This is a genomic window from Cytobacillus sp. FSL H8-0458, assembly GCF_038002165.1.
Taxonomy (GTDB): Bacteria; Bacillota; Bacilli; order Bacillales; family Cytobacillaceae; genus Cytobacillus.
Window position 1 is genome coordinate 1,034,970 of sequence record NZ_JBBOBR010000001.1, and the last position, 115,343, is coordinate 1,150,312.

Genomic DNA, 115,343 nt, shown 5'->3' on the forward strand with positions numbered 1-115,343 from the left:
GTATGGACTTAGTCGAGAAGAACAATGGCGAAAAGGCGAGTGATAAAGGGAATTGGTGGTTAATCCTGAGTCTGCTTCTGCTCCGAAAAGGGATTCATCTGACTGCATCTTATTTTTCCCATTAGGTACTTAATGAGTCACAATCTTACTGAAGATAAAAAGGAGGTCATCCTATGAGCTTAAGTGCAACATATCTAACGATTGTAAAGAAAAGATTCCAGGCTGTGAAGGAATTGGCGGATATAACCATTCAGCGGCTTTCCGGGGAGGAGTTGAATTGGGCTTTCAACGAAGAGTCCAACAGTGCAGCAGTAATTATCAGGCATATGAACGGCAATATGGTTTCACGGTGGACAGATTTTTTGATCTCAGATGGAGAAAAGCCTTATCGGAACAGGGATGAGGAATTTTTAACAGCTTCTGCTTCAAAAGATGAACTAATTTTGGTTTGGGAAAAAGGGTGGAAGGTGCTGTTTTCCGCGTTAGAAAGTTTAAAAGAGCAGGATCTCCTTAAAAATATCACTATTCGAGGCGAGAGCCATCTAGTTATAGATGCAATAGAAAGGCAGATGGCACATTATTCTTACCATGTTGGACAGATTGTTTATATCGGCAAGCTAATAAAAAGTGATGAGTGGGAAAGCCTCAGTATTCCTAAAGGGAAATCAGATCAATTTCTTAAGGAAATGCTCGACCAACATAATGACGGCAAATAGGCATTGTATCCATCTAAAATCAGAGACATTGAGTAAACAAAGCATAACGATCTGGCAGGCATTATTTTAATTTCCCTTTATAGGTTATTCGTCTAAAACTTTGATTGGATTCCGTTTACTTCTTTTCTTTTAGACATGTTGATGCTGGTGATAGGATTGTAAGAGCGGGAGAAAGGGAAATGTGGATATGGTATATAGGTATTTTTGAAACTGTATTTATCTTTTCATCGCACTTCAATCATTCCCAACATAATGGTATAATCAGGAAAAAATGAAAGAAGTGTTCCTTTTGGATCTAATTACTGGGAAAATCCTGTTTACTTCCTTATTCATCATTCTTATACATAGTATAGAAACACTGGCCTATGCTGTCCGATTATCGGGTGCCAGGGTTAAGCTGATCGCATCAGGGCTTTCTTTGTTCAGTACCATTGTCATTGTTTCTCGAATGGCGAACATGGGTCAGCAGCCGCTGCTTGGGAGTATTATTGATACTGCTCCAGAACAAAACTTTCTCGGTTATGTTGAAAATCAATTCAGGGTGTTAATTGGGGCATCCACAATAGGGACCATCATTGGAATTCTGCTGCTGCCGACATTTATAGCGATTTTCTCAAGAGCCATTATCCGTCTCGCCGATGCAGAAGGTTCAGTACCTTCGCTGCTAAAGGTCGGGTTTAGCTGGAAATCGGCAAAGAAAGCAATCAAACATTTTAAGTTTCCGAGAATTTCCTATTTAAATGGACATAAACTCAGTGAAATACCAAAACGGCTATTTCTATTCAATATGTTTGTAACCGCCATCTATACAATTGGAGTGCTGTCAGCTCTATATGCTTCGCTGCTTACTCACGATAGCTCAAGAACAGCTATTATGGCATCAGGTCTCATAAACGGTGTAGCAACAATCCTTCTATCCATTTTTGTCGACCCGAAAATTTCTGTCATGTCAGATAATGTGGTGCATGGAAAAGCCAAATATACGAACTTGAAAGGGATTTCGATTATGATGGTTACCTCCAGATTGATCGGCACCGTCCTTGCACAGATCATGTTTATACCCGGAGCCTATTATATTGCCTGGGCTTCAAAGTTTTTTGTATAGAAAAAACGGCACTGATCATCCAGTGCCGTTTTCGATTTAGATACTTTCGCTCTTGCGCTTGCTGATGAATTTGTACGTAAAGAAAATAATGAGTCCCGCAAGGATAATCAGGACTAGAGGAAGGGCATAACTGTTGAAGATTTCCTCTGCTTCTTTATAATGAGGGCCAAGTTTAAACCCCAGATAAACATAAAATGCGGTAATCGGAAGCATTGCCAGGAATGTATAGATCGAGAACTTCCACACATTCATTTTGGCCATTCCGCATGGAATCGATATCGCTGTACGGACAACCGGCAAAAAGCGGGCAAAGAAAGCGACCCCTGAACCGTATTTTTCAAAGAACTTGTCCGACGCATCAATCTGTTTTTGTGAAACTAAGAAGTATTTTCCGTATTTTAAAACCATGGGACGGCCGCCATATCGGCCCAGCGCATATAATGTCAGCGGCCCGATCGTTCCTCCCACAGTGCCTGCTAATACAACCAGATAATAATTATAGTCACCCTGGTAGACCCAAAAGCCGGCCAAAGGAAGAACCACTTCTGCGGGGACAAATTCAAAGCAAAGTGCAAGCAATATTCCAAAGTAAGAGAACTGTTTTAAAAATTCAATTAAGCTGATAACAATTTCTGACATAGCCACACATCCTGTTAATTTATAAAAGGTAATTCTTCAAGTACATAAGTCAGTCTAACGGGTAATAAGAAAACAATCAAGTATTTATATAGACACAAAAAATGGCGGCTGCCGTATTCGGAGCCGCCGTTTTTTCTTAGGCTAACTGGGGCTTGCTTTTGAAAACCTCCAGATAATGAAGCTGGTGTCCATCTTTTTCGTGGACTTTAAAAGTAAATCCATCCGCTTCAATCTCTGTTCCTATCTCTGCTTCCATATGCTGTGTAAGGAACCAGCCGCCAATAGTATCTACGTCTTCATGCTCAAAATCCGTGTCAAGCAGATTATTGACATCTTCAATAAGAAGCTTGGAATCAAGGATATAATGGTTATCGTTTAGCTTTCGTATCTCAGGAACTTCATCTTCATCAAATTCATCACGGATCTCACCGACTATTTCTTCAAGAATGTCTTCAACGGTCACCAATCCGGAAGTTCCGCCATATTCATCCATTAAAATGGCAATATGGATGCGTTCTTTTTGCATTTTCACAAGCAGGTCATGAATTGGAATGCTTTCAATGACATGGATGACCGGGTTAATAAAGGAGTCAAGATCAAGATTCTCCGGGGTAATCCTATCTGTAAGACTGGCTGTCAGAAATTCTTTTACGTTAATAAACCCGCGGATATTGTCCTTATCCCCATCTTCAACAGGGTATCGCGTGTAATTTTCTGTTTGGATGGTTTGCATAATTTCTGCCAGTGTATTATCTGAAGCGATCGTAATCATCTCTGTACGCGGCACCATGATTTCTTTTGCAATTCTTTCATCAAATTCAAAGATATTGTTCACGTACTTTAATTCATTCTTATTGATCTCACCGCTCTTATAACTTTCGGATAAAAGAATTCGCAGTTCTTCTTCAGAATGGGCCATTTCATGCTCAGAAGCCGGCTTTAAACCAAATAGGCCAACAAGTACCCGGGCTGATCCATTTAAGAACCAAATGAATGGGAACATCACTCGGTAGAACCAGATAATCGGTGCTGCGAACGCCATTGTAACTGCTTCCGCTTTTTGAATGGCAACGGTTTTAGGTGCAAGCTCTCCTACAACGACATGCAGGAAGGTGACTAAAGCAAAGGCAATACCAAATGATAAAATATGGGTAAGGGACTCTGCTATTTCAAACCTCTCAAATAACGGATGCAGTAACTTTTCAACCGTTGGCTCACCAAGCCAACCGAGACCTAATGCGGTGATAGTAATCCCTAATTGGCAGGCCGATAAATATTCATCCAGGTGAGTGACGACTCTCTTTGCCGCTATAGCCCTTTTATTCCCTTCAGCAATCAGCTGATCAATTCGGGAAACACGCACCTTTACTATCGCAAACTCAGTTGCTACGAAGAATGCGGTTAATGCTATTAATAATGCAATCAGTAATAAATTTATGGTTGTCAACAAGCAGTCTTACTAAAAAGTAAGACATACACCTCCTAAAAATGGTAATGATACTTAATAAGTTCACTACTTAAATTGTGCCCAAACAGATATCCATAATGCTCCAAAATTCAAAAAAAACGATATCAGTTCAGCAATAAAAGCAGTGACTGAATTAATGATAAGCTTTCATGTGAAATATTCTTTTTGACGTATTCATATTTTTCGGGATCCGATTTTTTTAGCTGAGAAAGCGCCTTTGTCACATCCTCCTCGAGATCCTGAATTTTTAGCCTTAGCTCTAGAACATCAACCTCTTCAGAAAATTGACTGATGACTTTTTTCTTGATTTCCTCCAGTGACAAACCATCCGCTTTACATTTCTCGATAAAAGCAATACGTTCGATGGAGGAATAGTCATAATAGCGATAATTTGAAGGTGAACGTTCTGCTTCTAAAAGACCAAGGGAAGTATAGTAATCAATCGTTCTCTTCGTAACCTTTGCTTTTTCAGCCAATTCTCCAATTCTTAACTTCTCAGCCCCATGAGGTTCCCTCCAAACTGTTACGTGATGGTTATGAATCTAATTATACTAAACTATCATAGAAAAGCAATGAAATTGAATGAAGGAGGGGAGGAAGAGCTCCAAAAAAAATAACACCGGATAACCGGTGTTATTTTGTGATCAGGCTTTAACAGCCTCTTTTTTTGCTTCTGTTTCCGCGACAATAACTGCACAAGCAGCATCGCCTGTAATATTGACAGCTGTTCTCGTCATATCAAGCAGACGGTCAATACCAATGATTAATGCAATACCTTCAACCGGCAGGTTAACTGAGTTAAGAACCATCGCCAGCATGATTAGGCCGACACCCGGAACTCCTGCTGTACCAACGCTGGCAAGAACCGCGGTAAGAACAACCGTGATAAGCTGGGTAAGTGATAAGTCCACATTGAATACCTGTGCGATAAATATAGTGGCAACACCCTGCATGATGGCTGTTCCATCCATGTTGATCGTTGCACCCAGCGGCTGAACAAAGCTGCTGATTGATTCAGGAACTTTCAGATTCTTTTGGGCAGTACTCATGGAAATCGGCAATGTTGCATTACTGCTTGATGTACTGAACGCAACACCCATTGCTGGGGCAAATCCCTTAAAGAAGGATAATGGATTTCTTTTTGCAATGAGTGCGATTGAACCGCCATAGGTAATAACGGCATGGACAAGAAGGGCAAGAACCACCACAATCATATATAGTCCCATTGCCTTAATGGCATCAAGCCCCTGGCTTCCAACAGCAGAAACAATAAGTCCGAACGTTCCATAAGGTGCAAATTTCATAACCAGATTAACAAGATACATCATTATGTCATTGCCCTGTTCAATCAGGTTTAAAATTCCTTTTGTTTTATTTCCAAGCATCGTTAAGGCAAATCCAACAAAAATGGAAAAAGTAATAATCTGAAGCATGTTTCCTTCCGTAAAGGCTTTTACCGGATTGGTCGGAATAATATTTAACAGGGTGTCTGAGACAGGCGGAGCTTCTTCTGATTCATACTCCACGTTTGTTACGTCAAATTCCCCAACATTTCCTGGCTGGAAGACATATGCCAAAGCTAGTCCGATAATAATCGCTATACTTGTAGTAACTAAAAAGTAGGATATCGTTTTTACGCCGATTCTTCCTAATTTCTTTGGATCACCAAGCCCGGCTGTACCAAGAGTGATGGAAAAGAATACGATCGGGACAACCAGCATGTTAATCAGGTTTAAAAAGATTTTTCCAAGCGGTGTAAACACCAACTTGTCAAGCTCAGGGAATATCCCAGGAGCAAATAAATTAATCAGAAGACCTGTTATTCCCCCTGCTATCAGGGCAATAATAATTTTAGTAGATAATTTCATACGCGTTCCTCCAATGAATAAAGTAAAAAAATGTAAAATATAGACACAAAAAATAATATCCTTCCCTATATTACCCCCAAAAAACATAAACCTAACTTAAAAAAGGCAACAAAAAAACACAGAGGTAAAAACCACTGTGCATATATGCAGTGTTTCCCTCTCAACACGCTTACGAGGTTAGCTGTCGGGTTCGGGTCTTGAGAGTACCCTACCTGTAAAAGGATTCACCCCAGGTACTTTTTTAGAAAAAGTACAATTGGTTCCCCCGCTCAATTAAGATTAAGCGAAAATTATTTATGTTTTTTTAATATAATAACAAAATAGTATGAAATTTGTAAACATCCTTTTAATTATCTGTTATTTTCAATAATATATTATTCTCTTAATAATATTAGGGTATTAGAAATTAAGCCAGTTGAAAATAGGATGTCTATTTTTGTCCTTGACTTTCAGTTCCTTCTTATTCAGCTTGTTTTCATGTTCGGCCAGCCACTTTTTTAACTCTTCTTTATCCTTGCATTGCGTATAATAAGTCTCCCCATTTTTCCCAGTGGCACTCACAACATATCTGCATGTACTTCCCATAATGCACCCTTTTCAAAGTAATTTCTTTTTGAATTATAACAAGATTTATAGCAATGTCCACTATATTTTAAAAGAAAATAGATATAAGCATTATGGGAAAACAATCCTATTTTCGCAAAACTGTAATAAAACCGTCCAGAATTTCGTGACTCTCAGTAAATCCTTTACCTGCATAAAATTCAAGGGCCTCTGTATTCCCATTTGACACATAAATAAAATAATCTTCTACATCTTTAAATTGACTTAACCACTCCATCGACATGTTAAAAAGCACTGACCCAATTCCGTATTGCCGGTAGCCATCTTTAATAAAAAATTGTGATAAGCAGCCAACATTGTCTTTCTCCACTGAGGATAAATCAAAAAAAGTGGCGAAATCATTGGAGTAGGCTTCCTTAGGAGAAACATTGGAATAGACATAGCCCACGACTTCTTTATCGTCCTTAACAATTACAATATAATTATGTATAGCAGATTTTACGGATGGAACCATTCTTGTTTCAAAATTCATGCTGTCAAAACGCTCAGGTGTTATATGTGACTTTGATTTCTGAAAAGCCATCAGCTCATTGCATAAATTCCGGCATAGGCTGATTTCGTCTTCTGTTATCACTTCATAGTTTAGATTCATACCAATTCACCCCTTTAGCTAACATTTTATATTGGAATGCCTATATTCGTCTAAAAAAAGAGGGAATATATTTTTGATAGAGAAATATTTTTTAAACTAATATAAAAAGAGGGACGATCATGATTAAGGAAATCAATATTAAAGACCGAAAAGCGGCAAAGCAGGTTTTAAGCGTACAGCTTCCTGCGTATAAAATTGAGGCTGAAATCATTGGTTATCCTGATTTACCTCCTTTGAAGGATTCTGCAGACGCTTTGCGAATAACCGGAGAGACCTTCTTTGGGTACTTTATTGGTGAAAAATTATGCGGTGTGATTTCCTTTAAAGAGAAGAATGATGTTTTAGATATTCATAGACTGATTGTGCATCCTGAACATTTCAGGAAGGGAATTGCACAAAAGCTGCTGAACTTCATTGAACTGAGACCGATGATTGAAAAGATGGTTGTCACAACCGGCTCCAAGAATACTCCAGCTGTCGCATTTTATGTGAAAAATGGATTCAAAGAGGTTGAAAAAATCAAAATAAACGATTCACTGACAATTACTGCTTTTGAGAAATTATTATGGAAAGCCGTGAAGGTGGAAAGGAACGGCAATAGGAATTTTAAATTAAGAGAAGCTATTGAGATTCTTGAACGTACACCTGATACGCTGGATGCATTACTAAGAGGTTTATCTTCAGAATGGCTGAATGGCAATGAAGGTGAAGGGACGTGGAATGCAGCCGAAGTGGTTGATCATTTGATTGATGGCGAAGAGAAAAATTGGATTCCGCGACTGACCTTTATTTTGCAGAAAGGGGAAAGCAAGCCATTTCCTCCAATTGACCGTTTTGCTCATTTAAGTTTGTCAGGGGATCTGCCTTTTGAAAAAAAGCTTGAAATCTTTAAGACCCTTAGAATGAAAAATTTGGCCACACTGAGGAGTATGCCTGACCTGGAAAATCATTTCGAAAAGAAAGGCCTTCATCCGGCATTTGGTCCAATAAGAGTCAGGGAATTGATTTCCACTTGGACAGTGCATGATCTTACGCATATTTCACAGATTTCAAGAGTATTGGCGAATAGGTACAAGACAGATGTTGGTCCCTGGATTGAGTATTTGAGCATATTAAAAAAGTAAGCACTTTAAAAAATTGTTAAGTATTGTAAAACAGCAGAGTTTTGGGACCAATACCTCATGCTATGGTCAAAGGTGTTCATTTATACTGAGAGTTGATTGTGACTTTTCTGATTATTCGAAGTCCTTTCAAAACATTATGGAGGCGAATGAATGCTGAATCGTAAGAGAAAAAGTCTGCTGTTATCGCTGATTCTATTTGCTGCCATTCTCATTGTAATGCAGCCCATCCAAGATTCAATAACAAAGGCAGCTGCTGGAGATGGGTCCTGGTCATCACCTTATTCGGTTTCTCAGGGAATCAATGCTCAAAATAACGCATCCAAAACTGTTCAAGGCTATGTGGTTGGACAGCCGACTGCAACCAATACGGTTATCACCAGCAGGTTTCCAAATGATTATGCTTTGGCACTGGCGGATAGTCCAACAGAGACCAGCTTGGCTAAGATGATTTATGTTCAAATCCCATCCTCCTTTCGCTCAGCTTTTGGTTTGAAATCGAATCCATCTCTGATGGGAAAGAAAATGAAAGTAACGGGAACGCTGACTGCCTATTTTTCTCATCCGGGGCTTAAGGACGGTACTGCTTTTGAGCAGGATGGCGGCGGAGCAACTGACCCGGAACCCGGACCTGACGGGTATTATGATGCTGCAAATGGTAAAACAGGTGAGGCTTTAAAATCAGCTCTTCATAACATCATCGATGACCACACTGGAGTTTCCTACTCCAATGTATGGGAAGCGCTTCGTGAAACTGACGAAGACCCGGCTAATCCCAATAACGTGATTCTCTTATATACCGGCCGTTCTCAGGGCAAATTCACCAATGGATCCGGGGTCAATGATTGGAATAGGGAGCATGTGTGGGCTAAATCGCACGGAGACTTTGGCACAGCGATGGGTGCGGGAACTGACCTGCATCATTTGCGGCCAACAGATGCTTCTGTAAATAGTTCACGAGGAAACCTCGACTTTGATAATGGGGGATCCCAGCATTCTGAAGCACTTGGAAATTACTATGACTCAGATTCCTGGGAACCAAGGGATGCTGTAAAAGGTGATGTAGCCCGTATGCTGTTTTATATGGCTGTCCGCTATGAAGGAGACAGCGGAGAAGTGGATCTGGAGCTAAACAATGCAGTCAATAACGGTTCTGCTCCTTATCATGGCAGAATGTCTATCCTGCTCGAATGGCATAAGGAAGATCCGGTCGATGATAAAGAACGGAGAAGAAACGAAATCATCTACACTGATTACCAGCATAACCGCAATCCATTTATAGATCATCCTGAGTGGGCATCTGCGATTTGGGAATAAGGTACTATCCGTTTTAGCAAACAATTCAGTTAAAATAACATTTTTTATTCACAGATAAATTACACACAAAAAGCTCAGAGCATATGACTCTGAGCTTTATTTTTTGTATGTGACCTATTCCGATAAAGTACCCAATTAATGCATAATAATTACTCGTTTTTAACGATTTCCTTCCAGTAATACCAGGCTTCAAGGTATCCCTGAAATTCACTTGGATGATGTTTTATACAAGTTGCCATTCTAAGATATAAACCAACTAGTGCCTCTTCATATAAAACAGAAGGATTTATTACCGTTTTAGATTTCAAAAAGGCTGCTGCACTAAGGAGGGTTTCTTTCGTTAGTTCCTCTGGGGATGAACAAAAGGCATAAATTAAATCATATAAAGGTTCGCCAATAACAGGCGTCGGGTCAATTACACCACTTAATTGTCCATTACGAAAAATGAAATTATGTATTCCGCAATCCCCGTGCAGTAAAAATGACTCTTTGCCTTTGCTGTTTTTTTCAGCAAGGTCCAGTACGAGATTATAATGACTATTATCTAATCGTGAATGGAGGATTTTGTTTGCTTCATTGATGTTATCAAATATAAAACTCTGCCAAGACTCTGATGGCTGATCCGCCCAGCCCCAGCCTTTACTGCTGTCAACGGGTCTGTAATGATTTAAAAGCCCTTGCACCAGCGTTTTGAGGGTTTCTTTTTTGTTTTTTCTACCATAATTGGCATTGCCTTCAATGAAGGTATAAAAGATGTACTCGTATAATGGTTCAACGAATAAAAGTTTTGGCAATAAATCAGTCATCTTGTAATCATTAAGGAAATTCGCCTCCGATTTAATAATTTGCGGTTCATTTTTCTTAATGACATACTTTCTATCCTCAAAATGCAGAAGGTACAATTCACTTACCGTACCACCATTTAATTGTTCATGATAAGCTGGCTTTGAATGTAGAATGTTATTGTCCATTAGTTCATGTATTATTTCTTGTATATTCATACTTCTCCCCCTTTCTATGACGCCTTCTTCTGCTTCTCTTTATATTTTAATATAAGTTACCTGTTTCTTGCTGTTTCTCAAAAAAAAATCGAGTATACAACTTTTGCGATTTCATGCTCGATTTCGAATGTTAATTCTATTATTTCTCCACGTTATCTGACCTGCTAACTGTATTACTTTTATATTTCACAAATTATCAATATATTCTGAAATGAAAAAGGGTGTTAAGCGGTTATAATTAAATAAAGGGGAAAGCGTTTTCATTCCTCCTTTCAATTTTAAAAAAGGGGTGCTGAAAATGAACTATTTAGAAATAAAGAAGAAGCTGGAAGCTGCAAAACATGAACTGGAGCTGAAGATGCACGATCAGGCTGCATCAGAGAGTGAAAAGGAAACTCTTCAAAAGAGGGTTGACAACTATGAGTATATGCTCGAATTAACGGATATGAATCACTTTGAAAGAGGGAATATAATCAGTTAGGGAGGCGGTCCTAGGAGCCGCCTCTTTTTTTGTGAAAGGCCATGATAAAAGATAAAGATGATTTTTCTTATTGACAAACAGGGCAGGATTCTTGAAGAAGGTATTTGTAATAGAAAATTGAATAATTACTTACATATAAAGTGAGTTAATTTTAATATAAGGGAGAAATTAAATTGAGCGAACTTAAACTAATAAAGACTTACAAAAACGAGCTTCAAAAATACTCTTTAGAACAGCTAAGTTATAAATCTGAAGAAACGGTCTGGTCAATTGGGCAAATGTATGACCATTTAATCCTTGTTGCTCATGAGTACCTGGATAATGTGGAAAAATGTTCCGAATTATATGATGAACAGCCCCTTGGGAAAACTGAGTTTGGTGTGCATTTATTTAAGATAGGAGGGTTTCCTCCAATAAAAATAAAATTACCGGTTGAACTAAATGCTCCACCTAATAATTCAGATAGCAAGGATGATCTTATCAGCAGAATGGATCAAGTAATACTAAGGCTAAGTCAATGGGAATCGAAAGTGGATAATATAAATCCAAATTATAAAGTAGAGCATGGAGGGTTCGGATGGCTGAATGCAAGGGAATGGTATGATTTAGTTGGTATGCATTTTCGTCATCACTTGCGCCAAAAGGCTGAGTTAGAACAAAGGCTTGTTAAATGAGGGTGTGTAAATTGAGTATAGGATGGTTTTGGCTAGCCTGTCTTCTTATTCAAGTAACAGGTGCGTTAATTCAACTAGGAATGACCAAAAGGACCTTATGAAGAGGTCTTTATCTTATGTTCAAAAAATTAATATCCCTTTAAACAAAGCTTTATGAAAAAAAGATTGACAAGAGATGAACATGGGAGTAATTTATATTTATTAATTTCATAGTAAACCTTTTTGCTGAATCATTTGAGCGGGGGAACCAACTTTGATAAACCTTGTTTATCTTGGGGTGAATCTTAGCATATTAAGGCTAAGAAGGGATACTCTCAATCCCTAATCCGACAGCTAACTCCGTAAGCTAAATCGAGAGAAGGGTTAATGGAAACCATTGGCCATTCTTTATTAAGAGTGGTTTTTTTGTGTTCATTTTTAAAAAGAAGGGAATTTCTTCAATGAAAAAACAGTATGCTGTATTTGGCTTAGGCCGCTTTGGCGGCAGTCTTGTAAAGGAATTTCATGAATTGGGTGTGGAAGTTCTCGCGATTGATGTGGATCAGGAGAAAGTGAATCATTACGCCCAGTTTGTGACATATGCCGTTCAAATCAATGGTATTGATGAAGGTGCCATTAAACAGACGGGAATCAAAAATATTGATCATGCATTTGTTTCATTTGGTGAAAACATTGAGTCCAGCATATTGACATCATTGCTGTTAAAAGAATTGGGAATCCCAAAGGTGTGGGCGAAGGCGCATAATGAGTATCATGCCAGAGTGCTCGAAAAAATTGGTGTTGATCGTGTGATTCATCCGGAGCGGGATATGGCAAAGCGGATTGCCCACCATATTGTTTCAGAAAAGATGATTGATTATATTGAGCTGTCTGAAGATTATAGTATGGTGGAGATTGTGGCGACAAATAAAATTGCCAACAAATCTCTATCTGAATTGAATATACGGGCTAAGTATGGCTGTAATATCGTGGGGATTCAGCGCGGGAAGGAAATAATCGTTACTCCGCCCGCTGAAGAGGTCATTTTAAAGGGAGACGTCCTGATTATAATGGGACACAATAAAGGGATTGGCAGGTTTGAGAGGCATGGAGTATAAGCCAGACCAATATAAGGGGTTAACCTTAGATGTATAAGGAGCATAAAAGAATGAGGAGAATGGGACGATCCTATAAGTGGATAAAAATGAATCCTGCACAAATGCTTTCGGTCGGTTTCTTAATATTAATTGGTATAGGCACACTGCTGCTGATGCTGCCTTTTGCTACGAAAGACAGACATCATTTGTCGTTTATCGATGCCCTTTTTGAGGCGACTTCTGCTGTTTGTGTAACAGGTCTGGTGGTAGTGGATACCCAAACAACATTTACTGTTTTTGGCCAAATTGTACTGATGGTACTCATACAGATTGGCGGCCTTGGATTTATGACTTTTGGAGTCCTCATTGCTATCATGCTTGGAAAGAACATTGGGTTGAAAGGAAGGCTGATGATCCAGGAATCTTTAAATCAGCTTTCGATTGAAGGGATGGTCAGGCTGGTTAAATTCGTTGTCGGCTTTACTTTAATTGCTGAAACTATCGGTGCATTGATATTGGCCATTCGATGGTCGTCCGATTTTGGCTTTCCCCGTTCGTTGTATTATGGCATTTTCCATTCGGTCTCTGCCTTTAATAATGCCGGGTTCGATATAATGGGCCAATTCAGGAGTGTGACTGAATATGCCGGCGATTTTACGGTCATTATGACGCTCAGCACTCTGCTGATAATCGGGGGAATTGGCTATTTTGTTGTACTTGATGTGAAAAGAAACAGGAGCTTGAAGAGACTCTCTTTGCACACAAAATTGGTCCTTATGATGACTCTGGTTCTTAATTTTCTGGGGACAGTGTTTATCTTTGCGCTGGAATTTGATAACCCCGGGACCCTTGCCAATTTGCCTTTAAAAGATAAACTGCTGGGAGCATACTTTCATGGTGTAGTACCGAGAACGGCTGGCTTTAATTCTTTGAATACTGGTGAATTAACACTGGGTTCACAGCTGGTAACAATGCTGCTCATGTTCATTGGAGGTGGATCTGGCGGTACTGCAGGCGGCATTAAAGTCACTACATTTGTCTTGATATTTCTTGCAGTCCGGGCGCTGATAAAGGAAGAAGATGAAGTGAGCCTGATGGGGAGGCGTATTCCGAAGGATCTTATTGTCAGAGCCTTTACAATAACCGTCTATTCAATAGGATTTATTTTCTTTATCTTATTTATTTTATCCATAACTGAAAATGCTCCTTTAAACGTCCTTTTATTTGAAGTAATTTCCGCTTTTGGCACGGTAGGCATGTCGATGGGGCTGACACCTGAATTAAGTGAAACAGGAAAAGTGATAATTGCCTTTATGATGTTTGCAGGCAGAGTAGGGCCGATCACAATCGCTTTTGCACTTGCCCGAAGAAAAGGAAAGGCTAAATACAAATATGCAGAAGAGAAAATTATGATTGGCTAGTGCGGGATAGAGTGTGATACTCTTTCCTGTTTTTTTGTTGCGGAGGTTATAGAGGTTAATAATGCGAGGCTGCAGGAAAACGGTCGCTATGGGGCGGTAATGAAGCCGAAAAAGAGAGCAGCGGCAAGAAAATGGTCGCCATGCTAAGCTAATACCAAATTTCAACCATCTAAATTGCCATCTAAATTGCCATCTAAATTGATTCAGTTCCTTCTATAATAATAGTATAATAAAATACATATATTTCTATTTTTCGGCCGGCGGGTATTTTCAGTGAGCCACACAGGGGGAAGATGATGTCGAAGATTGTGCAGATATTAGACGAACTGAAGGATTGGATTACGGGTGCGCTAAAAAATGAAGTGAGTCCGATTGCGATTGCGAATGCTTTGATTCAAGAAGAGATTCGATAGCCGGTTTGCTTATGAGACTTTATTTAAAATTGTTGAAAAAGAAGCAATAGGGACGACAGAGGGGCAGCAGATTCGATATAATTATGAAGTCCCCGAAATAGGCAGGAAGGGGAATATCCTGCATGCCAGTGACAGGGACGTCAAAGTGCTTTCCAGGAATGAAAGGCGTTTGTCCTCCATTTGGATTCTGTGCTCCCCTCAGAACTCATCAGTCTTTCAAGGAGCCGCCTGCAGCCATCTCGTGGGTGGATACGGGTTCTGGAGAAGAACGGGCAGGATCCGGCAGAACGAGCAGGAGCAGCGGGACAGTTGAGACCCCGCAGACGCAGCCAGGAGGCTCACCGTGCCCCCGCGGTTCGCTAAGCAGCGTGGAGGGGAAATCAACGGACAATATTAATAAGTGAAAAACAACAACTTTTACGAAAAGAGCCTTAAAAGTAAAATCAAAAGGAAGTTTGATCAGGTGAAACTCATCAACAAACTATTCTCAAAGCAAAAAACATCTTCAATTGAATTTTGCCAGCGGAATCTGGATGAATTTTTAAAAGAAGATAGTTTAACTGAATTTAATCGATTCCTGAGCCAGAAGAATATTATTTATAAAGAATACGAATGCCAGAGCAAATGCAAAGAATGCATGCTATCTCCCTATGCTGTAGTGGACGGAAAACTGATAGCAGCGGAAAATTCGGATGAATTATTAATAAAACTGAAAGAAGAAGTAAAGAAATAAAAGGAATCGGAGCAATCCGGTTCCTTTTTTCATACAATATTCAAATAATTGTTTGAATAAGGTCACAGACGAGGTATAATCTATTCAAATGAATGTTTGAATAATGAGGAGAGAAAAAAATGGGCTCTAAAGATACATGCGATATTTATTGCTTTGATGAAGAAAAAGTGAACCGCATTCAGGGGGAACTGGTGATGGAAGATCTTTCGGGTGCTGCCCAATTATTTAAGGCTCTTGCTGATGAGAACAGGGCGAAAATTTCTTATGCACTAACCCGGGATGAAGAGCTGTGCGTCTGTGATATTGCCAATATCATTGGCGCATCAGTTGCAACGGCATCCCACCATTTGCGGACATTGCATAAGCAGGGAATTGTTAAGTTTCGGAAAGAAGGGAAATTGGCTTTTTATTCATTGGATGATGATCATATCAGGCAATTAATGATGATTGTACTTGAACACAGAAATGAGGTGAAAGCCAATGTCTGAACAAGCTGGAATTGCGGAGAAAGAGACGGTAACCTACCGTGTTCAGGGCTTTTCTTGAGCAGGCTGTGCCAAGACGTTCGAAGAGAACGTGAAACGCCTGGATGGCGTTTTAGATGCGAATGTGAATTTTGGAGCTTCCAAAATAACCGTTACAGGAACAGCTTCAATGAAGGCGGTAGAAAAAGCCGGAGCCTTCGAAAATCTGAAGCTGCGTGCAGAGAATGAAAAAGCGGTGGAGCGCGAGCCGTTCTGGAAGCAGAAATCTAACTATAAAGTGTATTTGTCAGCGCTTATTCTTATTGTGAGCTGGTTTTTAAGCGAACAGTATGGAGAGGATCATCTATACCCGATCACAGGGTATGCAGCAGCAATCATCATAGGCGGTTATACTTTATTCCTGAAAGGCTTCAAAAATCTGGCCAGATTGAATTTTGACATGAGCACCCTGATGACGATCGCCATTATTGGAGCAGCGATTATTGGCGAGTGGGGAGAAGGAGCGATGGTTGTCATCCTTTTCGCCATCAGTGAAGCCCTTGAGCGTTTCTCAATGGAAAAGGCGCGCCAGTCCATTGAATCACTGATTGACATTGCCCCTAAAGAAGCATTGGTCAAACGGGACAATGAAGAAATGCGGATTCATGTAGATGATATTCAAATTGGTGACATCATGATTGTGAAGCCGGGAGAAAAATTGGCCATGGATGGAGTGGTCGTGAAAGGAACCTCTTCCCTGAACCAGGCAGCGATTACCGGAGAAAGCGTGCCTGCCGTTAAGACTGCAGGTGATGAGGTTTTTGCAGGTACACTAAATGAAGAGGGATTGCTTGAAATAAAAGTCACGAAGCATGCTGAAGATACCACCATCGCCAAAATAATCCATTTAGTGGAAGAAGCACAGGCGGAAAAAGCGCCTTCCCAGCAGTTTGTCGATAAGTTTGCCAGGTATTATACGCCTGCCATCATTGTTTTAGCATTTTTAATAGCGGTGGTTCCTCCGGTGTTTGGCGGGGAATGGAACGAATGGATTTACCAGGGGCTAGCCGCACTGGTTGTCGGCTGTCCGTGTGCGCTAGTCGTGTCTACACCCGTAGCCGTCGTTACGGCCATCGGAAACGCGGCAAGAAACGGTGTCCTGATTAAAGGCGGCATCCACCTGGAGGAAACAGGGGCGCTTAAATCGATTGCATTTGATAAAACAGGCACATTAACAAAAGGTGTTCCTGCCGTTACAGACATCATCACTATTAATGGTGATGAAAGACAGCTTCTCCAAATCACGGCTGCCATTGAGAAAGGGTCACAGCATCCCCTTGCTTCTGCAATCATGAAAAAAGCAGAAGAAATAGGTGCTGATTTTACAGGGCTGGACACAGAGGAATTCACCTCTATTACCGGAAAGGGAGTAAAAGCCGCAGTGAATGGTGTTCTCTATTATGCCGGAAGCCCCAATCTGTTTGAAGAGCTTCACAGCGGCATGGAAAGCACTATCCAAAAGCAAACAGCAGATCTTCAGACCCAGGGTAAAACCGTTATGATTCTGGGGACAGCAAGCGAAATTCTGCTGTTAATAGCTGTTGCAGATGAAATACGGGAAAATTCGAATTCGGTCATCAGCAAACTAAATGATATGGGAATCAGAACGGTTATGCTGACAGGCGACAATCAAAGAACGGCTTTGGAGATCGGAAAGCAAGCCGGCGTTTCCGAGATTAAAGCGGATCTGCTGCCGCAGGATAAACTGGCTGTTATTAAAGAACTGAGCACCGGGCATCAAAGTGTGGCAATGGTCGGTGATGGCGTCAATGATGCGCCTGCACTTGCTGCTGCGTCTGTTGGGATTGCCATGGGCGGTGCCGGAACCGATACTGCACTCGAAACAGCAGATATTGCGCTAATGTCAGATGATTTGAGCAAATTGCCTTATACGATTAAACTCAGCCAAAAAGCGTTAAGGATCATCAAACAGAACATTACTTTTTCACTAGGAATCAAAGCGCTTGCCTTATTGCTGGTTGTTCCGGGCTGGCTGACCTTATGGATTGCCATATTCGCGGATATGGGAGCAACATTGCTGGTCACATTAAATAGTTTAAGGCTCCTAAAAATTAAAGGTTAAAATAATGGTGATGCTAATTGGAGCATCGCCTTTTTTTGTGGTGAAAAACCCAATAGAAATAAGAATTTTAATTAACATTTCATTCTTGCACACCAATTTTGGGTCTAGGTATGGGTTGCAGCCTAAGCTTAATTTTTGTTTATGAATACATTAATACAGAAAATGTCGAGGGGAGGAAATAAAATGCAGAATGAAGTGAATGAATTTATCTCATTTGATCAAGGTGAGGACCTGAGAAGACCATTTGGATTTGGAGGATTTGGAAGACCATTTGGATTTGGAGGGTTTGGAAGGCCGTTTGGATTTGGAGGATTTGGAAGACCGTTTGGATTTGGAAGGCCATTTGGATTTGGAAGACCATTTGGATTCGGCTTTGGGTTCCCTTTTTTAGGCGGGCTGCTCTTAGGAAGCGCATTATATCCGCCATATGGATATGGATACGGTTATGGTTATCCATCCCCATATTATGGATATGGATACGGATACCCTGCTTATCCATATGCTCCTTGCTGTTAATAATATATTAAGATCTGCAAGAGGAGAACAGGATTCCATAACTTGGCCTGTTCTCCTTTCACAATAAAATAATGTGAAGAGAGCCATTCCCTCCACTGTATATAAATAATATAGATTTGTTGATCAAGGAACGGACTATTACTCCTTCCCTGCACCAAGCTCTTCTGCCAATTCCACAATCGCTTTGTTTATTCTCCAGACGAAATAAAGGTGATGAATCAAATCACGCTGGGATTGCTGCCTTGGTGGTGCCATTCGTTCAATTTGTTCTCTTTCCCGGTCCAGACTATAGACAAGCGTGCCGTCTCCGCTTTCTTTAATCAGGTCCATTAATGTTTCGATATTTAATTCAAGTTTCTCCTCAATTCTTATGAAAACATCGACCAGCTCATCAGGATAGTCGAATCCTTTCCGGTAGGAGGAAGCTACCAGATGTCTTGCATAGTAATTGATGGCTGAAAAAAGGGTGATCCATCTGTTAACATCAGCATGGCGCGGAGATCCGGGTTTCTTTATCAGCGATTGCGCTTCTACGTTTATGATTTTAAGCTTCTGATCCAATAGGAAGCCTTTGCCTGAAAGCTCTTTAACATTCACATCTTCCCGGAAGCTTCGCACATATGCCGTGACATACGGTTTCAGTTCTTGAAGATAATCATTTATCGTATCGGCCACTTTATCCTTCGTTTTCTTAGGAAAAATAAATAGAGATACGCCGAATGCAATGCCGGCACCGGCAATCGTATCGATAACCCTGGCACTGATAAGGGAGAATGATATTCCGCCAAGTAAAAGGTCATACATAAAAGCGACCAGCATCGTAATAAACATGCTCATTAATGTATAAGAGACTTCAAATAAATAAAAAGAGAAGAAAACTGCTGCAAAAATGAGCGTGATTTCCAGCACAGAATGGCCGCTGACCACTCTGGCAAGCGTAAATCCAATCACTGCCCCGATAATCGTTCCAACTGACCGCTGAAAACCTTTCGTATAAATGCGCCCGATTGATTCGGTTCCGAGCAGAACGATAAAGGCTGTCAAAAGAACCCAATAAGGCTGGTCAGGCGAAAGAATCTGTCCAGCAATGATGGATATGATGGCAGCAGTCAATGCCTGAAACGCTTTTTTGGTGGAAGGTTTGAGGCTCTTATCTTCTTCAGGTGATTCATCTTCATCAGGCGTCTCTTCAGATACTTCTATTTCATTGTCTTTTACTTTATGAAGTGCCTGCTGTATAGTAATGCCGCCCTCAATGACATGGTTTGCAAGGGACTCGATCCGCCTGATCAAGTAAAGCCATCCTGCCGGTTTGTCTTCCCTGTTGAACAAATCTATAATAAGCAGGCGAAGTGCCTGTACAGCAAGCTCTGCTTCACGAAGATTTTGTTCTTCATATTGATGGGCAAGAACTTCAGCGTCACGAAGAGAGCGGGTGACCCAGACCAGGAGGTTTCTCAGCTCTTCTATGTCAAGGGCATTCGCTTTTTTTAAGCTCCTGATGGAGTCAGTCAGGGTTTCAATCAGCATGCCTGTATCAAAGATATATAACCTCAGCTGGGATGGGGTCAGCCCGGGCCATAATTTCTGTACATCATCCTCATTGATATAATCTGAAACGATTACAGCATAATCCCGGAGCTTCAGCACGTTTCTCCGCAATTCTTCCCGCTGGTGAGCAGTCATACGCTCTTCCTGCATCCCCTCAATTAAGAGATTAAAAGTAAAATTACTTTGGAAATGAAAGGAGCGGATGCTTCTTTTCAGGTTTTTTGCGGTGTCCTGAAAAAGGATGAAATTGAACAGGAAAGCATACGCGATCCCAATCCAGATGCCGAAGTAAAAGGAGGGAAGCTGGCTGCCTGATAATTGCAGAATAGATGAGAAATAAAGTGTCATGAACGCGATCATGCATAGTGAAAAATAGCGGACCCCAAAGCGGGTCAAATAAAAGCTTAAGAATATTAATACAGCCATTGAAATATCGGTAAAGATAGTGCTTTCTGCCAGCAGTGAACCGATCGATACCCCTGCCATTGCTGAAAACCCCAGCAAGCCAGTTGTGAGCATTTTACCTTTTTTAGAATCATCCATCACAATCATGATGCCAAGCATGCCGGCCATTCCGGAAACGATTGCCGGAGTAAGGGCGAGAGCGGCATCGGCCCCAGCCAATTGCATAAGAAATAAAGTAGTAAACACCGACGCCATTAAACTTAATGTGGCCCGTCCGGCTTTTTGAAATCGGATAAGTCCGGGATCGGATGCCAGCAAGCGTCCAAGCCACCGGTGTTTGATTTGCAGCTGCTTCATTGTTTCACCAATCTTTTTTAGAGAGTTAAAGTGTATTTTACCATTCGTACTTTTATTATCCAAATGAACCAACTTAAGCTTTTTCTGTTTTTTAGGTTTTAAAATCGAACAAATGTTCTATAATAGAGTATGGAGGGATTTATTATGCCGCTGAAAGACAGAGGGAATATAAAATGGCAGCCTGCTCACTTCATGCCGGAACACCGGGCGATGCTAAAAAAGTTGGAAAGGGATCAAATGGCGCAAAACAAGCCGCTCATTGATGAATATGAATTGGAGGAATATGAAAACAAAATTCACTATGCAATGGAATTTGCTTATCTTTTGAAAGTAAAAGTCTGGCGGGAAGGATTTTTCCTCGAATACAAAGGAAGGGTAAACCGACTGGATGGCATCAGCAGAAAAATTTATCTGCAACTGGAGAGCGGGGATCTTGAGAAAATTAACTTTGATGAAATAGCCGGGGCGGAAGTAGAAGAATGAATAATATTTTATAATTGCAGCAGACTCGAGGAACTTACCTCGAGTTTTTATTTGGGCCGTGGACCGCAAATCTGGAGAAAATACACCCATTTTTTTCAATTTTTAGATATAATAAAGGAAAAGCAGCTGGGAGTGAGTAGAGGTATACTACATCAAACATTTTTTCGTTCTAAGGGGACTTATCAATGAATGAATTATTAATAGATTTAATTGATGATCTGCAAAAGTCAAACGGTGGCCATATTCTTTACCACTATGATCAAATGGATTGCTATATTCAAAATGCGGTCTCATACATAACGGCTGGTATAAGAGGCGGCGGACATGTTTTGCTTGTGGAGAATGACCGGAATTATTTTCTTATTGATAAAGAATTAACTAATTTCTTCGGAGAAGAGGAATTAAGCAGAGTTCATTTTATGAATAATTTTGATTTTTATTACTCCAACGGTAATTTTAACCCTGATACAGTGTTCAATTTTTTTCTTAAACACATTCAGCCTTACTTAGATAGCAGTCCAAAGATATTCACATGGGGTCTGGTTGAGTGGGGAAATGTAAAGGACTATATTCCTTTAGTGGAACAATATGAAAAGAGTCTCTGCAAAGCCGTTTCTGAGCATGGCATGATTTCCCTCTGTGCTTATGACAACAGAAGTACCCCTCCGGAATTAAAGGAGAATTTAATGCGCTGCCATGATGTGCTCATAACAGATAGAGAGTATAAATATCTATAAAATGATTTTAGGAGAAACCGATGGAAAAGATCACATTTCATGATATCTATAAACCGGGACACACTGTTCTGGAAAATGACCTATTTATTCACAACCATAATCCTGACATGCTCCTTCAGTATGACAGCAATTTTATTAACTTTAAAAAAATGCCTTCCGTTGAGGAATTTGAGGAGGCACATCAATATTTAAGAAATTTTCATCAGAAGTATGGCCAAAATCATGTAAGGTTTTATTTTCCGGATGGCGAGGAGCTCTCTGAAGAGCTTGCGGATTTCTTTCAGAAAGATGAAGATTATACGGTTGGTTTCTTGGAGTTATTTGCGATTCTTCCGGCAGATTTTCCTGAAGTTCAGGAAAGGGAAGAAATCGTAGTGGAAAATGTATCGGATAAAACTTGGAATGATTATCTGGAATTCCAGTATGAGCAGGATTCGGTATATGGGGAAGATTTCGCAGAGAAAAAGAAAGCTCAGCACTTAAGAAATTACAGAGATGAATGCATTCAGCAGCTTATTGCATTTTATAAAGGGCAAGCTGCAGGATCTGTTGATGTCATTATCAAGGAACGAACAGCTGAAATTGATGGATTGATGGTCCATGAGGACTTTCAGAAAAAGGGCATCGGCAGCCGCCTGCAGAAATCGGTGATGGATCAGTTTAAGGATAAAACGATCATTCTTGTGGCGGATGGAGAAGACACTCCAAAAGAGATGTACCGCAGGCAAAATTACCGGTATATTGGAAAGCAGTTTAACTTACTAAAAGTATACGAATGAAGGGAAACCTGGTTCTATGTGAGCCAGGTTTTTTGTGTGAATAGAACATTGTTTCATTGGAAGAAGAGTATACAGCATTGATTTCCTGGTGCAAAACGTAAGATATGTCGAAAAAACTCATAAAAAAAAGAATAAAACAACATACCGAGCGTAACAGTGTTATGTTACAATCGTATCATCAGAAAGGAGTCCTGGAATTGAGCGATGAATTAATTTCAAAAAAAGAGGTATTGGATTTAACTGGTATTTCTTATGGACAGCTTTACCGGTGGAAAAGGAAGAACCTGATACCTGAGGATTGGTTTGTCCGGAAATCAACTTTTACAGGACAGGAGACTTTTTTTCCAAAAGAGAAAATTCTCGAGCGGGTTGAAAAAATACAGAAGATGAAGGATAGCCTTTCGCTGGATGAGCTGGCTGATTTATTTTCGCTGAATGCTTCGAATCTGAAGCTGTCAAAGGATAGTCTGATTGCTAAAGGAATAGTTTCTGAGCCGGTTATGAAAATCTTTCTGGAAACACAGGGGGAGAGTAGCGAGTTCAATTATCATGAGATTTTGAAGCTTTATATTCTTTCCAGCCTCCTGGAATCGGGGGATATTCATATCGAGGAAGGGAAAATGCTCCTTCAGCTATTAAATGATCATCAAAAGATCCTGCAGCAGCCAAAAGCTGTGATCTGCTTCATTCGAAAACTCGGCATATCCAGCTGCCTGGCTTCAATGAACGGGGAACAGGTCCTTCTCGAAAGAGGGACAAAATTGGCTGCCGCTATATCGATAGAGCAATGTGCTGAGGAATTAAAATCCAAATTGGCATAGGAGGAAATGCTGTGGAAATGAAAACAGTGGGGAACTTAATCATTAATGGGGTTGGATCGGTTAATGGAGGAGCTTTTAAAAAAGTTGAAATCAATGGAAAAGGAACGGTGAATAGTGATATAGAATGCGAGAGCTTCTATTGCAATGGTACGGGCACGATCCATGGAAACGTAAAAACCGAAAATGGAAAGATCAGCGGTGCAGCCAGGATACACGGAACCGTTAAAGCTGAATTCTTGAATGTCAATGGTTCTGCCTCCATTTCAGAAGCTGTCCTCAGCCGAAAGCTTGAGGTGGCCGGGAGTTCCTCCATTGGAGGTTCTGTGAAAAGCGATGAAATGGTTGTGAATGGGGAAGCAAAGATTGCAGGAGACTGTGAAGCGGAGGTTTTCCGGGCGGAAGGGGCTTTTAAGATAGATGGTTTACTGAATGCAGAAACGATTGATATTAAACTATTTGGAGAAAGTAAAGCGAAAGAGATTGGCGGAAGAAAGATAAAAGTGGCACAGCATAGAGAAAGCCTATTTAAATTGATCAAATCGCTCTTTCCCCTCAAGCTCGAGACTGAATTAATTGAAGGTGATGACATCGAACTTGAAGGCACCTCAGCTCTTATCGTCAGAGGCAAAAATGTTAAAATCGGCAAAAATTGCGAGATTGGACTAGTGGAATACTCCGAAGAATACGAATGTTCACCAGACTCAGAGGTAAAAGAATCCCGGTTAATATAGAATAATGAATGCCTAACCTGATTGGTTAGGTTTTTTTATTTAAAAAACAAGATATTCATAATCCAAATGGCGCCGGGCACACTAACAAACAAGACTCGTTTTCCAAAGGAGATTTACTGTGTTCCGGAAACATTTCAGTCACCATAAAAAGATAAGCAGGAGTATTCACTCTAATATTCAATACTTAACAGAGCAGTTTGGCAACAGCTCTGATCTATCAGTCCGAAATATAATACTTTCAAACCATGGGAAAGCAGCCATCATACATATCCAGGGGATCGTTGACGAACAAAGCTTACATGACAATGTTCTGCAGCCTATTCTCGCCTGCAGTCATGAACAAAAATCTATTCAAAATTGGTCCGGGGAAATAACTCAGATCATTTCAGTATCTAAAGTAAATACCATTAATGAATGGTCCGAAATAGTGGACGGTCTGCTGAGCGGGGACACGGTTATTTTGATAGAGGGGCATTCAGAGGCGATCCTTGCCGGAACAAGAAAGATTCAATCAAGAACTATTACAGAACCTACCACACAAACGGTGGTGAAGGGGCCAAAAGATGGATTTACAGAGAATTTAGGTACGAATATTTCGCTGATTCGTGCCAGAATACAAAATAACCAGTTAAGAATTGAACAGACAAAAGCAGGGAAAGTAACCAAAACCGATATAGGGATCTTATATATGGAAGGCATAGCAAAAGAAGAAATCGTTAAGGAAGTGAAGGAAAGAATCAGTAAAATCGATATGGACAGTATATTGGACACAAATTATGTGGAAGAAGCTTTAAAGGACAACAGAAAAACGATCTTTCCTCTCTTCCAGAATTCAGAGAGGCCAGACGTGGTCTCCGCTAACCTTTTAGAAGGCAAAATAGCGATCATTATACAGGGGACACCATTTGCATTGATTCTCCCGGCTGTTTTTATTCAATTTTTTCACTCTCCTGAGGACTATTATGCCAATTACCTGGTGAGTTCCTTTTTAAGACTCATTCGGGTTGGCTCGTTCTTCGTTAACATGTATGCCTCGGCCATTTATTTGGCCCTGATTACGCATCACCATGGCTTAATCCCTACTACTTTAATGGTGACGCTCATGGCACAAAGAGAACAGGTTCCGTTTCCGGCCATTGTGGAATTACTGGTAATGGAGCTAGCCTTCGAAGTCCTGCGGGAAGCCGGGATTCGAATGCCAAGGGCCATTGGTCCGGCTGTTTCCATTGTAGGGGCACTTATTCTCGGGCAGGCTGCAGTCGAAGCAGGCTTTGTTTCAGCGGCAATTGTAATCATCGTGGCGACGACAGCTATCTCAAGCTTCACACTGCCTAACCCTAATATTGTGAATACAGCACGCGGAATGCGTTTCATTCTTATTTTTGCCGCTGCTTTTATTGGATTCTATGGAATTATCCTGTTTTCATTATGCATTATTCTTCACCTTTGCAGCCTTAAATCAGTAGGAGTCCCATATCTCACTCCATTCTCACCGGTCAGGGTCAGCGGTTTGAAAGACAGTTTAGCCAGGATAGGGACCTCATCAAAGTGAGGCTCATTGATCCGGAAGTCAATTAAAAGAGCAGGGATGAACTTATGAGAAAAGGCATTTCGGTCATGTTGATAATTGGTTTACTAACGGGCTGTTCTAATTACAGAGATTTAAATGAAGTCGGTTTAATAATCGCCATCGGCATAGACCTCCCACAGGAAAGGGAATCAGGCTATCGGGTCACGTATCAAGTAATCAATCCGGGTTATTTTTCTCAAAATGGGGGTGGAAACAGCCTTCCAGTTATCAATTACACAGTCGAAGCAGAAACGTTTATTGAAGCCTACCGGATGGCGTCTTTAATCATTCCAAGAGAGAACAGTGTTACTCATCTTTCTTTGATTGTAATAGGAGAAGCTCTTGCAAGAGAGGGGCTGGGGCTAATATTTGATGTGTTTGAAAGAGGTGAATCACGCTCTTCGTTTCCTGTTTTTATCGCAAGGGACACGACTGCAGAGGAAGTTCTGGGGGTCATCGAGCCGCTCGAATCCAATCCAACGAAAAGCATCATCAGCACCAGCGAGAATAATGAAAAAATGTACGCCATCTCAGAAATCGTTCCCATTTACCGGGCCATCTCCCTTTTATCAGGTGAAGGACAGAACCTTATGCTTTCAGGCATTCATTTGAACAAACCGCTTAAATCTCAGAACCAGACGGATAACCTGCAGGACATCAAGCCTCCGGTGGTAGAGGTAACTGGCTTGGCACTGTTTAAAAAAGATCAATTAGCCGGCTGGTTTGACGGCAAAATCGCAAGAACAGCCCATTTAATCAACTCAGCCGCTGAATATACATCCTTTCCGCTGCCATGTAACAGTAAAAAAAATATGACCGTCACGACAAAAGGAATAAAGTCGACCATTAAGACAGAGTTAAATCAAAAACCGACCCTGACAGTTGACACAGATATTAAGGGCTATATTGCTGAACTGGAATGCTATATAAAAATTGATAATGATGAAGAAATTAGAAAGATTGAGAAAAAATTAGAGAAAGAGGCAGAAAGCCAAATAAGGGAAACAATAAAAATGGCGCAGGAAATGGAAACTGATGTATTCGGTTTCGGCAGAAAACTATCAGTAAATAATCCGAATTACTGGAAAAAACATAAAAAAGAATGGAATAAGCTATTTAGAAATGCGGATATTGAAGTAAATGTGAATGCGAAAATCTCGAACGCAGGGCTGCTGACAGATCCATATAAACTACAATAATTTTGGATGTGAAGTAAAATGCCAAAAGATAAGATTGATGGGATACAATTATTCTGTTTGATGGTCCTTTTTATGTTTGGGACAGCTGTGTTTCTGGATCTTGGAAGCGGAGCCCGCCAGGACGCATGGATCGTTACGATTCTTTCACCCATTGCAGGGCTGGCAATCTTTGCTGTTTACTATCGTCTTTACAGACAGCATCCGGATTTGCCGCTGACAGAGTACGTGAAAAAAATTTTAGGAAAATACCTGGGAAGCCTTATAAGCTATATGTACATCATCTATTTCATTTATATCGCGTCCAGGGTTTTGCGTGATGTAGAAGAATTGCTGATCAGTTCACCTTATGCCAAAACCTCCATTATTACGCTGGGCATCTGTATGGTTTTTGCATTGGTATATGCGGTCCATTTAGGTTTTGAGGTATTTGCAAGAGCAGGGATTATCTGCTTTGCCGTCATGACAGTCACTTTATTGCTAATCCTGATATTCTATGTGATCAGTGACTTGATTCACCTGGAAAATTTACGGCCTGTTTTGGCTAATGGGTGGAAGCCGGTCATCAGGGAGATTTTTCCGGTTAATATGACGGTTCCTTATGGAGAGTTGATTTTATTTACGATGATCCTTCCTTTAATGAAACGAAAGACAAAGATTTTGAAGACAGGAAGTATGGCAATTGCTTATGTTGGCATTTATTTAACCCTTAATACTATGCTCTTAATTTGTATTCTTGGTGCAGACCTCCTTGAGCGTTCGGCCTTCCCGGCACTGGCTGCTGTTGGCTATATTCAGATTGGGGGATTTATTCAGCGTCTGGATCCTCTTATCATCCTATTGATTGTATTTCTGGGGTTTATTAAAGTGGGCCTGTTCTTCTATTGTGCGGTAATCGGAATGAATAACCTTTTTAAAATGAAACCAAATGTATTTACATCCTATTTTATGGGCGGGATTATTTGTCTTTCTTCCATTATGATTGCACCAAGCTATCAAACACATCTGGATGAAGGATTAAAAGTAGTCCCTTATTTGCTGCATATTGCTTTCCAATTTGCCATTCCTTCCGCATTGCTCGTATTGGCAGCAATCCGGCGTAAATGGAAACAGGGAAAAGTGTAAAATAGCAGTTATTTGTTCTTTTTACTTAAAGAGAACATAACAAATAAACCAAGGATAAAAATTACGATAAGAAAGTAATCTTCACCATGTGCGGAAGACAGGACAATTTTTATGCTTTCCCAGGATTCAAATAATGAATGATCCTGGATATAATCAAGAGAAACAATGAGGCCGATGGTGCCGGCTAAGAGTGATAAGAGAATGAATATAGCACGCAAATGATTCACCCACAGGTATTAGGATATGTATTAGGTTTAACATGTTTTTTCTTTTATAAACTTAATAGGAACCGAGTGCGGCGGGATATTACGAAATGAATAAGGGATAAAAGCCTGTTCTGCAGCATGATGGACAAATTTAGAAAAATATACTTTATTATTCATTGGAAAATAAATAATTTTTTTATTTTTGTAAGCGCTTTAAAGGGTTGAAGTTTTCAGAAGACTTTGATAAGATTTAAAAAACCGAAAAGGCTATGTGTAACTGGCGAGACGCGGATCACCGCGGGGGAGCACATAGTGTCGAAGCCGTTCGCCTGGGCAGAGGTAAGGGATTCTACCCTTGCCTCTTTCTGTTTTAAAATCTGACAAAGTTAGTTGAAAAGGGGAGAATCCAGTGAGTACAATGACTTTAGACAAAGTGAAGACGATTAAAACACTGAATGCCATTGCGCCAAGCGGTCTTGAAGTATTTAACAAGGATCATTTTACAATTGATAATGAAAGCGGCAATCCGGATGCGATTGTTCTTCGCAGCTTTAATATGCATTCTATGGAATTTGGAGATCAATTAAAAGCAATCGCCCGTGCAGGTGCAGGTGTGAATAATATCCCGGTGGAGAAATGCACTGAGCAGGGAATTGTCGTGTTTAATACACCTGGCGCCAATGCGAATGCAGTAAAAGAAATGGTGCTTACCTCCTTAATGGCTTCATCCAGGAATCTTTTTGCCGGCATCGCCTGGACCAAAACGCTGAAAGATGAAGGAGACCAGATCCCTAAGCTTGTAGAAGCAGGGAAGAAGCAATTTGTCGGAAAAGAAATTAAGGGGAAAACGCTGGGGGTCATCGGTTTGGGAGCAATCGGGGCACTTGTGGCCAATGATGCACTTGAACTTGATATGGATGTCGTTGGCTTTGATCCATTTATTTCTGTCGACACGGCCTGGAACCTGTCCCGCAATGTTCAGCGTGCCATGAGCATCGAGCAGGTGTTTGCAGAATCTGACTATATCACTGTGCATGTTCCATTAACCGATGATACAAGGGAAATGTTCAATGAAGATGCGTTTGGCATGATGAAAAAGGGTGTTCACATCCTGAATTTCTCACGCGGAGAGCTTGTGAATGAAGCAAATATGGCAGCTGCCCTTGAAAGCGGAAAAGTGGGCAAGTATATTACAGACTTCCCAAATGAACATATCCTGAAAATGAAAAACACAGTGGCCATTCCGCACCTTGGCGCATCAACGAAGGAATCAGAGGAAAACTGCGCAGTCATGGCAGCACGCCAGGTGAAGCACTTCCTAGAAACAGGCAATGTCAAAAACTCAGTGAACTTCCCAAATGCAGCACTTCCTTACACAGGCAAGCGGCGTGTTACTGCTTTTCATAAAAACATCCCAAATATGGTCGGCCAGATTACACTTGCCATTTCAAGCTACCAGCTGAATATCGCAGACATGGTGAACCGAAGCCGCGGTGAATATGCGTACACCATGATCGATATCGATAACAAGGTGAATGGCGATGTGATTCCTGGACTGCTTGAGCAGATTAACCAGATTGAAGGTATTATTACGTCCCGGATTATATAAGAAGGCAGCCTCAATTCCGATGGATTGGGGCTTTTTTTGAATGCACACAGAACTAAACTTAAAATAGTATAGGAGCAGTATAAAATTAGCCATCCTCAGAATAAACTGATAAAAATTTAAATCCCCCGTATCTTTTTGTTCTCTTATTCCGTTATAGAAGCAGAGATGTATTAAAGGAGTGAACAGATTTATGAAGCATGGGAAAGTTCAGGCTGAATCAAGGAGTTCCTTAAAGCAGAAGGAAAGCTGTATTGCAGATATCTATCCTTCACTGCAGAGATATAGCCGGTTTCTTGCACAGAACCGCTGGGATGGGGACGATCTTGCCCATGAAGCAATCGTCCGCGCTTATAAAAACTATTCGCCTGAGAAAATTAATCAGGCTCTTTTAAAGAAGATTGTTTATAATTGCTGGATTGACACTCTTCGAAACAGGAAGCGGGAGCAACTGGAAGAGTCGCCTGAAGGTGAAAAGAAGAATTCCAGCCCCAGTGGAGGAGAAGCAATCAGCCATCTCATTAATCGTCTAACATTAAAGCAGGCAGTTATTTTTACGCTGAAGGAAGGGTTTCGATACAAAACTAAAGAAATTGCTGATATCCTGCAGACTACTGAATTTGCAGTGAAGTCCGCGCTGAACCGTGCACGGAGGCAGCTTCAACACGCAGTTGAAAATAAGACTGAGGATATTTTTACAAATGAGGACGAAGAAAAGCTTTTTCATCTGATGCAGCAATCAGTAGCCGCTGAAGACCCATCCATCCTAATACAATCCATCCCTTTCCTGGAATCCCTGGAAAGCTATTCGAAGAAGCCTGTTCTGCCCGTTTCATCTCCTTCTAATACTCTCTGTATGGCGGCATAGATCCGCAAAGAACAGGAGGGATAAAGATGACAGCAATACCATATGTCATTGAGCAGTCAAGCAAGGGAGAACGTTCCTACGATATTTACTCACGGCTTTTAAAAGACCGGATTATCATGATTGGTGAAGAAATTAATGATGTGGTTGCCAATAGTGTGATTGCCCAGCTGCTATTTCTTGCAGCGGAATCTCCTGAAAAGGATATCTCTCTTTATATTAATAGTCCGGGCGGTTCGACAACCGCAGGGTTTGCCATCTTTGACACGATTCAATATATAAAGCCTGATGTGAGAACGATTTGCACTGGAATGGCTGCGTCATTTGGGGCGATGCTTCTGCTGGCAGGGAAAAAAGGAAAACGCTACAGTTTGCCGAATAGTGAAATCATGATTCATCAGCCGCTTGGCGGAGCGAGGGGGCAGGCGACCGAAATCGAAATTTCGGCGAAGCGGATTTTAAAACTGAGGGAGCACATCAATGGAATTATTGCAGAACGAACTGGCCAGCCTGCAGAAAAAGTGGCTCGGGATACGGACCGTGATTATTTCATGACTGCCGAAGAAGCAAAGGAATACGGGATTATTGATGAAATTATCTATAAAAGCTAGGTAAAAAGAAAAAGCAGCCGATGGTGGCTGCTTTTTCCGTTTGATTATTTTTCCCCGGAGTAGTACTCGTCAATTGCCCGAAGCCAATTGACACGTGCGATATTTCCGGCCTTTTCTCTGTCTTTTTGTTCAAAAGCTTTTAATATATCTTCATGTTCTTCAATAGAACGTTCTTTTAGAATAATGGTTTTATTATAGTATAGCCGCATGACATGGGCCTGCAGCATGGAAGCTGTATTAGAAATATAAGGATTCTGGGCAAGCTCGATAATGATATTATGAAACTTCTCATCCTGCTTCAAAGCTGAGAAGGTATCTCCCGCCATAAGAGCTTTGGCGAATTTATGATTGATGTCCCTGAGAATATTGATTGTCTCCTGGCTGATAACAGGAGCTGCCAATTCTGCAGCTAGAGCCTGAAGTACGCCTAAAGGGGGCAGGATCTTGCTGATATCTTCCGGGTTAACTGACGTGACTTGAGTTCCCACACCGGGGAACATTTCGACAAATCCCTGAACATTCAGCAGCTGAAGCGCTTCTCTGATAGGGGTGCGGCTGACTCCTAACGCTTTGGCAAGATCAGCATCGTTTAATTTTTCCTTAGGCTGAAGTGTCCCGTCAATAATCCACTCCTGGATCTGTGAGAAGGCGCGATCTTTAGCGGATACACGAGTAGGTGATGAATAATTAGAGGGTATTGGCATAGCTGTGACCACCTTTTCATTTCTAGCAATTTTCCTGCGGATTTATAGTTATTTCCAAATAAAATATAAATTTAGTATATAGAAGTATCTTAAAAAATTCAATATATCGCATGATTCGACAAAAAGTTTTATGCGATATATTGCATAAGTATTTTGAATATGTTATCTTGAGTTATGCAATATATTACTAGAGTGCAAAAACAATAATATTACCGCACTATAATTTCAGAAAATTTAAATTTGATAGATTGTTAGGGTTAAAGCCTTGTTAATAGGAGGAAATAAATATGACGAACAAAATACCATTCTCATTTACTGTGACAGTTGGATTTATGCTCTTTGCCTTATTTTTCGGGGCAGGAAACTTAATTTTCCCTGCAATGCTGGGCCAATCGGCAGGAACCAATGTATGGTCAGCGAACGCAGGATTCATTATAACGGGTGTGGGATTGCCTCTGCTTGGCATCCTGGCTTTGGGATTCTCGGGAAAAAGTGATTTGCAATCGCTGGCAAGCCGTGTCAATCCATTGTTCGGGCTGGGTTTTACAGTTGCCCTGTACTTATCAATTGGACCACTTTTTGCTATTCCGAGAACAGCTACCGTTTCATACGAAATCGGCATTAAGCCTTATCTGTCAGAAGGAAGCGGTTCAGTCGGCTTAATTATTTTTTCAATTATTTTCTTTGGGATTACAGCATTTTTCTCTTTGAATTCTTCAAAAATTGTTGATATCGTAGGAAAGTATTTAACACCTATTCTCCTAATTGTTATAGCAGTTTTGATCGGTGCGGCTTTCTTTAATCCAATGGGTGCATTCCAGGCTCCGGCAGAAGCCTATGTGAACGGTGCATTCTTTAAAGGATTCCAGGAAGGCTATCTTACGATGGACGCATTAGCAGCATTTGTATTCGGGATTATTGTCGTAAATGCTGTAAAGGAAAAAGGAGCTAAAACAAAGAAGGAAATTATGGTATCTATTGCCAAAGCAGGTGTAATTGCTTCCGGTTTATTAGCAGTCATTTATACATCGCTTTCCTTTATTGGAGCCTCAAGTGTCAGCGGTCTGGGAGCATTGGATAACGGCGGTGCTGTTCTATCAGGTACGTCTGCGCATTACTTTGGCTCATTTGGTGCACTGCTTCTAAGTCTAATTGTGTTTGGCGCTTGTCTGACTACCAGCATCGGTCTGATCACAGCGTGCTCTTCATACTTCAATAAATTGATGCCAAAAGTTTCTTACAAAATGTTCGTAGTGGTTTTATCTATATTCAGCGCCGTTTTTGCCAACTTCGGATTAAGCCAGCTTATCGCTATTTCTGTACCTGTATTGGTGGGAATCTATCCATTGGCGATTGCACTGATGGCTCTTACTTTCCTTCACCCGGTATTTAAAGGCAGGAAAGAAGTATATCAGGGAAGCATGCTATTCACATTTGTGGTAAGTTTGTTTGATGGCTTGAACGCAGCAGGCATTACATTCGCACCAATTAATGACCTATTTAGTGCAATTCTTCCTTTATATGATGTTGGGTTAGGCTGGATTCTCCCTGCTATTGCAGGCGGTCTGATCGGTCTTGCTGCTGCAGCCATAAAGGGCGGCAGCCAGTCAAATTCTTCTGAAGCGAAGAAAGCTGCATAATGAATGCGACCTCCAGTTTTCAGCTGGAGGTTTTATTGTGTATTTTTTAATTACGAACATTAAATAGGATTAATGGACTAAATGTTCGTTTTTAGATTGATTTTGTAAGGGTTATTTGTTATATTAGCAAAGTAATCTTATAAAAAACATCACTCGTATATGCTCGGTAATATGGTCTGAGCGTTTCTACCTGGTTCCCAATGAAAGAACCGGACTACGGGTTAAAGTATAGGAAAAAGCTGTATTCTTTTTTGGCAGCTGCTTTAACTCTATGGTCTGGAAGGTAGAAATCATTCTGCTTTTTTCAGGCCTATTTCTATTACTAGCACTACGGGTGCATCAGACATCAGGAGAAGGGGAGAACGTAATATGAAAAAGAAATTAGCATCAATAGCTGCAATCGCAGTCCTGTCCGTATCCATGCTTGCAGGGTGCACATCAGCACCGAAATTTGAAACAGAAGCAGAAGGGGCACAAAAGCCAATTCTTATTCAAGGACCAATGCCGATCGAGGCTGAAAAATTTGCCCAGCGATTAGACAAGGTTAAGGTTGAAAAATCAGGGAATTTTGTTTTCTACAAAGGAAAATTGGACAAGTATCCAGTGATCGTTGCCAAGACAGGAAAGGGCATGGAAAATACAGCTGCCGCTACCGCGATCGCCATTGAAAAATATGATCCCGCTGCAATCATCAATCAGGGAACATCCGGCGGCCATGATCCTAGCCTGAATGTGTATGATATTGTATTAGGTGAAAGAACAGTCAATATTGGATCATTAAAGACGGGACATCTGGAAGAAGGGGAAGGGATCGAGCCAACCAATTGGATTCCTATGGATCTGATGGCTTCTGAAGGAAGTGCAGGTGAAGACCCTGATGCGGAAAAGATCCGTTATTTTGAAGGTGATGAAAATCTGCTGGCTGCAGCTAATGCCGTTAAAGATAAGTACACAAAGGGCAAGGTAGTCGAAGGAACCATTGGTTCAGCAGACTTATGGAATAATGAAGTGGACCGCATCAACTGGTTCCACGAAAACTACGGAACATCGGTAGAAGAAATGGAAGGTGCCGCAGCAGCGCAGATTGCAGGAGCATACGATGTTCCATTCCTGGGAATTCGCGTCCTTTCCAATAACAAGACAAACGGGGGCAAATACGATCCCAACACCGCGGCAGCTAATCAGGATTATGTGTATGAAGTTGTAAAGCAGTATATTAGAGAGATAAATGGAAAATAGTTTGAAGTGTGAGGCTGTTTGGATAAGTACATCAGAGTTGGAGTTCGAACCAGGTGTCGGCTTCGAAGAGGCAGAGTGAGGTTTGAGGGCATCTTCAATCACAGAAGGCGAGAATCCAAGGTTTTGATCCGAACCTGGTGCACCTTCGGACACAGAAAGAGGAAGAAATCCGGGGACAAGAGTCTGAACTCTGTGCACCTTCGGACACAGAAAGAGGAAATCCGGGGACAAGAGTCCGAACCCAGTGCACCTTCGGACACAGGAAGACGAAATCTAGGATTCTGAGTCCGAACTTGGGACAACTTCAGACACAGAAAGAGGAAATCTGAGGATTAGAGTCCGAACTCTATGCACCTTCAGACTCAAAAAGCAAAAATCAATCCGAACCCGGCCCAGCTTCGGACACAAAAAACAAATTCTGAGTCCCAACCCAGCGCCAATCCAGATAAGTCTAAGTCGGAACCCGGCTGCCATCCATTCAAAACCCGTCACCAAAATGATAACGCAAAAAAAGAGTCTTCCCCGAGCGGGAAGACTCTTTTTTAAGCTTCTAACCAGGTCTGTGACCATTTTTCTATTTCTTTCATTAACGGCTCCATGGCAAGGCCTTTTTCTGTTAAGGAATATTCAATTCTTACAGGAGTTTCAGGGAAGACATTGCGTTTTACGACTCCCTCATTTTCCAGGTCCTTTAGCCGGTCTGAAAGAACTTTGCCGCTAATCCCTATTGAGGATTCGATGCTGCAGAAACGCTGTGGCCCGTTAAGTAATTGATAGATGATTAATCCGGTCCAACGCTGGCTCAGTATGCCAATGGCTTTTTCAAATCTTGGACAAATTAGTGATTTCTCCATCCGTATCACTCCTTGTTTATTATTATAATCATAAACCAAAAATAATTAAATAACTATTAATAAAATAATTACTTGACGATACTTAATTTAAATTATATACTAACTTACATAAAGTAAGTAACTAACAAAAAAGTAAACTTAACTAACCAAGGAGGAACAAACATGAACAAAAACGAATTAGGCAATTTCATTCTGCGTGCAATTTTAGGTTTTATTTTCTTTATTCATGGTTTATCAAAATTTCAGGGAGGCATCAGCAATACAGCTGGTTTCTTCGATAGTATAGGTATTCCAGGTTTTATGGCTTATATCGTTGCCGTTATCGAGCTGGCAGGAGGAATAGCGCTTATTCTGGGAATTGGGACAAAAATTGTTTCTGTATTATTTGCTGTCATCATGCTCGGAGCTATCTTTACTGCTAAGCTGCCTCTAGGTCTGTTGGGAAATGGTCAAATGGCCGGTTATGAATTAGATTTAGTACTGCTTGCCGCATCAATTTATTTTGTTTTAGCAAAGGAATCACCATTGTCTCTTGGTAGCAAGTTAATACAATCTAAAGCAAATTAATGGGAGGAGAAATTAGCATGAACTTTCATCAAAAACCGATAACCTTTGTTGCGCAGGTCAATATTAAAGTTCAAGATCTGGAACGGTCACTGGCTTTCTATAAAGAGGTAATTGGATTTAAAGTGTTATCAAAAACAGATAGAACTGCCGAGCTGACTGCTGATGGCAAAACCGCATTACTGAGGATTGAAGAGCCGGAAAACGCTGAACCCAAAATGGGAAGAACAACTGGTTTGTATCATTTCGCTCTGCTGCTTCCAAAGCGCTCCGATTTGGCTAAAATAGTGCGTCATTTCGTCGAAATCGGGCTGCAATTTGGATCATCCGACCATCTTGTCAGTGAAGCACTCTATTTATCTGATCCAGATGGAAATGGAATAGAAATTTACATTGACCGCAGTCCTTCCGATTGGACATGGAAAAACGGGGAAGTTATGATGACCGTCGATCCGCTGGACTTTCCTGACTTGCTGTCAATTGGGCAGCAGCAGTCCTGGAAGGGCTTGCCCGCCGGTACGGTCATGGGACATATTCATTTACATGTGGCTGAACTGGCGAATACCGAAAAATTTTACACAGAGGGACTGGGGTTTGAAGCGGTCTGCAGATATGGAACACAGGCATTATTCATTTCAAGCGGAAAATACCACCATCATATTGGTTTGAATACCTGGAATGGAGTAGGAGCTCCGCAGCCTTCACAGAATAGTGCCGGACTTCAATCCTTCAAGCTCATTTTGGAAAATGAAGCAGCTATAGATCAGGCAGTGGAAAATTTGAAAAAGCTGGGCGCGGCTGCAGCAGTTGAAAATAATCAGGTAATTACGGAAGACCCTTCAGGAAATCGAATTATTCTAGGAGTATAAATTATCATCAGGTGGTGTGAGTCATGGGTTTTTTTAATCAATTATTTGGGAGAAGATCTAAGGAGGAACAAACAATGAGCGAAAAATTAAACATTGGAATTATCTTAGGAAGCACACGTCAGGGGAGAGTTAGCCCTCAGGTTGGTTCATGGGTAAAAGAGATTGCCGATAAACGCGGTGATGCCGTTTATGAGATTATAGATATCGCTGATTTCAAGCTGCCATTCTTAGGTGAAGCGGATTCGCCAGGAATTGCTGCATGGAATGAGAAGCTTAGTAGCCTGGATGGATTCATTTTCATCGTTCAGGAATATAACCACAGTATTACAGGGGCATTAAAAAATGCACTTGATCTGGCCCGTGAACCCTGGAACAATAAAGCTGCAGGAATTGTAAGCTATGGATCAACCGGCGGTGCGAGAGCTGCTGAACATTTGCGAGGAATCATGGGTGAATTAATGATCGCTGATGTGCGCGTGCATCCAACATTGTCTTTATTTACTGATTTTGAAAATGGTACAGTATTTAAACCTCAAGATCTTCATCTCGATAATGTGATAGCAATGATTGACCAGGTAGTATCCTGGAGCGGTGCATTAAAAACCATTAGATAGAGAAAAAGCAGAACCCTCAAGGTTCTGCTTTTTTAATCTTATTCTGAATAGTGGTTTTTAGGGTGGGCTAAAAGGAAATAATTAAACAATACAACGAGAAGGGGGTGGTCCTGGTGTGGAATGCTGCATTTTGGGGCGCAGTTTCAGGGTCAGCGGTACTGCTTGGCGCGCTGGCAGCCATGTTTCTGCCCATCCGGAAAAAATTGATCGGTTACATTATGGCATTCGGTACAGGTGTTCTGATTGGTGCAGCCTCATTTGAGCTTCTTGGGGAGTCGGTCCATAACGGCGGTTTATTGCCGACCGGCATTGGGTTTATGGCGGGTGCTGTCACCTTTACCCTCTTTGATATAATAATTTCCAAAAAAGGGGCACAGCACAGGAAAAGGTCTGGCCCTAAAGCAGCAGCCAGCAGCGGAATTGTGCTTTTCGCGGGAACCATTATGGATGCTATACCAGAATCGATTATGATCGGAACAAGTCTGCTTGAAGCAGATTCGGTCAGCTTTCTTTTAGTCACCGCCATTTTTATCAGTAACTTTCCTGAGGGGCTTTCTAGTACTTCAGGAATGAAAAAAAGCGGTTATTCAAAAAAGAAAATCATTTTCCTTTGGAGTTCGGTATTTGTCATTTCGGGAATGGCTTCAATGGCAGGATACATATTTTTGGATGGAGCATCAGAAGAGGTGCTGTCAGGGATTGCAGGTTTTGCAGGGGGCGCGATTATTGCCATGGTTGCATCCACGATGATGCCTGAAGCCTTTGAGGACAGCGGTCCGGTGACCGGATTTATCGCAGCGATCGGCTTGCTGGCTTCATTGGTCCTGGATTATTTTTCTTAACATTTTTCCGGAAAATCATGAATGTTTGGCACCTCATGTGGAAAAGGCAATGCAGGGGGTGTTATTTATGAAGATACGAAATATTGTTAGGGAACAGCAGGAGGATGTGCATATTGAGATCGGCAGCTACAAAATGGTCATCGAAAAGCGATATCAGGCTGTTTCATTTGTAAATGACATGCTCCTGGGTGTTCTTTATTTAATCGGAAGTATACTATTCTTGACAGATGTCAGCCAGACGGTTTCCATCTCGTTTTTCCTTGCGGGAAGCATCATGATGATCATCCGGGCAGGCTTAAATTTATTGAAGGATCTTCATATTAACAAGATAACAAAAAAATAAATCGGGTTTTGCAGAAGGCCAATACGGCAATACTAGCGACATAGTTAAAAATATATTTATTTTTAAAGGAGAATCGAGATGGCTGAAGAAACAGATAAGGTAAGCAGTGGAAAGAAAGCGGATGTTGGCGATACGATTAGCATCATTAGCGGTTCGGAAAAAGGGAAAAAAGGCAGAGTAGTTGTGGTACGGGATAACTCAGTCATTGTAGAGCTTGGGGTCAATCCGAAAAAGGATGAGCCCATCAAAACGGTGATCAGCCATAAGCGCTACAAAGTCGTTAAATAATGGGGAGGTGGATGAATGAAACCTGAGTCAAAACGGACCTCTGCCTCCATACCTCCAGATGTCCGGGAAAAAATTATTAGGTTAGACAGGGATGAAAAAGCCAAGCGGCAAACAAAACGGCCGCAGTAATAGGATTTCCATGATAGACGAAAATGCTGTCATGGATTTTTTTGCTTTTTAGCAATTATAAAATTGCGATAGGTTTATAACTTTGTGGATGAATTTATCTACGTCTAGATTTAGCGCCTACCCCTTCGAGGTGTCGGGGGAGAGCAAGGCGCTTGCGCTTTTGTTCTTGAATGGGGAGTTGATGAAAATGCTGATTGGACATATTAGGGAGATTGTCCGCTATCCGGTGAAAAGCTTTTATGGGGAAAGCGTGAATAAAACGAATGTAATGAAATATGGACTGTATGGGGATCGCAGTCATGCCTATCTGGATAAGTCCAGGCCAGGTAAATACTTGACCATTACTCAGTTTCCGGAAATGGTGCGGTATAAAGCAGAGTTTATGGGTGAGGAAAATAGGAACAAATATCCGCCTGTTAGAATTACAGCTCCGGATGGAATACAGGTCTCCTGGGATGATGAACAATTGATTAAAGACATAGAAAATCATTCATCAGCAGAAATTACTCCGGTGCAATATAGTCCTATGCATGTTCCAGAAGGTGCAATTGAAGAAGAAAATATTTTAGTAGTGACAGACGCTTCCCTGAAAAAAATGAAAGAACTATGGGGAAAAGAGAAGCTGGACTTCCAGCGGTTCCGGCCAAATCTGGTGCTTTCCCTGGTAAAGGAGGAACCTTTTTTGGAGGATCAGTGGTTTGGGAAGACGATGAAGATTGGCAATGTGGAGTTAAAAGTGAAGCGGCATTGCGAGCGGTGCATGATTATTACAGTAGATCCTGAAAGCGGGGAAAGAGATCCAAGCCTCCATAAAAAGGTGATCAGTAAAAGGAATAATTACTTCGGTGTGTATGCCACCGTCCTGAAAACAGGTAAGATTGCTGCAGGGGATGAGGTTTACCTTTTTGAGTAAGTATATGTAAACTAGAGTCACGGGAGTGAAATAAGGTTTCAGGCTACTATTTTATTTATACTGGCTGGTGCCGCCGAAATTGGCGGAGGCTATTTAATTTAGCAATGGATCTGCGATGGAAAGCCTTTTTTCTGGGGAATCGCCGGCGGGGTCATCCTTGCCTTATACGGTGTTATTGCTGCATTCCAGAACTTCCCGTCTTTTGGAAGAGTGTATGCTGCATATGGAGGTGTTTTTATCATTCTGTCCATTTTATGGGGATGCTGCATAGATAAAAAAACACCTGACTTTTATGATTGGCTTGGCGCAGGGATTTGCCTTATAGGTGCATCTGTAATCCTGTTTGCTCCTCGTCATTAAAAGTGAAATTGGCCCAGCGAATGAACTGGGCTATTTCTTATACACTTTGACTCATTCTCTTCCCTTTTTTCTGCATCCCTGCAGCAAAAATGAGGACGAAAATGCTTGCGGATATTAAAGTCCCATGGAAGACCCAAACCATTTCAGCTAATGATAATACTTCCAGTACAAGAGGCGCGGCAACAAATCCGAGGGCAAAACCTAATGATTTTAACAGCATGCCGACTCCAAAAATTCTGCCTCTGATGTGGTTGTTTGTCTTTTGCAGGATGGTGGCATGCAGAGTAGTGAAGCACGCATCAAAAATACCGGTTAAAAAGGCAAACGGCAGAATGACCGCTAATCCAGTATTTGACAACAAGGTATAAATCCTGCGGACATCAGCATGGCTGCTGTAAAGCAGGCAAAATAAAGGCGGTTCCCCTGGAGGCTTTTTAATCTTGGCAGAATGATGGTTGCGAGGACCGACCCGATTCCCCATACACCCCAGATTAGCCCATAATAAAAGCTTTGTTTGCTGATGTCGATCTCTTCTGCCAGCAGCGGAATCCCTAAATTATGCGAAGCCCCTGCAAATGCCCCGATAAGGAAGATAATATTGACAAGCAGCAGCATCGGTTTAAGCAATATAAATGAATAAACTTCCTTCAAATCCCGGCCAATGCCGGCCAGCTTTACTTTAAAGCCGCTGCTGATTCCTTCATTCAAGGCTGGTTCAGAAGTTTGCCACTTCATTTTTGCCAAAACGAGTGCCGAAATTACGTAGGTTGCGGCATCAAGTATTAAAGTGACCTCATACCCGAGGAAATCAGTGATGACTCCAGCCCCGATAAAGCCAAACACCAGGCTGACAGATGTTAGTCTGGATATCAAAGCATTTGTCTCCAGCACTTTATCCTGGCCAAAAATCTGCGGAATTTCGGCACTGTAGCTTACCGCAAAAAAGCTTGAGGTCAAACCAATAAAGAAGCAGACAATGAGAATCATGATGGGATTCGGAAACGGAATTAAGCATAGAATGATAACGGCCCGGAAAACATCCGTCCAAATCATAATTTTCCGCCGGTCATATCGGTCGGCGAGAATCCCTGAGAAAAGGCTGGATAAAACGCCGCCAAGAGTCCTGAAGGCCATTGTGGCAGCAAGCCAGGCAGAGCTTCCGGTTTCCACATACATAAGCACATTAATGGCAATCAAGTCCATGAACGTACCAAGATCAGAAAAAGCTTTTACATACAGAAAAATTTTGCGGTTCATGTGTGTCTCCCCGATTTTCATAGATGGTTTCTGTTTTATTTTAAAGATTTTGAATTTAATTCGCAATACGAAATTTCAGATTATTGCTAAAAAGGATATTCTCACAGTGACGTTGAATAAGTGATGACATAGAAAGCGAAAGCAGGGGGATATGAATGATTGCCTATTACGGTGAACTTTGCACAAAAATGTATGAAAGTGATAAATCAATGGCAGAGGGTGCAGAATTGAGCTTTTACCTGTCATATGTAAAAGACAGTGAAATGAAAGTATTGGAGCCGATGTGCGGCAATGGCAGAATGCTTATTCCTTTCATGCAGAATGGGATTGAGGTTGATGGCTTTGATATCTCAGAAGATATGCTGAAGGTATGCAGGGAAAAAGCTGATGCATTGAACTTAAAGCCAACTATATTTCAGGAGAGAATAGAAGAGTTTAAAAGTGAAGAACAATATGATTTAGTTATGATTCCTTATGGTTCTTTTTCGCTTTTGCCTGATTCCCTGTTACATAAAAGTCTTAAAAATCTTAAGAATGCCCTCAATGAAAACGGAAAAATGCTCCTAACTATTGTGGAAAAAGATCATGAGATAGAAGAAGTTTCCGAATGGGCGGAAACGAACAGGAAAGAGTTTGACGGGCAGACCATTATAGAATATAGAAAAATAGCTTATGAGGAAGAAACGAAAATCCTGCAGATCAAGCTAAAGTATGAGGCCATTCGAAAGGGGATCACGGAAAAAACAGAGATGATGGACTTTCCTATACGGCTTTATGAACCGGGTGAATTCGAGAAAGTGCTCAAAGATAGCGGATTTAGTCAGATCGCTGTTCATGAAGTTAGAGATGGATATGGGGATGGACAATCTTTTCCGGTTTATGAATGTGCGGAATAATGGAAGGGGGAAGAGGCTACGCCACGGAAGCGGCACTAGCCTGTAAAGATTATGGATTTACCTGCTTAAACTACAGGAAGGTGGTTTCCATTATTAACGTTCATAATCTTGCATCGATCCGTGTTGCAGAGAAAGCAGGCATGAAAAAGGATAAATCCTTCCACAGAGCGGGGAATATGTTGCATGTATACTCCATTTCCAGCGGTTAAAAGATGTTTTTATAATGTTCATTAAACACCTTAAAAAGCCTTTCATCTCCACCGCGGTCGGGATGGAGGGCTTTTAATAGTTTTTTGAATTCTTTTCGGATGATTTGCAGATCCTCATCAGGCTTCAGGTCCAGAAGCTTTGCGGGCTTTATTTCTTCATCGGCAATCAGTTTTTGTGCCTGAATCATTTTCTTCAATGATTTCACTTTTGATTCCTCTATTTGGACACGGGTATTCAGGATTTCGATTTGCCCTTTCAGGTCTTTAACCTGAAGCAGGACTCCTTCTAGCTTTTGGCGATACAGCACTTCTTTTTCCCGGATGATGAAATCAGCGAGATCCTTCATCTTTATGGAGTAGCTGATTTGCCTCCGTGCGCTGCGTTCCGCTTTTAATTTACCCTCTTCTATCCAGCGCTCAACGTCTTCACTATTCGCCTTTATTCCAGATTTATGCATTTGTGCTACAGCATCAGTAATGTTCATTTTTCTTGCTCGCTCTCTATAAAATCTATACAGCAGTCAAAATAATCATATCACTGATCACTTTCAGAAAAATAACAGGAGAATGACATAGTATTAAAGTTTATTTACATGATTGTTTCGGCAAATTGGAAAAGGAATCACCCACGTATAGGTGATTCCCTTGCTGAACTCTACTTAATAGGACGCTCGAGCGTCAGGATTTCATCCTCCATTGAAGCATATTGCTGTTCCACCACATGCTTTACATCAGCGATGGCTGCATTGTAGAAATGCGGGGCCAAAGACTCCTTAACAAAATCCAATACTCTTTCTGCAGAAAACTCGGATAGATCCTCATCTCTTTCCTCTGAAAAGAAAATCTGGATATCCTCTATCATCTTTTGCTGCTGCTCTTTTGTCATTTTAATGAACACTGCATGCCTTCCTTTCGGGTTAGGATACATGATACTATACACGGAAACCTCATAAAATGGGAGTCTTAACTCCTGCCGGTTAAGTCTTATCCCCGTAGACATCAAATAAAGAGCTGTAGTAATCTTTTACATAAGTGTTCCTGTTTGCCTTCTTTTTCGGATAGAGGGAAATAGGAATAGATGACAGGGTAAGAATAGAACTGCATAATAAAACCAGATAGAATATTCCTGATAGAATGAACATGAAGGAAACCTCCTTTAGTTGTTTAGAAAAGCTTAATTTATGAAACGCATTTCATAGCAAGTAAAAAAGTGAAAAAAACAGGTGGGTGTATGGCAAATATTAAAGATATCGCTAAAAGAGCTGGAGTGTCGGTTACAACCGTATCAAGGGTGCTTAATAATCATCCCTATGTGAGGGAGGATAAGAGGGAAGCGGTCCTGCAGGCGATGGAGGAATTCAATTATCAGCGGAATATCAATGCTGTTCATTTGAGCAAAGGGGAGACTCTTCTTATTGGAGTGGTTGTTCCTTTTACCAATCACCCTTATTTCGGTCTGCTGGTAGAAGGGATTGCCAATGAAGCCATGAAAAACAACTATAAACTAGTTCTTTTTCAGACCAATTACGAGGAAGCCAGGGAAATTGAGGCTCTGAAAATGCTGCAGCATAAGCAAATTGATTCCTTAATCATTTGTTCAAGAATCTGCGGCTGGGAGGTCATCAGCCAGTTTACCGAGTATGGCCCCATTGTCCTTTGTGAAGATGCAAGGAATCAGAATGTATCTTCAACCTTTATCGATCATTATATGACGTTCACTAATGCTTTAGAGTATTTACATAATAAAGGGCATCAGAAAATCGGGTATTGCATTGGAAGAAGATCCGGCGCCAACAGCAGGAAGCGCGGAAAGGCCTACGCAGATTTTTTAAAACGAATTGGGGAGTCATATAATGAAGACTATATCTTTTATGAGTGTCTGAATTTTGAGCATGGCGAAGAAGTAGTTCAGCGGTTATTGAAGATGGATAATCCCCCAAGTGCGCTGCTGGTAACAAGTGATTTTGCTGCTGCCGGAATCGTCACTACCTGCAGGGAAAAAGGGATTCGCATCCCTGAGAATCTCGCGATTATGGGATTTGATAACCAGCCGATAGCCAAAATCATGCACATCACCACACTTGAAATCCCTCTGGTGGAAATGGGGAAAAAGCTGATGCTTCAAGCGATAAATAGTGAAAGCCATACTCATGAGGAAATATCAGTGAAGCTGATTGAGCGGCAGACTGTTTAGGAAGGCGGGCGCTGGTGTTGGGCGCAGAATCAGCAGCGGCTTCGGACACAGAAAGCCGAAATCAGAGTGTTTGAGTCGGAACCCAGCCCAACTTCGGACACAGAGAGCCGAAAACAGATTTTTTGAGTCCGAACCAGTAGCAACTTCGGACACAGGAAGCAGAAAACGGGGTGTATGAGTCAGAAGCTGGAGCAACTTCGGACACAAGAAGGCGGAAACCAGAGATCTGAGTCAGAATCAGGAGCAACTTCGGACACAGAAAGCCGGAACCGGAGTGTATGAGTCAGAAGCTGGAGCAACTTAGGACACAAGAAGCAGAAAAAAAGGGATCTGAGTCGAACCGACCCAACTTCGGACACAGAAAGCAGAACCCTGAATGTCTGAGTCAGAACACGAAGCAACTTCGGACAGAGAAAGCCGGAAACCAGAGATCTGAGTCCGAACCAGTAGCAACTTCGGACACAGAGAGCCGAAATCAAAGTGTTTGAGTCGGAACCCAGCCCAACTTCGGACACAAAAGGCAAAAAACGGAGTCTTAGAGTCAGAACCCGACCCAACTTCGGGCACAGAAGGAAAAATCACAGTATTTGAGTCCGAACCGAGCCCCGACTAAACAGTTAAAGAGAGCCACGACAGAATAATTATCCCTCCCCCCGCCAATACTAACCAAAAAATATGGGGCTGGTGTTACATGGGGTTCGTACTTTTGGTTTTTCTGGCCTGGCTGGTGCTTGTGCTGTTTACATCTATGAATAAGAAGCTGACGTTTATTGAAAATACCTTTGTTTATTTGGCAGCGATGGTCATTCATATTAATGTTACGTGGATTGTATATGAAGAGCTGAATGTGGCACATATTTCCCAGCAGATCTTAAACAACTCCGCCTTTTTAATACATAGAAGCATAACGCTTCCAATTACATTAGCAATCACATTAAATTTAGTAAGGACAGCGCCTTCACTGAGTTCAAAGTTTATTAAAGTGGCGGTTTCTGTTGCTTTCCTTGTTTCTGCTGTGATGATTGCCAGGTATTTTGGAATTGTGGATTATAAAAAATGGAATATTGGCTATGAAATCATCTATTTATTCCTCCTGCATTTAGTGGTTCAATTCTTACTGAAGTATTTTGGGCAGCTTAAAACAAGAGGGGTGAATGAAGCATGAAATTCTGGAAGGACTTCGGCGGCAATGAGCTTTATCTTTTACTCATGGTTGCTGCTGCCTATCTTGTTTATTTTCTCCTTATAAGAAGGCCGGACAGGCTGGCGAAGCAGATCAGAGTGCTGAGTTTGCTTTGGGGCATGGCTATCGGGATACTTTATGATTTCACCATAGGCGGGGGCAGAACCGATTTTTATAAGATTAATGATCTAAATAATTATGAAGTGACAGATATTTTATACTATATATTATTCGCCCCATTTGGCTACTTCTTTTTTTACCTATATGAAAAACTGAACATCAGCAATAAGACGTTCCTTGTTTATGTGTTGGTGTGGGCCTTTTTTGGAGTTTTTTTTCAATGGGTTTTAACGGCCGCGGATATTATTACCCTGCAAAAAGGGTATAAGCTCATTCATTCCTTCCCCATCTTTTTGCTGACTCAGACACTGACAGGTGTTTATATTCAGGTGCTCAAATCAAAGGAATCACTTACAGCAGCTGAATAGCCGCATTTACTGTTTTCATGAAACTTTTTCCTGCTTCTGAACGTATGAATTACTAAAAGAAGGGGAAAGGAGAATGAATATGAAAGCAGACAATTGTCCAAAGTGCAGATCTAATGAGCTGGGGAAAGGGAAGCATTCGGGTTATGGCGTCATGTTTCCTGTGGATAAGATGAGTCTCGGTTCTGATATTGAATACGTTATATGCACTAGCTGCGGTTTTATCATTGAAGGGTATGTAAAAAAGCCGGAGAAGTTTAAAAATAGAATGTAGGAGCATCATGAAAAAATATAAGTTAAAGAATCATTTTAAAGGATTAAAAAAGGGAACTCACTTTTACTTGATTGCTGAATCTGAATTTATTGGCATTAAAGAATATGTACTGCGGACAAAAGATTTATCATACCGGATCTCAATTAATGAGGCTGAGCTGAAGAGGAATTTTATTTTCATACCCAAAGAGTAAAAAAAGAATGCTCAGAGCATGCCGCCCGGAGCATTCTTAAGAAATTTTGTCACCAAATATCCCCGCGTTCTTTCTTCAGAGCCTTCATTTTTTCAACCCATTCGTCTACTCTTTGTCTAATTTGATCACTTTCCGTTTCAGCTGTATTCCGATTTTTTTCGTGCAGCTTCATATACAGATCCTTCATCTGGCCGCTGCGTTCATAGCCCCATTCCCGGAGTTCGGATCGCTGCTCATCCGTGATCCAGCCCTTATCTCCCATAATGGTGACGGCATCCAGGATTCGGTGTGATTCACGCCTGCCGATTGTAAATAATTGGCGGGGATAAATTTCACCGATTTTATATTCATCCATCATTTCCCACGGGCTTGGTGCCATTGTAAAAGCCCATGCGAGGTCACCGGCAGACGGAAGCCACTCGTATTGAATGGTGTCTTTCAGATCGTCGGGACTGTCTGCTTTAAAGTACTCCCCGTTGCCGGCTTCGGCTACTGCTTTTAATTGATCCTCGGCCTTGCCGTCTACATCAAACCCAATGATATTTACAGTATTGCTGCTGTTGTTTTTCACAAGGTGCTCGCTGGCCTTGACAGGGTCGCCGTCACATGTTTCGGCACCGTCGCTGACAATGTAGATCGTGGTGGAGCCGTCATAGCCGCTGCTCATTTCTGCTGCTTTTTGAATGGCGCCGGCAAGAGGCGTCCAGCCTTTGCTTTCAAATGAATCAACAGCTTCGTGAAATTCCTTCTTGGAATAGTTGCTCATAGGATAGACTTCCTCAACACCAGAGCAGGAAATTTTTTTATCAGCGTCTGCTTCAGAGCCTTTATGGCCATAGACCACTAGGGATACATCACTGCTTTGGCCAATCGTCTGGGCGAAACTCTTGACGGCGCTTTTAGCAATATCCATTTTCACTTTGCCGTCTGCCTGCAGCAGCATGGATGAACTGGCATCCAGAAGAATAATGGCCTGTTCTGCTGCCTTTTTTTCTTCTTCTCCGGGTTCTGACTTGGTGGGATCCGGCAGGTAAGGTTCTTCAAAATCGGGTTTGTAGGCATTGGACTTTTCAATAATGTCTTTATAATGTGGACTCGCCAGCAGGGAAATTAGCCCTTTTTTAATAGAGTCTGTATCTTTGGCTTCCTCCGTCAGCTCTTCCAGTTTGGTCGTCATCTTCCGTAAAAGTTCAGGATCAGTTTCCGGTATAACTTCAATGGCTTCAATGTCTTTTTCGTATGTAAGGTTATCCATTAGGGTTCCAGGAGGCAAATTTAGCAGGGTTTCTTCAGAGACCTCTAAATTAATATTCTTAGACTCTGCTAAAATGCTTACCTGCTTTTGTTCTTTTTTTTGCTCTTCTTTAACAGGTGAATCAGCGGCTGTTTTCTCTTTGTCATTGCTGCACGCGGAAAGAATCAATCCGGCAGACAGCAGCCATAGACCATAACGTTTCACAGAAATTCTCCTTTTGTTTATATTTTACTAATAATAGAGTGTAACATGGATAAAGCTGGTTTTGAAGTAATTTCCATATGATAGGATTTTTTTACAGCAATTTGGTATAGTTGAAGATAGATATTTTGCAGAGGAGGCAGTCCGTTGGAAAAAGCATTTCCGATTCTTGAAACAGAAAGATTAATTTTAAGAGAAGCAACTGAAGAAGATGCAAAAGATATGTTTGTATACCTGTCAGATCAGCTGGTTATAAAGCATATGGGAATCTCAGCCTGTGAAACTCCCGAGGAGGTGCTTGGAGAAATAGAATGGTATAAATCCATTTATAAAAATGGCACAGGAATGCGCTGGGGCATCACCTTAAAGGATTCTGGGAAGGTCATTGGGAGCTGCGGTTTCCTGAATAGGAATCCGAAACATTACCGATGCGAAGTCGGATATGAACTAAGCAGGGAGCATTGGGGAAAAGGAATAGCGAATGAAGCCCTTGAGAGGGTTTTACAATTCGGCTTTGAACACCTTGAGCTTGAAAGGATAGAAGCCTTGATCGAGCCAAAAAATCTTTCGTCCCAGAAGCTGGTTGAAAGGCAGGGCTTCACAAGAGAAGGACTGCTTAGGCATTATGAATATACTAACGGGAAATTTGATGATTTGTATATGTACTCCATTTTAAGAGGGGATTTATAAATCGATACATAACAGGAGGATATTTTCATGAACTACAATGGCCGTACCTTTGTATCTGTGCAAAATACAGATAATGGTGAAGTTTCATCAAAGACATTTTTTCATTATAAACAGGAAGGGAATATAATATCTGCTGCTTATGGCGGGGGAGAGATCATTCAGGGGACGCTGATTGGAATTGCCAATGAAGACGGATGTTTAGAATTCAGATATAACCATGTGAATAACAAAAATCAGCTGCGCGGCGGAAAATGTCTCTCTACCCCTGAAATATTGCCGGACGGCCGCATCAGACTGCATGAAAAATGGCAATGGCAGGATGATGAAGGAACAGAAGGACAGTCGATTATCGAGGAAGTAAGAGAATAAAGCAGGCGGCATGCCAGCCGGAGGGAATTATCCCTCCGCATGCAGCTTCAGGTTCTGTCGGCTTCTTTTTGTTTTCTCTTTCGTTAGGGTGAAGAAGAAAACAAAGCCGATGAATGATGTAATAAACAAGATGGCACCCATTGGCACGGCAGTGGTTTCATCAATGCTCACCAAAGGGGAAACAGCCGAACCCAGCACTAAAGGAAGCATTCCAATAACGGCGCTGGCACTGCCGGCACGATGCCCCTGATTTTTCATCGCCAATGTAAACGAGCTGGTGATGATCATCCCCATTGAAGTCATATAGATAAAAATAGGAATGACAAGCATGAATAGCGGTCCTTTAATGATGGTCATAATTAAGAGAAACGAAGTTGCACTGACCGCAATGCAGACCGCTGTCCGGAGCAGGCTTCTTTCCGGAATGACACCTGCCAGACGGCCAATCAGGAAACTCCCCGTAATGATGGCCAATCCATTAATGCCAAACAGGATGCTGAACACCTGAGGCGATACACCATAAATACCCTGATAGACAAAGGGTGTCCCCGAAACATAAGCAAAGCTTCCGCCATGTATGAAACCAACGATAAGGGCATACCCGATGAAGGAACGGTCCCTGAAAAGTCCCCCCATGCTTTTAACGGAATTCCCAATGGAGCTTGGGACCCTTTTTTCTGGAGGAAGGGTTTCTTTTAATCGGAAATAAATCACAATGGTAATAAATAATCCCAAAAAGCTTAGAAAATAAAAGATGGTTTCCCAGCTTGCAAAGGGAATCAGAAGCAGCGCACCGCCTGTCATGGGCGCAATCATTGGAGCGGTTGCATTAATGACCATAAGCAAAGCAAAAAATTTCGTCAGCTCTTTACCGCTGAACACATCACGGACAACTGCCCGGGAAAGGACGATACCGGCAGAGGCAGTTAATCCCTGCAGAAAGCGGGCAGCAATAAAGGCCGCAATATTGGGTGATATGGCGCATAATAGGGAAGATAAGGCAAAGAGAGAAATCCCGATTAGAAGAGGTTTTCTTCTTCCCTGCGAATCACTGACCGGTCCGACAATAACCTGTCCAACCGCAAGTCCAATCAAACAGGCTGTCAGACTCATCTGAACAAGTGAAGCTCGGGCACTGAAATCTTCAGCGATATCTGGAAAGCCCGGCAAATACATATCAATATTGAATGGCCCCAAAATGCCAAGCATGCTGAGGAGAAATGCCAGCGCTAGCCGCTCTTTTCCAGTCGGATTGTGAATCATAATATTAAACACCTTTCTTTCTATGAAGCTGTTACTCTTTTACATAAATATGGCTAGTATACGTGAGGCAAAGGGGGATGTCCAGCGGGGGATGCTGTAAATAAAAAAATCCATGGCCATATAGCCACAGATTCTTTCATTAGCAATTGCAGATCATTAATACATTTCCATCAGGGTCCTGAAAGTTGAAATAAGCAAAATCTCCAATACGCTCTATTTCTTTTACAATGGTGATTCCATGATCTTTTACAAACGTGTAGGCCACATCGATATCATGGGCAAAGAAATTAAATAAAACGTGACCGGAAGGAGTCCATTTGAAGGATGGATCAAAGGTGTGGTCATCCAGTGTAAGTCCGGTTTGAGAGGTGACCGGAATGTTGTATACCGGCGATTCCACATCATCCATATTAAAAGGCAGTCCAAGCAGGCTGCTATACCATTCAGCCGACTTTTTCAGGTCCTTGACATGAATAAACACATTGTTCACTTTGCCTGCGATCGGGGAAGCAATTGAATTCATCTACCTCACCACTTTCATTGTATTTATTTTACATATTCTCTATATAGAGGGAAATCCCTTTTTTGGCTGCCTGGGTGCGGCTATTTTTTGTTAATTAAAAACATCTGAATGGAGCAAAATAGATAGTAGCAGGAAAATAAGATTGCAGAGGTGGTAACATGGAGGCATTTCCGATCATTCATACGAACTTCTGGGATGCCATAATCGCAGTGCCATTAGTGGTCCTGCTGACCCAGCTGGGCAAGATGCTCTTTAAAATTCCTAAGCCATATGTTCCAGGGCTGGCTAATCTCCTTGGACTCATCATATCTGTATTCTTTGCACACAGGAATAATCTGTGGGCTGGCATTTTTATGGGCTTTTTTTATGGAAATGCGGCTGCAGGATTATATTCTTCCTTAAAGGCACAAATCCTCGCCTTTCGGAAGACTGGTGAAGGAGGAAATAAAAATTGATCTATATCTATCATGATTTTGGGGGAACTCATACAACATCCCTTGCAGCAGCATACCATCTGAAAATCATTCAGAATCGAAAACTTAAAAAAGAAGAAGTCATTCAGGTGCCATTTTTTAATAAATTGACAAAGAAAGATGCAGGAACTCTTATTTTTCATGGTACAGACGAAGAGGATAATCCGGTATATACTCTTGGAAGAAGGTCTTCCAAACTGACAATTGAAACTCTGCATCACTTTTGTCTCTTATTAAGTAACCATAAAGCAATTCACGAGAAAATCATCCTCTCTAATACTTCACCTGCTGTTCCGATCATTATGTCAATCGGTGGATTCTTAGCCCACGGCCTGGGGCTGGGTACATTAGGAACACCGCTTTTGATAAAAGGAGCCCAGCAGTGCAGCGGGAATATTCTTGACCTTGTGAATGAAACAAAAAAGACTGCTGCCGGCTCAGATGCCGCGATAGTAAAAATTGATAATAAAAAGTTCCAGGCATAAGAAAAGAATCTGAAATTTAAGATGGTTCTTTTCTTATGCGGGGTGATATACAGAAATAGAAGTAAGCAAATTATGATAGTAACTAATTATACCCCCATAATATATGGATACTCCTCCGAATACTTTGAATATAATCAATAACTAGTCTTGAGGAGAATATTATGAAATCACCAGCTAAGGGAGCCCTTGTCATGGTAATAGCAGGGGCTTTAACGTTTTCTGCTGCCAATGGCATATTGAAAGCAACTGAACTTTTTTCAGCGGAAAATTCATCTGTTTTAACAGGTATTCAAAAAAAATCTGAAGCATACATACAACATGACAAAAAGGCTGAATCAAAAACAGTGGCTGTAAAAAATAAGGTGAAACAAAAAACGGAGGAAAATACTCCTGCTTCTGCAGAATCCCCCATAAAGGGAGAAAGCAATGAGGCAATTGCTGCTGTGCAAAAGGATACCGAAGTATCGAGCCGGAAACCTGCAGCAAAACCAGTGATTAAAACGGAATCTGTATCAGCCAAAAAGCCTTCGGCTCCGGAGCCTGCTTCTGCGCCTTCAGGAAATAAGACAACAAGTGAACCCGCAAAACCTGTGACCAGCCCAAAAGATACCCAAGCACCTGCCTCTGGCACTGGAGGGAATAGTACAGCAAGTCCTGCAGAAGAAGTTCTAAACCATGGCAAGCAGGTTTCTCAGGAGGCTAAAGAAAAGGCTGAGAGCAGAAGGGCGGATAAAGGAAATGAAAACAAAGAAAGCAATGGGAAGAACTTATAGACTTCCTGGATCATGAAAAATCCAAAGGCCTCTCCCGCAATTGGGAAAGGCCTTTTATTTTATTTAGTATTCATCAAGGAATGATCCTGGGTTGCGTTTCCTTTACGTTTTAATTTGTTCCAGCCGACAGTAACTCCTTTTATGGCGGAGAAAATCGATTTTACCACTACATAGGTCATCAGCTGTTTATATAAAATTCGCTGCAAAAACAATGAGGCCAGTGGTTTAGGATTTTCTTTTTCCAGCCTGAACGCATATAAGGAGGTAAAGAAATCCATCAAGTAAAATAGTATAAAACCAATGGCTGCTTTTTCTGGTTTCGTGCTGAATAGAGCAAAAAGAAATAGGATATCTGCAATAGGAGAAATCGTTTGATAAACATATTGAAAAAGCCACATGTTTGGAAGGGCTACATACCCTAATGACTGATGTTTCCTGTTAAATAACGCCTCCCTATGTTTCCAGAGGCATTGAAGAGTCCCATATACCCAACGGTAGCGCTGTTTTGCCAGGCTTTTAATATCTTCCGGCACTTCAGTATAAGCATAGGCCTTTTCTTCAAATTCAATTTTCTTTCCATTGCGCAATAGGGCAAGCGTTATATCCGTATCCTCTGCAAGTGTATCCTCGCTAAAGCAGCCTGCTTCTTCAACCGCAGACTTTTTCCATGCACCGATTGCACCTGGTACTACAGTAATACAGTTGAGAGCGGCGAAGGCTCTTCTTTCCAGGTTAAAGCCTGTCACATATTCAATGTGCTGCCAGTTCGTCAGGAGATTCCCTTTATTGCCAACCTTGACATTACCTGACACAGCAGCTACCTGATCGTCCTTAAAATGGCTGACAAGCAATGGTATAGCATTTTCTGCAATAAGCGTATCGGCATCTAAAGCAACCACAATTTCTCCCTTAGCTTCCTTGAATCCAAGGTTTACAGCTGAAGACTTTCCGCCATTGGCTTTTTTAATTAATCTGACGCCGGGATTGTCTGCAAAAGCTTCCTCAACGGCACGGGCCGTCTGATCCTTTGAGCCATCATCAATAACCAGTATTTCAAAAGCAGAATAGTCACTGGTTAAAATGGAATCTATAGTTTTGCAGATGACCTTTTCCTCATTATAAGCAGCAATGACCACACTGACATATGGAGTAAATCCAGGGTCAATCTTTGTCTCTTTATACCTCTTAACCTGTTTCCTAGACAGGAAAACAAGAAAAATCAGACGCAAAATTCCTAAAAGGATGGCTGAATAAAACAAAAAGCTGATGCCGGTGTTCCAGTTTTTAAGGATTTTAAAAACGGCACTATCATATACAGAATAAGGGTTTTCCTGATCGGCAAAAGGCATGATCTCACTGTCACTTTTCTCAATTAAGCCGGCAGTAGTTGAAAATGTATAGCCGCGGCTTTTAAGTGTTTCAATAATAATCGGAAGGGCCTCAACTGTTTTGGAGCGGTCACCCCCGGCATCATGAAGCAAAATAACATTCCCTTCTGACAGCTGATCCAATGTTTGATTTACAAGATCATCTGCTGTGGCTCCCTGCCAATCTCCAGAGTCAATGGATTGGCCGACCATGGTATAGCCAAGCTTCTGGGCTTCCATTATAGGAAGCTGCTCATTTTTTGTGGCCAGTTCCGTATCTGCAATGTATGGAGGCCGGAAAAGAGTCATAGAACGCCCAGTTATGCCTTGAATTAAGCGTTGTGTTGCATTCAATTCCATCCGCAGACGAGAAGGTGTGATGGATGTAATATCTGGATGTGTAAAGGTATGGTTTCCAATTTCATGCCCCTCATCATAAATTCTTTTAACAAGCTGAGGATGCATCAAAGCATTTTCCCCAACAACAAAAAAAGTGCCTTTCACCTTATATCTGTTCAATATGTCCAGTATTTCTGGAGTGTAGGATGGATCAGGACCGTCATCAAACGTAAGGACGACTTCTTTTTTACTTGATTGTCCATGTCGGATTACTTCAAAAGGCTTTGGATATTTGACATAGGATTCCTTTTTTATCATTCCATTGGAATCCATTTCAATTGTCCTTCTTCCTTTTTCTTTTTGTGATGCGATTTTCAATATTTCTCCGTTCCCGGTATGAAGGGCTGAAAAATGACTATCAAAGGTACTAAGCACTTGAGATGGTTTTTTGGCTTCATTAGTCTTGTTAAGAAAATTCCAAATCGAAGGATCCTCGGAACCGAGCCGCCATATGGCAATGCCAGTAGAATCTCTATTTAGAGCAAGGTTCATCTGGTTATAAAAAGTGGCAGCATCCAAAAACCAGACAGTATGATTTTTTCCATTCTGTGTATATCGTAAGTAGGGGTTTCCAGCTTCCATACTCCAATTGATATGGAGGTTCGCTTCCCTGCCCATCTTCATGATATCCCCAAACGTCATTTCAGCTGCAGGTTCATTAGAATTTTCTTCCCAGTTGTAACCGTATGTTCCAAGGCCTGCAACCAATTTGCCGGAGGGAATATCAGTTTGATTCAAGTTCTCCTTTACCCAATCTGTTTGAGCGACAGGCCCTGGTGCGCTCATGGAGTAATGCTGGTCATAAAGCATCACAATGACACGGTCGGCGTATTTAGCCAAAGAAGCATAATCATAGCTTTCATCATTCGGCGGAACATCCAATGTTACCATTAAATCTACCTTATGAAAGGCTTTGTACACCTTACTCATGAATTGTGTAAAATTATCCCTGTCAGAAGGTTTAATCGCTTCGAAGTCAATATTAATCCCATCGAAATTATTTGATACCACATAAAAAATCATATCTTCAATAAAGCGGTCTTCAGCCCCTGGAACAGTGAATAACCTATGCAGAACATCTGAATCCCATTTGCCGTCTATAAAATTATTTACTAATGGCAAAACCTTGATTTCATGTTCTTTAGCTTCTTTTACAATGGATGGGTCAATGGAGGACTTGACCTTTAGATCTGGTGTAACCTGCATCCATTCAGGTACCAAAGTAGTTATAGACTCTTTATTTTTCTTGAAAGATATTTTACTATTTTCGTCCCAATTGACATAGAATCCATAAACTTCTTGATTTTGATCAATTTGTGCCATATTAAGCTTTGCTGGAATTTTGGCATCAGCGTTTGTTTCTTGAACCTGAGATTCCGAATCTTTTTCATTGAAAGGCTTGTCAATGGGCTCTATCTGTGTGTTTGAAGTGTGTTGATCCAGAGTCAATGCAGGGAATTTGGGAGCTGTATTAAGGCTCTCAATAAAAAATGCTGAAATCACTGCAATTAATAGAGTGAAGCCTGCAGTCATACGCTTGATTAGAGACCATCGCCTTTTAGCAGGATCAAGAAATATAGATTCCTGTTTTCCATCATTTTTTTTCAGCCCCAGATTATAAAACCAGAGGAAGAAAAAATAGCAGACAAGTCCAACAACCCCTCCTAAAATACCTGAAACAACTGAATCGGAAGATAATATTCCGCTTTTAAGACTTGAAATCAGCCAGAAATTTTCTAATGGGCCAAAATCCATGTAAGGCAGCTTATCTATGTATGGGATAAAAACAGTAATCAGAGAGCCCAGGAATAAGGCAATAATATTAAGGCCCAGAATCAGTGAACAAGCAAACAACAATGGAATTTTATAACTATCCAAAGGTAGAAATGCCAGAAAGAAACCTGTAGTACTTGCGATTGCTCCTGCGGTACCAGATACAGGGGCAAACAGAGATCTGACAATCCACCTAAAAAAAAGATCCACATTTATTCCTCCCAATATGTAGTGTTAAGTATGTAAGCATCAGGAGTTTAATAGGGTATGCCGGTACTCCCAACCCTCCATTTTTCTGAGAAAAATGACCATCAACAAAAATTTAGGGTTTCATTCCTTAATTTTGGGGGTAGGTAAAAATTTTGTGCCGATTTTTTAATGGTAAAACTGGTTAAACATAAAAGATGCATATTGTAAACCTGTCCGGCAGTATGATGAAGTAATAGCTATTTGTCAGATCGCCGGAGGGAGAATAGGAATGGCCTATTATCGGGATCCGCAGTTATCAGTTGAAGAAATGCTTTCCATCATCAGAAACGGACTCGGCATTTCACAGGTCCAGAAAAAAATTATTGTTGTCGGAGCCGGTATGTCCGGGCTGGTAGCTGCTTCACTGCTGAAGGATGCCGGTCATGATGTAACGGTTTTAGAAGCAACACAAAGGGTTGGCGGCAGGATTTTTACGATGAGAGAGCCGTTCATGGACGATTTGTACCTGGATGTTGGCGCCATGCGAATTCCCCATAATCATCCATTAGTCCTTGAGTATATTAAAAAATTCCGTTTAAAAGTAAATGAATTCAGGAACACAACACCCCAGGACCTGATCTTTGCCAATGGAATAAAAACCAATCGAACTGCCTATCAGAAGAATCCGGATATTCTGTGCTACCCGGTTGCACCGCATGAAAAAGGGAAGACAGCGGAAGAGCTGCTCACGATGGCAATAAAGCCGGTTGCAGATTTTATTAATCAAAACCCCGGACAAAATTGGAATATCGTAGTTAGAGAGTTTGACCGGTATCCCATGAGCTATTTTCTCAGATACAATCCAGTGGGGCCTGGCCTATCACCTGGAGCTCTTGAAAGCATTAAAGTTCTGCTGGGTCTGGAAGGGTTTCCGGAGATGAGCTTTCCGGCCATTCTGCGGGAACTTCTTCCTTTATTTAGCCCGGACATTCATTTTTATGAAATAGAGGGAGGGAATGATAAGCTCCCAAATGCTTTTTTGCCTCAGTTAAAACAAGATCTTAATTTCGGCTATCAGATGACAAAAATAGAGCAGGGTCATGAGCAGGTTACCATTCATGCCAGACATACCCTGAGCCAACGGCCTTTGGCAGTAACTGGTGATCTGGCCATTATCACCATTCCGTTTTCTTTGCTCTCCTTCGTTGAAGTCGTTCCCCGGCATTCATTTTCCCATAATAAATGGAAAGCCATTCGGGAACTTCATTATGTTTCTTCCACGAAAATCGGACTGCAGTTTAAGCAGCGATTCTGGGAACGTGAAGGGCTGCATGGAGGGAAGCTGATGACAGATCTGCCCATTCGCTTCGCTGCATATCCAAGCCATCTGATCGGGTCTTCAGGTTCGGGGGTGATTATGGCAAGCTATACCTGGGAAGATGATACTTTATCCTGGGATAATCTTAAAGAAGGTGACCGGATCCGGAATGCCCTTGACAATTTGGCTGTTGTTCATGGCAATCAGGTTTACGAGCATTTCTTAACAGGAGCTTCCCATAGCTGGTCGCAGTACCCTTTTTCCGGCGGTGCCTTCTCGATGTTCAAGCCGAACCAGGAAACAGAGCTGTACCCAGCAATTCCTGTCCCTGAGGGAAGAGTTCATTTCGCCGGAGAACATACTTCCACAGCCCCGGGCTGGATTGAAGGAGCAATTCAATCAGGCATAAGGGCTGCAAGTGAAGTGACTGATTTGCCCAGAGGGTATTATAGGTGGTATAAAGGCTAAAATGCGACAAAAATGTCTGTTTTTGACGTTAAAATGTGCCTTTAGATAGGCACTTTTTAACGATTTTCCAACAAATTGTACAAGACAGGTGTAAACGCTTTCAATTATAATTGAAGTATCAGATAGGAAAGGGGGATGCGTTCAGGTGGAACTTTTAATGGAGCAATGTGAACATGGCCAGCAGGAAGGACCTTGTGAAGAGTGTGCCCCCAATAAAGAAGGGGAAGAGACTTTCGATACCTCTGATTATGACTATCATAAGAGACTGTGGTTTTAAAGAAAGCAGGACCTAAAAAACGCTTGGGAACAAATTTCCCAAGCGCTTTTTTCATAGTTTCTTTCTCCTCATCCATTGCGTGGCCGCCCATTTATCACCTATGACAACAGGTGCTCCGCCATGAAGTGTCAGATCGTTTATGTTCTGGTCATTGTAAAAATATTCAAAGTACACCGCCATGCCTTTTTGTGGAGATACAGAGAGGTTAAGCTTTGGGAAATACGTTTCCCCGCCCTGTTCCACATCATTCAGGTACATGACAAGCGTGCTGATCCTCGGATTGCTTGCTGCTCTGCTGGTTGAAGAGAAGAAGTCATAGTGTGCTTTATATTCCTGGCCTATTTTATAATTAAGAATCTGCAGCCCTTCACCATGCTCAACAGGAATGTTCATGATTTGTGATACTCTTTTCTCGATTCTGGCGACGATTTCATTTTCCCCTTCCTCGAAAAACGTACTGCTGCTGGTTCTGAGTTCATCCACTTCAAGGGAGTTGGCAACTTTTGAACGCTGCATGCGATCTTTTGACTGCTGAATCAGCTGGTCACATTCTTCATCGCTCAAAACATTTCCAAGTACCACAATTAATGGTTCTGCGAATTTAGCGATTATTTGAATTTCCCGATCTTCTGTAATAATTTTATTTCCAGCATGATCAAAAATCGTTGGCTCTTTAATAGATGAATCCATTGCCATGTACATCAACCTCTTTTATTTAGTTTTCTGAAAATTCAATATATTTTGGTGCTGCTTTACGTATTTCTATTTGTGCGTCCTATACCAGTTTTTCAGCTGGCTGAATTTATTTTACACTCTGATATGAAGGAATTCTATCTTTTTTTTTTTCTGGAAAACTATAAAAAATTAAAAGAAAGCGTCCGCATTTTATGGATTTAACGGAATATATTTCAATACATAAGCCAGACTGAACAAAAGGAGATGGACGGTGTTTAGAAATAGAGTTCCATACTATTTAGGCCAGAGTCGACACGGCGCTTTTTCCGCATTTAAAAATGGACTGATTATCATACTCGGGGCAACACTTGTGGCTGTCTCCCTGCAATTATTCCTTGTGAAAAATTATGTCATAGACGGCGGCATTGTCGGATTGAGCATTCTCCTTTCACATGTTTTTCATGTAGAGGTAGGTGCCTTGATTCTGCTGCTGAATCTTCCGTTTTTAGCGGCAGGCTTTTTCTTTTTAGGGGGAAGATTTTTGGTGTTAAGCCTGTTTGCCAGTTCCGTGCTGGCAGGGGAAACATACATATTGGCTCCATTTGAGGAAGTGACAAACCATCCCTTGCTGATCATTATCCTGGGAGGACTTTTGCTCGGATCGGGAGTGGGGCTCATTATCCGGTTCGGAGCCTGCCTGGACGGTACAGAAGTTTTGGCGATATTATTCAGCGAGCGTTTGCCGTTCACCATAGGGCAATGCATCCTGATTATGAATACCCTGCTCTTTGGAAGTTCGGCTTTTTTATTCGGAATTACTGAAGCTGCATACTCCCTTGCCACATTTTTGGTTGCTTATAAAACCATAGATACCATTATAATGAAGACTTAAACATTTTCGGATAATTTGAGGGGCCGGGTGCATCCTAATCTGTAAAAAGCTGAAGGAGATTATCAAGTGAATCCATACGAAATAACCGGTATGATTGTGGATGAAGAATTTGATGGGGAGGAATATGTTACGGCAGAATTTCTCCATGAACACAATAATTATAGCATCACATTTAAAAAAGCAGATCTTGAGGTGATCAACGCCTGGGTATTTAATGATGGCTCTTCGCTTCCAGCGAACTTGTCTGAAGAGATGATCGGGCTCATTAGAGATGATGTAAAAAATAGAATAGGACTGAAATAGAGGCAGTAATGTGAACCTCTATTTTTTTTGCATAATATTAACCATCTCTCAAACAATACTTGTAAATACAATTGTATTTGCAAGTGAGGGGGAAAGGGACGTACATCTTTCTGAAACAGCAGACATTACTTGTCATAAGGGCACTATACTTCTGCATGGAAAAGAAGTTGGCGGAGCTTGAAAGAAGTTTAAGCTGACGCCTGCTCAGCAGCATATTTTGTTTCTGCTTGGCACTCATAATCAAAAGCTAAGCCCGACTCAAATAAGTGAATTGGGATGCTGGCATCTTTCGACAGTAACCAGACTTTTAAAACCGTTAAAGGTAAAAGGCCTGATCGAAATCACAGCCAATAAAGAACAGCATCGCTATAAATGCGTGTCCATTACTAAAAGCGGAATAGAACTATTGGATCAGATTATGGATGGGGAAAAGAAGATGGAACAATTTCCGCTGAGTACGAGTCATTTATCGGAAAACGAGCTTAGGTCTTTCCTTGAATATGGCCAGAAAATATTAGGGGTTCAAAAAGGTGATCTTTTTAGAAAAATGCTGATTGATGCACGGATGGAAAACTATGATTATGCATAAAACTTTTAAGGATGATGTGTTCCGGGAGGTTATTCTATGAGTTATAGCGAGTATTGGGAGCGAATATATTCACAAAGTGAGGAGATGAATTCTCTCATTAATTCATACTGGAGAGAGTTTTCAGGTCTTTCGACATGGCAGTTTTGGGTGGTTCTGGCTCTGATGGTCCTCCCGCTGATTCTCGTATATTTTGCCGTTGACCGCAGCAGAATTTTTGAAATTTTCTTCTTTGGATATACCGTGCATATTCTTTGGACTTACGCCGACAGCTTCTTGGAGAGATATAGCTATTTTGTCCATACTTATTTCTTATTTCCCATGTTTCCCTATGCGATGAACATGACAGCATCAGCGTTACCGGTTGGTTTCCTTCTGATCTTTCAGTACTGCACCAACCGCAGGAAAAGCTTTCTGCTTTACACGATTTTAGCAAGTGCCGTTTTTTCCTTTGGATTCGCCACTCTTGAAGAATGGGCTGGTATGGTTCACTTTAATAAGGGAATGAATCAATTCTATATTTTTCTGATCGATATCTTGATTGCTTATGCAGCCTATTTATTGACGATGTTTGTTAAAAGAATGAGTGAGAATATTAAAAGGTGACGAATATCAAGAAACAATCAGCCTCCCATCTGCTTTGAGAAGGGAGGCTAAGTGTTAAATGTGTTCTTTCCAAAGCTTCATTGGATTGTCTTGATCCTCATTTAATGGCAATTGGACCAATTTTAGTCCCCGGTCATCTCTAGCGTTTTTTAAATCCTCATAAATCATTTTAGACTTGCCTAAACCTGCATTAGAAGCGTCCTCGACTGATTGGCAATAGTACACCTTATCGATGCCTGCGAAATACATGGCAGTTAAACACATGGGGCAGGGTTCCCCGCTTGCATACATGGTAAATCCGGCTAAATCATTCGTTTGAAACTGCTCCTGTGCCCGCCGGATAGCCAGCAATTCCGCATGCCCGCTTACATCATGCTTTTTATGCAATTCATTCACGCCCTCAGCAATGATGTCCTGATTTTTCACCAGAACTGCACCGAAGGGCTGGCCTCCTTCTTTTACATTGTTAATAGCCAGTTCAATAGCCCGTTTCATGAAGTGATTCATTTCTAATCATCCTTTTTCAATTAATTGATTCTGCTTAAATTAATACCATTCTTCCGCCAGTTTTCCAAATCATCTGCTGACTTTACAGCCTGCAAATAGCTAAACTTTTAAATACGTCCATCTGGTTCTGCTGTAAAAGGATGGATATTAATTCAGGTAATCTATATAATTAATTATACATTTTGCATTTAGAGAAAATAAAGGAGGCATCCATTATGACAGAGTTAGATTCCAAAAGTCCTATTCCGCTTCACATACAACTAAAGAATAAACTGCAGGAGCTAATAGACAATCGTTATTTCAATGAGAAAATTCCAAGCGAAAGAGAACTGATGGATACCTATAAAGTAAGCAGAAGCACGGTGAGAGAGGCAGTTTCCCATTTAGTAAACGAAGGTGTGCTAAAGAAAGTCCATGGAAAAGGCACTTTTATTTCAAAGAAACCGATTGAGGAATGGCTTGGGAATATTACCAGTACAACAGAAGTGATTAATAAAATGGGGATGAAGCCCGATTCAAAATTACTTGACAATGGGATCGTTGTTCCAGCAAAAGAAATTGTGGAAGCCAGCGGGCTTACAAAAGCATACTTTATAAAGCGTATTCGCTATGCAAACGATAAGCCATTGGCACTTGAAAATCAGTACTATCCTGTAGAAATTGGTGAAAACCTCGCCCAATATGATATTGAAAAGGGAACACTGTATGATCTGCTCGAGCAAAGTTTAGACTTAAGGTTTGCTGAAGCAGAACAGATTATTACAAGTACCTATTTATCTAAAGAAGAAGCCGATCTGCTGGGTGTTCCATGCTCCTTAAGTGTGCTTCATATAGAACGGTTATTATCAGATATAAATGGAAACCTAATAGAATACTATTCTGCTTTTTTTCGTTCGGATATGTATTCATTTAGAGTAAAACTATCAAAGAATTATAGTTAAATGCACTGTTATTCAATTTCACAATAATATCTATTAATAATTCCGATAATATAAAATTTTTAGAAAATATTGAAAATGTATAAAGGTTGTGTTTTAATTACAACTGAGGATAGTCATAAAACAACTGGTACGGACGACATGACGTCATGACGAGATAGTTTGAGATTTTTTATTTTGCAGGATGGAGTGATGACATGATTATTGGTGTGCCAAAGGAAGTAAAGAATAATGAAAATCGGGTTTCTGTTGTACCGGCAAGTGTTTCTGCATTTGTAAATGCTGGCCATGTGGTCCTGATTGAGAAAGGTGCAGGATTAGGCAGCGGCATCTCTGACCAGGAATATGAAAAAGCAGGTGCAAAGGTTGTTCAAAGTGCAGAAGAGGCCTGGTCTGCGGATATGGTTATGAAGGTCAAGGAGCCCCAGTCCAATGAATACCAATATTTTCGAAAAGGCTTGATTCTCTTTACTTATTTGCATCTGGCTGCCGAACCTGAATTGACAAAAGCTTTAGTAGAAAAAGAAGTTACCTCGGTTGCATATGAAACCATTCAGCTGGATAACCAATCCTTGCCTCTCCTAACACCTATGAGCGAAGTTGCCGGAAGGATGTCTGTCCAGCTCGGAGCGCAATTTCTTGAAAAAATTCATGGCGGAAAAGGTGTCCTATTAGGCGGGGTTCCTGGTGTGAAGCCTGGAAAAGTGGTGATTATTGGCGGTGGAGTTGTTGGGACAAATGCCGCAAAAATGGCAGTCGGCCTTGGTGCAGATGTAAGCATCATCGACATAAGTGCAGAAAGACTCCGCCAGCTGGACGATCTTTTTTCGGGCAGAGTGAGAACGGTCATGTCAAATCCGTTCAATATCGCCCAGGAAGTAAAACTTGCCGATTTAGTGATAGGGGCTGTTCTTATCCCAGGTGCAAAAGCACCTCAGTTAGTAACGGAAGAAATGGTTATGCAAATGGAAAAGAACTCAGTCATTATTGATGTTGCCATTGATCAGGGCGGTTCAATTGAAACCATCGATCATATTACCTCACATGATTCTCCAACATATGTAAAGCATGGTGTTTTGCATTATGCGGTTCCAAACATTCCTGGCGCTGTAGCAAGAACTTCCACCTATGCACTCGCCAATACTACAGCACCATATGCCTTAATGCTCTCTAATACAGGGATTGAAAATTCAATTATAAGCTATCCTTTTCTTGAAAAAGGAGTCAATACCATGAATGGAAACGTCACCCATCAGAGAGTTGCAGAGGCGCATAACTATCCGTATACACCCACCCATAAATTAACACACAAAATTCCAACCGCAACTTGATTACCCATTAGAGGAGACACAATGCAAACCTGAATCTTTACTTAATAGAAGGAGGCAAGCAATATGTCTACAGTAAAACTTAATGATTACAAAAAGTTAACAGATCAGGATCAGAAACACTTATGGCATGCGATGAGCCGGCATACAGAAGGAAGCAGTCCGATGATTGCCCAATCAGGTGAAGGCTCCTGGTTTACTGATATGGACGGAAATCGATATTTGGATGGTGTATCCGGTCTTTGGTGTCTGAACCTTGGACATGGCAGGAAAGAAATTGCGGAAGCAGCTGCAGAGCAAATGATGAAGCTGTCGTATTTCCCTCTAACTTTAAGTCATGCACCAGCCATCCAGTTATCTGCAAAGATTAGTGAATTGCTGGGGGACTCCTATAAAACCTTTTTCTCAAATAGCGGTTCGGAAGCAAATGAAACCGCATTCAAAATAGCGAGGCAGTATCATAATCAGAATGGCAATCCCGGTAAATACAAATTTATTTCGCGATACCGTGCCTATCATGGTTCAACTTTAGGTGCATTAAGTGCTACTGCACAGGCCAACAGGAGAGTGAAATACGATCCTGGCATGCCGGGATTCCTGCATGTCCCGCCTCCTTACAGCTATCGCTGTCCATTTGGGGAGGATGTGAAGGATTGCGATAAAGTTGCAGCTGACATGATTGACCAGGTCATCCAATGGGAAGGTGCCGAAACGGTTGCTGCTGTCATAATGGAGCCTTTTATTTCAGGCGGGGGGGTTATTATCCCATCTCCTGAATATCTGCAGAGGGTGGCACAAATCTGCAAAAAACATGATGTCCTGCTGATAATGGATGAGGTTGTATCCGGATTCGGGCGAACGGGCAAAATGTTTGGATTTATGCATTCGGATGGTGTTCAGCCTGATATCGTAACGATGGCTAAAGGGTTGACCAGCGGCTATCTTCCACTTGGAGCAACAGCGGTTCATTCCAGAATTTATGAGAAATTTAAGGAGCAAGGTACAGATAACCACTTCCGCCATGTATCAACCTATGGAGGACATCCGGCAAGCTGCGCAGTAGCATTGAAAAATATCGAAATCATAGAAAGAGAGAATATAGTCAGCAAGGTAGAAGTGCTGGGTGAAAGTATTTTAGGCAGTTTAAAAGAGCTGCAGTCTCATAAAAATGTAGGCGAAGTCAGATGTGCCGGTTTCTTATATGGCATTGAAATGGTTGAAAACAAGGAAACGAAGCAGCCGGCATCTGATCAATTAATAGCAAAGGCCATTACACTATGTAAAGAAAAAGGCCTGATTATTGGCAGAAACGGGGATACTGTGCCTGGTTTCAATAATGTCCTTATTATAGCTCCGCCGCTTTCATCTACAGAAGAAGATTTAAGATTTGTTGTTGAGACTGTGGAAAGTGTATTTAAAGAACTTTAGACAAGAAGTTGAATCTGGATTAGGGCTCTTTCGAGAGGGCTCCTATCCATTTAAATATATGAAATTTCATTAATCGGAAAGGGAGTGCCCGTAATGGCAAAAGCAGAAAAAGAACTAGCAGAAATCAAAACAAGAAAGGTGAAAATGACACCAAGTGAGGCTATTGTAGAAACATTAGTCAAGGAAGGTGTCAAACATATTTCCGGGATTTTGGGGTCCGCTTTCATGGATTTATTAGACTTGCTTCCAACTGCCGGGATCCGATTCATCGGCGTGCGGCATGAGCAAAGTGCTGCCCACATGGAAGATGCCTATACTCGGGTAAGCGGAGTTGCCGGAGTAGTGATTGGCCAGAATGGGCCAGGGATCACCAATATGGTAACGTCTGTTGCCGCTGCTAATCAGGCTCATACCCCTATGGTCGTCATTTCTCCTTCAGCAGGAACACCTACTGTCGGCTGGGACGGTTTCCAGGAATGCGATCAGGTTTCAGTCTTTAAAGCGATTACAAAGGAAACCGTTCGGGTCACACATCCGGGGCGTGTGGCGGATTGCCTGAGGACTGCCTTTAGAATCGCTTACGCAGAGAGAGGGCCAGTGCTATTTGATATTCCGCGGGACTATTTTTATGGGGAAGTGGAAGATGTCATTCTTGAACCTCATCAGTATCGCGTGGATAATAGGGGCTGCGGGTCATTAGAGCAGATTGATCAGGCTGTGGACTTGCTTGCTTCTGCCAAAAACCCTGTGATCATTTCCGGCAGGGGGACAGTGGATTCAGATGGAATAGAGGCAGTGAAGGAAATTGCCGATCACTTAACGATTCCTGTAGCTGTTTCCTATATGCATAATGATGCTTTCCCGGCAAATGAACCTTTAGCGGTAGGACCTATTGGGTATATGGGGTCAAAAGCAGCTATGAACACATTAAAGGATGCAGATGTGGTGCTTGCTATCGGTACCAGATTATCTGTATTTGGAACATTGCCTTGCTATGACATTGATTACTTTCCAAAAAACGCAAAGATTATTCAAATCGATATCAATCCCCGCAATATCGCGAGGACCCATCCAGTAGAAATCGGGATCATTGGAGATGCAAAAGCAGCTTCGGTTGAAATCGCCAAACGGCTAAAAGAAAAAGTGCCAAATAAGCAATTCAACTCTGAGAGAATGACAAGAGTGACAAATGAGAAAGAGCAATGGGAAAAAGAACTTGTCGACCTGGCCATGGTGGAAGGAAATCCAATTAATCCGCGCAGGGCACTCCTTGAGCTTACAAAGGTCCTTCCGGAAAACGCAATTGTGACTACAGATATCGGGAATGTATCTTCTACTGCAAATGCCTATTTAAAATTTAATTCCGGCCGCCAGCATGTGGCAGCCTTAACATTTGGCAATACAGGCTTTGCCTATCCGTCAGCATTAGGGGCAAAGCTTGCAAATCCAAATAGCCCTGTAGTAGCCATCGTAGGGGATGGCGCATGGGGCATGAGCCTGCATGAAGTAAGTACAGCGGTTGAGGAGAACATACCTGTAGTGGCATGTGTTTTTAATAACAATGCCTGGTGTGCAGAAAAGAAAAACCAGGTAGATTTTTATAATAATCGCTTTGTAGGAGCAGATATCCAGAATCCTGACTTTGCAGAGGTTGCAAGGTCCATGGGGGCACAGGGAATTAGTGTAGATAAACCTGAGGATGTTGGACCGGCAATACTCCGGGCAATAGAATCCAATAAACCGACAGTCATTGACATTCAGGTGGATGGCACGCAATTGGCACCTCCTTTCCGCAAGGATGCGTTAAAGATGCCGACTCGTCTTCTGCCGAAATATGCTCACCTTGATCATAAAAACTGGTAGGAAAAAATAAAAGGAGCTTAATTGATTTTTGATTAAGCTCCTTTTTAAAGGAAAGCCTACGAGTTTGAATAGTGCTGATGTTAGAAGGCTGCTATGACGCGAACTGACCGATATAGTGGAATTAAATAAAAGATGTGCAGCTTTTTACTGGCAATAATTTACAGAATATTAAGAAAAAAGGAGGCAGTCGATGAGCTGGTATTTTGGATACATTTTAGCGTATTTCATATTCATGTTTGCAATTGGAATCTATTATTTTACAAAAATTAAAACCTCTGACAGTTATTTGATTGCAGGCTGGAATATGGGTTTTTGGAATATTGTCGGAACCATCATCAGCACGAATTGCGGTGCTGCCGTTTTTATTGGCTGGATTGGAATGGGATTCACAATTGGCGTATCTGGATTTTTTAAATTTGCCTTACCAGCCATGCTTGTCAGTATGCTCTTGATCTTCTTTTTTAGCCGTCCATTAAGAAGACAGAGATTATATACACTTGCGGACCTTTTTAGTGAAAGGTTTGGATCAAAAACCGGTATCATTCCATCCGTGTTATCTGCTTTCATATATTCTGTTCCCACAACTGCCCTGCAGATTGTAGGGATGAGTACAGTATTCAGCATTGCTTTTAATATGAACGTGAAAACGGGAATTGTGCTTTCTTTCATTCTGATCCTCGGCTTTACGATTTTAGGCGGCTTAGTAGCGACAATTGTAACGGATGCTATTCAAAGCGTGATCCTGATTGCAGGTATTGTAATGCTTGCATATGCAGCCCTGCAATTTGGCGGAGGAATGGAGCACATCCTCGGCAGCACGCCGAAAAATTATTTAACACCGCTTGGGGCGAATGGCCTTGGGGATGTACTGCTTTTTGCCCTTTCTGTGGCTCCGTTCTACTTAGTTTGGCAATCCACATGGCAGCGGATTTTTGCTTCTAAGACAGAAGATATTGCCATTAAAGCAGGCTTGACCGGTTATGCCATAACTCTATGCATTTCTGTGCTTCCATATAGTATAGGAATTATGGCAAGGCAATTTGTACCAGCCGATATTCACCCAGATTTAATTTTCTCCTATGTAACCGTGGAAATGCTTCCTCCGTATATTGGAGGCATTATTCTAATCGGACTCCTATCAGCACTCATGACAGGTGCAGACTCCTTCATTTTACAAGGAAGCTCTAATATTACTCAGGATTTGTATCACCGGCTATTAAATCCGAATGCAACAGAAAAGCAAATGATGTTTGTTTCCCGCTTGAGTGTAGTGATTATTTCGGTTTTATCACTGTTAGTCGCCTTTGTACTAACAGATATAGTCAGCATGTATCAATGGGCACTCAGGCTGTCAGCAACAACTCTTGTATTTCCGTTTCTGGCCATTATGTTCTGGAGGAGGACAACCAATACCGCTGTCATTTCCAGTATGCTCCTTGCCTGCTTCACGACCATTCTATGGCCTCTTCTCTATACAGGAATCGATCAGACCATACCTGGCTTTATCATGTCCTTTTGTTCGCTTGTCATAATTAGTCTTTGGACAAAACATTCACCATCAGAAAATGTAAAAGCTGTTTATTGGGAAGACCTGCCGTCAGCAAGCAGAAAAATAAACGATATCCATTCAGCAGAAAACAAGGCTGTCTAATAAGGAGGGATAAGGGTGAGTATCCTTATCATAAAAAATGCAAATATCATTACGCTTGATCAACAAAACACTATGGCAAAATCATTGCTTGTCAGGAATGGCATCATCGAAAAAATTTGGGATAAAGCCGAACCGGACCGTTCGGAAATTCCAAATAGTCCTGATGTCGAGATCAAGGATTTAAAAGGAGCCACGTTGCTTCCGGGGTTTATTGACACACATAGCCATTTATTAATGTACGGGCAAATGCTGAATTATGTTGATTGCAGATCCCCGCGGAATAAAAACATTGACGATATAAAGCGAGAGATAGCAGAAAGGGCGGGTAAAGCGAAACCTGGAGAATGGGTCATGGGGTGGGGGTATGATGATACCCTCCTGGTGGATAAAAGGCATCCGGACAGATTTGATTTAGACCAAGCAGCCCCGAACAATCCTGTTTTTATCCGGCACATTTCAGGGCACTTTGGTGCTGTAAATTCCAAAGCTCTTGAATTGGCTGGAATCGATGAAACCATTTCAAATCCGCATGGCGGGTACTTTACACGTGATGATAATGGAAGGCTGGATGGTGTCATTCATGAAATTCCTGCCCTGGAATTTATTTTTCCAGTCCTGCCTTCTCCTTCAAGCGATGAACAAGTCAAAAATATACAAAATGCGGCGGAGGTGTACTTGTCTCAGGGAATCACCACATGTACAGATGCCGGCGTGGGCCTTGACAGAGGAATAGAAGAATTAAATGCGCATGTAGCGGCCATTAATTCAGGGAAGAATCCAATGAATATGCGGCTAATGATCCTGCATCATCTTTTAAGAGAGGGGAGTGCTTTTTCCGGTTATACGGCCGATCAGCTCGATCTTGAATTAAAGAGACGCACTAAAAACAGAGTTTCTCTGGATAGTGCTAAATTATTTCAGGATGGATCCATCCAGGGACTTACAGGTGCACTCCGCGATCCTTATCATTGTGATGAATCTGTATACGGTGAACTGCTGCATGACCAAAACAAATTTGCAGAAGAAATGCTGGATCTCCATAATAGAGGGTTTAGGATTGCGATACATGGAAACGGAGATCGGGCAATCGGATCTATCCTTGAGGCCTTCGATTATGTTCTGTCAAAAAGTCCGATGGAAGACCACAGACATAGAATTGAACATGTACAGACTGCAGGCAGTGATGATCTTGATGCCATGCAAAGATTAGGTGTGGCTGCCTCCTTTTTCATCAATCATGTTTATTTTTGGGGAGATCGGCACCGCAGGATATTCCTCGGTGAGAAGAGAGCGGCAAGAATTAATCCTTTGGCTGATGCGGTTGACCGCAATTTGCTGTTCACACTGCATTCTGATTGCCCAATTACTCCCATTTCGCCCCTGTTTTCCATATGGGCGGCTGTGAACCGCATCACTTTAGAAGGGGATGTGCTTGGTAATGATCAGAAAATTGATGTTCTGGACGCTTTAAAAGCGATGACGTCTTACGGGGCAGCTCTGAACTTTGAAGAAGATTCTGCTGGCACAATTAAGGAAGGGAAAAGAGGAGATTTTGTTGTCCTGGATGCCGACCCTCTTACCTGTCCAGCAATGGAATTAAAGGATATTTCTATATTGGCGACCATTATTTCCGGTAAGGTTGTGTGGGAAAATACAGAAAAAGCTTACACTCATTCATAGATAACCGCTATTCAAAAAATCCTCGATACTGAAGCAAAAGCTGGGGGTCAGCTTTTGCTCTGTTTAAGGATAAGGCATTAGCTCAACAAGATTAAGCAGTCCTTAATAGATTTTGAGAGAAGCCTTAATAATGGAGGGGAAAACATGGAAGAAAGGGTACAGCTGGAAAAAACGTTTAAGCCACAATGGGTATGGGCTATCGCGCTTGGTTCTGCCATTGGCTGGGGAGCCTTTATTCTGCCGTCTGAATGGATGGGAAAAGCAGGGCCGATCGGGGCGGTGATCGGGTTAACCATTGGTGCTTTATTAATGATGGTGATTGCCGTCAGCTACGGGGTTTTAATTGAAAAGTATCCTGTTTCCGGGGGTGAGTTTGCTTATGCATATATCGGGTTTGGGAGGAAACATGCCTTTATCTGCGGATGGTTTCTGACTCTTGGCTATATTTGTATTGTAGCCCTGAATGCGTCTGCATTGGCATTGCTCGGTAAGTTTATGCTTCCATCGCTGACAAATATCGGATTGTTATATGAAATAGGCGGCTGGCAGGTATATCTGGGGGAAGTAGTGATTGCAACTGCAGCACTTCTAATCTTTGCCTATTTTAATATAAAGGGTGCTTCCATTTCTGGCAGTCTCCAATATATATTTTGTATTATCCTCGTTGCCGGTGTGTTTCTGCTCACCATCAGCATGATACTAAGCCCATCTTCAGATCTGTCAAATCTTCAGCCTTTCTTTAAACCGGGGATTCCTGCACTGACTGGAATCATCGCAATCATCGCGATTGCTCCTTGGGCATATGTAGGGTTTGATAACATTCCGCAGGCCGCTGAAGAATTTAATTTTCCTCCTAAGAAGGCATTCAAGCTTATCATATATTCGTTAATTGTAGCTTGTGTCTTATACTCCTTCATGATTATTGCAACAGCAGTGGCAATGCCATGGCAAAACCTTGTTGCCGGAAAGCCGATCTGGGGGACAGGTGATGTCATCTCTGATACGTTAGGTGCCTTCGGAGTGCTCCTGCTCGCAATTTCCCTTTGTATGGGTGTATTTACAGGGCTTAATGGATTCTATGTTTCTTCCAGCCGATTGTTGTTTGCGATGGGGAGAGCTAAAGTAGTTCCTAAAGCTTTTTCCAGGCTTCACCCGAAGCATGGCACCCCTTATGTAGGGGTTCTGTTCACATGTGCCCTTTGCCTGTTTGCTCCATGGTTTGGGCGTCCTGTCCTGTTATGGATTGTTGACATGTCAGCAACAGGAGTAACCATTGCCTACTTTTATACTTGTTACACAGCCTATAAGCTATTCAGCTGGACAGAAGCAGGTGATGGGAAAATGATCTCACCAGGCAAAAAACTGGTTGCTCTGATTGGAGCACTAAGCGGGCTTGCATTTCTTGGCTTGCTGCTCGTTCCCGGGTCCCCATCTGCACTTGGAGCACCTTCACTGATCGCCTTAATCGTTTGGGCAGTATTAGGATTAGCATTCTATCTATATAAAAGGAAAGAATACAATCAAATACCTAAAAGTACACTTGATTATTATATTTTAGGCAGTACAGATACAAATGGGATGGAAGATAAAACTGATAGCCAGGTTAATATTAAAATTGACGCTTAATTGATAAAAGCTCAGAGTCTGCGGCTCTGAGCTTTTATATGTCTTATCGTTTTTCCTTATTTAATCCCTCAATGTCTCGATGATATATATTCCATCAGCTTTCTGCTGGTATGTTTCAGGGCTTCCTCATGATAGATCATGTAAAAGTCCCGCTGCATTGTAATTCCGTCTATCTTTAATTGTTTTAAAGTTCCCAGCCGAAGTTCTTTTTTTACTGCAGATTTTGAAATGATGGAAATTCCTAATCCTGCTTCGACACATGTTTTTATGGCTTCGGTGTGTTTCAGTTCCATAATGACATTCAATTTGGATGCATCTACATGGCATCTTCTAAAGGAATCCTCCATCACTTGCCGTGTTCCTGACCCTTTTTCACGGATAATAATAGGAACTGACAGGAGCTCCTCGATGGTTATATTGTCCGTCTTAATGAATTTATTTTCAGGGGAGGCTATGATAATCAACTCATCTTTGGCAAAAGGAACTTGTTTTAAGGCTGGATAGGAGAGCATGGATTCAATGAACCCTAAGTTAATTTCATGATTTAATAGTTTCTCAACGATATGCCTGGAATTATATACATTTAAATGCAGGCTGACTTTTGGATAGAGACTCGAAAAATCGGCTAATAAAAAGGGGAGTACATGCTCCCCGATTGTTAAGCTGGCTCCGACCTTTAAGTCCCCATGTACACTTCCCTTTAATTCTTCCAGTTCATTTTCAGTTTCATTCATTAAAGCTATCAGCTTTTTGACTTTATGATAGAGGATTTCCCCTGCGGGTGTCAGCGAGATTTTTTTTGTTGTCCGTTCAAAGAGCTGACAATCCCACTGTTCTTCGAGTTGTTTGATTTGAAGGCTGACACTTGATTGAGAGAGGTGGAGATCTTTGGCAGTCTGGGAAAAACTTTTATTATTTGCGGTGACATAAAATACTTTCAGATAGTCGAGGTTCATGGATATCCTCCTTCAAACATGTAACTCCCCTCCATCTATTGTAATCGATTAGGGGACATTTAAAAAATTTTATATAGTAAGAGCAGCAGCGGGGTTATGGCAAGAAGACCCAGGAAGCCTGCAATGGCAACAGCAACAGGCTTAAAGCCAACTTTCACAAAGTCTTTCCATTTAATATTAAGCCCCAAACCTGCCATACCCATTGCGAGGAGGTAGGTGCTCAGTAACAAAAAGATGCTGATGATGCTGCCGGGTATGGAGAAAATAGTATTGATCAGGCTGGTAAGGAGAAATCCGAAAATAAACCATGGGATTGGCAGCTTCCCTATATTGCGGCTCTTACCGCTGTTTTTTCTGCTGTAAACAAAGCTTATGATAAGGGCAACTGGTATCAGCAGCAGCACTCTTCCCAGTTTTACAAGAATGGCAGAGTCACTGCTGACATCTCCGCCCGGAACCCCTGCCGCCACTACATGGGCAAGTTCGTGCAATGTTGCCCCGGCTAAAACACCATATTCCTGCTCACTGATAGGCAGCAAGGGAAATAAAACAATATACAAAATCGCCCCAATGGTTCCTAAAACGGCTATGCATGATACTGCCACAGCGGTTTGCTCTTCCTTGCTTTTGACAATTGGCGCAATCGCAATAATGGCTGCCGCTCCACAAATCGCAGTGCCTGCAGCAAGTAAAGCTGACAATTTCTTATTGATTCTGAAAGCTTTGCCCAAAAGCAGGATCAAACTCATGGTAAAGACGATGACTACTACATCAATGATCATGATGGAAAAGCCTGCTGATACAATTTCCTGCAAATTCAGTCTAAAGCCCAGTAAAATAATCCCTGCACGAAGCAATACCTTGCTTGAAAATTGTATGCCTGAATGAGCGTCCACAGGGACAGATAGCGTATTTCCCCAAATGCCTCCCAGCAGAATGGAGAGGATCATGATTCCGAGAATGGAGAAAAAGGGAAGCTGGGCAATTTGTCCAGCCAGAACCGCAAGGAAAAGGGTCAGCAATAACCCTTTCGCAAACCCGACAGCCTTTTGTTTTTTTTTAGGTTCTTCTATTACATATTCTTGAATTTTTTGTGCTTCCACAGAGAGTTCCCCTTTCGTTCATTTGATATCTTAACCGTATCATAGGAAAGGAGAACCGCTTCACCGATTGTTTAATAAGGCTTATTGGATTTCTTAATGATTCAAAAGTGCAGGGATTAAGCCCCTTTTTGCTGCAAAATAATGACTTCCTCTTCTTTTTCTTTCATTGATAGGAATAGTACTCCTGCAAGGATGAAAACACCGCCCAGTAATTGATAGCTTCCAAAGGTTTCATTTAGCCACAGGAAGGATATCAAAGCTGCCACAAGTGGCTCAATACTGGATAATAGACTGGTTTCTGTGGGGGAAAGATACTTCAGACTCCCAATATAGAGCAAAAAGGAGAGGGTACTGATCACTATGATGCTGATTAACATAGATAATGTACCGAAATTAAGGGCTCCTGCCATGTTGGCAAAGCTGAATGATGGCATCAGCAAGTATAGGGCGATTCCTCCCAGAAGCATTCCCCACCCGATGATTGTCATCGTTCCCCAGGTCTTAATGAGAGAAACAGGCTGCAATGTGTAAAAGGCAAATCCAAGCGCTGTTAGAAAACCAATCCATAAAGCCTTATTTGATAAAAGGATTTGGTCCAGAGATCCGTTGGTAATAAGCAGAAAAATTCCTGAAAGAGCTGTGACAATGGCCAGTAAATGGATCTTGGCTGGCCATCTTCTCGACTCAATTGCCACATAAATCGTGATCAGCACCGGGCCGGCAAATTGAAACAGGGTTGCTGTAACGGCATTGCTCACCTGAATGGTTTCAATAAAGGCATATTGGCCTCCAAGCATTCCCAAAGCAGCAAAAAGAATAAGCTGTATCCAGTGGCGGGGATGTTTCCATATCGCAAATATTTTTACTTTCCGGCATGATAAGAAAATGAGCGTGAACATGCCTGCCGCAATCAATCTGACAACTAAATAATCGCTGGATGATAAGTGGGTTTCCTGAAAAAACCACTGCAGCATTGGACCAGATAATCCCCACAAAGAAGCTCCGCTTATAATCATGGCCAGTCCTAGCCTGCGTGAATTGCTCATGTTGTGTATCTCCTTACTGTTTTTGTTATTATCATGTATTATAAATAATAACTGATGTTGTTAGAAGGGTCAGATTTTTAATATTTAAGGGGGTCAGGTTAATGTCGGAGTTAACACCAAACCTGGACTTTACGAGCGGTGAGCCACTATACGTGCAATTATATAAATATATTAAAAACGAAATTAAGACAGGCAATCTGACGGTAATGGCAAAGCTCCCTTCCAAAAGAAAATTTGCCAGGTATCTTCAGGTCAGTGAAAACACAATTGAATCTGCTTATGAACAGCTTATGGCTGAAGGATACATCGAATCGAAGGCACGTAAAGGATATTATGTATGTGCAGTTGAGCAATCCGGCTTTTCTTCAGCAAATGAAGAGCCTCTCGCTGAAGAAAAGAAGCATATTGAAGGTAAGTACCTATATCATTTTACTCATTCCGGAGTGGATATTAAGACGTTCCCATTTTCTGTGTTCCGGAAATTAACAAATCAAGTACTGACAAAGGATAATGGCCAGGTTCTATTGCTTGGCCATCCTCAAGGAGAGCTGGAGCTGAGGAACCAGATTGCGAAGTATCTTTATAAATCCAGGGGAGTAAACTGTTCCCCCAGTCAAATCATTCTTGGTTCTGGGACACAATATTTACTGAAAACTTTATTGCAGCTGCTGGATGGAAGTATTTTTGCTGTCGAAAATCCGGGATATCACCGCAAGCTCGTCATCTTTGAAAAAGGAATGGATAATGTGAGGGACATTCCACTTGATGAAGATGGGCTTTTTTTATCAAAGCTGAAAAAGTCAGGAGCAAACATCGTCTTTGTCACTCCCTCCCACCAATTTCCTTGCGGTATGATTATGCCTATTGCCAGAAGGATGCAGCTTTTGAAATGGGCAAAGGAAAAGCCTGGCCGATATATCATTGAAGATGATTATGACAGTGAATTCCGCTACACAGGCAAGCCGATTCCTGCCCTGCAGGGATTGGATAAGGATGAAAAAGTAATTTATATGGGCACATTTTCAAAAGCCCTGCTTCCCTCTTTAAGGATTAGTTATATGGTCCTTCCAAGGCCTTTGCTGAAGATTTATCAGGAAGATTACTTCTTTTATGCCCAAACTGTTTCACGGACAGATCAGGAGATTTTAATAAGATTTCTTGAGGAGGATTACTGGGATAAGCATATCCAGAAAATGAGGGTCGTTTATCGTAAAAAACGCGACAGTCTCATGGCAGCTATTTCTAAGTATTTTCCTCCTTGTTCTGAAGTTATCGGACAGGATTCAGGTTTGCACATATTACTTCGGCCAAATAATGAAATGAATGAACAGCAGCTGATCAGGAAAGCTTTAGAGGCAGGAATAAAAATTTATCCCGTATCTCAATTTGGAGAAAATGACGGTCACACTGTATTGCTTGGTTTTGCCTTACTATCCGAAGAAGAGATATTTGAAGCAATAAGTGTGTTGGCCAGGGCATGGTTTGAATTGTAAAACCAGAAAAGTGGTGATTTAACATTCGCAGCTTATCAAGAACTATAATGTGGAGAACATTTACAGATTTCTAAAGTAGTTATTAATGCTCATTTTACCAAGTAAAGCGAACTGTTTGTCCATTCAGTACGTTTCCATTTATAACAGGCTTTAGCCTGAAAAATTAGATGGAGGTTTTTTTGAATGAAAAAGTTTTCTTTCCTGATGGTATGTCTATTTTTTTTAGCAGGTTCAGCGGGTTTCACAGCATATTCGAACTCTGGGGAGCCGGAAAATTCTTCTGTGGAAAGCGCACAGACTGAAGCTGTTCAAGTTTATGGTCCAGGTGGTCCTTTGGGCCCGATAAAGGAGGCTGCAGAAAAGTTTTCAGCGGAAACAGGTATCAGGGTGAACGTAACGGCTGGACCGGAATCCAATTGGATTCAGCAGGCAAAGGAGGATGCAGACATCATTTATGGCGGTTCAGAGTATATGATGCAAAACTTTGTGTTTAACCATCCTGGTATGATAGATGAAAAATCACGAACAGAGCTGTATGCTCGTGCTGCTGGTATTCTGGTGAGAAAAGGAAACCCAAAAAAAATTGAATCCCTAGAGGATTTAACAAAGCCAGGAGTTAAAATAGTGGATGTTAACGGTGCAGGCCAGCTTGGCCTTTGGGAAGACCTGGCAGGAAGAAAGGGCCTGATTGCCGGTTTAAATCAAAACATTGAAATTTCAGTCAAAACGAGTGCTGAAGCCATTGATCTTTGGAAGACCAATTCAAAGCTGGATGCATGGATCACATATGAGTCCTGGCATTATCGCTTGAAAGAGGAAACTGAATTAATCCAAATGCCGGATGATGAAAAGATTTATAGAGGTACACCTATTGCTATTGCCAAAGCGTCACAGCATAGAAGAGAGGCAAAAAAATTCATAGAGTATCTGCAAACGGAATCAGCCCATAAGATTTTCCAAAAATGGGGATGGAACTAAGTGAGTAAGCTGCTATTAAACATGCTTATATTTCTATTGAAATACAACAGTCTGTGACTTCTTATCCAGTTTGATGAATCATACGGGAGGGAAAGAAATGGACGAGGAGGGATCAAATGAAGAAATTACTTTCATTTTTATCCATTTTGGTATTTGTTATGATGGCAGCTGCCTGCAGCACCAATGGAGAGAATGAGCAGCAGCAAAATTCAAACAACAAAGAAGCGAACAACACAGACGGACAAATAGCTGATGAACTTTTACATGGCAGTGATGAGGTTGTGGCAGTTCTGGATGAATTACAAGCTAATTTGGAAAATAAGGCGGAAAACTCGGAACTGATACAAAAAACAGGAAAAGACCTTGAGGAAAACTGGGATGAGATGGAAAAGAAAGTGGAGGAGAATTTTCCCGAAGACTACGAAAGTATTGAAGAAAGCTTATATCCACTAATTAGTGAATCTCAAAAAGATCAGGCTGACTCTGTAAAAATGCAGGAACTGGTTACCGAAACAAAGGAAAAATTAGAGTCATTTAAAGAGAAATTAGCTGAAAAATGATGAGTTTAAACCTGCCCTAAATACTTTTGGGCAGGTTTATTTATTCATGTTAGGTCCCCAGCACTTTTTGCCCTTGCGGCTGAGTGTTATATGGATTAGGTTCCAATGTAATCCCGATATCTTCAAACGAATATTCTGGAGGCAGGCGGTAGGTGATAAGTCCGCTGCCGTTTTGATCAGGTATCAAAGTGCCAGCACTTTGCCGGTTTCCGTTTTTTAACAGCCATACTTGGTAAACCTCATTACCCTTTGTAATAGGCATATTATTCAAAGCAATGACAAGACTTGTTTCCGTACCTTCCTGAAGTAGGTATGCGCTGCCGGTAGCAGAAGCAGCTAAGCTTTGCCCTGTTAAGGAATAAGTTGTAACAATTTGTGTCGGATCAGCAGCTTTATTCTCAAATGACTTAATCGTATCTTTCAATTGAAGGCTGTTCCAATAAAACCCAATTAAACAAATGATTAAAATAGCTGTTACTGCTGTAGATATTGGTGAAAAATGCCTTTTGGCAACTGATAAAATTCGTTCTTTAAAGCTAATCGGTTCGGCTTCCGTTTTTTCTTCGTGTTTAAGAAATTTATTCTCTTCAAAGACAAAATCCATCACTTCTGACTTCAATGATTCCGGAACTTCTATTTCTTCTACATCATAAGAAAGCATTTGCCATGTTTCTTGTATAGATTTCAGTTCCTGCTGGCATTTTGCGCATTTTAGCAGATGGTCTTCAAACTGTTTTTTATCTTGGTTTGTAAGGTCATTTATAATATATAAAGATAGATTATCACATTTATTCTCCATGACGAACATCTCCTATTTTCCCGCTGAAATTATTTCGCAGTTTTTTCAAGGCCTGATGCAGGCGGCTTTTAATCGTACCCAGCGGCTTTTGTTCAAGTTCTGCAATTTCACTTAAGGAGTAGCCTTCCCAATATAATAAGTTGATCAGGCGCTGCTGAGGTTCAGAGAGATGACGTTTTGCTTCTTGAATCTGCTGTTTTAGCTGATTTCTTGTAACTTGCTGCTGGACATCATCAGCTTGAGAACCTTGTATTTGCTGCCATTCTTCATGCTCCAATTGGACTGTTCCTTTATATTTTTGTTCTTTACGGATGAGATCTATGGAAATGTTTCGAGTTATGGTGAGAAGCCAATTCACAAACTGTCCTTGGGATGCATTGTAGGTGCTTTTTGTCGTCCAAAGCCGAAGGAATACCTGCTGAACAATTTCTTTCGTTTTTTCCGAATCTCCCTTGGTTATTTTTATGGAGAAGCTGTAAATAAGTTTTACATATCGGTCATACAGCTCTTCAAGTGCTGGCCGATGATTTTGAACAATTAATTCGATTAGTTCTTCATCTGACTTAGACTTCATTGACGGAAATCTCTCCCTTGTTAAACGAAATTATTTAGTATAGATCTTAACATAGATTGGCGGAAAAATTTGATATGGGAGGAAGAAAAGAACTGCCGATATACCAGGCAGTTCCTTCAGTAACATGCATTATTTTGTAAATTTCGTTTCGCTGTTTACAATAAACCATACATCTTTGACACCTTGTCCCTTTACATCACCAGATGCTCCGTCCTTCACGAAGTAGTAAAGCGGATAGCCTTTGTAGGTCGTTTGTTTCTCACCAGTGTCAGCGCGAGTAATCGTTCCGAAGTCTTCTTTATTAAATCCTTCCGGAACGGCAAGGTCTTCAGAGTAGAAAGCAGGCCAGTTTTCAAGGCAATCACTACTGCAATTTGATGTATTAGGCTGATCTTTTGCAAAGTAGTAAAGTGCCCTGCCTTCGGCATCTGTAAGATACTTACCAATTTTTTTGTTTTCCATCAGTTGAAGTTTTGTATCTGATTCTGCAAGATCTTTTTCTGCCTCGTTGTTAACCTCTGTTGTTGTTTCTTGTGCTTGTTTATTTGCATCTGTGCTTTCTGGTTTTTCCTGAAAGCTGCATCCTGCAAAAAGTATGCCAGCTAAAAGAATTGTGCAAATAGGAATTTTTGTTTTCATGATTAATCCCTCCGTTATTTATTCTTATCAATTCAGATAACGATCGAAGTGATAAAACGGTTCGATATAAATTTAAATTTTTTCTGTATTCCTCAAATCAGGGGGGAATTAAGCAACCGCCAACCTGCATTGGTAAAAGAAATAGATTATATATGTATATAAAATTTATTATTGGAATATTGATTCCTTACTCTTATAAAAAGGACTAAATTTACCTGGGGGGCAACCTATTTTGTCCTGCTAAAGTGTCAGCATCAATTATACAAAGGGATTCCTAAAGTGTCTGAATAATAAAAATAATTATTCCATTTTACCGTTTAATGCGATATTATCCTTTTAAAAAGGATAATGGCGATGAGAAATAAGTGGACTACAAACATTTTTAACCATTTAGTATTTTTAAATATCCAGAGTAAGCTTCTATTTATGTTTCTGCTCGCAGCATTAATTCCCTTATTGGCTTTAGGTGCCATTTCATATTACCAGTCTTCAAAAGTAGTAAACGAACAGCTTAAAAATTACAATCACTTTGCCGGTGAGAAAATACAAAAAGAACTTGACCGCACATTTAACGACATGTTTTTCAGCGCCGCGGCGATCAAGCAATATATTGCTGATCAGACATCAGTCAAGCTTAGTTCTCAGGAACCGCAAACTTATATGGATTTTAAGGAAGAAAGTAATTTGGAGCGTTTAATGGAAATCCATAAAAAAGGAAACATTAAAGGGATCTATTTAATCACCTCATCAGGTTATTATTTTGGTGATTACAATATTGATATTAAATCCTTTAAGCAAAGGGAGATATGGAAACAGGCACTTGCAAGCGGAAGAACGGAAGTTTCCGTCTATAAATCTGATCATTATAAATCAAATAATCCGGATAGATTAATCGGATTACTGATGCCTTTAGATACACTTGGAGTTTTAAATCATAGTTATCTTTTAATTGAAGCGGATGCAGATGAAATTTTTTCAATGGTAAAAGTTTTAGAGGACGACCTGAAAGCCCGCATATCTATCCAAAATGAAGCGGGGGAATACTTTTATGCAAGCATAAGTACAAGAAAAGATCATTCGAGTGATATCATTTGGAAGGAAACGACTTTCACCAATAACTGGAGCATCCGATTCAGAATTCCTCAGGATGAATTTTCCAGGTCATCAGCAATCATTTTTCGTGTCGTTATGATCGGAGCAGTTTTTGCATTATTGCTGGCGCTCGCTTTGTCTTTTTTATTTTCCAGACAATTTTCCAGCAAGATTTTAAGGTTGAAGCTTGCCATGGATGATGTGAGTAAAGGAAGCCTGGATTCAAAACCATCTATTGAGACAGAAGATGAGATAGGACAGCTGGGTTACCATTTTAATAGAATGTTATTTCAGATTAATCAGCTTGTTGAGGAAGTTAAAGAAAAAGAAGCGATAAAGCTTGAAGCTGAAATGAGAGCAGTGCACTATCAAATCAATCCCCATTTGCTTTTTAACACTTTAAATATCATTCAATGGAAAGCCAGGATCGATGGAAACCCGGAAATTAGCAAAATGCTGACTCATCTAATTATGGTATTGGAAGGAAATCTTAATTTTGATATTGGTCTAGTTCCATTAGAAGATGAATTGAAAGCGCTTAAACACTACCTTGCTATTCAAGAATTAAGGTATGGGGGACATTTCTCCTTTCAGACTGAGATGGAAAGCGGATTAGGAGACGCTTTGATTCCCAGAATGACTCTTCAGCCGATGATTGAAAATATCTTTTTTCATGCTTTTGAAGATGGAACAGGTGAGATCTCTCTTCAGGTGCTGGAGAAACAATCCAGTTTCCAGCTGATTTTAAAGGATAATGGAAAAGGAATTCACCAGGAGAAGCTGGAATCCTTGTTTAAGAAACCTCCTTCTTTAAAAAAAGGGGGAATTGGTTTAGATAATATTTACCAAAAATTCAGATTCCACTTTGGCAAGCATTTTCTGATAGAAGCAGATTCTGAAATAGGAAAAGGAACGGCAATTTCAATCTATTGGCCAAAAAGGTGGGTTAAGAATGACAGATAACACACGTGAGCTAAAGGTCTTGCTCGTCGATGATGATACGATTGTCCGCAAGGGCCTAAAGGCGACAGTTGATTGGGACAAATATGGAATGAGAGTCGCAGCGGAAGCTCCTAATGGAAAAAGAGGATGGGAAGAGTTTTTAAAACATGAGCCGGAAATAGTGATTACAGATATTGTGATGCCAGAAGAAAATGGCCTTGATTTAGCTAGAAAAATTAAAGCTGAATTTCCTCAAACAAAAATTTTGCTGCTAAGCTGTCATAAGGATTTTGAATTTGCACAGGAAGGCCTTAAATTAGGAGCATCAGGCTATTTACTGAAAACAGCTTTTGAAGATGAAGACCTCAACCATTTTCTCTCAGTATTTAACAAGGAAATAAGGGGCCAAGTTCCCGACCAAATTCCCAGTTTTCAAAAGAAGTTATTGTTATGGCTTCAGGGAGATATTGAGGAGAGAGATTTTCTTTTAGATGCAGAAATCTTCTTTAAGAAAGAATGGAAATGGTTAGATTCTCCGTTTTATGTATATATACTCGATAAGACCCCAAATCCTATTAATTTTCCGGTTCAGTCGTCCAACAATCTTTTCTTGAGCCTATCGGAAGATCGAATAGTTTTCTTTATTGAGGCAGCATATCAAGTCCGTCTTCTAAGTTATTTATCTGATGAAAATAAAGATCGATTTTTTAATAATTGGAAGTACGCTGGGCCTTTTTGCGGGAAGGAGGAATGGATGGCTTCCATTCGGGCAATAAGTAACGTGCAGCATCTTCAAGGGAACTGCAGAGAGTATCCAAAAGTTATACTATTTGCAATAGACTATATCGTTAAACATTTATCCACACCTATATCAGTAACTGAAATAGCCGAAGCTGCAGGAGTTAGCAGAAGCTATTTGAGCACTCTGTTTAAAAGTAAAACAGGATTAGGCATTCAATCATTTATTAACAGCAAGAGGGTAGTTATGTCAAAAAGACTTTTGAGCTCCTCTCCGTTAACGATCCAGGAAATTGCCGATTTGACTGGCATACCAGATGCAAAGTATTTCAGTAAGTGGTTCAAGCGCTGTTGTGGAATTACGCCCACTGAATTTCGAATAAAACAAAAAAACGAAAATAATCAAACAAATAAATCCCTCAATTAAACAAAATTGCACAATTGAAGAAACGAATTGCCGTTTTTAACCGCTTTCAAAAAAGTTACAATGAAAGCGGTTATATTTTTTGAAAATTTAGATACTTAAAAGGGGGAAGGTCATTGAAACAGAAAAAGTGGTGGAATGTTTTAATCATTATGGCGGTTATATGGATGACTGCAGCCTGCAGTTCCAATACAGCCTCAAGTGACGGAAAAGATAAAGATGGGAAAACGATTCTTCGTTTCGCAACATGGGACTCAGGTGAAACATTAAAAATTCAGCAGGATATAGCAAAGGAATTTGAAAAAGACAACCCTGATGTAAAAGTCCAGGTGGAAGCATACGGTGACGGGTTTGATCAAAAGCTTGCAGCTTCATTTGGAGCAAAGAACCCTCCAGATGTTATGTATATGTGGGACTTTTCCACTTACCACCAATCACTAGAGTCTCTGAATTCTTATGTGGACAAGGATTCTTCTATCAAGATGGATGATTTTTATGAAGGTTTGTTCAATTACTCCAGTGTGGATGGAGAATTGTATGGGATGCCAGCTGGTTTTACCACCATGGTTGTATATTATAATAAAAAATTATTTGATCAACATAACATTCCATATCCTAAAGAAGGCTGGACATGGGATGAGTTTAAGGAAATCGCCAAAAAACTTACAGATAAAGGTAAAAAGCAATATGGATTTGGGGTTACAGCAGAGCCGGATACGTATGATTTACAAGGAACGGTTTGGAGCAATGGCGGAAGCTTTGTCAGTGAAGATGGCAAGAAGATTGATGGATTTATGAATAGCCCTGAAACCATAGAAGCGATCCAAATGTACGGCGATCTGGTGAAAGCGGGCACAGCGGTCTTGACTGGAGGCAAAAATCAGCAGAGCGGAACAGATGTTTTTAAAGCTGGAAAGCTAGGTATGTATATAAGCGGCATTTGGCCGCTCGAAGGTTTTAAAGAGGCCGGCATTGATGTGGGCACAGTGGCAATGCCTGCGTTTGGGAGCAAGCCTGTTAAAGGTTTAATTGCCTCTTCGGCAGTATCAATCGCAAAAGATTCCAAGGAGAAGGAATTGGCATGGGAATTTGTAAAGTTTTATTCCTCTGATAAAGCCATTCAGATGAGAACAGCAGATTTACCTGTGCGCAAGAGCGTGGTGGCTGCAAATAAAACTGCTGAAGATGAGCTGTACAAGCCATTTTATACGATGCTTGAAAATTCATCCAATACACCTGCTTTCCTTTTAAATTCCAATTGGAATGAAATTAACCGAAATTTATCAGCTGCAATAAATGCCGTAATGCTTGGCCAGGACGCAGATGAATTATTAAATAAAGCAGTCGAGGATTCTGAAAAATATGTAGGCCAATAGCCTGGGGGGGTACCATGAAGCAAGATTTAATCGTCAGCACAGAAAATGTTTCCGTACAGACCAAAAGAAAAATGAATTGGGGCAGGCTTGCCCCTTATTTTTTCATATCGCCATGGATAGCCGGTTTGCTGTTATTTACATTGGGGCCGCTATTATTTTCCCTTTTTATTAGCTTTTTTGACTGGCCGATCGTGGGTGAAAAAACATTTGTTGGTTTTTCAAATTATGCCACTATGTTTACGGATGACCCTCTTTTCTGGCATTCCCTTTGGGTGACAGTGAAATTTGCCATGCTGTTTGTTCCGCTTAATATTATTATGTCTTTGTTTCTGGCAATTCTTCTTAATAAAAAGCTAAAAGCAAGCTCATTGTTCAGAACCTTTTTTTACGTACCCTCTGTTATTTCCGGTGTAGCTTTAGCGATGATTTGGGGATGGGTATATAACGGGGAATACGGAATTTTAAATTACTTTCTTTCGTTAGCAGGAATTGAGGGGCCTGATTGGCTTAATAACCAAAAATGGGCACTGCTGGCAATGGTTATTGCGAGTTTGTGGGGGCAAGGTACGATGATGCTGATATTCCTGGCCGGTCTGAAAAATATCCCCAAGGATTTGTATGAGGCAGCTGAAATAGATGGAGCCGGCAAAGTATATTGCTTCTTTAAAATAACATTGCCTTTGCTGACACCAACTTTGTTATTTAATCTCATTACCACCATCATCAGTGCTTTTCAGCAATTGACGCTTGCCCTGGTCCTGACAGGCGGCGGGCCGCTTGGTTCCACGTATTTCTACGCAATGTATGTATATGAAAATGCTTTTAAATATTTTAAAATGGGCTACTCATCAGCTAATGCATGGATCATGTTCCTGATTGTGCTTTTTTTGACCATGCTGGTTTTTAAATCTTCTTCCGCTTGGGTTTATTATGAAAATGAAGTCAAGAATTCAAAGTAATGAAAAGAGGCGATCCTTTTGAAAAGCAAGCGATTAATCCGCAGCGGAACTTTATATATCGTTTTAGTATTTTTATCCCTGCTGTTTTTAGCGCCCTTTTTCTGGATGGTGACAACAGCTTTAAAGTCTCCTGATGAATTATATATGTTTCCTCCAAAGTGGTTTCCATCCTCCTGGCAATTTGAGAACTTTGGCAAGGCCTGGAACAGCCAGCCTTTTAACACTTTTTTAATGAATAGTGTGATCGTGACGTTTTTAACAACACTGGGGCAAATTGTGTCATCCACATTAATTGCCTATGGGTTTGCCAGATTTAAATTCAAAGGCAGGGATTTTTTATTCATTGTTCTTTTGGCCACGATGATGATTCCATGGGAAGTTACAATGATCCCGCAATATATGGAATTCAATTATTTTGGATGGATCAACACCCTAAAGCCGCTGATTGTGCCAGCCTGGTTTGGTGCTCCATTCTATATCTTTCTTCTGCGTCAGTTCATTATGTCAATACCTAAAGAATTGGATGAGGCAGCAAGAATGGATGGGGCGAATTCTTTCCAAATTTATTATCGGATACATTTGCCATTAATGTGGCCAATTATTGTACTTATCGGAGTCTTTAACTTCCTGTCAAGCTGGAATGATTACTTGGGACCGCTAATCTTCCTGAATGATCAAAGCAAATATACATTAACACTGGGGTTAGCACAATTTAATGGAATGTATGATGTAAATATGGAAGGAATCATGGCCGTAACATTCCTGATTAGTTTGCCGCCGCTTATTATATTTTTCTTTGCCCAAAAATATATCGTTAACGGTGTATCATCAACTGGTTTTAAATAAAGGTAATGAATTCTCTAGTCTGGTTCTTGTGGAGGGAAAATAAATGAAAGTGAAAGAGATGAGACTTCCATTCAGCCGCAGAGGTTCCTATCTGGTCATATCGCCCATTCATAAGCGGGGCCATGATTCGAATGCATTATACATTCGAATGATCAGAGGGGGGGATGAAAAGACCGGCGCTGTTTTCAAAATTAATTTATTGGATGAGTCAGATAAACATCAGAATTACGAGGTTGAAATGACTCCCCATTTAATGAGGATATCGGCTAAAGCTGGAATTTTAGAGGTTTGCTTTAGCTCGGAACGTACAATCCGCATGAGAGGATATGGGGTTAGGCTTGAATTAACCGCATTTACAGGATCTTACGATTATGCACTAGCATGTCCGGACGGAACTTTAGAAATAAATAACTTTGCAGAAAAACGGAGATTCCGTTTAATCCCGATCGAAGGAAAAATTGAGGTGGATGCCCCATTTGAAGAAGAAAAAAGCAAATTTATTAGAATACTATGCAGCCCGGATCATCTTAATAAAGCTTATGAAGTGGCTTTAACAGATTATAAAATTAACTATGAGAAGGATTTGAGCATTGAAACGAGCTTTCAATCATCTGTTAAAAGTGCGGCTGAGGATTTTGAAATATGGAAAAAGAACACGCTAAAGGTACCGGAACATTATGAAAGTGCCAGAGAAGCTGCTGCATATATCACATGGTCTTCCATTGTAAATGCAGAGGGTTTGCTGACACGCCCAGCAATGTATATGTCTAAAAATTGGATGACCAATATCTGGAGCTGGGATCATTGCTTTAATGCGATGGCTTTAATCAAGAATCAGCCTCAATTGGCCTGGGATCAATATTGTTTGTTTTTTGATTTGCAGGATGAAAGTGGTGCTTTGCCTGATTTTTCCAATGACCAGTATTCATTTTGGAACTGCTGTAAGCCTCCAATACATGGCTGGACACTCAAGTGGATGATGGATCGTTCCGATTGGATTTCAGAGGATAGGCTGGCAGAAGTGTATCAGCCCTTAGCCAAATGGACTGATTGGTGGTTCCGGTACAGGGATCATGACCAGGATGGCATTCCCCAGTATAATCATGGCAATGATAGCGGCTGGGATAACAGCACTGTGTTTTGTGAAGGTAAGCCAATAGAAACGCCAGATTTGTCCGCATTCCTAATTATTCAAATGGATGTATTGGAATCTATCGCCAATAAGCTGGGGAAAAATGAAGATGCATTTAGATGGAAAAAGAAAGCAAATGAAATGTTTACGAAAATGATGGAGCACTTTTGGACAGATGGGGGATTTCGGGCCTGCCTTTCAAATTCCCATAAACAAGTTATGTCAGAAAGTCTTATTTTGTTTATTCCGTTTATATTAGGAAATAGATTAACGGATGAACATAAAACAATTTTATTAGATAGTTTGATTACTAAGCATCAATTTGAAACAGAGCATGGATTTGCAACTGAATGCATCAATAGCCCCTTTTACCGGCCTGATGGCTATTGGAGAGGTCCGATATGGGCGCCTTCTACCATGCTATTGACAGAAGGGCTAAAAGCGATTGGGGAGTATGAACTTTCAAGAAAAACAGCTATAAAGTTTTGCGAGATGGCGGCCCAATCCGGCATGGCGGAAAATTTCAACGCCTTGACAGGGACGGGATTGAGGGACCCTGCTTTCACCTGGACCTCCAGTGTGTTTCTGATCCTTGCTAATGAATTAGTCGATGGAACCCGTTGGAAGTTAATTTAATTCATATAGTAGCAATAAAGTAAAACCCCGTTCATTAGGACGGGGTTTTAAGTAAGGGCAGTTTAGTGCAAGAGATGTAAAAAGAATAAATAATTTATTTTTACCTGCGTTTATTCAGCACTCAACCAGCTCAGCTGAAAACATATCGGATAAAATCAGCACGACTGATCCAATCGCAGCCGAGTACTCACCAAGCCTGGATGCAACAATTTCCGTGTTTTTGGCTTGCACAGTCAGAGCCCGGGCAGCTACGGTTTCTTTTATGGAAGGTAAAAGAAAGTCTTTTGCATTGGAAATTCCTCCGGAAATAATTATTTTATTGGGGTTTAATAGATGAATTAAATTGGTAATGCCGATGCCAAGATAAATTCCTGTGTTCGTCAATAAATCAATGCTCAAAGAATCTCCATGACAGGCTGCCTGGTAGACTGTCCGTGCTTCAATCCTGTCTAGGTCTCCATCGACGATTTCATTTATATAACTTTCTTTGCCCATCGTTAATTCCTTCATTGCACGTTCTTTAATCGCCATCCCGGATGCTAAAGTTTGCAGGCAGCCAAAATTGCCGCATGTGCATTTGCTGCCGCCTAAATCAATGGACATATGGCCAATTTCCCCAGCCAAATTATGCTCGCCATGCAGAAGTTTGCCATCTACGACAATACCCGCACCTATTCCATTTCCTACATTTACCGTAACCACCGTTCCGCTGTCATTCTGATCACTTACAAACCAAGTTTCCCCAAGCGCCATCGCCCTGGCATCATTTTCTACCCTTACGGTCACTTGGAAATAATGTTCCAATTCTTCTTTAATGGGGATATTTCGCAAATTTAGACTTGGTGCAAACAAACTGCTGCCATGCTTGTGATCAACTACTCCATGCATGCCGATTCCTATTCCAAGTAACTTGCCTGTTGAGTCTGCTGCATTTTTCAGCATATTGGAAATTTCTGTTTTCAGTAAGTCGAGCAGTGATTTATTGGTAACGTACGCAGGCAAATATGAAGAATGGCTAAATAACACGTTCCCATTTAAATCCGTTAAAACGGTCCGTATTTTGACTGGACCCACATCCACACCAAGGACATAAAACCCTTGATGATTAAGAACCAGCATGGTCGGTTTGCGACCGCCGCTGGATTGACCCTGCTGGCTCTCGACAACAAAATGCTCATGCAGCAATTCCTTCACTATACTGCTGACAGTAGGCGGTGTAAGATTTGTTTCTTTTGCAATCTGCGCGCGGGAAATAGGACCGCTCATTCGAATTTTATTTAAAACAATTGTTTTATTTATTGATTTCATCCATTGAAATGTGCCTCTTTGCAAATACTTCGACCTCCAAAAAATACGATTATTAATAGTTTACATTATTTTTTTTATAAGTTGGAAAAAGGATTGCATTCATTATAACATAATTAGTAAAATTAATTAATAAAGTTAATCTGGGAGGTAGATGAATTGGTGCAGCCTATTAACAAAATTAAGAAATATCTGGAACAAAAAGGTTATGACGGTATCCTGCTTAGAAAGAGAAACAACTTTTCATGGCTGACAGAAGGAAGAAAAAACTACATTGTATTGTGTGAACCAAATGGGGTTGCGGACTGGCTAATCTTTAAAGACAAGAATTTTCTCATTACAAATAAAATGGAAAAAAGGAGAATACTGGAAGAGGAATGCGGAAATTTGAGCTTTCAGTTTGATACCCTCACCACAGAGTGGTATGAATCTTCTGAAGCTATTATTAATGAACTTACCGCAGGAAAACATGTTGTCACCGATGTTCCATTTCAGGATTGGAAAATGGTGGATAAAGACCTTTCGGCTATCCGTTCTGTTTTAAGTGAAAAGGAAATCGTGAACTATAGGGGTGTTTGCCAGGACACAGCAAGCATTCTTGAACAAACCTGCAAAGAATTGAAGCAGGGTATGACAGAATTAGAGACTTGTGCACTATTATTCAGGAAAGCGCTTGAACGGGACCTGAATGTGCAGGTTGCATTAGCGGCCGCTGATGAGCGAATCTTTAAATACCGTCATCCGATTCCAACAAATAAAAAATTGGATAAATACATTATGATAGTCATTTGTGCAGAAAGAGGGGGATTAGTGGCAAATGCAACAAGGTTTGTTCATTTTGGACCACTCCCTCCCGCTCTTATCATCAATAAGGAAAAGCTGGCGGGAATTGATGCTGTAATGAACGCAAACACAGTTCCAGGCAAGAGGATTAACAGTATCATTAAAGAAGGAATCAAGCAATATGGTCTTGCTGGCTTCCCTGAAGATTGGAAGCTTTTGCATCAAGGAGGATTAACAGGGTTCTCATCAAGAGAATATCTGGCTACCCCTGACTCAACTGAGTTGGTGATGGAAAACCAGGCATATGCCTGGAATCCTGCTTTACCAGGTATAAAATCAGAAGATACGATTCTCGTTCTGTCTAATGGCATTGAATTTTTAACTGAAACTAAGACATGGGACTACCTGGAGGTTAAATACGGGAAAACCAGTTATTTAAGACCTGACATTTTAGTTCGCTGAATAGTTTTGGCGGAACAAATAAAAAGAATGATAGATTACGAGAATATCATTGACAATTTTCTGAAAAGATTGTAATTTTATAATAAGTTTATAAAGTAAATTAATTAACTAAGATAGCGGGGAAGTTTTTATGGAGGAAGCCATTCGACTTTTCAATGAGAAATTTGGCCATTTTGGTGAGCTGGAGATTTATTTTGCTCCCGGAAGAGTGAACTTAATTGGAGAGCATACGGATTATAATGGGGGGGTTGTATTTCCATGTGCCTTAACGGTGGGAACCTATGCTGTTGCCAGAAAGCGCTCCGATGGGAAGATTCGGATGTTTTCGAAAAATTTTTCCGAATTTGGAGTATTGGAAGTGAAGATTGGCCACCTCCAATATGATAGTAACCATTCCTGGGCCAATTACCCGAAGGGCGTGATTGACACCTTTCAAAGACATGGAAGCTGGATAGAGAAAGGATTTGATGTTGTTTACTTAGGCGATATTCCCAATAAAGCAGGCCTTTCTTCCTCAGCATCCATTGAACTTGTGACTGCCGTACTTCTAAATGACCTTTTTCATTTGAATCTGGATATGCTGACAATGGTTAAATTAAGCCAGCATGCTGAAAATCGGTATATCGGTGTTAATTGCGGAATAATGGATCAGTTTGCGATAGGGATGGGAAAAAAAGATCATGCAATCCTACTGGACTGCCAAACGTTAGATTATACATATTGCCCGGTCATGCTTGCAGATTTGGAACTCATTATTGCAAATACAAACAGGAGCAGGGGATTGGCAGATTCCAAATATAATGAAAGGCGAACAGAATGTGAATCGGCTCTCGCTGATCTTCAAACAGTGTTATCTGTAAACTCCCTTGGGGAAGTTTCCGTCCGGGAATTTGAAGCTTATAAAACTCTCATTAAATCTGACACTTCCCGCAAACGTGCAAAGCATGCGGTTTACGAGAACGATAGAACCAAACAAGCTGTCCAAAAAATGAATAATGGAGACATGGCAGGTTTAGGATTACTTATGAATCAATCGCATCTTTCTCTCAGGGATGATTATGAAGTGTCTTCAAAGGAATTGGATCTACTTGTTGAGGCTGCATGGAAAGAAGGGGCAATTGGGGCAAGGATGACAGGTGCCGGCTTTGGGGGATGTACGATAAATATTATTGAGAAACAGAATGTTAATTCCTTTAAAGAGAATGTTGGGGGTATTTATTATGAGAACTTTGGAATCCAGGCGGATTTTTACCAAGTGCAGATTGGAAGCGGCGCCAGGAAGATAAGTAGAAAGGAAGGTGACTAAATGGCTGTTTTAATTGTTGGCGGGGCAGGTTATGTAGGGAGTCATGCTGTGAGACAACTGCTTGACAGAAACGAAGAAGTGATAGTCATCGATAATCTGGAAACTGGCCATAGAAAAGCCGTACCGGGAGAATGCACATTTTTTCGGGGAGATATTCGGGATCGCGTCTTTTTAGAAAAGGTTTTTAGATCCGCTTCCATTGAAGCAGTAATGCATTTTGCCGCTAATTCCCTTGTGGGAGAAAGCATGAAAGATCCTTTAAAGTATTATGATAACAATTTATATGGAACTTTGTGCCTGTTAAAAACCATGAAGACTTTTGGGGTGGACAAATTGGTGTTCTCCTCCACTGCAGCAGTATACGGGGAACCGGAGAATATCCCTATAACAGAAACAGAGCGAACCAAGCCTGAGAATCCATATGGCGAAACAAAACTGGCTATTGAAAAATTGCTTCGCTGGTGTGAACAGGCATATGGATTCCGCTTTATGATACTCCGGTATTTTAACGTTGCAGGAGCTCATTTATCCGGAGAAATTGGAGAGGATCATTTTCCTGAAACTCACCTGATTCCCATTATCCTTGAGGCTGCATGCGGCAAAAGAGATAAGCTGCTAATTTACGGAGACGATTATCAAACTCCTGATGGTACTTGTATTCGAGACTATATTCATGTCGTGGATCTGGCAGATGCACATATTTTAGCTCTAGAAAAACTTAGGGAAGAGAACATCAGCCGGATTTACAATTTGGGAAATGGCTGCGGGTTTTCCGTCAGGGAAATACTTGATGCTGCGAGGGAAGTGACAAATAAAGACATTGATGCCGAAATTGCGCCAAGACGCCCTGGAGACCCGGCAATCCTTCAAGCGTCTTCCCTTAAAGCAAAAAAGGAATTAGGATGGTGTCCCGCATATACATCTATTCATTCAATCATTGAAAGTGCCTGGAAATGGGTGCAGCTATTTCCGGAGGGCTATCAGGACCGATAAGAAAGATGAGCCTTTCAGAAGAAATGAAGAAAGGAGAGATGATGTTGGCAGATAAAATCTTTTCCTATATTCAGGAGCTGCTGGATTATGGAGTGGAAAGAAAATTATATTTCTTGCATGATCGGGAGTTTGTCCGGAATCAGCTGTTGAGCATATTAGAGCTGGAAAAATGGAGTGCCCCTCCGCCAACTGGTTCTAGTGAAAAGCGGCTCGATGAAATTCTTGAAGGGATTTTGAAATGGGCAGCTGATAATGGGCGGCTGGAAATCGGTTCTGTCACTTATCGCGATTTATTAGACACAAAGCTAATGGGAGCTATGATGCCAAGGCCATCAGAAGTGGCGGATACTTTTGCATTTCTGCATCGGCATGCAGGTCCTGAAACAGCAACATCGTATTTATATCGTTTAGCTCAGGACTCAAATTATATTAGAAATGATCGCATAGCCAAAAATGATCACTGGATGGTCAGCACTGATTATGGTGAATTGGAAGTGACGGTGAATCTGTCAAAACCTGAGAAAGATCCCCAGGCCATTATAAATGAAAGCATAAATCAGGACACAATTTATCCTGAATGCCTGCTATGCAAAGATAATGAAGGTTATGAAGGCAGGGCTGGTCACCCTGCAAGACAAACATTAAGGACGATACCTTTAAGATTGAAGCAAGAGGATTGGTACCTGCAATATTCTCCATATATTTATTACACGGAACATGCAATCATATTTGCCAAAGACCATAGGCCAATGAAAATCGCACAACATACATTCGAGTGCCTGCTTGATTTTACTGAGCAATTTCCTCACTATTTCATTGGATCGAATGCAGATATGCCGATTGTAGGAGGATCAATCTTGAGTCATGATCACTTTCAGGGCGGCAAACATTCCTTTCCTATGGAACAAGCTGAACTGGATTATGAGTGTACCTTCCCGGGTTTTGAATCTATTAAAGGAGGCATTGTCAGATGGCCAATGTCTGTCATCCGTCTTATAGGAAGTGACAGGAAAGCATTAGGAGAACTTGGCGGAAGCATATTGTCTGCATGGCAAGGATATTCAGATGAATCCGTTGAGATCAAGGCTTTTACAGGTAAAGTTGCACATAACACAATTACCCCTGTAGCAAGAAAAAAGGGAAAAGAGTTCGAGTTGGACTTAGTTCTCAGAAATAATCGTCAAACTGAAAGATACCCATTTGGAATCTTTCATCCTCATGAAGAGGTTCACCATATAAAAAAAGAGAATATCGGCTTGATTGAAGTGATGGGCCTTGCCGTTCTTCCCGGACGCTTGAAGGAGGAGCTGGAAACCGTATCAAAGTGGCTTCAAAATGGCTATGCAATTGAGAAGCTGACTAAGGACTCTGCTGCAGCCAAGCATGCTGATTGGGCATTGGAAATTAGAGAGAAGTATCCTGATATTCATTCAGGCAATATCCAGCAAATCATAAAGAAGGAAATAGGAATGGTGTTTCTAAAGGTTTTGGAGCATGCTGCAGTTTTTAAGCGGGATCCGAAGGGAAAAAAAGCTTTCAAAAGATTTATAGATTTTGTGAAAAACCGGGAAACCGTTTCTTCTCTTTAGATTTCTTTGTTAATTAAACTAAGTAAGAAACAAAGGAGGTTAATTATGTCGCATTTAGATTATTTTCAATTAAATAATAAGGTATGTGTCGTAACTGGTGGTGCTTCAGGAATAGGCTTTGAAACCGCCATGCTATTGGGTGAGGTGGGTGCTAAGGTTATTTTGCTGGATATTAACGAAAAGAGTGGGAAAAAAGCAGCCAGCGATATTAAAAGCAAAGGATATACTGCAGAGTTTGTCAAGTGTGATGTAACGAATATTCATGATTGCATAACAGTTAAAGAGTATCTTGAAGAACACTACCCTACGGTAGACGTCCTATTTAATAATGCTGGAGTGATTAAAAGGAAATCAGTAGTTGATTTAGAGGAACATGAATGGGATTTGGTTATTGATGTTTCTTTAAAAGGTGTATTCCTCTTATCGAAATTTTTAATCCCTCTGATGCAGAAGGGTGGAGGAGGCAGTATTATTAACACCGGTTCTGGCTGGGGGATAAAAGGGGGAGATCAGGCAGCTGCATACTGCGCCGCCAAAGCAGGTGTAGTAAACCTGACTAAAGCGATGGCCATTGATCACGGGCCGGCAAACATCCGGGTCAACTGTATATGCCCTGGTGATACAGACACCCCTCTTCTGAGGGAAGAAGCCAAGCAGCTAAAAAAGCACGAAGAATCATTTCTTGCTTCATCTGCAATTGGAAGGCCATTAGCAAGGATTGGAACACCAAGGGATATTGCAAAAGGTGTCCTTTACCTTGCCAGCGATCTGTCATCATGGGTAACAGGTACAGAATTAATCGTCGATGGCGGAGGGCTCGCTTAACTGGAATGAAGGCAGAGTTCAACAAACATATTAATTTTACCAGGAGGTTATAAACAATGCCGCAAAAAGTACATCCTTATATACCGAATATGGTACCGGAAGTTCAAGAAAAAATGTTAAAGGTGATTGGAGCAGACACAGTTGATGAGCTTTACTCCTGTATACCAGATGAGATTAAACTGAAGGAAGAAATGCAAATTCCAAAAGCCCTTACTGAGTGGGAGCTGCGCCGCCACATCGAAAAATCACTAAATAAGAACACAGGGGCCAATGAGTATGTAAATTTCCTGGGTGCCGGCTGCTGGCAGCATTTTATACCGGCGGTTTGTGATGAAATTAATCAGCGTTCTGAATTTTTAACTGCCTATGCAGGTGAACCTTATGAAGACCATGGACGGTATCAGGCACTCTTTGAATATCAGAGCTTATTAGCTGAATTAGTAGATATGGATGTAGTGAATGTGCCTACTTTCGATTGGGGACAGGCAGCCGCCACTTCTGTCAGGATGGCGGGCCGGATCACTGGCAGGAAAAAAATTTTAATGGCAAAATCGGTTGCTCCTGAACGGAGTAAGATCATCATGAATTATGGATCTCCTGAACTGGAATGTGAATTTGTGGACTTTGACATCAAATCGGGCTTGATGGATCTTGAAGATCTTAAAGCTAAGTTAAATTATGATGTTGCCGCACTCTATCTTGAAAATCCATCTTATCTTGGATTTATTGAATCACAAGGAACTGAAATATCGAAGCTATTAAAAGAGAAAAAAGCCTTGATGATTGTTGGAGTTGATCCGATTTCACTTGGTGTGCTGGCACCTCCAAGCCATTATGGGGCGGATATTGTGTGCGGAGATCTTCAGCCTCTTGGCATGCATATGAATTACAGTGGCGGCCAGGCTGGTTTTATTGCAACACATGATGATGAAACATTCATTAATGAATATCCTTCCCGACTTTTCGGGATCGTACCGACTGTAAAGGAAGGCGAATACGGATTTGGAGATGTTGCCTACGAACGGACTTCCTTTGCCCATCGTGAAAAGGGGAAGGAATCGGTAGGAACGCAGACAGCGTTATGGGGAATTACCGCAGGTGTCTATTTAGCTTTAATGGGGCCAAGCGGCATACAGGAAGTCGGCCAGACCATCATGCAAAACAGCCAGTATGCTGTACAGGAAATAAATAAGATACAGAATGTAAAAGGATCACTGTTTGAATCTCCATTTTTTAAAGAATTTATTGTTGATTTCAACAAAACAGGCAAAACCATCGAAGAGATTAATCAAGGGCTGATGGAGTGTAAAATTTTTGGCGGAAAAGATCTGTCAAAAGAATATCCCGAGCTTGGCCAGACGGCACTATTTTGTGTAACCGAGATCCATACAAAAGAGGATATTGATTACCTGGCTGCTTCATTAAAGAAAGTTTTAGAGAAATAAAAGATCATAAAGAGAGGAGTTTTATGTATGAAATTAATTAACCGCAACAGCAAAACCAGAGATTTTCATCAGGCAAAGTGGAATGAGCCCGTTATTTTTGAGCTTCATCAGTCTGGAGAAAAAGGAGTGGAGCCGCCGCCTGTTAATGAAGAAATTGCAATAGCGGTTGGCGATGGAATTTCCAATATACCTGAATCCATGCAAAGGAAAGGCAAACCATCCCTTCCTGAAATAGGGCAGGCCAAAGTGTTAAGGCATTATTTGCGGCTTTCTCAGGAAACGCTTGGTTCTGACTTCAATGTGGAAATTGGCCAGGGAACCTGTACGATGAAGTATATCCCAAAAATAAATGAGATGCTGATCCGTAATCCTAAAATAATGAAATTGCATCCCCTCCAGCCTGAAAGTACTGTACAGGGAATGCTGGAAATTTTCTATAACCTTGATCTTTGCATGAGAGAGATTTCAGGAATGGATTATTTCTCATTCCAGCCAAGCGGAGGAACTCAAGCATTGTTCGCAATGGCATCCATCGTAAGAAAATATCATGAGCAAAGAGGAGAGGGCGATCAGAGAAACGAAATTATTACAACCATATTCTCTCACCCTTCCCAAGCAGCAACTGCAGCTGTAAAGGGCTATAAGATCATCACCCTGCATCCGGATGAAAATGGTTTCCCGGATATTGAAAAATTAAAAGCTGCTGTATCGGAGAGAACAGCAGGATTTGTGGTGGCAAATCCTGAAGATACAGGAATTTTCAATCCGAAAATTAAAGAGTTTACAAAAATAGTCCATGATGCAGGGGGGATTTGCTACTATGACCAGGCTAATGCCAATGGGCTATTGGGTATTACAAGGGCAAAGGAAGCGGGCTTTGACATGTGCTTCTTTAATCTTCATAAAACCTTCGCTGCCCCGCATATGTGTGGCGGTCCTGCAACAGGTGCACTCGGTGTTACAGAAGCACTAAAAGAATATCTGCCAGTGCCAATTGTTGAATATAAAGATGACAAATACACTCTAAAATATGATTTAAAGCATTCCATTGGCAAAGTCCGTGCTTTTCATGGTGTGGCCCAAACGGTCTTGCGTTCCTATGCCTGGATTCGCTCTCTTGGTCCTGAAGGTTTAAAGGAAGTGGCCAAAATTGCAGTACTTAACAATAACTATATGTATCACAGGGTGCTGAATATCAAAGGGGCAGGTGCACCATATGTGAAGGGCCACAGGCTCGAACAGGTCCGCTACAGCTGGGAGCAGCTGACAAAGGAAACAGGAATAACAACAGAGGACGTCCAATTGCGAATGACCGATTTTGGGCTGCATTACTGGACCAGCCACCATCCATACATTGTGAAACAGCCGTTTACTCTGGAGCCGACAGAATCATACTCTAAACAGGACTTGGATGAATATATCTCCGCTTTGGAGCAAATCTCAAAAGAAGCCTATGAAAATCCTGACATCATTAAAAGTGCCCCGCATAATAGCACGATTCACAAAATGGATGAACAGGACTTTCTGGATAACCCCAAAAAATGGTGCATCACCTGGCGTTCATATCTTAAAAAGGCGAAAGAGCATCAAAGTGTGTAAAAAAACGGAGGTAAATATGATAAAGATAAAATTAGCCTCCCATCACACTAATGAATAGAAAAGGGGAGTTGAAAATGAAAAAATCAATACCTTTCATCTTGATCCTGCTTCTTTTGTTCGTATCGGCATGCTCCAACAAATCAAATGGAAATGAAGCAAAGACTGGTGATACCGGCGATCCGTCAGGGACAATAACGGTTTGGGGATGGGATGTAGCTGCTGATACAATGAAACTATCTGTCGAAAAATTCAAGAAACAGTATCCTGGTGTGGAAGTGAAGGTGGAAGATTTCAGCAGCGGCGATTTATATGAGAAATTAACCGTTGGCATGGCTGCCAGAGGATCAGGACTGCCTGATGTGGTGCTCATGGAGGATGAGAGAATCCCAGGATATATCCACCAGTTTCCTGATGGTTTCACACAGCTTGACAAACTTGGCTACGACAAATATAAGGATGCTTTCAATCCAGCCAAAATTGCTTCAGTTCAGGATAAAGAGGGGAATTTGATCGCGGCACCTTGGGATATCGGGCCTGCAGGAGTGTTCTACCGTACCGATTTTTTTGAGAAAGCCAATGTAGATCCTGAATCTATTAAAACATGGAATGACTATATTGAAGCAGGAAAGAAAATAAAAGACGCTACTGGTGTCAAGCTTCTTCCTATCGATATTGCAAACTATGATGGAGTCTTTCATATGATGCTGCAGCAGCAGGGAATCTCTTATTTTGATAAAGAAGGAGATATATTGCTTGACTCAGATGAAGCTATTCGGGCAATGGAAGTAATCAAGAGCTTCCATGAAAATGATTTAATCCTTAACAACAGCGGATGGGATGGCATAGTTACGGCGACTGTAAATGGAAGCGTTGCGACTGTTCCTTACGGTGTATGGTATGCCGGTACAATCATGGATCAGGCGCCTGACTTAAAGGGGAAATGGGATGTATTTTATTTGCCGGGCTTTTCTGAAGGAGGTACAAGATACGCGAATGTTGGAGGTTCATCCCTGTTAATTCCTTCTTACAGCGAAAACCAATCAGCTGCATACGCCTTTGTGGAGTTTTTTACTACCGATGAAGAAACCCAGCTGCTGGGCTTTGAAAAATTCGGTTTGTTCCCTTCGTTAAAGAAAACGTATGAATCGCCAATCCTTAAGGGAAATAGCGAATATTTTAATAATAGTCCCATTTTCAAGAAATTCGCTGATATTGTGGAACAGGTTCCGGAAATTACCCTCGATGAGAATTATGCACGTGGAAGTTCAATGATGAGTAATACCCAGGCAGCTATTTTGCTGGAAGATAAAAAAGTAGAATCTGCGCTGAAGGATGCTAAAAATCAACTGAAAAATGAAATAAAAAAATAAGCTTTTATTAGGAGATGAGAGTGAAGCTGAATTCTCATCTCCTCCTATACAGCAGGAAGAATCTATCCAATTCGTTAGGGGTGTCTGTATGGCTCAACCGGAAAAAATGATTAGCACCGCTGCAAATTATCGGGTAAACGTTAAAAAAAGAAAAACTCTCATTACACCAAAAAATGCACCATATTTTTTTATTGGTCCCTCTCTGATATTAATCATTATATTTACTATTTACCCCGTGATTTCTTCCTTTATTTTAAGTTTCCAGGAAGTAAGGGGAGCTGAAAAGACGTTTGTTGGATTTGCGAATTATACAAGGTTATTTCATGACCCTGTATTCTATAAATCTCTTTTAAATACTTTTCAAATTTTGATTGTCCAGGTGCCAATTATGCTCTTTATCTCTCTATTGATCGCTGCAGGTCTTAACTCATCATTAGTGAGATTTAAGGCATTTTTCCGTATAGCTTATTTTATGCCTGCAATTACAGCTCTCGTAGCTGCATCAATAGTCTTTATGATTTTATTGGACGAGCATTTCGGTTTAGTTAACTATCTCCTGTCCCTGATGGGGCTGGAGCCCATTCACTGGCTTACATCTCCTTTTTGGGCAAAAGTCTCGGTTATTGCAGTCATGACTTGGAGATGGACTGGATACAATATGGTCATTTTTCTTGCAGGATTGCAGGCCATTCCTAAAGAATTGTATGAAGCAGCAAGCATTGATGGGGCAAGTAAGATAAAGCAGTTTTTTCTTATCACAATTCCCCAATTAAAGCCTGTCTTTATCTTCACTGTGGTTATGTCGACGATTGGGACTCTCCAGCTTTTTGATGAGCCATTCATTTTGACACAAGGCGGACCGAATAGTGCAACCATGACCATTACCCTTTATTTATACGAAACTGGATTCAAGTATTTCGAGTTTGGCTATGCATCGGCTATCGCCTATATTTTAGTCATAATTATTGCGGTGATTTCCTGGATACAGATGAAATGGGTAGGTGATTTGGAAGAATGAAATTAGCCAAGAATATATCGTCTAAAATCTGGATTTATGTTTTGCTTTCAGTAGGTGTCGTTATATCTATTGCCCCCTTCTACTGGATGATTGTTGGTTCAACACTGAATTCAGGAGAAATTTTCCATGTGCCGCCTAAGATACTGCCTGGTGACCGCCTGACAGAAAATTTCAGGTCATTTAATGATTCACTGGGGATAGTGAAAATTTTCTGGAATTCCTTATACATCGCTGTCGTTTTTACTGTGCTTAGCACCCTTATATGTTCCATGGCAGGCTATGCGTTTGCGAAATTCCGTTTTAGAGGACGGAACCTAATTTTTTTTGTTATATTATGCTCCTTGATGATACCGTATCAAGTAACCTTGATTCCTTTATTTGAAATGATGGTCAGCTTTAATTGGCTGAATACCTATCAAGCAATCATTCTTCCCAGTCTTGCTTCGCCTTTTGCCATTTATTTGATGAGGCAAAATATGAAGGCGGTTCCAGACTCCCTGATTGAGGCATCTAGAGTAGACGGGGCTGGTGAAATAAGGATATTCTTTACGATCATTCTGCCGGTAGTTCGGCCAGCTCTTGCGGCTGTTTCAATATTTCTTTTCATGTCTCAGTGGAATAGTTTAATTTGGCCACTCATTACGCTTAATAGCAAAGAAATGTTTACGCTTCCTGTTGCCTTATCAAGTTTGATAGGCATGGCCCGTATTGATTATGGGCAGGTGATGCTGGGAACAACGTTATCAACCATCCCGATTATGATCATTTTTCTGCTTATGCAGAAGCATTTTATCTCGGGGATCCTGGGTGGTTCTGTTAAAGAATAAACAAGCATATAGAGGTGATCTGAATGGAATATACAGTCTTTACAAGAGAAGATATTAATAATCAGCTTATTTTGCATAAACACAGGTTAAAACCAAGAACTCATTTTGTGTCTTACAGGGATGAAAGGGAAGCATTGAATATGAATCGTGAAATGGCTTCCTCCTTTTATTTGCTGAATGGCAAATGGAAATTTGTTTATGCTGAGCATCCCATCCTGGCACCAAAAGATTTTTTTAGAGAGGATTTTGATTCAAGCAGCATGGATCAAATCCAAGTACCGGGATTATGGCAGCTCCAGGGATATGGAAAACCTCATTATACAGATTTATATTATCCTTTTCCCGTAAATCCGCCGATTGTGCCCGATAAGAATCCAACAGGGTGCTACAGGAAGGAATTCTTTCTTCCAGAGGAATGGGATAGCCAAAATGTGCATCTTTGCTTTGAGGGAGTAGACAGTTCTTTTCATTTATGGGTAAACGGACAAGAAGCCGGATTCAGTAAAGGGAGCCGCTTAACATCTGAATTTGACATTACATCATTTTTGAATGAGGGCAAAAACATCATTGCAGTCCAAGTATACCAATGGAGTGATGGCTCATATTTGGAAGATCAGGACATGTGGTGGCTAAGCGGCATTTTCCGGGATGTTTATTTAGTATCTGTGCCCAAGCTTCATGTCTATGATTTTTTTGTCAGGGCTGAATTGGATGACCGGTATGAAGATGGCTTATTTAGTATTGATATTAAGTTGAAAAATACAAATGAAAAACCGCAGAAATTTCAAATAGATTATAAAATTCTTGATGAAATAACTACTGTGGACGAAGGTACTATTTCACAGGGCGATGAAATTGGCCAAATGAAAGAAAAACAGCTTTTCCACACTTCACATATCAATACACCAAAAAAATGGTCAGCCGAGGAACCTCATTTATATACTCTTCTTCTAATTTTAAAGAATGAACGGGGAGAAGTTCTTGAAACGATTTCTTATAAAATCGGTTTTCGGACAGTTGAAATAAAAGAAAGAAATCTTATGATAAATGGGAAAGTGGTGATGTTTAAGGGTGTTAATCGCCATGACCATGATCCGGACACCGGCCGGACAGTTTCTTATGAAACGATGAAACAAGATATCATTATGATGAAGCAATATAATATAAATGCTGTTCGTACCGCTCATTACCCGAATGACCCTCGCTTTTATGATTTGTGCGATGAATATGGTTTATATGTCATTGATGAGACCGATCTTGAATGCCATGGCTTTGAGCTGACAGGGGATGCGAACCTTCTCAGTAATGATCCTGAATGGGAAGCAGCATATGTCGACAGAATGGAACGAATGGTGGAGCGTGATAAGAATCATCCGAGCATTATCATTTGGTCACTTGGCAATGAATCTGGCTTTGGCTCCAATTTTAAAGCCATGTATAAAAGGTGCAAGCAATTGGATTCTACAAGAATCGTGCATTATGAAGGGGACCGTGATACAGAGGCAGCTGATATTTTCAGTACCATGTACTCATCTGTTGAAAAAATAATTGGTTTTGCTAACGAAGAAAATTGGGAAAAACCCCATATATTGTGTGAATATGCACATGCGATGGGAAATGGTCCCGGCGGCTTAAAGGAATATTGGGATGCCTTTTACCAATATAAACGTCTACAAGGCGGATTTATATGGGAATGGATAGATCACGGTTTACGCCAATACACGGAAGAGGGAGGGGAATTTTATGCCTACGGCGGGGATTTTGGAGATGAGCCCAATAACGGTAACTTCTGTTTGGATGGATTACTCCTGCCGGATAGAACACCTTCCCCGAGTTTGCACCAATATAAAAAGGTTATTGAGCCTGTCCATACGAAAGCAGCTGACCTTGAAAACGGTATTGTAATCATTGAAAATCGCTATGATTTTATGAGCCTGGACCATTTATCTCTCTCTTGGAATATTATGGATGGAGTCTCTGTGCTGGATAGCGGTTCAATCTCATTGCCTTCTATTTTTCCTGGCCAAAGTTACCAGCTTCATATTCCATATAAAAATATTCTTGCTTATGGAGATAATCCATATCTGAATCTGTCGTTTAGTTTGAAGAGAGATTTCCCATGGGCTAAGCAAGGACACGAAATAAGCTGGGCTCAATACAAGCTGCCGAAGCTGAAGGTAAATGCCACAGGTAAAAATAAATACAACCTTAGATACGGACCACTTACCATTCGTGAAAACAACGCATCCATTATAGTGGGAGGTTCTGAGTTTGAGCTGAAGATTTCAAAAGCAGAAGGAACAATTACCAGCTGGAGCTTCAAGGGACAAAGCGTGATGGAATTGGGCCCAAAGATGAACTTCTGGCGTGCCATGACCGATAATGAAATGTATATTTCAAAGGAATGGAAGGAATCGTATCTTCATATGATGGAGCATGATGCCCGTTCAATAACAGTGGAACAAATTGACCCAAACAGAGTAAAAATCAGGGTGGAAGCAAATGTGGCACCAAGGGTGATGGCCTGGGGAGTTAATGGCAGTTATGAATATACTATTCATGCAAATGGCCAGGTAGAATTAGCTGTTGAGGGTCAGCCATATGGCAGCCTCCCTGAAACGTGGCCGAAAGTCGGCATTGAAATGAAGCTGCCTCTTGATTTATCACAAGTATCATGGTTTGGAAGAGGCCCGGAGGAAAGTTACCCGGACAGTAAGCTTGCCTGCAAAATAGGTGAATACAGCATGAAAGTCGAAAATCTTTTCTTTCCGTATATACACCCCCAGGAAAATGGCAACCGATCAGATACAGAATGGGCAAGCTTCCATAATGGCATGAGCCTTGGATTGTTGGCTGCGGGGGATCAACCAATGAATTTCAGTGCGCATTATTATTCAAAGGAAGATCTTGAAAAGGCAAAACACTTGCACCAATTAAAGAAGCGAAGCTATATAAGTTTGAATCTCGATTATCAGGTGAATGGAATTGGAAGCAATAGCTGCGGGCCTGGCCCATTGCCTGAATATGAGTTAAAACCTAAAGCCTTCAGCTATAAAGTGATTTTCTTGCCCTTCTCAGGAAGTGCCGGATTAGCCAGGGATAAGGCAAAAGAGCTGAGATATCAAAACATTGCAGAAGAATTTTTAACTAATAATAAATATAATTTATAAGTTAAAAAGGACAGCAGGTTATCGAACTTGCTGTCCTTTTTATGGGGAAAATAATTATCGGAAAATATAGAAAATAAAAAAATCTTATGTTAAACTTTTTACTAGTCAGTTTTGTCTGGATCTTGAAATGTGTTAAAAGTTAGTGGTACTCAGATCTCCAAATAAAAAAATAAATCCTTCATAGCAAAATTAGCCAATGCGATTTTCCAGGAGGTAAAAGATGGTTAAAGCGAATTTGTCCTCTCAAAATCATATTAACAAAAATCACAGCATCCGGATTGCTGAAAAGATTGATAATTTCTTAATATTATGTGTTTATGAACAGTCACAAAAAAATGATCTGAAAAGCAGGGGGAGCATTAATGGAACAGATGGTCGTATCTCAGCCTTGCCAACCTATACGGATATAGATGGCTCAAGCACCTTTATTATTTGGGAAAAAGTGTATCAGGAAAATGCTCATGTATTTAATAGTTTGAGGCTGGTGGCCAGAAATCGGCTAATCAGACAAATTGCCGATAATATCGTTACATTTCTATTAATCAGAAACCAGAAATTCTCTCCAGCTTTTACTTCCATATTGAATGATCAAAGGCTGAAAAATCAAGCTGTTCAATATATAGAGGATATATTAAAGCGGGAGACCTTTTTAATGAAAGATGAGGTTTGGGAAGACTTTTGCGAATGGTTTCAGGTTCATTTAACTGAATGGATCGTCGAAGAGATGACAGACACTCTTGGATTCGAGAAGTTAGATTCACTGGAAAAGCAAGAGCTCAATGAGCTTTTTTTTCAGTATATATCCAAAAATTTATCGGATAATTATGATTTTCTGACCAAATTTACCAGTATCGTAAACAACTATACTATTAATTGGGTCGATAAAATTTCTGAAACCTTAAACATTGAGAATTATTCAATTGATCAGATTGAAACACTTCTCTCATTGAATGAGCATACACCTTTATTGGACATTCCTTCAAGAAACATTCTTACTTATCATCTAACTGTAAACGACAGTATTTTTGTCATGAATAATGCACCTTACCAATCTGTACGAGAAGCTCTTTTTAAGAAAAGTTTTGCGGCAGATGGCAGCTATTTGTGGCCAACTGCTCATGTATCAAAAGGGAATGTCCAAGGGATTATTCAAATAAAGCCATTCAAAAATGATCATTATTCATTTTCCAAACATCATTCTATAGTAAAGGAAACCCATCAGGATGCTGAAGCTTTATCTGACTTAGATGCTGATATTTTTGATGCTCTTTGCACTATCTTTTTATCAAAAGCTAAGCATTTTGAAGAAATAGTTGAGATTGAAATAGATGAGCTGCTTTCCATCCGGGGACTGCTGCCAAAACTTGGAGGTGAGGGACGGCGCGGGGGATATGAAGAGAAACAGCGGCGCCAAATTTTGAAATCGCTTTCAATTATTCAGAAGCTGTGGATTGCATTGGACAAGACCATTGTTTATGAAAAAGGGAAGCCTGCCGAGACAAAACTGAATGGCCGTGCCTTTTTGTTTGTGGATTCCAGCGGGAAGGAATGTTTCTTAACCGAAGGGGCAAAGGATAAAAAGATTCGGTATAAAGTGGACCAGGTTTTTTCCAGGTACCTTTTTGGTTCGGGCAGACAGGTAGCTCTGCTGCCCTTGAAGGTATTGCAGTATGATCCGTACAGAAAGACTTGGGAAAAGAGATTAGGGAGATACCTTAGCTGGCGCTGGCGGATTCAGGCACGAAAAGGCGACTATTTGCAGCCGAATAAAGTCTCAACTCTCCTTGAAGCCATCGGGGCAGAATTAAATGAAAGAACTCCTTCAAGAACACGGGACCGACTTGAAAAAGCGCTTGATACCCTTCATGAGGATGGATTGATTGAATCCTGGCACTACGAAAAGTGGGAGGAGCCCATTGCCGATTTGAAAGGCTGGGCACGAGTCTGGGAGAACTCCATGATTATTATCAAGCCCCCTGAATTCATTACTGAGCAATATCGTACAATTAGAAAAACAAATGAAGCATCAAACTTTAAACAGGTACACAAGAGAAAGGCCGGCATGGATGAAAACCCGGAGATAGCTGGCGAAAAATTAAGGGAAATAAGGGAGAAATTCAATTTATCTTTAACCCATGCAGCTGAAGAACTGGAGATTTCAATCTCCTATTTAAGCAATATTGAAAGAGGAATCAAAATACCTTCGAATAAAATTCGGAGAAGACTCGTCAATTGGCTCCAAAAATTTGATTAAAAAGACCTTGAGCATTGTTCCAGCATGCTCAAGGTCTTTTTTTGTTATTTTAACTTACTATGTTTAAAGCTTATCTTCTACCTTAGTCGTGGCAGTCCTGTGCCAATGTCGTGGCTATCTGGTACATATTTTTTCTCAAAAAAAAATCAACCATTGATATTGTAAGGATTATCGTATTATTTTCTTTTTTTTACTCTCTAACAATTGAATTATCTATGTATTTTTACTTTTTTGAATTTTATTAACGATCAGATATCATATCCACATAAAGAATGATTATTCACGAAAAAGAAATTTGGGGTGAAACAATGTTGAATGAAAGCGTTTCCGATTTAAGTCTTGACCCATTATTCTATCCTCGCTCTGTAGCAGTATTAGGTGCTTCTCAAAATCCGAACAAGCTTGGTTACATACAGGTAAAAGCTTTGCTCGAAGGACATTTTGAAGGAAAGGTCATTCCAATCAACCCGAAGTCAACAGAAATTCTGGGGCTTGCATGTTATCCTTCGTTATCTGAAGTTCCTGAACCTGTTGATTTAGCCATCTTTTGTGTTGGTTCCAACCAAGTCCAGCAAAGCATGGAGGAATGTGCCAGAAAGAAAGTGAAGGCAGCGATCGTTTTCGCTTCAGGCTTTTCCGAAATTGGAGAGGAAGGGGCAAGACAGCAGCAAACGATTGCGGAAATTGCCAAGCAGAATGGAATTCGATTAATCGGGCCGAACTGCGTAGGCTTAGTCAATACAATTAATGGGCTCGTTGGCACATTTTCCCCAGCTGTTATGAGTCATCCGCTTAATGAACAGCGTGCAGTTGGTTATGTTTCCCAGAGCGGAGCATTTGGTGTTCTCACATATATGGCAGCAGCACAGCATGGTTTAACTTTCAATTACTTTGTCAGCGTTGGCAATGAAATGGACACGGAATTTTCAGATGTTGTGGAATACATGATTCACGATTCAAAGACAAAGGTGATTAGCGGCTATCTAGAGGGCGCAAAAGATACCGCAAAGCTCCGGAGATTAGCAAAAGAGGCACTGAACAAAAACAAGCCGATTATTGTGATGAAGGCAGGTAGGAGCTCGGCTGGAAGCAGGGCAGCTGCATCACATACCGGATCTCTTGCGGGTTCAGATCAAATTTATGATGCATTTTTTAAGCAAACAGGCATTATCAGGGCAAATGATTATGAGGATATCATATCCTTCTCCAAGCTATTTTTATCAGGCAAGCTTCCAACTGGACGGAATACAGTCATCATTTCCAGTTCAGGAGGCAGGGGAATTAATGAAGCAGACCGCTGCGAAGCCAATGGATTAAATATTCTGCCGCTTAGTGAAAAGACAAGGACAAAAATTAAACAAGGTATTCCGCCCTATGCAAGTGCAGTCAATCCAATTGACTTAACAGCTGCAGCGTCTGTATCCAATCCCGAGCTATTTCTCGCACCGCTGCAGGCACTCGTTGAAGATTCTGAAGTTGATAATATAATCTTTACTGAATTCCCGCTGTCCTGGGAAGAGGATAGCCCGCTCTTACAGGAATTTATCGCAACATGCAAAAACTCTGATAAATTCGTGCTTGTCACCACCTTTCCGCTTGAAGGCATGTCTATTCCGAAAGGGACAGCAGCAATGGAAAGGAACGGAATCCCTGTTATACCAGGCAGTTTAGATCCAATCTGCTCCCTGGCAAAATTAGTGGATTACAGTGAGAAATACCGTAAAAACCAACTAGCTTCTGCAATGGAAAAACTCGGTAATACCCGGGCGAATGAAGAAAGGTTGCCAAGTCTATTAAAGCCTGGTGAAACACTGAGTGAATTTGAAGCCAGCGAAGTGCTGGAGGCTTATGGCATTCCTACAGCTAAAAAAGCGCTGGCAGTCACTGCGGAGGAAGCGGTGCTTCATGCGAATCAAATTGGCTATCCAGTCGTTATGAAAATTGATTCTAAAGATATCCCTCATAAGACAGAAGCGAATGGGATCAGGCTTCAAATACAAAATGATCAGGAAGTCCTGCAGGCATACACAGATATTCTTCAATCGGCTAAAAACTATAATCCGGATGCCATGATAAGCGGAATTTCTGTTCATGAAATGCTGCCTAAAGGAACTGAAGTCATTGTTGGCGTAACAAAAGATCCTGCTTTTGGACCTGTCATTATGTTTGGATTAGGCGGAATCTTTGTAGAAACATTCAAAGACATCTCCTTCCGGGCTGCTCCGCTGTCAAGGCAGGATGCAGCAGAAATGATTGAGGAAATAAAAGCAAATGCAATCCTTAAAGGAGCGAGAGGGAAGGCGGCTGCGGACATTGATGCCATTATAGATGTTTTATTAAAAGTATCTGAATTGATTCAAGATTCGGATGGTCTCATAGAAGAGCTGGATATTAACCCGATGATCGTTTATGAAAATGGAATTAAAGCTGCTGACGCATTAATTGTTGCTAGTGAACAAAAGTTTGAAGAAATTGAGACTGGGGGGTGAGATGGTGGAACTGGATAGCAGCATTATTGGATTGACAGGACCTGTGTTTACATTTGAAGTGGAAAAAAGGCATATCCGCCAATTTGCCAAGGCAATCGGAGATGAAAATCCACTCTATATGGACGAGGTGTACGCGAAAGGGACACCTTACAAGGGAATTATTGCGCCACTTACCTTTCCCATAGCAATTGGAGCTGAAGGGGAAGGAATTGATTTGAAACTGGATCAAAAAAGGATGCTGCATGGGGAACAGGAGTTTCTTTACTCCCGCCCCATTAGACCAGGCGACAGTCTAGTATGTCAAATGAAAGTAGCCGATTTATATGAACGGGAAGGAAAAAGCGGGAAAATGCAGTTTTTGGTGCTGGATACAGAGATCAAAGATGAAAACGGCGATATGGTTGTGATTAGCCGGATGAATATCGTCTACCGTCAGAATTAATACATTTGCAGACAGATAGAAGACAAGTGAGAAGTCTCAAGGAAGGACCTGCCGGGAAGATGGGTTCAACTCAAGAAAGAATACGGAAGGAGGACATGAGTTGCTGAAATATGAAGATTTGCATGAAGGAAAGACCTTGGAGCCATTAGTAAAGCCCCCTGTGACAAAGGTTCAGTTAGTCAAGTATGCAGGAGCCTCGGGAGACTTTAATCCGCTGCACACTGATGACTCTTTTGCCCAGAGCATTGGGCTTCCCGGGGTCATTGCGCACGGTATGCTCGTAATGGGATTTCTGGGGGAATATGTCAATCATTTGGCCGGGGCATCTGCAGAAACAGCAGATTTCAAGATGAGGTTCGGTTCTATGACAAGACCTGGAGATGAAATTACGTGTTCTGCTATTGTTCACAGTGTTTATGAAGAAAATGGAAGCCGTTTCGCGAAACTGGATCTTAAAGCTGAGAAAGCACCCGAAAAGATTGTTGGATCCGGTTTTGCAGTGCTGAAGTTTTTTTAATATGAAAAGGGGTGTTAATTTTGCAAAATATTAAAGACCGCTACGCCATTGTCGGTGTTGGGGAAAGCGAACGATCGAAAAATTCTGGTACGACACCTTTGCATTTGGCATTAGATGCTGCCAGAGCGGCTATTGAGGATTCTGGCTTAGGCGTAAAAGAGATTGATGGATTCATGAGCTATAGCGAGAATGATTCCTGCACATCGCATCAGCTGGCTACGTATTTAGGGGTTCGGCCAAAGTATGTGAAAGATATTATGGGTGGGGGAAGCAGCACTGAAATGCTGATTGCCGATGCTATCGGGTTAATTGAAACAGGTCAGGTGAATACGGTCCTGATATACCGTGCCATGAATGGGCGGTCCGGTGTCAGAATGGGAGGAGGCGGCTGGGATGTAAATATGCTGCAGTCAGCAATTGATGGCGGCAGCTTTATTATTCCTTACGGAGCAGGCAGCCCCTCGCAATGGTTCGGCCTGTTTGCAACCCGCCATATGCATGAAACAGGACTTACCCAGGAACATCTGGGGCATGTGTGTGTAAGCTTTTATGAACATGCCCAGCGAAATCCAAACGCCTATTTTTATGGAAAGCCGTTAACAATGGAGGAATATAAAAACACCCCATATTTAAGTTATCCATTTAATAAACATGATTTCTGCATGGAATCAGATGAAGCAAATGCCATTATTGTAACATCGGCAGAAAGAGCCAGAAATTTAAAATCAGTGCCTGCTTACATAATGGGAATTGAGGCAAGGCAATGTGTGTCACATTCACATTATTGGACAGATTTATCGGAAGTTGCTGCCGATTATGTTGCTCCTGAATTATATAAGAAGGCCGGAATAAAGCCCGAGGATCTTGATGTTGCATCAATTTATGACTGCTACAGCTGGGTTGTTCTTCGCCAGCTTGAGGCATACGGCATAGCGCCAAGAGGAGAAGTGGGAGACTTTGTCGCTGAAGGGAATCTTCAAATGGGGGGAAAGCTGCCGAGCAATACAGCTGGCGGAATGCTCTCAGAGGGCTATACACATGGAATGAATAATGTGCTCGAAATTGTCCGCCAAATCCGCCATGAATATAAAGGGACCAATCGTCAGGTGGAAAATTGCGAAATCGGCATATGCACCGGCTGGGCTGGACCTGATATGGCCGGTGCGATGATTCTTAGAAACTAGGAGGGAAACAATGGGATACCCAAAACCGATACCATTAAAAAATCAGGATAACCACCCCTACTGGGATGGAGCCGACCGTCATGAGCTATTGATTCAAAAATGTGAAACCTGCAATCAGTATTCTCATCCTCCAGGGCCAGCTTGCGCTAAATGCGGAAGCAGTGAGCTCAGCTGGGAGAACCTTGGAAGGGACATTAAAGGAAAAGTTTACTCCTTTGTCATTTCAAACCGTCCCTTCTTACCGGGATTTCAGGATGACCTGCCGCTTGTCATTGCCATTGTCGAGCTTGAAAAAACGCCGTCTGTTAAGTTAATCGGAAACATTCTGGAATGTAAACCAGAGGATGTCAAAATTGGAATGGATGTAACTATGACATGGCAGGAATTAACAGAGGACCGTGCTATGCCGCAGTGGCTCCCAGCATCATAACACTTTATTTTCTGAAAGGGGGAATAACTCGTGGATTTTTCGTTTACTGAAAAGGAAGAAGCATTTAGAACGGAACTGCGGACTTGGCTGGAGAATAACTTGCCTGACGGCTGGCTGGAAGGTAATAGAGAATTGCCGGAAGAGTTAAATGAATACTCCATTTTTCTAAGAAATTGGCAGCGAAAGCTGTATGAAGGAGGCTGGGCAGCCATTGCCTGGCCGGAAAAATATGGCGGGAGAGACGCCACGCTGATCGAAGAGATCATATATCAGCAGGAAATGGTCCGTCTAAAAGCTCCTCCACTTGTGAATTATGTGGGCATTCACATGGTAGCTCCTACTTTAATGCAAATTGGGACTGAGGACCAAAAAGAAGCCTATATTCAAAAAATCCTGACAGGCGAAGAAGTATGGTGCCAAGGCTACTCTGAGCCTAACGCAGGCTCAGATTTAACCGCCATTCAGACCGCAGCTGTTAAGGATGGGGACAAGTGGATTATTAACGGACAAAAGGTTTGGACCAGCTTTGGGCACCTGGCAGATCGCTGTTTTCTGCTGGCCCGTACAAGCCGCGGAGAGAAAAAGCATAAAGGGATTACCGTTTTCCTTTTAGATATGAAGCAGCCGGGGGTAGAAACGCGTCCAATCATTCAAATGGATGGCAAGCATGACTTTAATGAAGTGTATTTAACTGATGCGGTTGCGTATGATTCGGACATTGTCGGTGAGCTGGATGAAGGCTGGAGAGTCATGATTGCATTACTGATGCATGAAAGAACAGGGATAGGTGCGCAGGTATTCACGCTTGAGCAGCAGTTTCAAGATCTGGCAGCCATGGCAAAAGAACTGCACGAGGATGGAAGCCCGCTGATAAAAAATCCTTTCGTCCGCAAAACGATGGTGGATTTGTATACGAAATCAAAGGGTTCTCTATTAAATTATTATCGAAATCTGACCAAAACATTAAAAAGCGGCCAGCCGGGTGCTGAAGGATCGATGGACAAATTAATGGTCAGTGAATTAACTCAAGAACTATTTTCCCAATCTGTTTCCATCCAGGGCCATCAAGGTATGCTTTGGAAGGAAGATGCTGTTGCCGGGAAATCCTACTGGCAGGAAAACTATCTTTATTCATTTGGAATGACCATTGGAGGCGGAACAAGCGAGGTTCAGAGAAACACTATTGCCGAACGGATTCTTGGTCTGCCGAAAGATATAGGACGCTAGTGAAAATGGAGGTGGATAAACATGGACTTTTCGTTAAATGAGGAACAGGAAATGTTCGGAGGCTATGTTAAAAAATATTTTGAGGATAAAGGGAAAACAAAGGCAGCCAGAGAGTTTATAAAAGGAAACAACGAACAATATCTATCCATTTTTTCGGGTTTGGCTGAGCTCGGCTGCACAGGGATCAATATCCCTGAGAATTACGGAGGGATGGGATTAGGGGCGCTCGATTTAGTTCCCGTATTAGAGGAATGGGGCCGTAATGTCATGCCAGGCCTCTATCTGGAAACAAATGCATTTGCGGTTCCAATCTTGGAGAAATTCGGTACAGAGGCACAAAAGGAAAAATACCTTACTGCAATTGCAGAAGGAACTCAAACCTTCTCCATCGCCTGGCTGGAGCCGGGTGGGAGCTATAATCCATGCGATATTAAAATGACGGGA

114 protein-coding genes, 2 pseudogenes and 4 riboswitches (2 of these 120 cut by a window edge) are annotated in these 115,343 nt (G+C 41.2%); of the genes and pseudogenes, 87 read left to right on the plus strand and 29 right to left on the minus strand.

All coding sequences use genetic code 11. The features are described from left to right. From NYE23_RS05270 to NYE23_RS05280, 3 genes are all read left to right on the plus strand, one after another. Position 1, plus strand: a 1-nt sliver of a protein-coding gene (locus NYE23_RS05270) for an aminoglycoside adenylyltransferase domain-containing protein (RefSeq protein ID WP_341075997.1). 764 nt of this gene lie to the left of the window's left edge; just 1 of its 765 coding nucleotides falls inside the window; the start codon falls outside the window, past its left edge; only part of the stop codon is in view: it crosses the left edge, with 1 base visible at position 1. 172 nt (positions 2 to 173) lie between these two features. Then, complete coding sequence (locus tag NYE23_RS05275; protein WP_341075999.1) at positions 174 to 716, plus strand: DUF1572 family protein; 543 nt, start codon at positions 174 to 176, stop codon at positions 714 to 716. Positions 717 to 1,005: 289 nt separating this feature from the next. Beyond that, positions 1,006 to 1,821: a lipid II flippase Amj family protein gene (locus NYE23_RS05280; RefSeq protein WP_341076001.1), complete on the plus strand. Its 816-nt coding sequence runs from the start codon at positions 1,006 to 1,008 to the stop codon at positions 1,819 to 1,821. 36 nt (positions 1,822 to 1,857) lie between these two features. On the opposite strand, the gene NYE23_RS05285 is transcribed toward NYE23_RS05280, so the two are convergent. The 6 genes from NYE23_RS05285 to NYE23_RS05310 all read right to left on the minus strand — a co-directional run bounded on the left by NYE23_RS05285 (position 1,858) and on the right by NYE23_RS05310 (position 7,012). Then, positions 1,858 to 2,460, minus strand: a complete 603-nt coding sequence (locus NYE23_RS05285; protein WP_341076002.1) for a DedA family protein — start codon at positions 2,458 to 2,460, stop codon at positions 1,858 to 1,860. A gap of 136 nt (positions 2,461 to 2,596) precedes the next feature. Continuing rightward, positions 2,597 to 3,907 carry a hemolysin family protein gene (locus NYE23_RS05290; protein ID WP_341076004.1) on the minus strand — a complete coding sequence of 437 codons (1,311 nt, stop codon included), beginning with the start codon at positions 3,905 to 3,907 and terminating at the stop codon, positions 2,597 to 2,599. A 125-nt stretch (positions 3,908 to 4,032) separates the two neighbouring features. After that, complete coding sequence (locus NYE23_RS05295) at positions 4,033 to 4,404, minus strand: MerR family transcriptional regulator (protein WP_341076006.1); 372 nt, start codon at positions 4,402 to 4,404, stop codon at positions 4,033 to 4,035. Between the two features lie 168 nt (positions 4,405 to 4,572). After that, positions 4,573 to 5,796 (minus strand): dicarboxylate/amino acid:cation symporter, encoded by a 1,224-nt coding sequence (locus tag NYE23_RS05300; RefSeq protein ID WP_341076007.1) that lies wholly within the window; start codon positions 5,794 to 5,796, stop codon positions 4,573 to 4,575. A 150-nt stretch (positions 5,797 to 5,946) separates the two neighbouring features. Continuing rightward, positions 5,947 to 6,092, minus strand: a riboswitch (cyclic di-AMP (ydaO/yuaA leader). Positions 6,093 to 6,195: 103 nt separating this feature from the next. Then, positions 6,196 to 6,381, minus strand: coding sequence for a hypothetical protein (locus tag NYE23_RS05305; RefSeq protein WP_341076009.1), 186 nt, complete (start codon positions 6,379 to 6,381; stop codon positions 6,196 to 6,198). Between the two features lie 106 nt (positions 6,382 to 6,487). Further along, complete coding sequence (locus tag NYE23_RS05310) at positions 6,488 to 7,012, minus strand: GNAT family N-acetyltransferase (protein ID WP_341076010.1); 525 nt, start codon at positions 7,010 to 7,012, stop codon at positions 6,488 to 6,490. A gap of 119 nt (positions 7,013 to 7,131) precedes the next feature. On the opposite strand from NYE23_RS05310, the pseudogene NYE23_RS05315 reads away from it, so the two are divergent. From NYE23_RS05315 to NYE23_RS05325, 3 genes and pseudogenes are all read left to right on the plus strand, one after another. Continuing rightward, a pseudogene (locus NYE23_RS05315) lies at positions 7,132 to 7,560 on the plus strand (GNAT family N-acetyltransferase); the annotation flags it as partial. Between the two features lie 33 nt (positions 7,561 to 7,593). Beyond that, complete coding sequence (locus NYE23_RS05320) at positions 7,594 to 8,136, plus strand: DinB family protein (protein ID WP_341080606.1); 543 nt, start codon at positions 7,594 to 7,596, stop codon at positions 8,134 to 8,136. A 150-nt stretch (positions 8,137 to 8,286) separates the two neighbouring features. Then, positions 8,287 to 9,450 (plus strand): endonuclease, encoded by a 1,164-nt coding sequence (locus NYE23_RS05325; protein ID WP_341076011.1) that lies wholly within the window; start codon positions 8,287 to 8,289, stop codon positions 9,448 to 9,450. A gap of 149 nt (positions 9,451 to 9,599) precedes the next feature. Here the strand turns inward: NYE23_RS05325 and NYE23_RS05330 are convergent, their stop codons facing one another. Continuing rightward, positions 9,600 to 10,451 (minus strand): phosphotransferase, encoded by an 852-nt coding sequence (locus tag NYE23_RS05330; RefSeq protein WP_341076012.1) that lies wholly within the window; start codon positions 10,449 to 10,451, stop codon positions 9,600 to 9,602. A gap of 298 nt (positions 10,452 to 10,749) precedes the next feature. On the opposite strand from NYE23_RS05330, the gene NYE23_RS05335 reads away from it, so the two are divergent. The 8 genes from NYE23_RS05335 to NYE23_RS05370 all read left to right on the plus strand — a co-directional run bounded on the left by NYE23_RS05335 (position 10,750) and on the right by NYE23_RS05370 (position 18,372). Beyond that, positions 10,750 to 10,932 carry a DUF3896 family protein gene (locus NYE23_RS05335; protein WP_341076013.1) on the plus strand — a complete coding sequence of 61 codons (183 nt, stop codon included), beginning with the start codon at positions 10,750 to 10,752 and terminating at the stop codon, positions 10,930 to 10,932. Positions 10,933 to 11,105: 173 nt separating this feature from the next. Continuing rightward, positions 11,106 to 11,606 (plus strand): DinB family protein, encoded by a 501-nt coding sequence (locus NYE23_RS05340; RefSeq protein WP_341076015.1) that lies wholly within the window; start codon positions 11,106 to 11,108, stop codon positions 11,604 to 11,606. Positions 11,607 to 11,819: 213 nt separating this feature from the next. Continuing rightward, positions 11,820 to 11,969: riboswitch (cyclic di-AMP (ydaO/yuaA leader) on the plus strand. A 77-nt stretch (positions 11,970 to 12,046) separates the two neighbouring features. Then, the gene (locus tag NYE23_RS05345; protein ID WP_341076017.1) at positions 12,047 to 12,703 is read left to right on the plus strand and encodes a potassium channel family protein; all 657 of its coding nucleotides are present in this window, start codon (positions 12,047 to 12,049) and stop codon (positions 12,701 to 12,703) included. A gap of 50 nt (positions 12,704 to 12,753) precedes the next feature. Next, entirely contained in the window at positions 12,754 to 14,103 is a 1,350-nt protein-coding gene (locus tag NYE23_RS05350; RefSeq protein WP_341076020.1) for a TrkH family potassium uptake protein, read from the plus strand. 876 nt (positions 14,104 to 14,979) lie between these two features. Then, entirely contained in the window at positions 14,980 to 15,249 is a 270-nt protein-coding gene (locus tag NYE23_RS05355; protein ID WP_341076022.1) for a DUF1450 domain-containing protein, read from the plus strand. A 119-nt stretch (positions 15,250 to 15,368) separates the two neighbouring features. Further along, a complete protein-coding gene (locus tag NYE23_RS05360; RefSeq protein WP_341076024.1) occupies positions 15,369 to 15,737 on the plus strand; it encodes an ArsR/SmtB family transcription factor in 369 nt (122 codons plus the stop codon). Continuing rightward, complete coding sequence (locus NYE23_RS05365) at positions 15,730 to 17,856, plus strand: heavy metal translocating P-type ATPase (protein WP_341076025.1); 2,127 nt, start codon at positions 15,730 to 15,732, stop codon at positions 17,854 to 17,856. The genes NYE23_RS05360 and NYE23_RS05365 overlap by 8 nt, the downstream gene beginning before the upstream one ends. Positions 17,857 to 18,039: 183 nt before the next feature. Next, complete coding sequence (locus tag NYE23_RS05370; protein ID WP_341076028.1) at positions 18,040 to 18,372, plus strand: hypothetical protein; 333 nt, start codon at positions 18,040 to 18,042, stop codon at positions 18,370 to 18,372. Between the two features lie 138 nt (positions 18,373 to 18,510). Here the strand turns inward: NYE23_RS05370 and NYE23_RS05375 are convergent, their stop codons facing one another. Further along, positions 18,511 to 20,685 (minus strand): FUSC family protein, encoded by a 2,175-nt coding sequence (locus tag NYE23_RS05375; RefSeq protein ID WP_341076030.1) that lies wholly within the window; start codon positions 20,683 to 20,685, stop codon positions 18,511 to 18,513. A 144-nt stretch (positions 20,686 to 20,829) separates the two neighbouring features. Here NYE23_RS05375 and NYE23_RS05380 point away from each other — a divergent pair, with 144 nt between their 5' ends. The 8 genes from NYE23_RS05380 (at position 20,830) to NYE23_RS05415 (ending at position 28,127) form a co-directional block, all read left to right on the plus strand. Further along, the gene (locus tag NYE23_RS05380) at positions 20,830 to 21,168 is read left to right on the plus strand and encodes a YolD-like family protein (protein ID WP_341076031.1); all 339 of its coding nucleotides are present in this window, start codon (positions 20,830 to 20,832) and stop codon (positions 21,166 to 21,168) included. A 185-nt stretch (positions 21,169 to 21,353) separates the two neighbouring features. After that, positions 21,354 to 21,905, plus strand: a complete 552-nt coding sequence (locus NYE23_RS05385) for an MEDS domain-containing protein (protein WP_341076033.1) — start codon at positions 21,354 to 21,356, stop codon at positions 21,903 to 21,905. A 20-nt stretch (positions 21,906 to 21,925) separates the two neighbouring features. Beyond that, entirely contained in the window at positions 21,926 to 22,684 is a 759-nt protein-coding gene (locus tag NYE23_RS05390) for a GNAT family N-acetyltransferase (RefSeq protein ID WP_341076035.1), read from the plus strand. A gap of 197 nt (positions 22,685 to 22,881) precedes the next feature. Beyond that, a complete protein-coding gene (locus NYE23_RS05395) occupies positions 22,882 to 23,505 on the plus strand; it encodes a YhbD family protein (protein WP_341076036.1) in 624 nt (207 codons plus the stop codon). 17 nt (positions 23,506 to 23,522) lie between these two features. After that, complete coding sequence (locus NYE23_RS05400) at positions 23,523 to 24,236, plus strand: polymer-forming cytoskeletal protein (RefSeq protein WP_341080608.1); 714 nt, start codon at positions 23,523 to 23,525, stop codon at positions 24,234 to 24,236. 118 nt (positions 24,237 to 24,354) lie between these two features. Then, a complete protein-coding gene (locus NYE23_RS05405) occupies positions 24,355 to 25,788 on the plus strand; it encodes a spore germination protein (protein ID WP_341076038.1) in 1,434 nt (477 codons plus the stop codon). Positions 25,789 to 25,832: 44 nt separating this feature from the next. Beyond that, the gene (locus tag NYE23_RS05410; protein ID WP_341076041.1) at positions 25,833 to 27,005 is read left to right on the plus strand and encodes a Ger(x)C family spore germination protein; all 1,173 of its coding nucleotides are present in this window, start codon (positions 25,833 to 25,835) and stop codon (positions 27,003 to 27,005) included. An 18-nt stretch (positions 27,006 to 27,023) separates the two neighbouring features. Then, positions 27,024 to 28,127, plus strand: a complete 1,104-nt coding sequence (locus NYE23_RS05415) for a GerAB/ArcD/ProY family transporter (RefSeq protein WP_341076042.1) — start codon at positions 27,024 to 27,026, stop codon at positions 28,125 to 28,127. 8 nt (positions 28,128 to 28,135) lie between these two features. Here NYE23_RS05415 and NYE23_RS05420 read toward each other — a convergent pair whose 3' ends face one another. Beyond that, entirely contained in the window at positions 28,136 to 28,345 is a 210-nt protein-coding gene (locus NYE23_RS05420) for a hypothetical protein (protein WP_341076043.1), read from the minus strand. Positions 28,346 to 28,596: 251 nt separating this feature from the next. Beyond that, positions 28,597 to 28,675: riboswitch (ZMP/ZTP riboswitch) on the plus strand. A 67-nt stretch (positions 28,676 to 28,742) separates the two neighbouring features. Between NYE23_RS05420 and NYE23_RS05425 the strand changes: the two genes are divergently transcribed. From NYE23_RS05425 to clpP, 3 genes are all read left to right on the plus strand, one after another. Then, positions 28,743 to 29,942, plus strand: coding sequence for a phosphoglycerate dehydrogenase (locus NYE23_RS05425; protein ID WP_341076045.1), 1,200 nt, complete (start codon positions 28,743 to 28,745; stop codon positions 29,940 to 29,942). Between the two features lie 190 nt (positions 29,943 to 30,132). Next, positions 30,133 to 30,807: a sigma-70 family RNA polymerase sigma factor gene (locus NYE23_RS05430; protein WP_341076047.1), complete on the plus strand. Its 675-nt coding sequence runs from the start codon at positions 30,133 to 30,135 to the stop codon at positions 30,805 to 30,807. A 26-nt stretch (positions 30,808 to 30,833) separates the two neighbouring features. Continuing rightward, positions 30,834 to 31,415 carry an ATP-dependent Clp endopeptidase proteolytic subunit ClpP gene (clpP, locus tag NYE23_RS05435; protein ID WP_035329466.1) on the plus strand — a complete coding sequence of 194 codons (582 nt, stop codon included), beginning with the start codon at positions 30,834 to 30,836 and terminating at the stop codon, positions 31,413 to 31,415. Between the two features lie 44 nt (positions 31,416 to 31,459). On the opposite strand, the gene NYE23_RS05440 is transcribed toward clpP, so the two are convergent. After that, positions 31,460 to 32,119, minus strand: coding sequence for a GntR family transcriptional regulator (locus NYE23_RS05440; RefSeq protein ID WP_341076048.1), 660 nt, complete (start codon positions 32,117 to 32,119; stop codon positions 31,460 to 31,462). A 287-nt stretch (positions 32,120 to 32,406) separates the two neighbouring features. Here NYE23_RS05440 and brnQ point away from each other — a divergent pair, with 287 nt between their 5' ends. Together brnQ and NYE23_RS05450 are read left to right on the plus strand one after the other, a co-directional pair. Then, entirely contained in the window at positions 32,407 to 33,759 is a 1,353-nt protein-coding gene (brnQ, locus tag NYE23_RS05445) for a branched-chain amino acid transport system II carrier protein (RefSeq protein WP_341076049.1), read from the plus strand. Positions 33,760 to 33,892: 133 nt separating this feature from the next. Next, positions 33,893 to 33,996, plus strand: a riboswitch (purine riboswitch). Positions 33,997 to 34,128: 132 nt separating this feature from the next. Then, positions 34,129 to 34,998: a 5'-methylthioadenosine/S-adenosylhomocysteine nucleosidase gene (locus NYE23_RS05450; protein WP_341076050.1), complete on the plus strand. Its 870-nt coding sequence runs from the start codon at positions 34,129 to 34,131 to the stop codon at positions 34,996 to 34,998. A gap of 542 nt (positions 34,999 to 35,540) precedes the next feature. Here the strand turns inward: NYE23_RS05450 and NYE23_RS05455 are convergent. Further along, the gene (locus NYE23_RS05455; RefSeq protein ID WP_048010760.1) at positions 35,541 to 35,852 is read right to left on the minus strand and encodes a winged helix-turn-helix transcriptional regulator; all 312 of its coding nucleotides are present in this window, start codon (positions 35,850 to 35,852) and stop codon (positions 35,541 to 35,543) included. Between the two features lie 162 nt (positions 35,853 to 36,014). On the opposite strand from NYE23_RS05455, the gene NYE23_RS05460 reads away from it, so the two are divergent. The 8 genes and pseudogenes from NYE23_RS05460 to NYE23_RS05495 all read left to right on the plus strand — a co-directional run bounded on the left by NYE23_RS05460 (position 36,015) and on the right by NYE23_RS05495 (position 40,774). Then, positions 36,015 to 36,419: a DoxX family protein gene (locus NYE23_RS05460; RefSeq protein ID WP_341076052.1), complete on the plus strand. Its 405-nt coding sequence runs from the start codon at positions 36,015 to 36,017 to the stop codon at positions 36,417 to 36,419. 17 nt (positions 36,420 to 36,436) lie between these two features. After that, the gene (locus NYE23_RS05465) at positions 36,437 to 37,285 is read left to right on the plus strand and encodes a VOC family protein (protein WP_341076053.1); all 849 of its coding nucleotides are present in this window, start codon (positions 36,437 to 36,439) and stop codon (positions 37,283 to 37,285) included. A gap of 23 nt (positions 37,286 to 37,308) precedes the next feature. Continuing rightward, entirely contained in the window at positions 37,309 to 37,899 is a 591-nt protein-coding gene (locus NYE23_RS05470; RefSeq protein ID WP_341076054.1) for an NADPH-dependent FMN reductase, read from the plus strand. Between the two features lie 113 nt (positions 37,900 to 38,012). Then, positions 38,013 to 38,741 (plus strand): ZIP family metal transporter, encoded by a 729-nt coding sequence (locus NYE23_RS05475; protein ID WP_341076055.1) that lies wholly within the window; start codon positions 38,013 to 38,015, stop codon positions 38,739 to 38,741. A 67-nt stretch (positions 38,742 to 38,808) separates the two neighbouring features. Then, positions 38,809 to 39,084 carry a YrhK family protein gene (locus NYE23_RS05480; protein WP_341076058.1) on the plus strand — a complete coding sequence of 92 codons (276 nt, stop codon included), beginning with the start codon at positions 38,809 to 38,811 and terminating at the stop codon, positions 39,082 to 39,084. Positions 39,085 to 39,162: 78 nt separating this feature from the next. Continuing rightward, on the plus strand, positions 39,163 to 39,372 hold the full coding sequence (locus NYE23_RS05485) for a DUF2187 family protein (protein ID WP_035329457.1): 210 nt from the start codon (positions 39,163 to 39,165) through the stop codon (positions 39,370 to 39,372). Positions 39,373 to 39,688: 316 nt separating this feature from the next. Next, entirely contained in the window at positions 39,689 to 40,414 is a 726-nt protein-coding gene (locus NYE23_RS05490; protein WP_341076059.1) for an MOSC domain-containing protein, read from the plus strand. A 30-nt stretch (positions 40,415 to 40,444) separates the two neighbouring features. Further along, positions 40,445 to 40,774: pseudogene (locus NYE23_RS05495) on the plus strand (YnfA family protein). Positions 40,775 to 40,811: 37 nt separating this feature from the next. Here NYE23_RS05495 and NYE23_RS05500 read toward each other — a convergent pair. Together NYE23_RS05500 and NYE23_RS05505 are read right to left on the minus strand one after the other, a co-directional pair. After that, on the minus strand, positions 40,812 to 41,132 hold the full coding sequence (locus NYE23_RS05500; protein WP_341076061.1) for a hypothetical protein: 321 nt from the start codon (positions 41,130 to 41,132) through the stop codon (positions 40,812 to 40,814). After that, positions 41,114 to 42,031 (minus strand): MFS transporter, encoded by a 918-nt coding sequence (locus tag NYE23_RS05505; RefSeq protein WP_341076062.1) that lies wholly within the window; start codon positions 42,029 to 42,031, stop codon positions 41,114 to 41,116. The genes NYE23_RS05500 and NYE23_RS05505 overlap by 19 nt, the downstream gene beginning before the upstream one ends. Positions 42,032 to 42,186: 155 nt before the next feature. Here NYE23_RS05505 and NYE23_RS05510 point away from each other — a divergent pair, with 155 nt between their 5' ends. Continuing rightward, on the plus strand, positions 42,187 to 42,927 hold the full coding sequence (locus NYE23_RS05510) for a class I SAM-dependent methyltransferase (RefSeq protein ID WP_341076063.1): 741 nt from the start codon (positions 42,187 to 42,189) through the stop codon (positions 42,925 to 42,927). Beyond that, entirely contained in the window at positions 42,927 to 43,136 is a 210-nt protein-coding gene (locus NYE23_RS05515; protein ID WP_341076064.1) for a GNAT family N-acetyltransferase, read from the plus strand. Before NYE23_RS05510 ends, NYE23_RS05515 begins: the two co-directional genes overlap by 1 nt. Here the strand turns inward: NYE23_RS05515 and NYE23_RS05520 are convergent. The 3 genes from NYE23_RS05520 to NYE23_RS05530 form a co-directional block, all read right to left on the minus strand. Continuing rightward, a complete protein-coding gene (locus NYE23_RS05520; protein WP_341076066.1) occupies positions 43,133 to 43,621 on the minus strand; it encodes a J domain-containing protein in 489 nt (162 codons plus the stop codon). The genes NYE23_RS05515 and NYE23_RS05520 overlap by 4 nt on opposite strands. 170 nt (positions 43,622 to 43,791) lie before the next feature. Beyond that, entirely contained in the window at positions 43,792 to 44,034 is a 243-nt protein-coding gene (locus NYE23_RS05525; protein WP_341076069.1) for a DUF2164 domain-containing protein, read from the minus strand. A 79-nt stretch (positions 44,035 to 44,113) separates the two neighbouring features. Continuing rightward, entirely contained in the window at positions 44,114 to 44,278 is a 165-nt protein-coding gene (locus tag NYE23_RS05530; RefSeq protein WP_341076070.1) for a hypothetical protein, read from the minus strand. Between the two features lie 89 nt (positions 44,279 to 44,367). Between NYE23_RS05530 and NYE23_RS05535 the strand changes: the two genes are divergently transcribed. From NYE23_RS05535 to NYE23_RS05555, 5 genes are all read left to right on the plus strand, one after another. Then, positions 44,368 to 45,330 carry a LacI family DNA-binding transcriptional regulator gene (locus tag NYE23_RS05535; protein WP_341076071.1) on the plus strand — a complete coding sequence of 321 codons (963 nt, stop codon included), beginning with the start codon at positions 44,368 to 44,370 and terminating at the stop codon, positions 45,328 to 45,330. Positions 45,331 to 46,021: 691 nt separating this feature from the next. Then, positions 46,022 to 46,495 carry a hypothetical protein gene (locus tag NYE23_RS05540; RefSeq protein ID WP_341076072.1) on the plus strand — a complete coding sequence of 158 codons (474 nt, stop codon included), beginning with the start codon at positions 46,022 to 46,024 and terminating at the stop codon, positions 46,493 to 46,495. After that, positions 46,492 to 47,001 carry a hypothetical protein gene (locus NYE23_RS05545; protein WP_341076073.1) on the plus strand — a complete coding sequence of 170 codons (510 nt, stop codon included), beginning with the start codon at positions 46,492 to 46,494 and terminating at the stop codon, positions 46,999 to 47,001. The genes NYE23_RS05540 and NYE23_RS05545 overlap by 4 nt, the downstream gene beginning before the upstream one ends. Positions 47,002 to 47,074: 73 nt before the next feature. Further along, the gene (locus NYE23_RS05550) at positions 47,075 to 47,272 is read left to right on the plus strand and encodes a transcription initiation factor TFIIIB (protein WP_341076074.1); all 198 of its coding nucleotides are present in this window, start codon (positions 47,075 to 47,077) and stop codon (positions 47,270 to 47,272) included. Positions 47,273 to 47,279: 7 nt separating this feature from the next. Next, positions 47,280 to 47,465 carry a hypothetical protein gene (locus NYE23_RS05555; protein WP_163140913.1) on the plus strand — a complete coding sequence of 62 codons (186 nt, stop codon included), beginning with the start codon at positions 47,280 to 47,282 and terminating at the stop codon, positions 47,463 to 47,465. A 49-nt stretch (positions 47,466 to 47,514) separates the two neighbouring features. Here NYE23_RS05555 and NYE23_RS05560 read toward each other — a convergent pair whose 3' ends face one another. Beyond that, a complete protein-coding gene (locus tag NYE23_RS05560; RefSeq protein WP_341076077.1) occupies positions 47,515 to 48,924 on the minus strand; it encodes a vWA domain-containing protein in 1,410 nt (469 codons plus the stop codon). Between the two features lie 144 nt (positions 48,925 to 49,068). Here NYE23_RS05560 and NYE23_RS05565 point away from each other — a divergent pair, with 144 nt between their 5' ends. Both NYE23_RS05565 and NYE23_RS05570 read left to right on the plus strand, forming a co-directional pair. Then, entirely contained in the window at positions 49,069 to 49,611 is a 543-nt protein-coding gene (locus NYE23_RS05565) for a GNAT family N-acetyltransferase (protein WP_341076078.1), read from the plus strand. Positions 49,612 to 49,638: 27 nt separating this feature from the next. Next, positions 49,639 to 49,980, plus strand: a complete 342-nt coding sequence (locus NYE23_RS05570; protein ID WP_341076081.1) for a n-acetylglutamate synthase — start codon at positions 49,639 to 49,641, stop codon at positions 49,978 to 49,980. Positions 49,981 to 50,007: 27 nt separating this feature from the next. Here NYE23_RS05570 and NYE23_RS05575 read toward each other — a convergent pair whose 3' ends face one another. Further along, positions 50,008 to 51,243: a Bcr/CflA family efflux MFS transporter gene (locus NYE23_RS05575; protein ID WP_341076083.1), complete on the minus strand. Its 1,236-nt coding sequence runs from the start codon at positions 51,241 to 51,243 to the stop codon at positions 50,008 to 50,010. A gap of 139 nt (positions 51,244 to 51,382) precedes the next feature. Then, the gene (locus tag NYE23_RS05580) at positions 51,383 to 51,766 is read right to left on the minus strand and encodes a VOC family protein (RefSeq protein ID WP_341076085.1); all 384 of its coding nucleotides are present in this window, start codon (positions 51,764 to 51,766) and stop codon (positions 51,383 to 51,385) included. A gap of 158 nt (positions 51,767 to 51,924) precedes the next feature. Between NYE23_RS05580 and NYE23_RS05585 the strand changes: the two genes are divergently transcribed. From NYE23_RS05585 to NYE23_RS05595, 3 genes are all read left to right on the plus strand, one after another. Then, positions 51,925 to 52,221, plus strand: a complete 297-nt coding sequence (locus NYE23_RS05585) for a hypothetical protein (RefSeq protein ID WP_341076086.1) — start codon at positions 51,925 to 51,927, stop codon at positions 52,219 to 52,221. After that, on the plus strand, positions 52,218 to 52,724 hold the full coding sequence (locus NYE23_RS05590; protein ID WP_341076087.1) for a DUF3189 family protein: 507 nt from the start codon (positions 52,218 to 52,220) through the stop codon (positions 52,722 to 52,724). Before NYE23_RS05585 ends, NYE23_RS05590 begins: the two co-directional genes overlap by 4 nt. Before the next feature lie 161 nt (positions 52,725 to 52,885). After that, positions 52,886 to 53,497 (plus strand): hypothetical protein, encoded by a 612-nt coding sequence (locus tag NYE23_RS05595; RefSeq protein ID WP_341076088.1) that lies wholly within the window; start codon positions 52,886 to 52,888, stop codon positions 53,495 to 53,497. Positions 53,498 to 53,556: 59 nt separating this feature from the next. Here the strand turns inward: NYE23_RS05595 and NYE23_RS05600 are convergent, their stop codons facing one another. Further along, positions 53,557 to 57,246: a polysaccharide deacetylase family protein gene (locus NYE23_RS05600; RefSeq protein ID WP_341076089.1), complete on the minus strand. Its 3,690-nt coding sequence runs from the start codon at positions 57,244 to 57,246 to the stop codon at positions 53,557 to 53,559. A gap of 268 nt (positions 57,247 to 57,514) precedes the next feature. Between NYE23_RS05600 and NYE23_RS05605 the strand changes: the two genes are divergently transcribed. Then, positions 57,515 to 59,011: a flavin monoamine oxidase family protein gene (locus NYE23_RS05605; protein WP_341076090.1), complete on the plus strand. Its 1,497-nt coding sequence runs from the start codon at positions 57,515 to 57,517 to the stop codon at positions 59,009 to 59,011. Positions 59,012 to 59,339: 328 nt separating this feature from the next. On the opposite strand, the gene NYE23_RS05610 is transcribed toward NYE23_RS05605, so the two are convergent. Next, a complete protein-coding gene (locus tag NYE23_RS05610) occupies positions 59,340 to 59,990 on the minus strand; it encodes a 2OG-Fe(II) oxygenase (protein WP_445662581.1) in 651 nt (216 codons plus the stop codon). 244 nt (positions 59,991 to 60,234) lie between these two features. Between NYE23_RS05610 and NYE23_RS05615 the strand changes: the two genes are divergently transcribed. The 4 genes from NYE23_RS05615 (at position 60,235) to NYE23_RS05630 (ending at position 62,350) form a co-directional block, all read left to right on the plus strand. Beyond that, positions 60,235 to 60,855, plus strand: coding sequence for a YitT family protein (locus tag NYE23_RS05615; RefSeq protein WP_341076093.1), 621 nt, complete (start codon positions 60,235 to 60,237; stop codon positions 60,853 to 60,855). Between the two features lie 66 nt (positions 60,856 to 60,921). Then, positions 60,922 to 61,158: a hypothetical protein gene (locus tag NYE23_RS05620; protein ID WP_341076095.1), complete on the plus strand. Its 237-nt coding sequence runs from the start codon at positions 60,922 to 60,924 to the stop codon at positions 61,156 to 61,158. 217 nt (positions 61,159 to 61,375) lie between these two features. Next, a complete protein-coding gene (locus tag NYE23_RS05625; protein WP_341076097.1) occupies positions 61,376 to 61,747 on the plus strand; it encodes a MarR family winged helix-turn-helix transcriptional regulator in 372 nt (123 codons plus the stop codon). 36 nt (positions 61,748 to 61,783) lie between these two features. Next, complete coding sequence (locus NYE23_RS05630; RefSeq protein WP_341076101.1) at positions 61,784 to 62,350, plus strand: hypothetical protein; 567 nt, start codon at positions 61,784 to 61,786, stop codon at positions 62,348 to 62,350. Between the two features lie 54 nt (positions 62,351 to 62,404). Here the strand turns inward: NYE23_RS05630 and NYE23_RS05635 are convergent, their stop codons facing one another. Further along, positions 62,405 to 62,857 carry a nucleoside deaminase gene (locus tag NYE23_RS05635; protein WP_341076103.1) on the minus strand — a complete coding sequence of 151 codons (453 nt, stop codon included), beginning with the start codon at positions 62,855 to 62,857 and terminating at the stop codon, positions 62,405 to 62,407. Between the two features lie 215 nt (positions 62,858 to 63,072). Between NYE23_RS05635 and NYE23_RS05640 the strand changes: the two genes are divergently transcribed. The 7 genes from NYE23_RS05640 (at position 63,073) to NYE23_RS05670 (ending at position 73,371) form a co-directional block, all read left to right on the plus strand. Beyond that, complete coding sequence (locus tag NYE23_RS05640) at positions 63,073 to 63,798, plus strand: GntR family transcriptional regulator (protein ID WP_341076105.1); 726 nt, start codon at positions 63,073 to 63,075, stop codon at positions 63,796 to 63,798. A 194-nt stretch (positions 63,799 to 63,992) separates the two neighbouring features. Next, the gene (gene ald, locus NYE23_RS05645; protein ID WP_341076107.1) at positions 63,993 to 65,126 is read left to right on the plus strand and encodes an alanine dehydrogenase; all 1,134 of its coding nucleotides are present in this window, start codon (positions 63,993 to 63,995) and stop codon (positions 65,124 to 65,126) included. A gap of 63 nt (positions 65,127 to 65,189) precedes the next feature. After that, on the plus strand, positions 65,190 to 66,551 hold the full coding sequence (locus NYE23_RS05650) for an aminotransferase (RefSeq protein WP_341076109.1): 1,362 nt from the start codon (positions 65,190 to 65,192) through the stop codon (positions 66,549 to 66,551). 93 nt (positions 66,552 to 66,644) lie between these two features. Continuing rightward, positions 66,645 to 68,414 (plus strand): sulfoacetaldehyde acetyltransferase, encoded by a 1,770-nt coding sequence (xsc, locus tag NYE23_RS05655; protein WP_341076111.1) that lies wholly within the window; start codon positions 66,645 to 66,647, stop codon positions 68,412 to 68,414. A gap of 190 nt (positions 68,415 to 68,604) precedes the next feature. Then, positions 68,605 to 70,065: a sodium:solute symporter family protein gene (locus NYE23_RS05660; RefSeq protein WP_341076112.1), complete on the plus strand. Its 1,461-nt coding sequence runs from the start codon at positions 68,605 to 68,607 to the stop codon at positions 70,063 to 70,065. Between the two features lie 15 nt (positions 70,066 to 70,080). Next, complete coding sequence (locus NYE23_RS05665) at positions 70,081 to 71,745, plus strand: amidohydrolase (RefSeq protein ID WP_341076114.1); 1,665 nt, start codon at positions 70,081 to 70,083, stop codon at positions 71,743 to 71,745. A 144-nt stretch (positions 71,746 to 71,889) separates the two neighbouring features. Beyond that, positions 71,890 to 73,371, plus strand: coding sequence for an APC family permease (locus NYE23_RS05670; protein ID WP_341076115.1), 1,482 nt, complete (start codon positions 71,890 to 71,892; stop codon positions 73,369 to 73,371). 68 nt (positions 73,372 to 73,439) lie between these two features. Here NYE23_RS05670 and NYE23_RS05675 read toward each other — a convergent pair whose 3' ends face one another. From NYE23_RS05675 to NYE23_RS05685, 3 genes are all read right to left on the minus strand, one after another. Beyond that, positions 73,440 to 74,327: a selenium metabolism-associated LysR family transcriptional regulator gene (locus NYE23_RS05675; protein ID WP_341076116.1), complete on the minus strand. Its 888-nt coding sequence runs from the start codon at positions 74,325 to 74,327 to the stop codon at positions 73,440 to 73,442. Positions 74,328 to 74,386: 59 nt separating this feature from the next. Next, entirely contained in the window at positions 74,387 to 75,430 is a 1,044-nt protein-coding gene (locus NYE23_RS05680) for a YeiH family protein (RefSeq protein WP_341076117.1), read from the minus strand. A 116-nt stretch (positions 75,431 to 75,546) separates the two neighbouring features. Continuing rightward, on the minus strand, positions 75,547 to 76,476 hold the full coding sequence (locus tag NYE23_RS05685; protein WP_341076120.1) for a DMT family transporter: 930 nt from the start codon (positions 76,474 to 76,476) through the stop codon (positions 75,547 to 75,549). 101 nt (positions 76,477 to 76,577) lie between these two features. Here NYE23_RS05685 and pdxR point away from each other — a divergent pair, with 101 nt between their 5' ends. From pdxR to NYE23_RS05700, 3 genes are all read left to right on the plus strand, one after another. Beyond that, positions 76,578 to 77,969, plus strand: coding sequence for a MocR-like pyridoxine biosynthesis transcription factor PdxR (gene pdxR / locus NYE23_RS05690; RefSeq protein WP_341076121.1), 1,392 nt, complete (start codon positions 76,578 to 76,580; stop codon positions 77,967 to 77,969). 183 nt (positions 77,970 to 78,152) lie between these two features. After that, positions 78,153 to 78,947, plus strand: coding sequence for an extracellular solute-binding protein (locus NYE23_RS05695; protein WP_341076123.1), 795 nt, complete (start codon positions 78,153 to 78,155; stop codon positions 78,945 to 78,947). 116 nt (positions 78,948 to 79,063) lie between these two features. Continuing rightward, positions 79,064 to 79,507 (plus strand): hypothetical protein, encoded by a 444-nt coding sequence (locus tag NYE23_RS05700; protein ID WP_341076125.1) that lies wholly within the window; start codon positions 79,064 to 79,066, stop codon positions 79,505 to 79,507. A gap of 49 nt (positions 79,508 to 79,556) precedes the next feature. Here the strand turns inward: NYE23_RS05700 and NYE23_RS05705 are convergent, their stop codons facing one another. The 3 genes from NYE23_RS05705 to NYE23_RS05715 form a co-directional block, all read right to left on the minus strand. Then, positions 79,557 to 80,306, minus strand: a complete 750-nt coding sequence (locus tag NYE23_RS05705; RefSeq protein ID WP_341076126.1) for an anti-sigma factor — start codon at positions 80,304 to 80,306, stop codon at positions 79,557 to 79,559. Continuing rightward, positions 80,296 to 80,880, minus strand: a complete 585-nt coding sequence (locus NYE23_RS05710; RefSeq protein WP_341076127.1) for an RNA polymerase sigma factor — start codon at positions 80,878 to 80,880, stop codon at positions 80,296 to 80,298. The genes NYE23_RS05705 and NYE23_RS05710 overlap by 11 nt, the downstream gene beginning before the upstream one ends. A gap of 129 nt (positions 80,881 to 81,009) precedes the next feature. Continuing rightward, positions 81,010 to 81,519 carry a COG4315 family predicted lipoprotein gene (locus NYE23_RS05715; protein ID WP_341076128.1) on the minus strand — a complete coding sequence of 170 codons (510 nt, stop codon included), beginning with the start codon at positions 81,517 to 81,519 and terminating at the stop codon, positions 81,010 to 81,012. 354 nt (positions 81,520 to 81,873) lie between these two features. Here NYE23_RS05715 and NYE23_RS05720 point away from each other — a divergent pair, with 354 nt between their 5' ends. The 6 genes from NYE23_RS05720 to NYE23_RS05745 all read left to right on the plus strand — a co-directional run bounded on the left by NYE23_RS05720 (position 81,874) and on the right by NYE23_RS05745 (position 89,664). Continuing rightward, positions 81,874 to 83,574 (plus strand): sensor histidine kinase, encoded by a 1,701-nt coding sequence (locus NYE23_RS05720; protein WP_341076129.1) that lies wholly within the window; start codon positions 81,874 to 81,876, stop codon positions 83,572 to 83,574. Further along, positions 83,564 to 84,718 (plus strand): response regulator transcription factor, encoded by a 1,155-nt coding sequence (locus NYE23_RS05725; RefSeq protein WP_341076130.1) that lies wholly within the window; start codon positions 83,564 to 83,566, stop codon positions 84,716 to 84,718. Before NYE23_RS05720 ends, NYE23_RS05725 begins: the two co-directional genes overlap by 11 nt. 164 nt (positions 84,719 to 84,882) lie before the next feature. After that, the gene (locus tag NYE23_RS05730) at positions 84,883 to 86,091 is read left to right on the plus strand and encodes an ABC transporter substrate-binding protein (RefSeq protein ID WP_341080609.1); all 1,209 of its coding nucleotides are present in this window, start codon (positions 84,883 to 84,885) and stop codon (positions 86,089 to 86,091) included. Positions 86,092 to 86,162: 71 nt separating this feature from the next. After that, positions 86,163 to 87,050, plus strand: coding sequence for a carbohydrate ABC transporter permease (locus NYE23_RS05735; RefSeq protein WP_431833446.1), 888 nt, complete (start codon positions 86,163 to 86,165; stop codon positions 87,048 to 87,050). An 18-nt stretch (positions 87,051 to 87,068) separates the two neighbouring features. Beyond that, positions 87,069 to 87,896: a carbohydrate ABC transporter permease gene (locus NYE23_RS05740; protein WP_341076134.1), complete on the plus strand. Its 828-nt coding sequence runs from the start codon at positions 87,069 to 87,071 to the stop codon at positions 87,894 to 87,896. 43 nt (positions 87,897 to 87,939) lie between these two features. Further along, positions 87,940 to 89,664 (plus strand): amylo-alpha-1,6-glucosidase, encoded by a 1,725-nt coding sequence (locus NYE23_RS05745; RefSeq protein ID WP_341076136.1) that lies wholly within the window; start codon positions 87,940 to 87,942, stop codon positions 89,662 to 89,664. Positions 89,665 to 89,778: 114 nt separating this feature from the next. On the opposite strand, the gene NYE23_RS05750 is transcribed toward NYE23_RS05745, so the two are convergent. Beyond that, positions 89,779 to 90,996, minus strand: coding sequence for an ROK family transcriptional regulator (locus NYE23_RS05750; protein ID WP_341076137.1), 1,218 nt, complete (start codon positions 90,994 to 90,996; stop codon positions 89,779 to 89,781). Positions 90,997 to 91,131: 135 nt separating this feature from the next. Between NYE23_RS05750 and NYE23_RS05755 the strand changes: the two genes are divergently transcribed. The 19 genes from NYE23_RS05755 to NYE23_RS05845 all read left to right on the plus strand — a co-directional run. After that, on the plus strand, positions 91,132 to 92,214 hold the full coding sequence (locus tag NYE23_RS05755) for a M24 family metallopeptidase (protein WP_341080610.1): 1,083 nt from the start codon (positions 91,132 to 91,134) through the stop codon (positions 92,212 to 92,214). 130 nt (positions 92,215 to 92,344) lie between these two features. After that, the gene (locus NYE23_RS05760) at positions 92,345 to 93,520 is read left to right on the plus strand and encodes a galactokinase (RefSeq protein ID WP_341076138.1); all 1,176 of its coding nucleotides are present in this window, start codon (positions 92,345 to 92,347) and stop codon (positions 93,518 to 93,520) included. Then, on the plus strand, positions 93,521 to 94,513 hold the full coding sequence (gene galE, locus NYE23_RS05765; RefSeq protein ID WP_341076139.1) for a UDP-glucose 4-epimerase GalE: 993 nt from the start codon (positions 93,521 to 93,523) through the stop codon (positions 94,511 to 94,513). A 41-nt stretch (positions 94,514 to 94,554) separates the two neighbouring features. Beyond that, positions 94,555 to 96,102 (plus strand): UDP-glucose--hexose-1-phosphate uridylyltransferase, encoded by a 1,548-nt coding sequence (locus NYE23_RS05770; protein ID WP_341080611.1) that lies wholly within the window; start codon positions 94,555 to 94,557, stop codon positions 96,100 to 96,102. A 45-nt stretch (positions 96,103 to 96,147) separates the two neighbouring features. Continuing rightward, positions 96,148 to 96,927 (plus strand): SDR family NAD(P)-dependent oxidoreductase, encoded by a 780-nt coding sequence (locus NYE23_RS05775; protein ID WP_341076140.1) that lies wholly within the window; start codon positions 96,148 to 96,150, stop codon positions 96,925 to 96,927. 56 nt (positions 96,928 to 96,983) lie between these two features. Further along, positions 96,984 to 98,372, plus strand: coding sequence for an aminomethyl-transferring glycine dehydrogenase subunit GcvPA (gene gcvPA, locus NYE23_RS05780; RefSeq protein WP_341076141.1), 1,389 nt, complete (start codon positions 96,984 to 96,986; stop codon positions 98,370 to 98,372). 27 nt (positions 98,373 to 98,399) lie between these two features. After that, on the plus strand, positions 98,400 to 99,971 hold the full coding sequence (gcvPB, locus tag NYE23_RS05785) for an aminomethyl-transferring glycine dehydrogenase subunit GcvPB (protein ID WP_341076142.1): 1,572 nt from the start codon (positions 98,400 to 98,402) through the stop codon (positions 99,969 to 99,971). A gap of 74 nt (positions 99,972 to 100,045) precedes the next feature. Continuing rightward, a complete protein-coding gene (locus tag NYE23_RS05790) occupies positions 100,046 to 101,341 on the plus strand; it encodes an ABC transporter substrate-binding protein (protein ID WP_341076144.1) in 1,296 nt (431 codons plus the stop codon). An 88-nt stretch (positions 101,342 to 101,429) separates the two neighbouring features. Then, positions 101,430 to 102,359 (plus strand): carbohydrate ABC transporter permease, encoded by a 930-nt coding sequence (locus NYE23_RS05795; RefSeq protein ID WP_341076145.1) that lies wholly within the window; start codon positions 101,430 to 101,432, stop codon positions 102,357 to 102,359. Further along, positions 102,356 to 103,186: a carbohydrate ABC transporter permease gene (locus tag NYE23_RS05800; RefSeq protein ID WP_341076147.1), complete on the plus strand. Its 831-nt coding sequence runs from the start codon at positions 102,356 to 102,358 to the stop codon at positions 103,184 to 103,186. Before NYE23_RS05795 ends, NYE23_RS05800 begins: the two co-directional genes overlap by 4 nt. Positions 103,187 to 103,209: 23 nt before the next feature. Continuing rightward, positions 103,210 to 106,356 (plus strand): beta-galactosidase subunit alpha, encoded by a 3,147-nt coding sequence (gene ebgA / locus NYE23_RS05805; RefSeq protein ID WP_341076148.1) that lies wholly within the window; start codon positions 103,210 to 103,212, stop codon positions 106,354 to 106,356. 220 nt (positions 106,357 to 106,576) lie between these two features. Next, a complete protein-coding gene (locus NYE23_RS05810; protein ID WP_341076150.1) occupies positions 106,577 to 108,610 on the plus strand; it encodes a helix-turn-helix domain-containing protein in 2,034 nt (677 codons plus the stop codon). Between the two features lie 308 nt (positions 108,611 to 108,918). Next, positions 108,919 to 111,099 carry an acetate--CoA ligase family protein gene (locus NYE23_RS05815; RefSeq protein ID WP_341076151.1) on the plus strand — a complete coding sequence of 727 codons (2,181 nt, stop codon included), beginning with the start codon at positions 108,919 to 108,921 and terminating at the stop codon, positions 111,097 to 111,099. A gap of 1 nt (position 111,100) precedes the next feature. After that, positions 111,101 to 111,541, plus strand: a complete 441-nt coding sequence (locus NYE23_RS05820) for a MaoC family dehydratase N-terminal domain-containing protein (protein ID WP_341076153.1) — start codon at positions 111,101 to 111,103, stop codon at positions 111,539 to 111,541. Between the two features lie 100 nt (positions 111,542 to 111,641). Beyond that, positions 111,642 to 112,058 carry a MaoC/PaaZ C-terminal domain-containing protein gene (locus NYE23_RS05825; RefSeq protein ID WP_341076154.1) on the plus strand — a complete coding sequence of 139 codons (417 nt, stop codon included), beginning with the start codon at positions 111,642 to 111,644 and terminating at the stop codon, positions 112,056 to 112,058. Between the two features lie 11 nt (positions 112,059 to 112,069). Beyond that, entirely contained in the window at positions 112,070 to 113,242 is a 1,173-nt protein-coding gene (locus tag NYE23_RS05830) for a thiolase C-terminal domain-containing protein (protein WP_341076155.1), read from the plus strand. A 10-nt stretch (positions 113,243 to 113,252) separates the two neighbouring features. Next, on the plus strand, positions 113,253 to 113,672 hold the full coding sequence (locus tag NYE23_RS05835) for a Zn-ribbon domain-containing OB-fold protein (RefSeq protein WP_341076157.1): 420 nt from the start codon (positions 113,253 to 113,255) through the stop codon (positions 113,670 to 113,672). Positions 113,673 to 113,702: 30 nt separating this feature from the next. Next, positions 113,703 to 114,899, plus strand: a complete 1,197-nt coding sequence (locus tag NYE23_RS05840; protein WP_341076159.1) for an acyl-CoA dehydrogenase family protein — start codon at positions 113,703 to 113,705, stop codon at positions 114,897 to 114,899. Positions 114,900 to 114,920: 21 nt separating this feature from the next. Beyond that, positions 114,921 to 115,343, plus strand: partial view of an acyl-CoA dehydrogenase family protein gene (locus NYE23_RS05845; protein WP_341076160.1) — the 5' portion only. The gene runs 711 nt beyond the window's last position; the window shows 423 of its 1,134 coding nt (coding positions 1-423); its start codon is at positions 114,921 to 114,923; its stop codon lies beyond the right edge, outside the window.

What these genes read in the sequence shown, in the direction of transcription:
- NYE23_RS05275 (WP_341075999.1), top strand. Translation starts at nt 174, where the DNA reads ATGAGCTTAAGTGCAACATATCTAACGATTGTAAAGAAAAGATTCCAG.
- NYE23_RS05285 (WP_341076002.1), bottom strand. Translation starts at nt 2,460, where the DNA reads ATGTCAGAAATTGTTATCAGCTTAATTGAATTTTTAAAACAGTTCTCT.
- NYE23_RS05300 (WP_341076007.1), bottom strand. Translation starts at nt 5,796, where the DNA reads ATGAAATTATCTACTAAAATTATTATTGCCCTGATAGCAGGGGGAATA.
- NYE23_RS05305 (WP_341076009.1), bottom strand. Translation starts at nt 6,381, where the DNA reads ATGGGAAGTACATGCAGATATGTTGTGAGTGCCACTGGGAAAAATGGG.
- NYE23_RS05310 (WP_341076010.1), bottom strand. Translation starts at nt 7,012, where the DNA reads ATGAATCTAAACTATGAAGTGATAACAGAAGACGAAATCAGCCTATGC.
- NYE23_RS05325 (WP_341076011.1), top strand. Translation starts at nt 8,287, where the DNA reads ATGCTGAATCGTAAGAGAAAAAGTCTGCTGTTATCGCTGATTCTATTT.
- NYE23_RS05330 (WP_341076012.1), bottom strand. Translation starts at nt 10,451, where the DNA reads ATGAATATACAAGAAATAATACATGAACTAATGGACAATAACATTCTA.
- NYE23_RS05335 (WP_341076013.1), top strand. Translation starts at nt 10,750, where the DNA reads ATGAACTATTTAGAAATAAAGAAGAAGCTGGAAGCTGCAAAACATGAA.
- NYE23_RS05345 (WP_341076017.1), top strand. Translation starts at nt 12,047, where the DNA reads ATGAAAAAACAGTATGCTGTATTTGGCTTAGGCCGCTTTGGCGGCAGT.
- NYE23_RS05350 (WP_341076020.1), top strand. Translation starts at nt 12,754, where the DNA reads ATGAGGAGAATGGGACGATCCTATAAGTGGATAAAAATGAATCCTGCA.
- NYE23_RS05360 (WP_341076024.1), top strand. Translation starts at nt 15,369, where the DNA reads ATGGGCTCTAAAGATACATGCGATATTTATTGCTTTGATGAAGAAAAA.
- NYE23_RS05370 (WP_341076028.1), top strand. Translation starts at nt 18,040, where the DNA reads ATGCAGAATGAAGTGAATGAATTTATCTCATTTGATCAAGGTGAGGAC.
- NYE23_RS05375 (WP_341076030.1), bottom strand. Translation starts at nt 20,685, where the DNA reads ATGAAGCAGCTGCAAATCAAACACCGGTGGCTTGGACGCTTGCTGGCA.
- NYE23_RS05380 (WP_341076031.1), top strand. Translation starts at nt 20,830, where the DNA reads ATGCCGCTGAAAGACAGAGGGAATATAAAATGGCAGCCTGCTCACTTC.
- NYE23_RS05385 (WP_341076033.1), top strand. Translation starts at nt 21,354, where the DNA reads ATGAATGAATTATTAATAGATTTAATTGATGATCTGCAAAAGTCAAAC.
- NYE23_RS05390 (WP_341076035.1), top strand. Translation starts at nt 21,926, where the DNA reads ATGGAAAAGATCACATTTCATGATATCTATAAACCGGGACACACTGTT.
- NYE23_RS05400 (WP_341080608.1), top strand. Translation starts at nt 23,523, where the DNA reads ATGAAAACAGTGGGGAACTTAATCATTAATGGGGTTGGATCGGTTAAT.
- NYE23_RS05410 (WP_341076041.1), top strand. Translation starts at nt 25,833, where the DNA reads ATGAGAAAAGGCATTTCGGTCATGTTGATAATTGGTTTACTAACGGGC.
- NYE23_RS05415 (WP_341076042.1), top strand. Translation starts at nt 27,024, where the DNA reads ATGCCAAAAGATAAGATTGATGGGATACAATTATTCTGTTTGATGGTC.
- NYE23_RS05430 (WP_341076047.1), top strand. Translation starts at nt 30,133, where the DNA reads ATGAAGCATGGGAAAGTTCAGGCTGAATCAAGGAGTTCCTTAAAGCAG.
- clpP (WP_035329466.1), top strand. Translation starts at nt 30,834, where the DNA reads ATGACAGCAATACCATATGTCATTGAGCAGTCAAGCAAGGGAGAACGT.
- NYE23_RS05440 (WP_341076048.1), bottom strand. Translation starts at nt 32,119, where the DNA reads ATGCCAATACCCTCTAATTATTCATCACCTACTCGTGTATCCGCTAAA.
- brnQ (WP_341076049.1), top strand. Translation starts at nt 32,407, where the DNA reads ATGACGAACAAAATACCATTCTCATTTACTGTGACAGTTGGATTTATG.
- NYE23_RS05450 (WP_341076050.1), top strand. Translation starts at nt 34,129, where the DNA reads ATGAAAAAGAAATTAGCATCAATAGCTGCAATCGCAGTCCTGTCCGTA.
- NYE23_RS05455 (WP_048010760.1), bottom strand. Translation starts at nt 35,852, where the DNA reads ATGGAGAAATCACTAATTTGTCCAAGATTTGAAAAAGCCATTGGCATA.
- NYE23_RS05460 (WP_341076052.1), top strand. Translation starts at nt 36,015, where the DNA reads ATGAACAAAAACGAATTAGGCAATTTCATTCTGCGTGCAATTTTAGGT.
- NYE23_RS05465 (WP_341076053.1), top strand. Translation starts at nt 36,437, where the DNA reads ATGAACTTTCATCAAAAACCGATAACCTTTGTTGCGCAGGTCAATATT.
- NYE23_RS05470 (WP_341076054.1), top strand. Translation starts at nt 37,309, where the DNA reads ATGGGTTTTTTTAATCAATTATTTGGGAGAAGATCTAAGGAGGAACAA.
- NYE23_RS05480 (WP_341076058.1), top strand. Translation starts at nt 38,809, where the DNA reads ATGAAGATACGAAATATTGTTAGGGAACAGCAGGAGGATGTGCATATT.
- NYE23_RS05485 (WP_035329457.1), top strand. Translation starts at nt 39,163, where the DNA reads ATGGCTGAAGAAACAGATAAGGTAAGCAGTGGAAAGAAAGCGGATGTT.
- NYE23_RS05490 (WP_341076059.1), top strand. Translation starts at nt 39,689, where the DNA reads ATGCTGATTGGACATATTAGGGAGATTGTCCGCTATCCGGTGAAAAGC.
- NYE23_RS05505 (WP_341076062.1), bottom strand. Translation starts at nt 42,031, where the DNA reads ATGAACCGCAAAATTTTTCTGTATGTAAAAGCTTTTTCTGATCTTGGT.
- NYE23_RS05510 (WP_341076063.1), top strand. Translation starts at nt 42,187, where the DNA reads ATGATTGCCTATTACGGTGAACTTTGCACAAAAATGTATGAAAGTGAT.
- NYE23_RS05515 (WP_341076064.1), top strand. Translation starts at nt 42,927, where the DNA reads ATGGAAGGGGGAAGAGGCTACGCCACGGAAGCGGCACTAGCCTGTAAA.
- NYE23_RS05520 (WP_341076066.1), bottom strand. Translation starts at nt 43,621, where the DNA reads ATGAACATTACTGATGCTGTAGCACAAATGCATAAATCTGGAATAAAG.
- NYE23_RS05530 (WP_341076070.1), bottom strand. Translation starts at nt 44,278, where the DNA reads ATGTTCATTCTATCAGGAATATTCTATCTGGTTTTATTATGCAGTTCT.
- NYE23_RS05535 (WP_341076071.1), top strand. Translation starts at nt 44,368, where the DNA reads ATGGCAAATATTAAAGATATCGCTAAAAGAGCTGGAGTGTCGGTTACA.
- NYE23_RS05540 (WP_341076072.1), top strand. Translation starts at nt 46,022, where the DNA reads ATGGGGTTCGTACTTTTGGTTTTTCTGGCCTGGCTGGTGCTTGTGCTG.
- NYE23_RS05545 (WP_341076073.1), top strand. Translation starts at nt 46,492, where the DNA reads ATGAAATTCTGGAAGGACTTCGGCGGCAATGAGCTTTATCTTTTACTC.
- NYE23_RS05550 (WP_341076074.1), top strand. Translation starts at nt 47,075, where the DNA reads ATGAATATGAAAGCAGACAATTGTCCAAAGTGCAGATCTAATGAGCTG.
- NYE23_RS05555 (WP_163140913.1), top strand. Translation starts at nt 47,280, where the DNA reads ATGAAAAAATATAAGTTAAAGAATCATTTTAAAGGATTAAAAAAGGGA.
- NYE23_RS05570 (WP_341076081.1), top strand. Translation starts at nt 49,639, where the DNA reads ATGAACTACAATGGCCGTACCTTTGTATCTGTGCAAAATACAGATAAT.
- NYE23_RS05575 (WP_341076083.1), bottom strand. Translation starts at nt 51,243, where the DNA reads ATGATTCACAATCCGACTGGAAAAGAGCGGCTAGCGCTGGCATTTCTC.
- NYE23_RS05580 (WP_341076085.1), bottom strand. Translation starts at nt 51,766, where the DNA reads ATGAATTCAATTGCTTCCCCGATCGCAGGCAAAGTGAACAATGTGTTT.
- NYE23_RS05585 (WP_341076086.1), top strand. Translation starts at nt 51,925, where the DNA reads ATGGAGGCATTTCCGATCATTCATACGAACTTCTGGGATGCCATAATC.
- NYE23_RS05595 (WP_341076088.1), top strand. Translation starts at nt 52,886, where the DNA reads ATGAAATCACCAGCTAAGGGAGCCCTTGTCATGGTAATAGCAGGGGCT.
- NYE23_RS05605 (WP_341076090.1), top strand. Translation starts at nt 57,515, where the DNA reads ATGGCCTATTATCGGGATCCGCAGTTATCAGTTGAAGAAATGCTTTCC.
- NYE23_RS05610 (WP_445662581.1), bottom strand. Translation starts at nt 59,990, where the DNA reads ATGTACATGGCAATGGATTCATCTATTAAAGAGCCAACGATTTTTGAT.
- NYE23_RS05630 (WP_341076101.1), top strand. Translation starts at nt 61,784, where the DNA reads ATGAGTTATAGCGAGTATTGGGAGCGAATATATTCACAAAGTGAGGAG.
- NYE23_RS05635 (WP_341076103.1), bottom strand. Translation starts at nt 62,857, where the DNA reads ATGAATCACTTCATGAAACGGGCTATTGAACTGGCTATTAACAATGTA.
- NYE23_RS05640 (WP_341076105.1), top strand. Translation starts at nt 63,073, where the DNA reads ATGACAGAGTTAGATTCCAAAAGTCCTATTCCGCTTCACATACAACTA.
- ald (WP_341076107.1), top strand. Translation starts at nt 63,993, where the DNA reads ATGATTATTGGTGTGCCAAAGGAAGTAAAGAATAATGAAAATCGGGTT.
- NYE23_RS05650 (WP_341076109.1), top strand. Translation starts at nt 65,190, where the DNA reads ATGTCTACAGTAAAACTTAATGATTACAAAAAGTTAACAGATCAGGAT.
- xsc (WP_341076111.1), top strand. Translation starts at nt 66,645, where the DNA reads ATGGCAAAAGCAGAAAAAGAACTAGCAGAAATCAAAACAAGAAAGGTG.
- NYE23_RS05660 (WP_341076112.1), top strand. Translation starts at nt 68,605, where the DNA reads ATGAGCTGGTATTTTGGATACATTTTAGCGTATTTCATATTCATGTTT.
- NYE23_RS05670 (WP_341076115.1), top strand. Translation starts at nt 71,890, where the DNA reads ATGGAAGAAAGGGTACAGCTGGAAAAAACGTTTAAGCCACAATGGGTA.
- NYE23_RS05675 (WP_341076116.1), bottom strand. Translation starts at nt 74,327, where the DNA reads ATGAACCTCGACTATCTGAAAGTATTTTATGTCACCGCAAATAATAAA.
- NYE23_RS05685 (WP_341076120.1), bottom strand. Translation starts at nt 76,476, where the DNA reads ATGAGCAATTCACGCAGGCTAGGACTGGCCATGATTATAAGCGGAGCT.
- pdxR (WP_341076121.1), top strand. Translation starts at nt 76,578, where the DNA reads ATGTCGGAGTTAACACCAAACCTGGACTTTACGAGCGGTGAGCCACTA.
- NYE23_RS05695 (WP_341076123.1), top strand. Translation starts at nt 78,153, where the DNA reads ATGAAAAAGTTTTCTTTCCTGATGGTATGTCTATTTTTTTTAGCAGGT.
- NYE23_RS05700 (WP_341076125.1), top strand. Translation starts at nt 79,064, where the DNA reads ATGAAGAAATTACTTTCATTTTTATCCATTTTGGTATTTGTTATGATG.
- NYE23_RS05705 (WP_341076126.1), bottom strand. Translation starts at nt 80,306, where the DNA reads ATGGAGAATAAATGTGATAATCTATCTTTATATATTATAAATGACCTT.
- NYE23_RS05710 (WP_341076127.1), bottom strand. Translation starts at nt 80,880, where the DNA reads ATGAAGTCTAAGTCAGATGAAGAACTAATCGAATTAATTGTTCAAAAT.
- NYE23_RS05715 (WP_341076128.1), bottom strand. Translation starts at nt 81,519, where the DNA reads ATGAAAACAAAAATTCCTATTTGCACAATTCTTTTAGCTGGCATACTT.
- NYE23_RS05720 (WP_341076129.1), top strand. Translation starts at nt 81,874, where the DNA reads ATGAGAAATAAGTGGACTACAAACATTTTTAACCATTTAGTATTTTTA.
- NYE23_RS05725 (WP_341076130.1), top strand. Translation starts at nt 83,564, where the DNA reads ATGACAGATAACACACGTGAGCTAAAGGTCTTGCTCGTCGATGATGAT.
- NYE23_RS05730 (WP_341080609.1), top strand. Translation starts at nt 84,883, where the DNA reads ATGACTGCAGCCTGCAGTTCCAATACAGCCTCAAGTGACGGAAAAGAT.
- NYE23_RS05735 (WP_431833446.1), top strand. Translation starts at nt 86,163, where the DNA reads ATGAATTGGGGCAGGCTTGCCCCTTATTTTTTCATATCGCCATGGATA.
- NYE23_RS05745 (WP_341076136.1), top strand. Translation starts at nt 87,940, where the DNA reads ATGAAAGTGAAAGAGATGAGACTTCCATTCAGCCGCAGAGGTTCCTAT.
- NYE23_RS05760 (WP_341076138.1), top strand. Translation starts at nt 92,345, where the DNA reads ATGGAGGAAGCCATTCGACTTTTCAATGAGAAATTTGGCCATTTTGGT.
- galE (WP_341076139.1), top strand. Translation starts at nt 93,521, where the DNA reads ATGGCTGTTTTAATTGTTGGCGGGGCAGGTTATGTAGGGAGTCATGCT.
- NYE23_RS05770 (WP_341080611.1), top strand. Translation starts at nt 94,555, where the DNA reads ATGTTGGCAGATAAAATCTTTTCCTATATTCAGGAGCTGCTGGATTAT.
- NYE23_RS05775 (WP_341076140.1), top strand. Translation starts at nt 96,148, where the DNA reads ATGTCGCATTTAGATTATTTTCAATTAAATAATAAGGTATGTGTCGTA.
- gcvPA (WP_341076141.1), top strand. Translation starts at nt 96,984, where the DNA reads ATGCCGCAAAAAGTACATCCTTATATACCGAATATGGTACCGGAAGTT.
- gcvPB (WP_341076142.1), top strand. Translation starts at nt 98,400, where the DNA reads ATGAAATTAATTAACCGCAACAGCAAAACCAGAGATTTTCATCAGGCA.
- NYE23_RS05790 (WP_341076144.1), top strand. Translation starts at nt 100,046, where the DNA reads ATGAAAAAATCAATACCTTTCATCTTGATCCTGCTTCTTTTGTTCGTA.
- NYE23_RS05795 (WP_341076145.1), top strand. Translation starts at nt 101,430, where the DNA reads ATGGCTCAACCGGAAAAAATGATTAGCACCGCTGCAAATTATCGGGTA.
- NYE23_RS05800 (WP_341076147.1), top strand. Translation starts at nt 102,356, where the DNA reads ATGAAATTAGCCAAGAATATATCGTCTAAAATCTGGATTTATGTTTTG.
- ebgA (WP_341076148.1), top strand. Translation starts at nt 103,210, where the DNA reads ATGGAATATACAGTCTTTACAAGAGAAGATATTAATAATCAGCTTATT.
- NYE23_RS05810 (WP_341076150.1), top strand. Translation starts at nt 106,577, where the DNA reads ATGGTTAAAGCGAATTTGTCCTCTCAAAATCATATTAACAAAAATCAC.
- NYE23_RS05815 (WP_341076151.1), top strand. Translation starts at nt 108,919, where the DNA reads ATGTTGAATGAAAGCGTTTCCGATTTAAGTCTTGACCCATTATTCTAT.
- NYE23_RS05820 (WP_341076153.1), top strand. Translation starts at nt 111,101, where the DNA reads ATGGTGGAACTGGATAGCAGCATTATTGGATTGACAGGACCTGTGTTT.
- NYE23_RS05835 (WP_341076157.1), top strand. Translation starts at nt 113,253, where the DNA reads ATGGGATACCCAAAACCGATACCATTAAAAAATCAGGATAACCACCCC.